Source organism: Devosia sp. MDV22-iso42 (genome assembly GCF_058629155.1).
In genome coordinates, this window is record NZ_JBZVWR010000006.1 from 676958 (window position 1) to 790859 (window position 113902).

A 113902-nucleotide genomic window follows, 5' to 3' on the forward strand; every position below is an offset into this window, starting at 1 on the left:
GCGTTCCTGGCTGGTCAGCGAGGTGAAGCGAACGGCGTCTGCGTCATTGAAAATGGCGGCGGCAAGGGCACGGCAATAGTCGACTTCCAGACCCGTCCAGACGTTGTTTGCGTCGGGGGCGGAGAAACCGGCCACGCCACCAGTCACACCACACTGGATGTAACCCTTGGCCACTACGTCTTCGAGAATGGCTGCCTGTGCAGTAGTCGCGCCAACGAGGCCGATCGAGGCCGCGAGTGCGAGCGTTACGAGCGATTTTTGCATGTTGTTGCCTTTGTTTCCTGACCGTGTGTCCCGGGGTGGTGGGCGAACCCAATTCCCCGGTGGCACCTCCACTCTTTCAAGAGCAGTTGTGATGCTGCTAAGCATGCAAGCGTCTATTGACCGATACGTCAAGGGTAGAAGGCGGCTTGAGACAGCGACGCTGACACTTATTTGGACACCGCCATGTGTTTGACTGGATATTGAGCAACGAGCCCAGCATGAATGATAAAAAAAGCGGCAACGCAGAGCTTTCCGTCGAAACCATCCTGACCCATCACGGTCGTGAACCGGACGACCAGTTCGGCTTCGTCAATACGCCGGTCTATCGCGGCTCCACCGTGCTGTTCAAAACCCTCGACGATATGACGGGGCAGAAACAGCGCTATCTCTATGGCCGCGCCGGCAATCCCACCACGGAAAGCGTCGAGGCGGTGATCACCGAACTCGAAGGCGCCTATCGCACGCGCCTGGTGCCCTCGGGTCTGGCGGCGATCACCATTGCGGTGCTGAGCTGCGTCAAGGCGGGCGACGATGTGCTGATCTCGGACAGCGCCTATGAGCCAGGCCGTTCCTTTGCCGATGGCTTCCTCAAGCGCATGGGTGTCACCGCACGCTATTACGATCCGCGGATCGGCGCCGGCATCAGCGGGCTGATGCAGCCCAATACCACCGCAGTACTGGCGGAAAGCCCCGGCTCGCTGACCTTCGAGGTGCAGGATATTCCGGCGATTGCCGCTGCGGCACATGCCAATGGGGCGCGGCTGATCGTCGACAATAGCTGGGCCAGCCCGCTCTATCACCAGCCGCTGGCGCTGGGCGCCGACTTGGTCGTGCATGCCGGCACCAAGATGTTCGTCGGCCATTCGGACGCCTTTGCCGGCACCATCTCGACCACAGAGGCGGCCTGGCCTGAAGTGGAAGCGACGCGGGCGCTGCTGGGCTTTTTCACCTCGGGCGATGACGCCTTCCTGGTGGCGCGCGGCCTGCGCACGCTGGCGATCCGCATGAAGGAGCATCAGGCGCGGGCGCTCGATATTGCCGGCTGGCTCGAAAGCCAGGACGAGGTGGTGCAGGTGCTGCATCCAGCGCTGCCCAGCCATCCCGACCACGCCCTATTCAAGCGCGATTTCACGGGGTCGGGGAGCCTGTTCAGCGTCATGCTGGCCCCTGCCCCGCGCGCGGCGGTGGCGGCCTTTGTCGACGGCCTGGGTATCTTCACCATGGGCTATTCCTGGGGCGGCTATGAGAGCCTGTGCATCCCGGTCAAGCTGGGGGCCAACCGCACGGCAAAACCCTGGACGGCGGCGGGCAATCTGTTCCGGCTGCATATCGGGCTGGAAGGCGTCGATGACCTCAAGGCCGACCTCAGCGCGGCGATCGCGCGCTACGCTGCGGCCCGCTAGGGACGCGCAGCCGCGCCGGACGGCCAGATGGCCTCCGGTGCCAGCAGGAGCGGGCCCCGAGGCGGGTGCCGCCTCCGGTAAGTTAAAGTAGTGAGACGATAACCGCCTCGGGGCGCCGGTTTTTGGAACTGTCCGGTCCTAGGGGTCGCTCGCCCTGTCGCAACCGAAGCGTGGAACCTGTGGGAGAGGCGTCTCCCACCCGGCTCACCCCACCACTGTTCGCCTGCAGGCCGCCCATGCGGGGTGATGGGTAGAGTATGCGCGCAGTTTTACAGGCGGGGATAAGCGGGACAAAAGGGCGATCAGGCGATCAGGCGCGACCGCGGAACAGGCGGCGCAGGCTGGGCAGGCCGCGGAAGCGTATGCTGCCGTCGGCGCGGGCGGCAAACAACCAGCGCCGGCGGGCAAATTCGTTGCGGATGATGTAGGCCCCTAGCCCGCCGACAACAAAGCCGGCAATGACGTCCGTGGCGTAGTGCTGGCCGGTGACAATGCGCGACAGGCCGGTCATCACGGCGATGAAGAGGATGAGCGAAAAGAAGCGCGGAAACAGGAAGCCAACCACCAGGGCGGTGCCGATGGCCGTGGTGCTGTGACCGGAGGGAAAGCTCTGGAAGCTCCAGTCGTTGAGAATCGGCTGGAAGTGGAAAGCCCCCAGTTCCGGGTAATGGTCCGGGCGGGCGCGACCGAACAGGCGCTTGAGCAGGTTGCCCGCCAGACCCGGCAGGCCGACGGCGACAAAGATGAAGCCCGACAACAGACTGAGTTCGGCAATGGCCGCCCGATAGCGCCTGACAGGCAGACGCAGGGCGAGCAAGGCCAGCAGCAGAATCAGCAGCGAGGGGATCAGCACCCAGTCGGACAGGCCAAAATGGGTGACAAAGCCAAAGGGCGCCCGCCATACCTCGGGCCAGGCCCGCAGCGTCACCGAGATCCAAGCGTCAAAAAAGAGCAGCACAAACAGTACCAGAATGACCGCCGCAGCGGCGTCGGGCCAAGACTTCCGGGTCAGCCCAAAGGGCCAGCGACGTTCAAGGTTCTGCATGCCAGTTCAATGAACGTGCGGGAAGTTTTCGTCAATCCAGAGAAAGTTGGTGTGGTTGCGCTTGCCCTTGGTCGGAGAACAGGCTAGGTGACGGCGGTGATCTCGGAGTGTAGCTCAGCCTGGTAGAGCACTGGTTTTGGGAACCAGGGGTCCAAAGTTCGAATCTTTGTACTCCGACCATCACAATTCGCCTTTTGGCGCACCGCATCGTGTTGAGGACTTTGCATGACCGCCCGCATTTACCGCCCGGCCCCAAACGCCATGCAGTCGGGAAAAGGCAAGTCCAAGCAGTGGGTCTTGATACACGAAATGGCCGCGCCGCGCGGCATTGACCCGTTGATGGGCTACACCACTTCCAGCGATACCAGGCAGCAGGTTCGCCTGTCGTTCGACACGCAGGAAGAGGCCGAAGCCTATGCCCAGAAGAATGGCATCGCCTATTCGGTGCAGCCGGCGCACGAGACCACGCCGCAGCGTTCAAGCTATCCCGACAATTTCCGGGCCGACCGCAAGACTCCCTGGACGCACTGATCTTCCATCCCGCCGCCTGACGACCATGTGCTGCAAGCGATTGCGGCGCATTATTCTTGTTGCCGGTGTTCTGGCCAATCTGGCCACGAGCGCACCACAATAGTCCCCCTCGCCCGCCGTGCACGCGATCAATTCGCGGCCAGAGGCTTGCCCAGGCGACAGGCTTGCGTGTTTGCTGGGTGCAGCAGGGAGTGGCGATCATGGGCAAGGCTACAGGCATAGGCGGGGTTTTCTTTCGGGCGCAGGACACTGCCGGGCTCGCTGCCTGGTACGAAACCCATCTGGGGGTAACAGGTTTCTGGAATCAGGAGGCGGGCCTGACCGTGTTTGCGCCGTTCAAGGCGAATACGGATTATTTCGCGGCCGACCGGCAGTGGATGATCAATTTCCGGGTCGATGACATTGGCGAACTCATCGCCCAGCTGCAGCAGGCCGGAATCACCGTCGAGACGCGGGACGAATGGGACACGCCGGAAACCGGCCGCTTCGCCCGCATTCACGACCCCGAAGGCAATCCAATCGAGCTGTGGCAGCCACCGGCGGGTCCGGTCGACTCGTCGACCGAATAAGTCTTTGGCATTGGCAATTTGAGCTGCCAGACTGGCCCATCGAGGAGCCGTTCATGATGTCCCTTTCTGCCCGCCTGTTCGCCGCCCTCTGCATGTTGGGCCTGGCCGCGCCCGTCGCCGCTGCGCCGGCGCTTTGGGAGGTCCGCGATGGCAATAGCGCCATTCGGCTCTTCGGCTCGGTTCATGTCCTGCCCGAGGACCTGGCCTGGCGTACCCCTTTGTTCGACGCCATGCTGGCCAGGGCCGACCGGGTGATCTTTGAAACCGATCTCAGCTTCGCCGCCATGACCGAACTGGGGGCCCGTGCCTATGTCGAGGGCATCTATGTCGACGGCACGCTGCTGACCGACATCATCGATGACGAGATGGAGCGCAAGCTGCGCGAATTTGCAGCGTCAGCGGCCGTGCCCTTCGGCACGCTGCTGGCGATGAAGCCATGGATGGCGGCCAATACCGTCTCGGCCGCTGCCATGGCATCGCGGGGCTATACGGCAGCGGGCGTCGAGCTGGTGCTGCTGCCGGAACTGGAGGCGGGGCGGATGGGCTATCTCGAGACCGGCGACGAACAGCTGGCCGTGCTGACTGGCGGGTCGGTGGAGGAGCAGCTGGCGATGCTGGCCGCCACACTGGACGATATGGCGAGCCTGTCCAAGCTGATGAGCAAGGTGCTGCAGCGCTGGGTAAGCGGCAATCCCGACGCCCTGGCAGCGGTGCTTGCCGTGGAAGCGGGGGGCATGGACGCGGCCTTCATGGACCGGCTGATCCATGCGCGCAATCGCAACTGGATCGCACCGCTCGAGACGATGCTGGCCGATGATGTGGAAAGCCTGGTGATCGTGGGTGCCGGCCACCTCGTGGGCGATGGCAGCGTGCTCGAGCTTCTCGAGGAAGCCGGCTACACCGTCGAACGCCTGCAATAGACGTGGGGCCCGCCTCGCGGTAACGCGCCGCTGTAACGGCGCGCCGCCCTGCGCTAGACGTCGACCTTGAAGTCGAGGTCCATTTCGGACGCCGGGACGCCGTTGAGCCCCCAATTGGGCCGATCGACCTCCACCAGCAGCACCTTGATGTCGGCGGCGACCAGGCCAAAGGGCGCCAGCCGCGTGACCAGCGCCTGGTAGAGCCGGCGCTTGGCCTCGATGCTGCGGCCGGTGAACAGGGCGATCTCGATGGTGGTGCGACAGGGATTGGCGCCTGCGGGCAGCAGGAAATCCTCGGGATCGAGCTGGATCAGCCTGATATCGCGATCGCGGTCGGGGATCAGCAGACCCTCGACCAGCGATTGCTGCACGGCCTCAAGGAAATCGGCCCGGCGGCTGCCGAGCCAGCCCTTGCGGGTTTCAATGCGGGTGGATGGCATCGCCGCGGCCTCTAGACGTCACTCAACCTGGTCCACTTGCCGTCATTCTTGCTCGACTGCACCGAAGCCATGATGAACTGCATGCCCTCAACGCCATCGGCCAGGGTGGGCAGCAGCCCTTCATAGGCGGCGCCCTCGCCGCGGATGACGGCGGCGAACTGGCTGTAGAGCGTGGCGAACGCTTCTAGATAGCCTTCGGGATGGCCCGATGGGATGCGCACATTCATGGTCGAGGCGGCATTGCCCGAAATGGCGCCGCCGCGGGTCAGCAACTGCCTGGGTTTGCCGAATTCGGTGAACCACATGTAGTTGGGATTGTCCTGGCGCCACTCGATGCCGCCCTTGTCGCCATAGACGCGCAGTTGCAGGCCGTTTTCGCAGCCGACGGCGACCTGGCTGGCCCAGAGCATGCCCTTGGCGCCGCCCTCGAAGCGCAGCATGATATGCACATTGTCGTCGAGCTGGCGGCCTTCGACAAAGCTGGTGAGGTCGGCCGAGACGGAATCGGTCTTGAGGCCGGTGACGAAGCGCGCCAGGTTATAGGCATGGGTGCCGATATCGCCGATGGCGCCGCCCGCCCCCGAGCGCGCCGGATCGGTACGCCAGGAAGCCTGCTTGTTGTCGTCGCTGGTGGCTTCGGTCAGCCAATCCTGCGGATATTCCACCTGAATGACGCGGATCGTGCCCAGGGCGCCGGATTCGACCAGTTCGCGGGCCTGCCGGATCAGCGGATAGCCGGTATAGTTGTGGGTCAGCAGGAAGCGCGCGCCGTTTTTCGGCTGGATCGCGGCCAGCTTGCGCGCGTCCTCGATGGTGGCGGTAATCGGCTTGTCGCAGATGACGTGGATGCCAGCCTCGAGGAAGGCCTTGGCGGGGCCGTAATGCATGTGGTTGGGCGTGACGATGGAGACGGCTTCGATACCGTCCGGGCGGGCTGCCTCGGCGCGGGCCATTTCCTCATAGGAGGTATAGATGCGGTCTTCCGCCAGGCCGATATTGCGGCCGGACTCCAATGCGACCTCGGGGCGCGACGACAGGGCGCCGGCCACCAGGTCATAATCGCCATCGATGCGGGCCGCGACGCGGTGCACGTAGCCGATGAAGGCGCCGGTGCCGCCGCCAACCATGCCCAGACGAATGCGCTTTGCGCCGTTTTCAGCCATTGGTGTGCTCCTAGCTCAGACCGAGGATTTTGCGATTGGCGGCCAGATCGGTGCCGGCCGAGGCAAAATCGTCGAAGGCGTGTTCGGTGACGTGGATGATGTGGTTCTTGATGAACTCGGCGCCCTCGCGCGCGCCGTCCTCGGGATGCTTGATGGCGCATTCCCATTCCAGCACGGCCCAGCCGGCAAAATCGTACTGCGCCATCTTGGAGAACACGGATGCGAAATCGACCTGACCGTCGCCGAGCGAGCGGAAGCGCCCTGCCCGGTTGATCCAGCTCTGGTAGCCGCCATAGACACCCTGGCGACCGGTCGGGTTGAACTCGGCATCCTTGACGTGGAACATCTTGATGCGCTCGTGATAGATGTCGATGTAGTCGAGATAATCGAGCTGCTGCAGCACGAAGTGGCTGGGATCATAGAGCAGGTTGGCGCGCGGGTGGTTGTTCACGCGCTCAAGGAACATCTCATAGCTGACGCCGTCATGCAGGTCTTCACCGGGGTGAATTTCGTAGCAGAGGTCGACGCCGTTCTCGTCAAAGACATTGAGGATCGGGGTCCAGCGGCGGGCCAGTTCGTCAAAGGCCTCTTCGACCAGGCCGGCGGGACGCTGCGGGAAGGGATAGAGGAAGGGCCAGGCCAGCGCGCCCGAAAAGGTCGCGTGTTCGGTCAGGCCCAGATTCTGTGACGCCTTGGCGGCCCAGAGCAGCTGCTGCACCGCCCATTCCTGGCGCGCCTTGGGATTGCCATGCACGGAAGCCGGGGCAAAGCCATCCAGCATGGTGTCATAGACCGGATGCGCCGCGACCAGCTGGCCCTGCAGATGGGTCGAGAGCTCGGTGATCTCGATGCCATGGCTGGCGGCGGTACCCTTGAGTTCGTCGCAATAGGTTTTTGACGTCGCCGCCTTTTCCAGATCGATCAGGCTGCCGACCCAGGTGGGAATCTGCACGCCCTTGTAGCCATAATTGGCGGCCCAGCCGCAGATGGCATCGAAGGAATTGAACGGGGCAGCGTCGCCGGCGAACTGCGCCAGAAAGATGGCGGGACCCTTGATCGTACGCATGATTTTCTCCTCTGATGGCGCTTGGCGCCCTGGTCTTTTGCCGCTTTTGCAGAAACAGGCGGAGGGGTTGGCCGCCGCCTGCTCAATCATCGCGTGAGTGTCGACCGGCACCCTGTGCCTGTCAATGAGGTACGAACCTCACTATTTCAGCAGTGCCTGGGCGTCGGCCGGCGTCAAGGCCATCGGGCGTTCGCAGGTGGTGCTGAGTGTCAGCACCTGGCCGCTCTCGCCGGCCTTGAGCAGGCTGGTCATGACGTCGACGGCATGCAGGGCCACGTCAAGGCCGCACCGGGCGGTATAGCCGCCGTCGATGGAGGCCATCATGTCAGCGAGGCCCGCCGTGCGGTAATTGGCGCGGGGGGTGGGCTTGTCGAGGTCCTGGTTGGCAATGCCGAAGGGGTGATCCCAGGGCGTGACCGTGCTGCGGGTGCCAGCGATGTCGGCCGTAACCAGATCGCCGCCGAAGAAGTTGGGATCGGGCACGAAGATCGAGCCATCGGTACCATAGAGCTCGATATTGTGGTGGCCATGCGCCGCCACGTCCCAGCTGGCGCCGATGGTAATGATGGCGCCGGAGACGAATTCAAGCACGCCATGGATGGTGGTAGGCGTGCCGACCTTGACGAAGGTGCCCTTGAACGGCCCTTCGGCGGTTACTTCGCGCTCGGTGCGGGCCATGTTGGTGAAGGCCGAGAGGCGCTTGACCGGGCCGAGCAGATGGATCAGCTCGGTGACGTAATAGGGGCCGAGATCGAGGATGGGACCGGCGCCGACCTGGAAGAAGAAGTCGGGGTTGGGGTGCCAGTGCTCCATGCCGCGGCTCATCACATGGGTGGTGCCGCTCATGATCTTGCCGAGCTGGCCGCTGTCGATGATCTGGCGGGCCTGCTGATGGGCGCCACCGAGGAAGGTGTCCGGCGCGCTGCCGACCTTGAGCTTGCGCTCCTCGGCGGCCTTCTTGAGCGAGGTGCCCTCTTCGAGCGACAGCACGAAGGGCTTTTCCGAATAGGCATGCTTGCCGGCCGAGATGATGTCCATCGACACCGAATAATGGGTCGAGGGAATGGTCAGGTTGACGATGACGTCGAGCTCGCTGTTCTTGAGCAGCTCGTCGGGCGTCTGGGCGGTGACACCAAATTCCTCGGCCCGCTTCTGCGCGGCGGCGGGAATGATATCGGCCACGGCGCGGACCTCGAGCCCCTTGAACAGGGGCGCGAGGCGCAGATAGGCGGCAGAGATATTGCCGGCACCCATGATGCCGACGCCAAAGGTCTTGGCCATGCTTACTTCCACTTCTTGGCGGCAGCGATCGAGCGCGTGGCAAAGCGCACCGCATCGGACGGCTTGTCGTGTTCGGCGACGAAATATTCAGCGCGGGTCTTGGAGGTGACCTTGCCGATCAGCTCATCCCAATTGAGGACGCCCTGCCCGACATCGGCCCAGCCGTCTTCGTCGAGGCACTCGCCCGCCGGCGCGATATCCTTGACGTGCACGGCGGTGATGCGGTCGCCATATTTGTCGAACCAGGCGACCGGGTCGGCCTTGCCGCGGACGATCCAGGCGACGTCAGCCTCCCATTCGATCTGGGGTGCGGTCTCGAGGATGATTTCCATCGGCGTGCGGCCCGAGCTGGTCGGCACGAATTCGAAATCGTGGTTGTGCCAGCCGAAGCCATAGCCATGCTTGGTATAGGTCTCGGCGGCGCCGGCCAGCATTTCAGCCAGTTCGAGCCACTTGGACTCGTCGGTGCTGCGGCCCTCGGGGCCGATATGGGGACAGAAGATCTTCTTGATGCCCAGCGTCTCGGCGGTCTTGAGCGTGGTCGAGACATCGGCGACCTGGGCCGGGCCGAAATGGCCGGTCGGCATGGAGAGGCCGTTCTTCTTGAGATTGGCGGCCAGCGCCGCCGGATCGGCGTAGAGGCCGCCATAGCCTTCGACCTGAGTGTAGCCAAGGGTGCCGAGCGTGGCGAGGAAATCCTCGAGCGAAGGGACATTGCGGGCGCTGTAGAGCTGGAATGACAGTTCGGTCATTTTGGCCTCATTGTAACGTTGGAATTGGGCATTGCGACGCGTCTGGCGGTGCCAGGTAGCTAGCGCTGTTTGAAAATGGTGTCCTGCGCGACGGGCAGGTCAATTGCCGTAAAGTAACATGACCGGCGATTGCGTCGGGCGGGTGGCGGGGCGCAACGGAGCGCCCCGCAGTTCAGGGCAGGCCTAGAGGCGATTGGTGGTATCGCTGCTGAACAGCGAGCCACGCCCGGGATCGAAGCCGAGGCGGACCTTCTGGCCGGACTGGATGACCACGTCGCTGTCGCAACGGAAGGTCACCGACTGGCCGGCAATATTGGTCCAGGCCAGGGTGTCCGAACCCATAGGTTCGACGATCTCGATCTCGGCATCGGTCTGGAACGGCATGCCGGCGGCGGCATCGCCCAGAACGATATGCTCGGGACGAATGCCCAGCACGGCCTTGATGGCGCCGGTCACCGGGGTGGTGAAGCCATAGGTGCCGACCGGAACGGCGGTGCCGTCCTTGGCCGTGAAGGTGGTGCCGTCCAGCGTACCCTCGAACATGTTCATCTGCGGCGAGCCGATAAAGCCGGCCACATAGAGGTTGACGGGCCGGTTATAGATGGTGTGCGGGTCGCTTAGCTGCTGAATGACGCCATTCTTCATGACGGCAATGCGGTCTGCCAGGGTCAGGGCCTCGATCTGGTCGTGCGTCACATAGATCATGGTATTCTTGAGCCGGTGATGCAGCCGCTTGATCTCGACGCGCAAATCCGAGCGGAGCTTGGCATCGAGGTTAGACAGCGGCTCGTCGAACAGGAATACGTCCACGTCGCGCACCAGGGCACGACCGATGGCCACGCGCTGGCGCTGACCGCCCGACAGGTTGGCCGGCTTGCGATCGAGCAAGGCTTCGATCTGGAGAATCTCGGCGGCGCGGGCCACGCGTTTTTCGATCTCGTCCTTCTTCATGCCGGAGACACGCAGGCCGAAGCTGAGGTTCCGCTCGACCGTCATCTGCGGATAGAGCGCATAGGACTGGAACACCATGCCGATGCCGCGATCCTTGGGCTCGAGCCAGGTGACATTCTTGCCGCCGATGAAGATCTGCCCGTCGGAGACATCGAGCAGGCCGGCGATGCAGTTGAGCAAGGTCGACTTGCCACAGCCCGAGGGCCCCAGCAGCACGATGAACTCGCCCTGGGCAATCTCGAGGTCGAGATGCTCGAGGACTTTGACGCTGCCGAAATTGAGCGACAGGTCGCGGATGGAAACGCTATTTTGCATTCGAGTTATCCCTTCACCGCACCGGCAGCAACACCGCGGACGAACCACTTGCCGGAGACGAAATAAACCGCCAGCGGCACAAGGCCGGTCAGAACGGTAGCGGCCATGTTCACGTTGTATTCGGGCGTGCCCTGGGCCGAGTTGACGATGTTGTTGAGCTGGACGGTCATCGGGTAATTCTGCGTGCCGGCGAAGACGACACCGAACAGGAAGTCGTTCCAGATACCGGTGATCTGCAGGATCAGCGCCACCACGAAGATCGGCAGGCTCATGGGCAGCATGATCTCGAAGAAAATGCGCCAGAAGCCGGCACCATCCACACGTGCCGCCTTGAACAGTTCCTGGGGCAGCGACGCGAAGTAGTTGCGGAAGAGCAGCGTCAGGATCGGCATGCCGAAGACGGTATGGACGATGATGACGGCCTGCAGGGTACCGAAGATGCCCAGCTCGCGGGTAATCATCACCATGGGATAGAGGAACACCTGGTAGGGGATGAAGGAGCCGAAGATCAGGATGGCAAAGAAGATTTCCGAGCCCTTGAAGCGCCAGTTGATCAGCGCATAGCCGTTCACGGCGGCGATGAAGATCGAGATGATGGTGCTTGGAATGGTGATCTTGACCGAGTTCCAGAAACCCGGGGCCAGACCCTGGCAGGTCAGGCCGGTGCAGGCGCTGGTCCAGGCCTTTACCCAGGCGTCGAAGTTTGGCGCGGTGGGCAGCGAGAAGATGTTGCCGAAGCGGATTTCGGGCATCGACTTGAGCGAGGTGGTGAACATCACGTAGAGCGGAAACAGGTAGTAGAGCGAGAACATCACCAGGATCGAATAGATGATGATCTTGCGGGGCGTGAAGAACGGCTTTGGCCGGGGGCCGCGCGGCTCGACGGCGCCGTCGACAGTGGCCGGCATGGCGCCGGTCATGGTTGAGGTCTGGCTCATGTGCGACGTCCCTTTCCACCGAATTCAAGATAGGCCCAAGGGATCATGATGATCAGCACGGAGAGCAGCATCATGGTTGCAGCGGCAAGGCCCTGGCCGATATTGCCGCCCGAGAACATGTAGTTGTAGACGTATTTAGCGGGCACTTCCGAGGAGATGCCGGGGCCGCCATTGGTGAGCGCCACCACAAGGTCGTAGAGTCGGACGATGCCTGAACCAATGATCACCACGGCCGTGACGAGCACGCCGCGCATCATGGGAATGACGATCGAGACATAGGTGCGCCAGGTGGGAATGCCGTCGATGCGGGCAGCCTTCCAGATTTCCTCATCGACGCCGCGCAGGCCGGCCAGCATCAGAACCATGCAGAAACCCGTGCCATGCCAGAGACCGGCGATGAGCAGGGCGAACAGCACCATGCGGGGATTGGCGATCCAGTCGAAAGTGAAATCGGTCCAGCCCAGATTGCGCATCGTCCCCTGCAGGCCCAGGGTCGGGTTCATGATCCACTGCCAGACGAGGCCGGTAACGATGAAGGACAGGGCAAAGGGATAGAGCATGATGGTGCGGAAGGCGCTCTCGAAGCGGATCTTCTGGTCAATCAGCACCGCCAGGATGAAACCCACGACCAGGGTAAAGACCAGCGACATCACGCCATAGGCGACGAGGTTGGTGATCGATACGTTCCAGCGGGACGTGGCGAACAGGCGCTCGTATTGCTCGATGCCGACGAACTTGCCGGTGGGCAGAAGTTTGGAATTGGTAAACGAGTAGTAGATCGTCCAGAGCGTGCAGCCGACGAAAACGACCAGCACGGTGACCATCATGGGCAGCGCAGCGATCTTGGCGGGCAGGTTGTGGAAGAGGATTCTTTTCAGCAGGCTGGGTCGATTGACCGTCGCGCCGGCTTCCAAGGGAAGGGCAGAGTCCGCCATCAATGTATCTCCAAGAGTGGGTGGCCGACCTTGGAGAAAGGTCGGCCACCGCTTTCATTCCTGGGAGCAAGCTCCCAGCTGAAAAGCCGGAGGCTTACTCAGCCGACTCGATGATCGAAGCATAGCGCTCGATGTAGTCGTCGACAGTGATGCTGTCGTCGGCAATGAACTCGGTGCTCAGATCCTGCAGCTGCTGCTGGGTATCGCTGGTGAGGGCGAAGTCACCCGATGGCAGCAGACCGTTGCCGAGCATGCCGAGAGCCTTCTGCATGCAGGGATTGGCGGCAGCCAGGTCGATGTCTGTGCGGATCGGCATCGAGCCCTTGACCATGTTGAACTTGAGCTGGGCTTCAGGCGAGATCAGGATGCGGGCCAGCTGGGCCTGGGCATCGAGGACGGCCTGATCGGTGCCTTCTGGCAGCTTGGGGAAGTAGAACGAATCGCCACCGCCGGTGAGCTGGTCACCCAGACCCAGAGCAGGCAGACATTCGTAGTTTTCACCGGGGACGCCGCCGGCCACCTGCAGGTCACCCTGCAGCCAGTCGCCATGGATGTTGCCGGCTGCAGTGCCTTCGAGCAGCTGCGTACCAACGTCGCCGAAGGACGGCACCATCATGTCAGGAGAAATCACCGAACGCAGCGAATCAAGGGCTTCGGCAACCTTGCGGAATTCAGGGCCACGCACGGCTTCGACGTCCTTGTCGCGGTTGATGGCGAGCACCAGATCGCTGCCACCAAGGCCCGACATCAGCACGCCGGGAACGCCCGAAATCGGCCAGCCGGTCGCCAGACCGAATGGCAGGACACCGGCTTCCTGCAGCGCCGGCCAGGATGCTACATACTCGTCCCAATTGGTGGGAACGGGCTGGCCGATCTTTTCATAGGCAGCGGTGGACAGCCACAGCCAATCCCAGGAATGGATATTGATTGGCAGGCAGTAGAGGCCGCCTTCGAACTTGCAGGGCTCGAGCAGGCTCTTGTCGACATAGAAGCTCTCGATGTCCATGTCGGCGACGACATCGGTCAGATCGCGCATCAGGCCGGCCTGGATGAGTTCCTCGGCGTCGCGGCCGGTATTCATCTGGGTGGCACCCATTGGATCGCCGCCGATGATGCGGCTGATGATGACGGGGTTGGCACCGGTGCCCGAGCCGGCCAGGGCGCTATCGACCCAGGTATTGCCGGTCTGCTCTTCGAAGACCTTGGCGAATTCGGCGATGGCGGCAGCTTCACCAGCCGACGTCCACCAGTGCGTGACTTCGAGATCAACGGCCATGGCCGCAGTCGTGCTCATCAACGCAGCAGCCATAGCGGCTGCCACTGTAAACTTCTTCATAGATTGTCCTCCCAACGATCACTTGGAGCGAAACGCTCCCGCGAAGCCGTCAGCCGCAAGGTTGTCTTCTTGTGAGACATCCCGAGCTGACTGCGTGTAATCGATTGCATTTCCGGCATGCCGAAATCTCTGCAATCGATTGCATTAGTTTCATACACGACTTGCAGACCTGTCAAGATCGATTTAGACAAATGCGTTGCTGACAGCGAGAGGGGGCGCTGCCAGGCATGACAATCTCTAAAAAAACGCCTACGATTCAAGACGTTGCCCAATTTGCCAAGGTGTCCACAGCGACGGTGAGCCGAGCCTTGTCACGCCCGGAGCGGGTCAGCTCGCAGACCCGCGAGCGGATCTCGGAGGCGGTTCGCCTGACGGGCTATACGCTCAACCAGGCGGCCCGTTCGCTGCGTCAACGGACGGCGCGGACGATCCTGGTGGCCCTGCCCGACATCCGCAACACATTCTTCTCCAGCATTCTTGATGCCATCGAGCGCGAGGCCTGCCAGCGCGGCTATGGTGTGCTGGTGGTGAATCGCTTTGCCGGCGAGGGGGCGGTGCGCCGGCTGCACGACTATTTCCTCTCCAACCGCGCCGATGGCCTGCTGCTGCTCGACGGCTCGGTTGACCTGGCGCAGTTGCTGGTACTGACCGGGGAACCGGCCAATGTCCCGCTGGTGATGGCCTGCGAAACCATTGATGGCGCGCCATTCCACACCGTCACCACCGACAATATGTTCGCCGCCGAGATTGCGACGCGGCACCTGATCGGGCTGGGCCATACCCGCATCGGCCATATCAGGGGCCCGGCGCATAACGGGCTAACGCTGGCGCGCGAGACGGGCTTTGGCAAGGCCATGGCGGCCAGCGGGCTGGCGGTGCATCCGCAATGGATGTTCGCCGGCGGGTTCGACATGGAGCGCGGCCTAGCGGTCGCCGAGCAGTTCATGGCCCTGGCCGAACGCCCCAGCGCCGTGTTTGCCGCCAATGACGAATCAGCCATCGGCTTCCTGTCCGGCCTGCGCCGGCATGGCGTGGAATGTCCGCGCGACGTGTCGGTGGTGGGCTTCGACGACCTGGCGGTGGCGGCGCATGTCTGGCCGCCGCTGACCACGATGCGCCAGCCGCGTGCGGCGTTGGGCCGGCTGGCCGCGGAGGCGCTGATCGACCTGATCGAAGGCAAGCCGCGCAATCGCGTGCCGCTGCATACCGTGCTCAGTTCGGGGCTGGTGGTGCGCGGCAGTACCGCGCCGATGGTGGCGGCCACCGCGACCGTTGGCCCGCAACGACGGGAGAACACGGCTGCGGCCTTCCTTTTGTGACAGAATCCGCTACATGGAGCAGGTCTGGGTGTGGTCCCGTAGCTCAGCTGGATAGAGCAGCAGCCTTCTAAGCTGTTGGTCGCAGGTTCGAGTCCTGCCGGGATCGCCAGATATTCTCCCCCTGCCGGTGGCTAGAAATCAAAGCCCATCTGCGAGACGGCGGTGGGCCGGGCTGGTTTTGCCGGCGCCGGGACCGCGGCTTCTGCAGCAAGGATTGGCAACGGGAGGGCGGGTGTCGCAGCCGGTTTGGCCTGGCGCCTGGCCTTGGGCTGCGGTGGCGGTGCGTCTGCCGGGACGACAACAACCGGCACCTCAGCGATCTTGGAGGCCGGCAGCAGGCCGGCCAGCCAGCGCTGCACCGGCGCCAGCTTGCCGGGGTGCAAGGCATAGCGGTTTTCCCGGCCGAATTTCTTTTCGCTGATCAGGCCGGATTGCTTGAGCACCCGCAAATGCCGCGAAATGGCCGGCCGGCTGATCCGAAAGGCAGCCGCCAGCACGTGTACGGGCTGCGGGCCGCCCTGCAGCAGCTCGATCAGGCGGCAGCGAGTCGGATCAGCGAGGGCGACAAGAATGGCGATCGGGGGCATGGTGGTTCCCAGGCGTTTCCTGCTGCCTAGGTAACGATGGGGTTACTCGTCAAGGGGCGCACTGGATATGCAACCGATTGTTCACCAGATACGTTGGTCCGGCGTTCATGATGCCCCGCGATCGGTCGGCATTGGCAATATTCTGGTCACTTCCCTGCGCGAAGGTCGGAACAGGGAGACATGGCATGGAAAAATCTCAGGCGGCCTATTCGTGGTGGAGCCGGGCACATCGCCCCTATACCACCGCTGAGCTGATCGCCGACGGCATTGTGCATGTGCTTGGCCTGCTCGGCGCCGGCGCTGCCGGTGCGGTTCTCCTGGCCTTTGCCATCATGGAAGCGGCGCCAGAACTGCCGGCGCTATCGATCTATGTCACCAGCCTTATCGTCGTGCTCGGGGTGTCGCTGGCCTATAATCAATGGCCCGTTTCGCCGATCAAGATGTGGCTGGCGCGCCTCGACCAGGCGGCCATATTCCTATTCATCGCGGGCACCTATACCCCCTTCCTGGCGGTGCTGGGCGGCACGACGACCGGCGCGTTGATGACGACGTTCGTGTGGGGCGCGTCGCTGGTCGGGGTAGCGCTCAAGCTGATCGTGCCCGAGCATTTCGGCCGGCTGGCCATCGCGCTCTACCTGGCCATCGGCTGGAGCGGCATCCTGGTATTCCAGTCCCTGGCACAGACCCTGCCCCACTCCACCATGATGCTGGTGCTCGCCGGCGGCGTCACCTACTCGCTGGGCATCATTTTCCATCTGTGGGAAAAGCTGAAGTTCCAGAATGCGCTATGGCACGTCTTCGTCGTGGCCGGCGCCAGCCTTCACCTCTGGGCGGTAATCGACTTCATGGTGATCCACCCGGTCTAGACCATTTCACCGTTTCTCTGAAACGGCTCAATGGCTCTAGCTCTTTGGTTTGTCGCGTTTTCAGCAAAAGTGGAGCCACTTTTGCTGAAAACGCTCTAGTCGACCGGCGCGCCGACCCGCTCGTGTTCGATGGTGTCACCCGGCTGCAGGCCAAGCTCTTCGGAGCGACCACCGGGAATTTCCAGCACGAACTGCACCGGCACCTGCGAGGGAATGGAGGTCAGGTCCTGCGGCCGCGCGTTGGCATGGATGGTCTTGACCACCCCGTCGGCGCCGACAAAGATCATGTCGAGCGGGATCAGGGTATTGCTCATCCAGAAGGAGACCTCGCGCTCCTGCTTGAAATCAAACAGCATGCCAGCGTCGTCGGCCAGTTCCTCGCGGAACATCAGACCCTTGGCGCGGCTTTCCGGCGTGTCGACCAGTTCGACATTGAAGACGTGCTCGCCCGTGGCGGTATGCAGCACCAGCTTGCCCTCGTCGCTGCAGGCGGCAAGCGGAGCTGCCACCATGAGCACGGCCAGGAGCACGCCAGCACGCCGTAAAGCGGGCGCAAAGCCTTGGGCATTCATCATCAGAATATTCCTAGTGCGAGGAGGGAGCGTCGCCCCAACCATCGGGCCGAATTTCGGCGACCATAAGGCCCTTGGGGCCATTGCCGTAGCGGACCAGCACAAACTGCCCGGGCCGCAATTCGGTGATGCCGAAGCGGCGCAGGGTTTCCATATGCACGAAAATGTCGGGCGTGCCCTCGCCGGCCGAGAGAAAGCCGAAGCCGCGAATGCGGTTGAACCACTTGACCTCGAGACGCACCATGCCGGAGGTCGCCTCGACCACGACATGGGTGCGCGGCGCCGCCATCTGGGCCGGGTGCCGGGCGGTGGATTCATCCATTGAAACGATGCGGAAGGCCTGCAGCCCACCGGGCCGGTTGAGCGCCTCAACGACAATGCGGGCACCCTCATGGGCGCTCTGGTAACCGTCGCGGCGCAGGCAGGTCACGTGCAGCAGGACATCGGGCATGCCATTGTCGGGCACGATGAAGCCGAAACCCTTGCCGGCGTCGAACCATTTGATGGATCCGGCAATCTCGATGGTGTCGAGCCCGGATTCGCCGGAACTGACAGAGGGATCGGCGTGCGTCACCGCACTATCCTCCTGCGACAAGCCCAAGGGCTCGTCACCATTGCCACCAGAATCGGCCCCCATCGTCCCAGCCCCTTGTACTCGCCCCGCCACTGCGAGGTACTCCACACTAGACGCCACTCTGTCCGATTCAGGGTCGCTTGTTAAGCATCTCTTAGGAATTTGTTGTGTGGTGCGGCGATTGCGGCATGGCGCGACACTTGCTAGGCCAAGACCAGAGCGAAATTGCACTGAGGAACACGCCATGCGCTATTTGCACACAATGGTTCGCATCACCAATGTCGAGGACAGTTTGCGCTTCTACTGCAACGGCTTGGGCCTGGAAGAAGTGCGCCGCATCGAGAATGAGAAGGGGCGCTTCACGCTGATTTTCCTGGCGGCACCGGGCGACGAAGGCGGACAGGTCGAGCTGACCTATAACTGGGATCCCGAGGTCTATACCGGTGGTCGCAATTTTGGCCACCTGGCCTATCGGGTCAAGAACATCTATGCGCTATGCCAGCATCTGAGCGACATGGGCGTGGTGATCAACCGCCCGCCGCGCGACGGCCACATGGCCTTTGTGCGCTCGCCGGACGGGATTTCGATCGAGCTGATCCAAGAAGGTGATCTGGCGCCGCAGGAGCCGTGGCTGTCAATGCCCAATACCGGCAGCTGGTAACCGGCGCTGCGAAACCTAACGATTTGCTAACCTTGGCGCTTAGGGTGCGGTTAGCAAAACCGATGGTATTTTACTGACTTCAGCGACGGGCCATTGCCTGTTGCACGAGAGCAACACAAGCGTCCTCGGAAGTCACCATGTTCCCCGCCTTGCGTTCCCTTGCCGCCATCGCCGTCTGTACCCTGAGTCTGGCGGCCTGTGTGCCGATGGCGATGTTTGCCAGCTCGAGTGGCGCCAGCTATGCCAACAAGCGCAGCGACTGGGGCACCTACGTATCCAGCCGCGACGTCAATGCCCTGTGCCTGAGCCCCAAGCTGCGCTTCCTCGTATGGGAGTTCGAGGGCCATTTCGGGCGCAAGGTGATCATGAATTCAGGCTATCGCGACGGCAACCACAATGCCCAGGCCGGCGGCGCCGACAATTCCTATCATACGCGGTGCATGGCCGCAGACTTCTACATTCCGGGCGTCGACAAACGCGACCTGATCCTGTTTGCCATGCGCACCGAGGCGGTAGGCGGATTAGGCTGCTATCCGGGTCGGGACTTCATTCATGTCGACGTGCGCGACCGTCCGCGCGGCTACAACCGGCCAGTGACTTTCTCGGGCTGTTAAAAAAAACGGCAATGAATGCGCAAATGGGTTGCACAACCCAAATGTCCCAATTATACGACCGGCAGCGCTTAAGCGCCCTTCGTCTATCGGTTAGGACGGCACCCTTTCACGGTGCAGAGAGGGGTTCGATTCCCCTAGGGCGTACCATTCCTTCCCGTTGAAGGATGGTATAAAATAAGCGAGAGTTTCTAGGTCTGCGCCCATCGTCTATCGGTCAGGACGGCACCCTCTCACGGTGCAGAGCGGGGTTCGATTCCCCGTGGGCGTACCAGAAACCTTCTCTTCTCCCACTCTATGCCCGTTCTGCTGCCATTGCGGCGGGTCTGAGGGCAGGCAGATTGCCTGTACCGCAGTCAACATATGCCCATTTGCATGATCCGCCGTCGAATTGCCTGCGTAAGAGGGCTGACAGGTGCGGAGCTGCCGATGTATGCCTTTGCCATGACAGATCCAGAAATCGCACGCATAGCCGGAACAGTGGCGATGGATGATCCAACAAGCCTGCTGCTGCGCGTCGCCGAAAGCCGCGACAAGGCCGCCTTGGCCGCCCTGTTCACCTATTTCGCGCCGCGCGTGAAATCCATGATGCTCAAGCTGGGCGCAGGCGATGCGCTGGCCGAAGATCTGGTGCAGGAGACCTTTGTGTCTGTATGGCGCAAGGCCGCGCTCTATTCCAGCCAGCGCGGCGCGGCCAGCACCTGGATCTTCACCATTGCCCGCAACCTGCGTATCGACCAGCTGCGCCGGCAGTCGAACAAACCTTACGAGGATCTCGAATCGCTGGAGCTCGCCAGTGACGCACCGCTGGGCAGTGCCCTGGTGGAGCAGCGCCAGGTGATCGACCGCGTCACCCTGGCGCTCAAGAACCTGCCCGCCGAACAACAGGACGTCGTGCGCCTGAGTTTCATCCACGACATGCCGCATGCCCAGATTGCCGAAAGCCTCGGCGTTCCCCTGGGCACCGTGAAATCGCGACTTCGCCTCGCCTATGGACGGCTCCGGCCCCTGCTGGAGGATCTGCAATGAATGTGAACCACCACCCCGATATCACCAGCCTGATGGCGTTCAGCGCCGGAACACTCGAAGACCCCTATGCCACCGTGATTGCGACGCATCTGGCGATGTCGGAAGGCGGCAGGGAGACCTTGCGCCATATCAACACCATTGGTGGCGCCCTGCTGACGGACGAGCCCGAGGCGGACCTGGCCAATGGCGCGCTCGACCGGCTGCTGGACGCGCTGGGCGACGACCGCGATCGCATCTCCGTAACGCCGCACGATGCCCGCCCTGCCGCCAGTGACGTGCCCCTGCCCTTGCAGCGCTACCTGCCGCAGGGGCTGGGCGGCGTGCGCTGGAAGTGGACCGGGCCCGGCGTGGCCACGGCTGATCTGGCCTGGGGCCAGGACAGCCGTTCGCGACTGATGCTGCTGCGCGTCGCGGCGGGCCGGCCGGTACCCGAGCATGGCCATGGCGGCCAGGAACTCACCCTCATCCTCTCGGGGGCCTATCGCGACCGCTTTGGTGTCTTTGCCAAGGGCGACATTGCCGACCATGACGAGGAGGTCGAGCACCAGCCGATCGCCGAGCCTGGCGAGGACTGCATCTGTCTTGTTGCCGTTGATGCGCGGCTGACCTTCCGCGGCCGGCTGATGCGGGCGCTGCAGCCGCTGTTCGGGCTATGAGCCTGCAGCCGGGCGTCGCCTGGATCATTGGCGGCGGATCGGGGATCGGCGCCGCCGTCGCCCAATTGCTGGCGCAGCGCGGCTGGACCGTGGCCATTTCGGGGCGCCGGGAGGACAAGCTGGCTGCCGTTGCGCAGGGTCATCCAACCATCTCTGGCTACCCGCTCGACGTCACCGATGGCGCGGCCATTGCCAACACGGTGCAAAAGATTGCGGCCGAGCTTGGCCAGATCGACCTTTTCATCTTCGGCGCTGCCGCCTGGCAGCCGATGGATGTCGGCGATTACGACTATGAGAAATTCGCCAGGATTGTGGACACCAATTATCTCGGCGTGATCCGCGTGGCCAATCCGCTGCTGGCGCAGATGGAACGCCAGGGCGGCGGCCACTTTGCCGTCATCGCCTCGGTAGCGGGCTATTTCGGCCTGCCGCGCTCGGCGGCCTATTCCTCGACCAAGGCCGGACTGATCAACCTGCTCGAAACCATGCGGACTGAACTGGCGCCCCGCAAGATCACCGTAAGGATGGTCGTGCCGGGCTTTGTCAAATCCGAGCTCACCGACAAAAACGACTTTCCCATGCCCTTCCTGATGGAAACGGCGGACGCGGCGGTGCGGATCGTCGATGGGCTGACGCAGTCGGACCGGTTCGAGATCGCCTTTCCCAGGCGGATGGTCTGGCTGATGAAGACGGTGCGCTGGCTGCCCTACCCGGTCTTCTTCTGGCTGACCAGCAAGATGCTGCCCAAGGATTGAACCTTTGCGGCGCTGACGGCTTTTCCCTGCACCACAGGAGAACTGCCATGGATGCGTTGCAAGACCCCAGCCGCCGCCAGCCCAAGGGCGACCATAACCGCCGTCTGTCGCTGGAACTGGACGACGAGACCTTTGCCGCCGAGGCCGGCGTCACAGTCGAGCAGCTGCGCGATTATGAGCGCACCAGCCCGGATCATTCCTTCGATATCGAGGTCGCCCGGCGCGTTGGCCTGGCGCTGGAGCGGCTGGAGCAGGTTTTGCCCAATTCCCAGACCGGCCGGAACAGTGTGGCCGCTGAGCCGTTATCCCCGGTGAAACCCCATTCAGGAGATTTTACCATGGATCACAGCAGCCACATTCGCCTGTCGCCCGACGAGCTGACGCCAGATGCCCTGGAAGGGGCCAGCATCTACGGCGCGGATGACCACAAGGTCGGCCACGTGTCCCATATGCACGGCACCGGCATTTCCAGCCGCATCATCATCGATGTCGGTGGGTTTCTCGGCCTGGGCGCCAAGCCGGTCGCCGTTCCCGCCAATGAGCTCGAATTCATGCGCGACGCGGATGGCCATGTCCACGCCGTCACGACCTGGACCAAGGACCAGCTCGAGCAGATGCCCGAGCATCACCACTGATCCTGCCGCGCGCCAACAAAAAACCCCCGGACCTATGGTCCGGCGGTTTTACTTTGCCGCCAGGCCCTCAGGCCGGGCGGCGATACTGATAGATGCCGACGTCGATCGAGCCCTCGGCGAAGCCGGCTTCGCAATAGCTGAGGTAGTAGATCCACTTGCGGCGGAATTCGTCGTCATAGCCGAGCGGGGCGATGACTGGCCAGCGCTCAAGAAAACGCTCGCGCCACAGCTTGAGCGTCTTGGCATAGGACAGCCGGAACGTGTCGACATTTTCCAGCACCAGGCCGTACTTTTCGCCGAACTCCTTCATCACCGTCTTGGTCAGCAGCATGCCGCCCGGGAAGATGTAGCGCTGGATGAAATCGGGCCCGCTGCGATAGCCGTCGAAATCCTCTTCCTTGATGGTGATGGCCTGGATGGCGGCCGTACCGCCGGGCTTGAGGCGATCGTGCACGGTCTGGAAGTAGCTGTCCCAGTTGTCCTCGCCAACGGCCTCGATCATCTCGATCGAGCCGATATGGTCGAACTGGCCCTCGGTATGGCGATAGTCCTCAAACACCAGGGTGGCATATTCATCGAGCCCCTGCTTGGCGAGGCGCTCTTTGCCATATTTGAGCTGCTCGGCCGACAGGGTGATGCCGCGCAGATTGGCCTGGTAGTCGCGCGCCACCGTCTCGGCAAAGCCGCCCCAGCCGCAGCCGATTTCCAGCACGGATGAGCCAGGCTTGATGCCAGCCAGGTCGGCGACGCGGCGGTATTTGATATTCTGCGCTTCCTCCAAGCTCTGATCGCCCGAGGTGAACAGAGCCGAGGAATAGGTCATGGAGGGATCGAGCCACTGGCCGTAGAAATCGTTGCCCAAGTCATAGTGCTCGGCAATGTTCTTCTTGGAGCCCTCGAGCGTGTTGCGACGCGACAGGTGGTAATGCAGATCGCCGGCGGCACGGCGGAAGAAGCCCGGATTGGCCTGTTCGAACATGTCGCGGTTCTGCAGGAAGAAGCGCAACAAGGCGGTGAGGTCGTCGACCTCGATGTCGCCGTTCATATAGGCCGCGGCAAAGCCCACGGTGCCGCGCTGCATGGCTTCACTGAGCACGCGGAAATTGTTGAGTCGCAGCACGGCGTGTTCGCCGGTCGCCGGATTGCCGATAGTGCGGGTGCGACCATTGGGGAAAATCACCGTCACCGAGCCGTGCTGCGGCTTGCCCACCAGCCAGACGCCGATGCGATCGACGGCCCAGGAGACCAGACTCGTCCACGGCGTGACGCCGGTATTGCTGTTATCGATTGCTGTTTTAGTCATTGGCCCCAGAGATCCAACTCGTCCACTAAGCTTGGTGTCCACGCTTGAGGTGGCGCCGCAGTTTCAATGTCAGCGGCATGCCTTTCAGCAGAAGCAGCAGGGCCTCCCAATGTATGCCCAGCACCACTTTAGCGGTCATAAATGGATATGCAAGCAGCAGTTTCAAGAGGGTTTTGTCGGTCAGCGGTCGGCGCTTACCTTCAAAATAGGCTGTCAGTATTCCCCCCTCCCCGGTCGACAGGGTAATGCCGACAAAGACCTGTTCATCCGGCGGACGAATGGAAAAGCGGTAGCTGCCCTCCAGCGTGTTGAAGGGCGACACATAGAAGGCTTTGCGGGCCTCGTGATGCAGTTCCTCGCCATGGCCATCCACCACAGCCTCGTAGAAATGATGCTCGCCAAAGGTATTGCTGACCTCATAGGCCAGGAACCGCGTGACTCCCTTGGCGTCGTCGCAGAAATAGACGGTGATCGGATTGAAGGCAAAGCCGAGAAGGCGCGGATAGGCCAGCATGCGGATGCGGGCGATCTCGCCTGCCCCCGCCGCTGCCGCCTTGCCGCGAATGAAGGCGGCGATGCTGGAGCCGTCGCGCGGGCCGAAGTCACGGGTGACCAGCGAGACCAGGTTGAAGCGGTCGAGCGAGAAGAACCGCAGGCTCCTGTCGAGCGACTCGAGCTGGTCGAGATCGACCAGCATGGAAAAGACACGATAGCGCAGGGCGTGGCGTTTCGGCCGGGCCCGCTTGTGCACGACGTCACCGGCATAGATGGCGCCGGACATGTCCGTGCCAGCGGTCACTCTGCCGCCCGCAGGCTCTGGTCGCCGTCGGCCCAGTTATGGGCGATGCGGTCGCGCTGATGGCCGACCTGCCAGGGGCGCTGCACGGGGCCGATGCGCTCGGCCACTTCAAGCCCCGCCTGCAGCCCGTCCTCGTGGAAGCCATAGCCCATCCAGGCGCCGGCAAACCAGGTCCGCTGCACGCCCTGGACCTGCCAGAGGTCCTTCTGCGCCGTGATGGCGGCGGCGTCGAACAGAGGGTGGGCGTAGTCGACCTCGTATTGCACCGTGCCGGGGGCAAAATCGCGATGCGGGTTGAGCGTGACGAAGAGATTGGTCTTGGTGGCCAGCGGCTGCAGGCTGTTCATCCAGTAGGTCAGGCTAAGCGCGCTCTCGCCCTTGGCGGCGCGCAGATAGTTCCAGGATGACCACAGATGCTTGCGGCGCGGCATGAAGCTGGCATCGGTATGCAGCACGGCGTGATTGCTGTTGAAGCGGAAGGCGCCCAGCACGCGGCGTTCGGCCTCGGTCGGCTCGGCCAGCAGCGCCAGCGCCTCATCGGCATGGCAGGCGAAGACCACCTGGTCAAAATGGCGGCGGCTGCCATCGGCAAAGACCAGATCGGCGCCATCGGCGTCGCGGCGGACCGACGAAATCTCAGCGCCCAGCTCTGTGGCAAAACTGCTCTGCGCGGCCAGGCGCTGCACATATTGCTGGCTGCCGCCCTCGACAGTGCGCCAGAGCGGGCGGTTGTTGACCTGCAGCAGCGAGTGATTGGCGAAGAATTCGATGAAGGTGCGCGCCGGAAAGTCGAGCATGCCCTGGGAGGGCGTCGACCAGATGGCAGCGGAAATTGGCAGGATGTGATCCTGGATGAAAATGCGCGAATAGCCGAAGCGTTCGAGGAACTGGCCGATCGAGAGATCATCGCTGCAGGTGGCGATCTGCTGCTCGGCCTTGCGGAAGAAGCGCATGATGTCGCTGACCAGGCGCCAGTGCTGCGGGCGGATGATGTTGCGGCGCTGGCCGAACAGGCCGTTGAGATATTCGCCGGAATATTCGCGCTGGCCCTCGCCGATGGAGACGGCAAAGCTCATCCAAGAGGGCGCCGTCGGTGCGCCGAGATGGGCAAAGAAGGCGGTCAGATTGGGATAGTTCTGCTCGTTATAGACGATGAAGCCGGTATCCACGGCGACCTGGCCCTCGGGGGTGGTGGCCATGAAGGTATTGGCATGGCCGCCCAGCCGCGACTGGCGCTCGAAAACGGTGACATCCTGGGACTTGGAGAGCAGCCAAGCGGCTGAGAGGCCTGAGATTCCCGATCCGATAACGGCGATGCGGCTAGCGGTCATGATCGAGAAGTCTCCGTCCTGGCTGTGGGCCTTGTTACGCATGCAGTTACGGAGTGGATCAGCACAAAGTTTCTGATTTCACTTGGGTTTTGCCAGATCGATCAGGCGGAACTGCACCTGCTCACGGCCCTGATAGTGATCGATGCTGAGGCTGCCGGCGAAGTGAAAGGCTCCCTCGTTGCCACGCAGCAGGGCGTCGCCGATGGCGGTGCTGGCGGCACGGAAGGCGATCGCCTTGAGCCGGGCGCCGTCTTCGGAGACCAGGGCAAAGCTGACATGGCCGCCCTTGCCGACCACCTGGGCAAACTTGGCGCGATGGGCGGGAAAGGCGATGACCGGTCCGGGATTGCCCGAACCATAGGGCCCTGCCCGCTCGAGATCCTTGACCAGGTCGATGCTGGCGCCGCGCGCGGTCAGCGCTGCGTCGATCTTGAGGGCCGTGGCGGCGCGGGCGATGGCGACGTCGACCGACAGGGCGTCAGCAAGGTAGGCCCGGAAGGTCCCGAGCTGACCCGGCTTGATGGTGATGCCGGCCGCCATGGCATGGCCGCCGCCCTTGACGATCAGGCCGGTCTCGACGGCCTGGATGACGGCGCTGCCCAGATCGACGCCGGGCATGGAACGGCCCGAGCCGGTGCCGGTGCCGTCGGCATTGAGCGCGATGGCAAAGGCGGGGCGTTCGAAGCGGTCCTTGAGGCGCGAGGCGATGAGGCCGACAACGCCGGGGTGCCAGTTGGCCGAGGCCAGCACCAGCACCGGTGGTCCCTCGCCGCTGCCGATCTCCAGCTCGGCCACGGCGACGGCTTCCTCGACCGCCTCGACCTCGATGCGCTGGCGTTCGGTATTGAGGTCGTCGAGGCGTGCGGCGATGGCGAGCGCATGATGCTCATCCTCGACGGTCAGCAGTTCGGTGCCCAGCGCGGCATTGCCGATGCGGCCGCCGGCATTGATGCGCGGGCCGATGAGAAAGCCCAGGTGATAGGGGTTGAGCGGGCCCGAGACCCGGGCCGCCAGCGCCAGAGCGGCAATGCCGACATTGTCGCCGCGGCGGGCGACCTCGAGGCCGCGTACGACAAAGGCGCGGTTGAGCCCGACCAGTGGCACCACATCGCAGATCGTGCCCAGCGCGACGATGTCGAGCAGCTTGAGCAGGTCGGGCAGCCCGGTATCGCCGCGCAGGCGCAACACCCGGTTGACGGCGACCAGCACCATGAAGGTCACGCCGGCGGCGCAGAGGTAGCCCAGGCCGGAAATGTCGTCGGGCCGGTTGGGATTGACCAGGGCATTGGCGTCGGGCAGCGCGTGATCGGCCAGATGGTGGTCGATGACCAGCACATCGGCGCCGCGGCTGCGGGCATGGGCGATGGGTTTTTCGCTGGTGGTGCCGCAGTCGAGCGTGATGATCAGCGTGGCGCCGGCATCGATCAGCTTGTCCATGGCCGCGATATTGGGACCATAGCCCTCAAAGATCCGATCCGGGATATGCACCTGCGGTTCGAGGCCGAAGTGGCGAAGATAACGCGCTATCAGGGCGCAGGAGCAGGCGCCATCGACGTCATAGTCGCCAAACAGGGCTACCGATTCATTGTCGGCGACCGCCTTGGCCAGTCGGTCAGCCAGCGCGTCCATGGCAGTCAGCGTGGACGGGTCAGGCATCAGCCCGCGAATGGTGGGCTCAAGGTATTTTTCGGCGTCATCCAGGGCAATACCGCGCGCCGCCATGACCCGGGCCAGGATCTCGGACGTGCCATTGCGCTGGGCAATTGCCGTGGCGATGCGGGTGGCGGCTGGATCGAGACGATCCACCCAGGCGCGGCCCGTGACCGAGCGGGAGACATCAAGAAAAGGGCGCGGCGCATCGAGCATGGCTCAGAGGTAGGCGATTTGGACGCGGGGCGAAAGGTCTATCCCCTCACCGCGCATGCCGCGCCTTGATCCAGCGTACCGTCTGGCTCCAGGAGCGCATGACCACGGTGCTGGTCTCGACGCGGTGGCGGCGCAGCCGTACGCCCTCAAGCAGGGTGCCGTCGGTCACGCCGGTAGCAGCCACCAGCACGTCGCCGGCCGCCAGATCGGTAACGTCATAGATACGGTTTGGATCGGTAATGCCCATTTCGCGGGCGCGTTCGCGCTTGGCCGGCGTATCGAGGATCAGCTTGCCCTGCATGTGACCGCCGATGCAGCGCAGGGCCGCTGCGGCCAGCACGCCTTCGGGCGCACCGCCAGAACCGAGATAGATGTCGATGCCGGTGTCCTCGGTGCTGACGGCATGGATGACGCCGGCAATGTCGCCGTCGCTGATGAGTTTGACCGCTACGCCGGTGGCGCGCAGTTCCTCGATCAGCCCGGCATGGCGCGGCCGGTCGAGCACGATGGCGGTGATTTCATTGAGCGGCACGCCCTTGGCCTTGGCCAGGGCGTTGACGTTCTGGGTGGCGGTCCAGTCGATATGCACGGTGCCGGCAGGATATTCGGCGCCGATGGCGATCTTGTGCATATAGACGTTACGGGCGACGTTGAGCAGGCCGCCGCGCTCGGCCATGGCCAGGACAACGATGGAATCGGGCTGGTTCTTGGCACAGAGGGTGACGCCTTCGAGCGGGTCGACGGCGATATCGACCTGCGGACCGCTGCCCAGACCGACCGCCTGGCCGATATAGAGGTCATCGCATTCGTCTTCCTCGCCCTCGCCAATGACGATGCGCCCGGCAATGGCAACGCTGTCCAGTTGCGCCTTCATGGCCTGCACGGCCGCGTCATCGGCGGCCTTTTCATTGCCCTTGCCGCGCCATTCGGCGGCGGCGATGGCGGCGGCCTCGGTGACGCGCACCAGTTCGAGTGCCAGGCTGCGGTGCAGGTTGGCGGGGCTCTTGCCGCCCTCGACTTTGCTCAGTTTCATGTGTCCTCCCTCAAGGCACATCGCGAGAGCGTGATGACGGCCTGCGAATCCAGGTTCTCTCCGCTTCCGGTGCTCACGTGCAGAACGCACGCTGCGCGCCGGTTCTCGACAACCCGTCTTCCCGACCCGTCCCAACGCACTCTCAATGCACCTTGCCGGTGATCTAGAGCGTTTCGATCCGGATCAATTGCGGTTGCCCGACGATAAACCCGTCGGCGGCGATCTGCGCAAGCGATTCACGCACGGCCGATTCCAAAGTCTGTTGAGTGATCATCACCACCGTGCGGGTGGGCGAGCCATCGGGTGCGATGGCCTTGGCACTCAGATCGGACCGCTGGATGACAGAATCGATGGAAATGCCGCGCTCACCCATGCGGGTGGCGATGGCGGCGAGCGCCCCGGGCACGTCCTTGGCGCTAAGGCGGATATAGTAGCCGCCGTCATGCGGACGCATGGCCGCCTCGCGATAGGGCAGCAGTTCATCGGACGGGACGCCGAGCGGCGGCACCCGCGTACCGCGGGCAATGTCCAGAATGTCCGACAGCACCGACGAGGCCGTCGGCGGGCCGCCAGCGCCCGGGCCGGCCAGCAGCAGTTCGTGCACGTGGTCGGTTTCGAGCGCCACGGCATTCATCACCCCGTCAACGCCGGCAATGGCGCTGCCCTTGGGCACGAAGGTGGGGTGGACGCGCTGCTCGATGCCATCATCGGTGCGCTGGGCAATGCCGAGCAGCTTGATCTTGTAGCCGAGATCGGCCGCCACCTGGATATCGTGCTGGGTGATGCCGGTAATGCCCTCGACCCGGATCTTGTCGGGCGCCAGCTCATAGCCGAAGCAGAGCGTGGCCAGGATGGCCAGCTTGTGGGCGGTGTCGTAGCCGTCGACGTCAAAGCTCGGATCGGCCTCGGCATAGCCGAGCGCCTGCGCATCCTTGAGGCAATCGGCAAAGGAGATGTCCTCATTGCCCATGCGGGTGAGGATATAGTTGCAGGTGCCGTTCATGATGCCGAAGACCTTGGCGATGCGGGCCGAGCCCAGCCCCTCGCGCAGGGTCTTGATCACCGGAATGCCGCCGGCGACCGCGGCCTCGAAACCCAGCTGGGCGCCGGTATCCTCGGCCAGCTTGGCCAGTTCGGTACCATGCTTGGCCAGCAGCGCCTTGTTGGCGGTGACCACGGGGCGACCGATCTCCAGCGCTGCCTTTACGGCAGCCAAAGCCGGGCCGTCTTCGCCACCGATCAGCTCGACGAAGAGATCAATACCATCGGACTTGGCCAGGGCCACCGGATCGTCAAACCAGTCCAGTTCCGAGATGTCGATGCCGCGATCGCGCGAGCGCGACCGGGCGGCCACGGCGGTGACCACCAGCTGGCGGCCAAGTTTTTTGGTGAGCTCGGCGCCGTCCTTTTGCAGGATGCGCACCAGGGTGGCGCCGACATTGCCCAGACCCGCCACGCCGACGCGCAGCGGTGGCAGCGCGGTGCCGTCGCCGAATTCCTGCATCGCCTTGAGGATGCGGGTGCGGGTGTCCGAGCGCGGTTCGCGGCCCTCGCGCAGGTCGAACACGAAAAGCGGGTCGCCCGCCACCGTGCGCCCGAAGCGGGTCGGCGTCCACCCGCGGGCGGAGATGAAGGTTTCGACGGCTTGGCGGAAGGACTGGATATCGCTCATGGTGGCGACATCTGCATAGGATTATGCCTAGCCGTCAATAGGAGTTTGCTGAAAAGCCTTGCAAATCCGGGCCATGCCGCCCGATTGGTCGGCATGGCCAGATGCAGGTCGATCAGCCTGCCAGCGGCACCACATTGCCGGCGCCGGCCTTGCCGCCGAGCAGTTTCTTGACGTTGCGCGCGGCCTGGCGGATGCGCTGCTCGTTCTCGACGAAGGCGAGGCGGATATACTGGTCGCCATATTCGCCGAAGCCAACGCCCGGCGCGACGCCGACGCCGGTCTCGCGGATCAGCAGCTTGGCAAATTCGAGCGAGCCGAGATGGGCGTATTGCGCCGGAATCGGGGCCCAGGCGAACATGGTCGCCTTGGGCACAGGAATGTCCCAGCCGGAGCGGCCAAAGCTCTCCACCATGACGTCGCGGCGATATTTGTAGACCTTGCGGATCTCGTCGATGACATCGTCCGAGCCATTGAGCGCGGCGGTGGCGGCGACCTGGATCGGCGTGAAGGCGCCGTAGTCAAGATAGGACTTCACCCGGGCCAGCGCGGCGATCAGGCGTTCATTGCCGACGGCAAAGCCGACGCGCCAACCGGGCATGGAATAGGTCTTGGACATCGAGGTGAATTCCACAGCAATGTCGATGGCGCCGGGCACCTGCAGGACGGAAGGCGGCGGGTCGATGTCGAAATAGATCTCGGAATAGGCCAGGTCGGAGAGGATGAAAATCTCGTGCTCGCGGCAATACTTGACCACTTCAGCGTAGAAATCGAGCGTGGCGGTATAGGCCGTCGGATTGGCCGGATAGTTGAGCACCAGGGCGATGGGCTTGGGAATGGAGTGGCGCACGGCCCGGTCGAGCGAGCGCATGAAGTCTTCATTGGGGTCGGCCGGCATGGAGCGGACGACGCCGCCGCTCATGATGAAGCCGAAGGAATGAATGGGATAGGTCGGGTTGGGCACCAGCACCACATCGCCGGGCGCGGTGATGGCCTGCGCCATATTGGCGAAGCCCTCCTTTGAGCCCAGCGTGGCCACGATCTGGGTGTCGGGGTTGAGCTTCACACCGAACCGGCGGCCATAATAGCTGGCCTGGGCCTTGCGCAGGCCGGGAATGCCCTTGGAGCTGGAATAGCGGTGCGTGCGCGAATCGAGCACGGTTTCCTGCAGCTTCTTGACGATGTGGTCGGGCGTTGGCAGGTCGGGATTGCCCATGCCCAGGTCGATGATGTCGACGCCTTCGGCCCGCGCCTTGGCCTTGATCGGGTTGATATGCTCGAAGACATAGGGGGGCAGACGGCGGATGCGATGGAACTCTTCGCTCATGATTTCCTCTGCGGTCCGTTTGAGGACCTGACCTGGGCCGCGACGCGCATAGGGCGCCAAACCCCATTATGGGGCCGATTATCGCGGAATTATGATTGTAAACGGGTTAAAACCCGCAAGGGCGGCCTGGGATATTCGGCTCTTCCCGGCCCGAAAGGGCCATGCGGGAAGAGCTAGCGGGCGTTTGCCGCTGCCGCCAGACGCGCAGGCGCGGCCACTGCACTGCCGGCGAGCGAGGCTCCAACCCTAGCAACAGTGTACAGAGACTGCATGTCCCTTGCCCTTCGGAAGCGTTTTTTGTATTGAAATCAACTTTAGACAGCCGTTCATAATTCCTCGTCGAGGTATTGTAAATGGCGCAGCGAACGCCATTTCTGGGCTCAACGGCTGCCATATGAGGTGAGACACTTGAAGCGGATTGCCCTTGTCACGATCGGCACGCAGGGCGACGTTCAACCCTATCTCGCGCTCGCGATCGCGCTCAAGGACCGCGGTTATTCGGTCGTCCTGGGCGCCTCGGAAGAATTCGAGGGCATGGTCGAAGGCTATGGCATCGAGTTCCATACGCTGGGGCCTTCGATCCAATCCTTCCTGACGCAGCAGCGCTTCGAGAATGCGATGAGCCAGTCCATGCTCATCAACGGCCCTTCCCTGCTCCGCCAGGGCCAGCAGATCGTCGACACGGCGGCCCGCCATGCCTGGAACATGTGCCAGGGCGCCGACATGCTGATCCTCAACATGAATACCAGCTTCGGCATCGACATCGCCGAGGCCCTGCATGTACCGGCCATCATGGTAGCGCTGCAGCCGCTCAATTCGACCAGCGAATTTCCGCTCTGCATGTATTATGGCGCCGATTTCGGACCGGCTTTCAACAAGCTGAGCTACACCGCCATGACGGTGCAGCAGATCTATTACAACCTGCCGCGCAACAAGCTGCGCCGGGAGCTGATGGGGCTGGATGCGCGCAAGAAGGGCGGATTTTTCCGCAATACCGACGGCACGCCGCTGACCACGCTCTATCCCTATTCCTCCGTGGTGTCGCCGCGGCCACGCGACTGGCCCAAGAGCGCCATCGTCACCGGCTATTGGCAGCTCAAGGACCGTTCGGACTGGCAGCCCTCCCCGGAATTCCAGAAGTTCCTGTCCGAGGGTGACGCGCCAGTCTATATCGGCTTCGGCTCGATGCCGTTCGGCGCCGAGCGCAATACCAAGATCCTCAAGGAAGCCGTCGCCATGTGGGGCGGCCGGGCCGTCGTCGCGCGCGGTTGGGGCGGCATCAATCCTGAGGACCTGCCGGACAGCATTTTCGCCATCGAGAAGGCGCCACACGACAAGCTGTTCAAATATGTCTCATCGGTGGTGCATCACGGCGGCGCCGGGACGACCTCGGCGGGACTGCATCTGGGCCGCCCGACCTTTGTCGTGCCGCAGCTGGTCGACCAGCCCTATTGGGGCCGTCGCGTCTATGAGCTGGGCTGCGGCCCCAAGCCGGTGCGACTGCGCAAGCTGACCTCGGAAATCCTGGCCGGTGCGCTGGCCGACCTCACCACCAATCCCGATTACCGCCGCAACGCCACCGAGATTGCCGAAAAGCTGCATGCCGAGGACGGCACCGGCAATGCGATCAAGGTGATCGAGCGGGTGATGGACAGCTATGTGCCGGCCGTTGTCGGCGCCAAGAAACCCAAGAAGATCAAGTCGGTGCTGAAAAAGGTCAGTTGACCCGGGCAGCGGCCAGTAGGCCGACCGCAATCGGCAGCAGGAATGCCGCCGCAATGCCGACCAGCAGGACCACGGCGTCAGCGGTGACCCCGGCCAAGGCCAGCAAGGGGAGGCCGCAGAGCATGCTGGCAAGTCCGGCCGCGCGATGGGTCTTCTGCCAGACCAGCGGATCGGACAGCGTCCAGGGCAGCCGGATGCCGGCATAGTGGTTTGGCTGCGTCTTGGGCAGGGCATTGCCCATGACGAGCAGCAGGATGCCAAGGCCCGCGGCAATCAACCGGACCACGTCCACGGCGAAGCCGGCGCCGATCAGGACCATGCCGGTGGCGATGACCACAAAGAGCAGCAGCAGCACCGGCAGCATGGCCGCCAGCAGGTGACGGCCGGATTGCAGCCGGTCGGCGGGAGCGTAGCGGACCAGCACGGCAGCGAGCAGCAGCATAGCGGCGGCAAAGCCTGGCGGGAGGAGCAGCGCCGCATTGCGCGGCAGGAAGCCGTCGGCCTGCCCGGTCATGCCCCAGTGCACGGGGAGCATGGCGTCGCCCGGGACCACGACAAAGCCAATGACGGTGACGATGGCCAGAGCCGCCGCGACAATCAGGGTGGCCGGGCTGAAGATGTCCTTGAAGGTCATTGGTCCTGCTCCTTGAGCGAGATCACATCCGCCAGTGCCTGTTCGAGCACGGAGGTGTTGAGGTGATAGATCAGACTGGTGCCCTGCCGCTGCACGGCGACGAGCTCAGCCTGTTTGAGCTTGGCGAAATGGACCGACAGCGTGGGCCGGCTGATGTCGAAATGCGCGGCCAGGTCGCCGGCACTCAGCGGCCCGGACTTGAGCAGGCCAAGCACCTTGCGGCGTACCGGATGCGACAGCGCTTCGAAGACGGTGTTGATACCCACACGGCGATCCATCTATTTCGTTGCTTCACTAATTAGCTTTCATGCTAATTAGTGTCAAGACGAAATAGCGGCGCAAAAAAGGGGAAGGCGCGCGCCCTCCCCTCTAGCTTGATCGGCAGATTGGCGGCGCTATTGCGCCGGGACGGCCTCGTTGACGTCGAGCGCGTCGATGCTCTCGCCGCGGTCATAGACGGCCTGGTCAAGGATGCCCTGGCGCTTGGCCACGATGGTGGGCACCAGCGCCTGACCAGCCACATTGACGGCAGTGCGGCCCATGTCGAGGATCGGATCGACTGCCAACAGCAGGCCGACGCCTTCGAGCGGCAGGCCGAGGGTGGACAGCGTCAGCGTCAGCATGACCACGGCGCCGGTGAGGCCCGCCGTGGCGGCCGAGCCCAGCACCGAGACGAAGACGATCAGCAGGTATTCCTGCAGGCCAAGCTGGATGCCGAAGAACTGGGCGACGAAGATGGCTGATATGGCCGGATAGATGGCGGCGCAGCCGTCCATCTTGGTGGTGGCGCCCAGCGGCACGGCGAAGGCGGCATATTCGCGCGGCACGCCCAGGCTCTGCTCGGTGATGCGTTCCGTCAGCGGCAATGTGCCGATCGAAGAGCGCGAGACGAAGCCCAGCTGGATGGCCGGCCAGGCGCTCTGGAAGTAGCGGATGGGGTTGAGGCCATTGGCCTGCAGCAGGACCGGATAGACCACGAACAGGACCAGGGCCAGGCCGATATAGATGGCGGCCGAGAACCAGCCCAGTTGCGCCAGCGCGTCCCAGCCATAGACGGCCACGGCATTGCCGAGCAGGCCGATGGTGCCGATCGGCGTCAGGCGGATCACCCACCAGAGGATCTTGTGGATGATCTTGAGGAAGGAGCGGTTGAAGGCCAGGAAGCCGTCAGCCGCCGGACCGACGCGCAGGGCGGCGACGCCCACGGCGATGGCGATGACCAGGATCTGCAGCACGTTGAAGTTGAGGCTGGTGGTGGCCGCGCCGTCGGTGACCCGGGTGGAGGCCTGCAGGCCCAGCATGTTGGACGGGATCAATCCCTTGAGGAAGTCCAGCCAGGAGCCGGAAGACGACGGCAGCTTAGCCGCCTCGGCCGTGACAGCGGTATGCAGGCCGGGCTGGATGATCAGGCCCAGCGCGATGCCGATGGACACAGCGATCAGCGCGGTGATGGCGAACCACAGCAGCGTCTGCCAGACCAGTTGGGCGGCATTGTTGAGCTCGCGCAGATTGGCAATGGAGGCGACGATGGCGGTGAAGACCAGGACCGGCACCAGCGCGCGCAGCAGCGAGACGAAAGTGGAGCCGATGGTGGCCAGCGTCTGGGTCAGCCAGTTGGCATTGCCGGCAAGATCGGGACCCATCTGGCGGGCGACAAAGCCCAACAGCAGGCCGATGACCATGGCGGCGAGGACCTGGAAGCCGAAGCTGCGATAAAAGGGTTTGGCCGGGCGCGGTGCGGCGGCGGAAACGGTAGTGGGCGACATGGCGGACCTATCCAATGGCGAAGCGATGCTCAAAATCTGAGCGAACAGCCTCATTATTGCGCAGCACCCTACGCTCTTGGTGGCAGGTCCGCGGCGCATGGATTTCCAATTGTGGGTGGCTGGCCGGAATATCCTGCCGTAGCCGGGGCGGTTGCGACAATCGCTGTGCGAAAACAGCTAGAGACGGCCAAGCAGCGTGGTGAGTCCGGCCACGAGGCCGGGAATGACAATGGCTGACGCAAAAGCCAACGACAGCAAGCCGATACCCACGTCGAACCAGGCCAGAACCAGCAGCCCCATTCCGACCAGGGAGGTAGCAGTGCCGGTGGCGCGATGCACCAGGGTCCAGGCGGCGTCGGTGGCAATCGGCCAGGGCATGCGCAAGCCGGCATAGGTGTGCCGTTCGGCCTCGAACAGCACCACGCCTAGCACCAGCAGGACAATGCCCAGGCCAAAGCCGGTGAGGCGGATCACATCGAGGTCAGAGCCGATCCCTGCCAGCAGGAGGCCAAGCTGGGTGGCGGCGAGCACGCCCAGCAGGAGGCTCAGCAGGGGATCGAGAATGTGCTGGGATTTGGCAAACTGATTCCGGGTCAGCAGACGGCCCAGAACGAAAAAGCCCACCAGTAGCGCTAGCGCCAGGATGGGCGCACCCGCCAGAGCCAGGTCGCGCGGCCAGAGCCAGTCGGCCGCGCTGCCTGACCAATGAGCGGAAAAGGCGAAGGTGGCGGGAATCCGCAGCAGCGCCACGCCGGTAATGGCGAGCGTCACGGCCAGAAGCAGAAGGTGAAAGCGGGTAACCAGGCTGGGCATGGATCTTACATAGGCGTGGATCGGCGCGCTGCCAGGGGCGAGACCGCCGCCGGTGACAAAGAAAAAGGGCCGGTTGCCCGACCCTTTCCAAATATCGACAGTTCCAGCTTAACGCTTGGAGAACTGGAAGGACTTGCGGGCCTTGGCCTTGCCGTACTTCTTGCGTTCGACGACGCGGCTGTCGCGGGTCAGGAAGCCACCCTTCTTGAGCACTGGGCGCAGGCCCGGCTCGAAGAAGTTCAGCGCCTTGGAGATGCCGTGACGGACAGCACCGGCCTGGCCGGAGAGACCGCCGCCGGCAACGGTGACGACAACGTCGTACTGGTCGGTGCGTTCAGTCGCCACGATCGGCTGCTTGACGATCAGCTGCAGCACGGGACGAGCAAAGTAGGCGGCAAATTCACGACCATTGACCGTGACAGTGCCCTTGCCTGGCTTGATCCAGACGCGGGCAACCGCGTTCTTGCGCTTGCCGGTGGCATAGGCACGGCCCTGGGCGTCAAGCTTCTGAACGTGTACCGGTGCGGTGTTGACGACAGGCGCGACAGCCGAGGTGCCGAGATCTTCGAGGGAGTTGATGGTTTCGGCCATATTACTTCACCCGCGCATTCTTGGGGTTCATCGCAGCAACGTCCAGCTTGGCCGGGTTCTGCGCTTCATGGGGATGCTCAGCGCCGGTGTAGACGCGGAGATTCTTGAGCTGCGCACGGGTCAGCGGACCGCCCGGCATCATGCGGCGAACCGCATTCTCAAGCACGCGCTCAGGGAAACGGCCTTCGAGGATCTCGCGGGCCGTCCGGTCCTTGATGCCGCCGGGATGGCCGGTGTGCCAATAGAACTTGTGCTGGTCCAGCTTGCGGCCGGTCAGCTTCACCTTGTCGGCATTGATGACAACGATGTTGTCGCCCATGTCCATGTGTGGGGTGAAGGTTGGCTTGTGCTTGCCGCGCAGACGGCTGGCAATGATCGAAGCAACGCGACCCACGACGAGCCCTTGGGCGTCGATCAGGATCCACTTCTTGTCGATCTCGCTCGGTTTTGCCGAGTAAGTGCTCATGCTTGAATTCCCTAAATTCCTGGAGTGACCGACCTTCCAGACAGGAAAAGCGGCACGTTCGAGGGCCCGTGTATGAGGGATTCCGCATCCCGTCAATAGGCTAGATTTTAGTTAGCAAAATCAATGACTTACTATTGCGGTATTATATTACCGCAGAATTGCACCCTACAGCGTGGTGCGGGCGGCGCGGCGCATGTCGGCGATATAGGCCATGGTGACGCCGGCCAGCATGAAGGCCAAGGCCTGGTGGCCAACGGCCAGGCTGATCGGCACCGCCATCAGCAGCGTGCCAATGCCCAGGACCACCTGCAGCACGACCAGCAGGCCGAGCCGTGGCAGCCAGCCCTGCAGGCCGGCAAAGCCCCCACTGGCACGCTGCTGCTGCCACAGCATGACGCCGACATAGGCGACGATGATGTAGGCCAGCGTGCGGTGGATGAACTGCACGGTAAGGGCATTCTCGAACAGGTTGCGCCAGGCGGGCTGCATGGCACCCAGGCCGTCGGGCACGAGGGCGCCATCCATCAGCGGCCAGGTATTGTAGCCCATGCCCGCATCAAGGCCGGCAACGAAGCCCCCTACCCCGATCTGCAGAATGAGCAGTGCCAGCAGCATCACGGCCCAACCCATATTGCGGGTCGGCTCGGGGCCGGTGAGCCTGCCCGGTTCAAGTGAGCGCGGCAGATAAACCAGGGCGATGAAGAGCAAGGAGGCGGCCGTTAGATGGGCGGACAGGCGATATTGCGACACGGAGGTGAGTTCGCTGAGGCCCGAAGACACCATCCACCAACCCAGCACCCCCTGAAAGCCCCCCAGAATGAACAGGCCAAACAGCGGCCAGGCCAGTTGCGGGGTGAAGCGCTTCTGCGCCAGAAAGACCAGGAAAGGCACAAGGAAGGCGACGCCGAGCAGGCGCCCGAGCAGGCGGTGGACGAATTCCCAGAAGAAGATGACCTTGAAGTCATCCACGCTCATCCAGCTATTGTTCACTTCGAACTGCGGGATCTGCTTGTAGGCATCGAATTCGGCCTGCCACTGCGCATCATTGAGCGGCGGAATGATGCCCGAGATCGGCTTCCAGCTGGTGATCGACAACCCCGACTCGGTGAGCCGGGTAATGCCGCCCACGACCACCATCAGCAGTACCATGGCCGCCATGGCATAAAGCCAGATGCGGACGGGCCGCAGGCGGTCGCTGGCATAGTGTGTTTCACTCAGTGCGGCATTGTGAACGGTGGTCACAGCAATTTCCCGGTGTCGATCAACCGGGCCGAGTGGTATGCCCCACCGAGTTCTCCTGCAATAGGCGCGATGCCGCACATGACCCAGCGTAACCGCAAGTTGACCGGTGTCTTCCTCATCCTGGGGTCGATCATCGCCTGGCTGTCGATCTTCACCTCGGTCTATCTGGCTTTTCCGCCCGATTTGCCGATCTGGATCCTGATGCCCTATTTCATGCTCGCCGGCATGGGCTGGCTTTACCCCGCCATGGCCATCATCCGCTGGATGTCCCGGCCGGACGCCTGATCAGCCAGTAATCCTGCCCAGCAGCGAAAATACTGCTCCGGTCGTGAAAACATCGACATAGCGGCGAGACTGAAAGTAGCCGTTGAGGGAAATGCGCGGCAGCGCATGAGGATCGTCCGCGTGGTGCGGGTACAGTCCGCCGGGTCGCGTGGTGACGGCAGAGGCAAAGCCGAGCTCCCTGGCGAGAGCGAACTCCCGCGGGCCCGCCGATTGCGGGCCGCCCAAGGGATACGAAAAATGTCGCGGCCGCTGCCCAAACTGGGCCAGCAGAATATCGGCCGACTGGGCCATCTCGTCGCGGGCCTGGGCGAGCGGCAGCTTGGCCAGCTCATAGTGGTGAACTGTATGGGCGCCGATGGTGCAGAGCGGTTCGGCGGCAAAGTGGCGCAGTTCCGACCAGTCCATGATCAGCGCGCGGCACTGCGCGGCCAGATCAAAGCCATAGGCCGCGGCGAATTGGTGCAGCAAAGCAAGCCGCTGGTCTTCGGGCAGCTGGCGCATCTGGCCGTAGAGGGCTGCGAACACTGACTGCTTCTGGGCACGGGTGCGCGTCTCGACATAGTCGGTCTGGTTGCCGAGCTGCAGGGCCACCGCGTCCCGGCGCGCGATGATGTCCTCGATGGCCTGCCACCACAATTCCCCCACCCCGTCCACCAGGGCGGTCGGGACATAGAGCGTGAACGGCGCCTCGTGCCGCCGCAGGATGGGCAGCGCATGGCGCAGATTGTCCTTGTAGCCATCGTCAAAGGTCAGCACGACGAAGGACTTGGTCTTGCCCGGTGCCGCGAGGCGTTCCAGCGCTTCGTCGAGACTGACGATATCGATGCCCAGCGCCCGCACCCGCTCGATGACATAGTCGAGAAAGGTCGGTTCGATCTGCAATATGGCATTGGGGGAGAAGTCGGCCGGCGCCTCCGGCAGCACGCGATGCAAAGTGAAGATCACCCCGCGCGACCGTGACAGGGCGCGTAGCAGCCCCGGCAGGCGCGAGAGCCAGATCAGCTCGAAAAGCGCACGGATGGCTGCGTACTTGGCCGACATGGCAGGCTCCGATCAGGCCGCGACGCGAACCGGCCCCAGCGTGACATCGACGGCACTGAAACCGGCATCGAGCAATTGCGCGCGGCTGTCCTCGATGCCGGCGCCCTCATCCTCGGGGCCGGCAACTAGCACGACGCGGCCATCGAGATCGGCAAACATGGGCAGCGCCGAGTTCATGCCGACGCGGCCGGTCAGCAGCACCACGACCTCATAGATGTCGCCCAGGGCCTCGACCAGGGTCAGCGGCTTGGTGGATTTGCGGGTGATCGAGCGCGTCCGTCCCCAGGGGATCTCGGCAAAGCTGTTGTCGGTCGACTTGTGGACGACGTCGCCGAAGCTGGCCGTATCGCTGCTGAGATCGGAAAGCCCGGGCAGTTCGCTGAGGCGGCCGCTGCCGGCATCGACCAGCGCCACGCTGAGGCCCCGGGCCTGGGCATCGGCGACCAGCTCCTCGGCCAAAGCCTCACAATCGGCGTTGGCACGATGGGCGGCCAGCATGACCAGGTGGGTGCGCCCCAGCACAAGATCGGCCGTCAGATCGGCCAGGGTGATGGCGTCCGCGATGGCGGCTGGCGCCGCACGGTGGGCCGGCGATACGGGTGCCGGGTCATTGGCCGGCAGGCTGCCCAAGGCGGCCAGTTCCTCGATCAGCCGGGATTGGGCAACGGTGGCATCCGCATCGGCCGCGCCCATGTCGGTGACCGCGGTGGACCGCGGCAGCTCGATCACGGGTTCGGGCGCGGCGAAGAGATCGGGTTCGTCGGCACCTTCTTCGTCGGCCTGGCTGTCACTGGTAGCGGCCAGCTGTTCGGCTTCCAGCTCGGCTGGCGAGAACGGCACTTCATCGAGCTCGTCCTGGGGCCGAACGACCTCCCGGCCGGTGATGATGGCCCGGCCGGACATGAGTTCGGCGAACAGGATCACGCCGATCTGGGCCAGGACGGCGACTATGCCGACGGCAACCAGGACCAGCTGGATCTTGGGCGAGGCCGGCGTAACCGAAGGGGCCGCCAGGCTGACGACACGCACGTCGGGCAGAGCCGAGTTGGTCTCGGTGCGGGAAAAGGCCTCGTTATAGCGCTGCAGATAGCCCTCGAGCAGGTCGCGCTGCGCCTTGGCCTCGCGCTGCAGCTCGTCAAGCGTGACGGTATCCTGGGTGGCAGTGGAGGCGGAGACCTTGGCATTGTCCAGCTCCGCCTTGAGCGAGACTTCGAGGTCGGCCTCGATCTGCGCTTCAGCGTCGAGGGCGCCGGCGACCCGACGGCCCTCAATGGCGATCTGGTTGTCGAGCTCACGGATCTGCGCGGTGAGGGCGCGAATGGTCGGATGGCTCGACAGCAAGGTGGCGGAGCGCTGGGCCATTTCGCCCTGCAACCGGGCCTTGTCCTCGCTCAACTGCTGGATGACGGCAGAGTCCCGCACATCGGCGACGCCCTCGATGGACTGGCCGCGCTCCAGCATGCCGCGGATCAGGCTGGCACGGGCCAGGGCCGTGCTCTTGCGCTCCTGGGCGGCGCTGATCTGGCTGGCAATGGTGGACAGCTGCTGGTCCGCCAAGCCGGTATTGTTGCTGCCGACAAACAGGTCATTGGCGACCTTGAAATTGGCGACGGCGGTTTCGGTCTCGTTGACCACCACGCGCAGGCGGTCGATTTCGTCGCGCAGCCAGCCCGACGCCACGGCGGTGTCGGAGAGCGAGAGCTGGGCGCGCCGGGCGACATGGGCATTGGCGACGGCATTGGCGATATCGGCGGCGCGCTGCGGATCGGTTGACTGCACCGTCACCGAGATCAGGCGGGAGTCCCGCTCCTGGCTGACGGCGAGACGGCTGTAGAGATTGTTGAGCACGGTTTCGTCAATGCTCAGCGGCGTGGCCTTCCGGCCCAGCAGACGGCCGATGAGAGCCATGGGCGAGAAGCCGCCGCCGTCGCCGCCATTGAACTCGGCAACCGAGCGCAGGTCGAGCTGATCGATGACCGTCAGCAGGGTGTCGCGCGACTTGAGCAGTTCGATCTGGCTGGAAACGACACCCGTGTCGCTGCTCGAGGAGGACGGCGCCTGCTCGTTGGCGGCGCGGGTATAGACGCTGCTGCGATCTTCCACGAGAATCGAGGCCGAGGACTCATAGAGCCGCGGCATGAACATCAGCACGGCAAAGGCCGCAGCGAGCAGGACCAGAGTGAGCACAATGATGCGCGGCAGCCGCTGCGCTACAGCGCCAAACAGCGCGGCAACGTCGATCCGGTCGTCGCGCATGGCGGGTGACTCATAGGTCATTGCTATTCCTCGTTGATGCCCTGTTTTATGGACACGACGTGGTAAGCATTTGGTTAAACCAGACAAATCTCGGCAACATCGTCGGCTGCGAAAGGTTTGTTAACCATGGGGAAGCGACACTGCGGCAACTCCAAATGCCGGGAACATGATGCGCTGGCTACCCCTGCTATGTCTTGCCCTGATGCTGCCCTTGGCGGCATGCGCCACCACGCGTCCCGCCACCTATCTGGTGGAGACAAAGGGCCCCTATCAACTAGACACCGGCGATGCCGTACGGGTGACCGTCTATGGCGATGCGGAACTGACGGGCACCTACAAGGTCGATGACAGCGGCGCCGTGGCGTTCCCGCTGGTCGGCCCGGTACAGGTGCGCGGCGCCACCACCAAAATGGCTGCCGGCAATATTGCCGCCGCGCTGGCCAATGGCTACATGCGTAACCCCGACGTTGCGGTTGAAGTGGCCGAGTACCGGCCATTTTTCATCCAGGGCGAAATCGACAATGCCGGCCAGTTTCCCTATGTCTTCGGCATGACGGTCCGCGCCGCCATCAGCACAGCCGGCGGCTTTACCGACACGGCCGACCGGCAAAGCGCGGTGGTCTATCGCCGCCAGGGCGGGCAGATGGTCAAGGGCAGCGTCAATCTGGATTTCCCCATCTTCCCCGGCGACACGATCGTGATCCCGGAACGGTGGTTCTGACGGAGCTGACCATGAGCGCGCGCAAGCTGCGTATTCTGCAGATCATGCGCGCGCCGGTGGGCGGTTTGTTCCGCCATGTTGCCGATCTTACCCGGGCGCTTGCGGCGCACGGCCACAGCGTGGGCCTGGTGGTCGATAGCCTTGCCAATGACGCGCAGACGGAAGACCGCCTGACCGCCCTGCTGCCCCATGCCAGCTTGGGCATCCATCGCTTCACCATGCCGCGCCTGCTGGGCGGCGGCGATCTGGTGACCCCGCTGGCAGTGCGTCGGCTGCACCGATCGCTGCATATCGACGTGCTGCATGGCCACGGCGCCAAGGGCGGGTTCTATGCCCGACTGGCGGCATTTGGCGGCAGCGCGCCCGCGACAGTCTATACACCGCATGGCGGCGTGCTGCATTTTGAAGCCGCATCCGTCTCTGGCCGGATCTTCCACCTGCTGGAGCGTCGCCTGCTGGCCAGCACCGGCGCCATCGTGTTCGAGAGCGCCTATGCCCAAGCGACGTATGCGGCGCTGATCGGTCCGCCCACCTGCCCCACCCAGGTCATCCACAACGGACTGGCGCCCGACGAGTTCGTGCCGGTTGCGCCTGATGCCGATGCGGCCGATTTTGTCTTTGTCGGCGAGTTGCGCGACCTCAAGGGCGTGCATGTGCTGATCGACGCCCTGGCGGGCGTGACCCGGCCGGACGGCCAGCCGGCGACGTTGGTGATGGTCGGCGACGGTGCCCGTCGTGCCGCCCTTGAGGCGCAGATCCAGACGCTGGGGCTGGTCAACCACGTCACCCTGGTCGGCGCCCAGCCCGCCCGGCCCAGCTTTGCCCGCGGCCGCATCGCCATTGTGCCATCGCTGGCGGAGTCGCTGCCCTATGTCGTGCTGGAAGCCGCAGCCGCGCGGCTGCCGGTGATCGCCACGCGGGTGGGCGGCATACCCGAAATATTCGGCCCGACAGCGGCCAGCCTGGTGCCGTCCGCCGATATCAAGGCATTGCGCGCCGCCATGCAGGCTGCGCTCGACGATCCGCAGGCAGCGGCAGCACAGATGACGGTTCGGGCAGACTATATCGCCGAGCAGTTTTCACTCGGACGCATGGCCGGCGAGATCGAAGCGCTTTACACGCGACTGGCACAGCCAGTTTAGGCGCCGGACTTCACCGAACCTAAACTCCTTCTGGGGAACAATGGCGGCGAGAGTTCTGGATCGGTAACCCCCATGTATCGCGTCGACCCCAAGCAGGCCCTAGATCACGCTGCCCGGCAAACCGGGGCCAGCGCTGGCGGCCCCCTGTCCGCCGCCGCCGAGGCGGTGATCGCGGCGCCGGCCGAAAAAGTCATGTCGGGCGCGGTGGTCGTTGGCGTCGCGCAGATCGTTGAAGCGCTGCTGCTGGCGGCGCTGGGCTACGGCATCTACGAAGTCTATGTCTCCCTGGGACAGCCGGCATTCTACATTCCGGTGATCCTGGCGGCGTGCCTGCTGGCCAACGTGGTCATGAATGCGGCCCGGACGCACCGCATAACGGCCTATCGCACGGTGCTCAACCAGACGGGCCGCGTGCTGGCGAGCTGGACGCTGGTCATGGTCGTGCTGGCCGTAGGCATCTTCTTTTTCAAGGGCGGCGACCTGTTCTCGCGGGTATGGCTGGCCAGCTGGTTTGCCGGCGGCGCGGTGCTGCTGGTGGTCTATCGCATGGCGCTGCGCAGCCTGGTGCTGCGCTGGACCAGGCAGGGCCGGCTGCGTCGACGGACGGTCATCGTCGGTGGCGGCGGCGATGCCGAGACGCTGATCAACCAGGTCCGGGCCAGCGCCAGCAATGACATTGCGCTGCTGGGCCTGTTCGACGACCGCATCGACGTGCGCTCGCCCGACAGCGTGGCCGGCGTGGCCAAGCTGGGCAAGGTTGCCGACCTCATCGATTTCTCCCGGCGGACTGCGGTGGACCTGGTGATCGTGTCGATGCCGCTATCGGCCGAAAAGCGCGTGCTCGACATGCTGACGCAGCTTTGGGTGCTACCGGTGGACATCCGGCTGTCGGCGCATATGAGCAAGCTCAAGTTCACCAACAAGGCCTATTCCTATGTGGGTGACATTGCCGTGTTCGATATGGCCGACCGGCCGATCTCGGACTGGAACCTGGTATTCAAGTGGGTCTTCGACAAGACCGTCGCGCTGACAGCCCTGGTGCTGCTGAGCCCGGTCATGCTGGCGACCGCGCTGGCCATCAAGCTCACCAGTCCCGGGCCGGTCTTTTTTCGCCAGAAGCGGCACGGCTTCAACAATGAGCTGATCAATATCTTCAAGTTCCGCTCGATGCGCACCGACATGGCCGATGCCGGCGCCGCCACGCTGGTCACCAAGGACGATGCCCGTGTCACCGGCGTCGGCCGGTTCATTCGCAAGACGTCGATCGACGAGCTGCCGCAACTGTTCAACGTGCTCAAGGGCGAATTGTCCATCGTCGGCCCGCGGCCGCATGCGCTGCAGGCCAAGGCCGACAACCAGCTCTATTACGAGGCCGTGGAGGGCTATTTCGCCCGCCACCGGGTCAAGCCGGGCATGACGGGCTGGGCGCAGATCAATGGCTGGCGCGGCGAGACCGACACGATCGACAAGATCATGCAGCGGGTGAACCACGACCTCTACTATATCGAGCACTGGTCCTTGCTGTTCGACCTCTACATCGTGGTGATGACGCCGTTCAGCCTGTTCAATTCCGAAAACGCGTATTGAGGCCGTGATGCGCATTGCCCTGCTCCGAGCCGCCGGAATTGCAGCACTGGCCATGCTTGGCATTACCGCTTCCGTGGCGGTGACGCGGGCCGAGAGCGCGCTGTGCATGGATTGCCTGAGCGTCCGGGTCGGGCCACCCACGGTCGTCCGCGGCCCATTTCCGGACGAGCTTGACGCGACCTTTACCGCCCTCAGGCTCGCCGACGGGTCGTTTCGCGGCTTTAGCGCCAATGGAGCAACCTATGCCATTGACGGCACCAGCCTTTGGGACCTGGGCGGCGCGCGCCGTGTGGTCATGCAGCCGGGCGAGCCCGGCAAGGAGAACGAGTGCGGGCGCTGGCTGACCAGCACGACGCGCACCGGCGGCGTGGTGCTCGGCTTCGTGCATCAGGAAAGCATCTGTGACTATGGCCCGCAGGGGCAGACGGACAAGACCATGGCCATTGCCAGCTCATCCGACGAGGGACTGACCTGGACCGACCTCGGCACCGTCATCAGCGGACCGGATGTCCAGCGCAAGGGGTCCATATCCGGCGAAGGCGACTGCGCGCTGGTCGATGGCATGGACGCCTTTCTCTATGCCTATTGCCTGCGCAATTCGGATTGGCAGACCATTGTCGCGCGGGCCCCGGCAAGCGACCCGACGGACTGGCACAAATTCAACGACGGCGCCTGGAATGAACCGGGGCTGGATGGCGCAGCTACCGCCATCGGCTTTTTCGGGCCCGCCGCCGCCTATCTGCAGGACCTCGCCCAGGTTGCCACCGTCACCACCGATCCGTGGTTTGGCGGCGTGCGGCTGTCGCTGTCGGCAGACAAGGTGAGTTTTGTCGATCTCGACGAACCCTTGCTGACCATTGACGGGTCGGACTGGAACCGGCCCGCGGCATCCGACCTGGTGGCCTATGCGACCATGCTCAATCCCGACAATGGCAGCAACATCGTCAACCAGGATTTCCTGCTCAGCTATATCTATGTCCCGCCCGGCAAGGGCTTCGAGAGCCGCTACCTCGTGCATCACGAGGTGTCGCTGTCAGTGGCGGACAAGCCGCTGCGGGCGCAGGTCGGGACGGCCCTGTCGCGCTGGTCGGATCCCGAGCGGCATATCTACGTCACTTCGACCGGACCGCTGACGGGCGACCGGCAGGCCTATCAGAACAATAAAGTGGTGGCCTATATGCTGACACGCCCGCCCGAGGGCATTGCCAGCATCAAACTGGCCGAATGCTCGAGCAATGGCCGCGGACATCTCGACCAGCTGCTGGCCGAGGATGGCTATTGTGGCGAGGGCTATGTCCGGGACCGCAGCGCGGGCTGGCTCTATGCCGCCGAGCAGCCAGGCACGGTGCCCATCTATCGCTGCTATGCCGTGACCGCGCAGACGCACTTCGCCTCCAGCGCTGCCGACTGCGAGCGTCTGGGCGACATGGATTTCCTGCTCGGTTATGGGCTGGCGCCGTGAGTACGGGCGTGGACACCCGTACGGGACCCGGCGCGATCGGCGTCAGCCTCGACGGGCTGCGCTTTGCCGTGTTCAGCACCCGCAACATGGTCTTCCTGATCGCCGTGCTGGCCATGAACTACACGCTGATGCGGCCCTCGCCGGTCGACATGCTGTTCATCGGCTCGTTCCTGATCACCCTCGTGCACCTGACCCTGTTCCGGCGCCAGGAGGTGACGCGGCGGGCAGTGCACCTGGCGCTGCTGCTGGGCGCCTGGGCCATGTCCTATTTCATCGCCTCGCTGCCGCATCTGGGGCAGGAATTCGTCGCCTTCGAGCTCCTCGCCAAGACCTTTGCCATTTCGATCGGCGTGATTGGCGCCTTTGTCTCGATGAGCTGGAACCAGCGCCATTTCGAGACCTTCATGATGGTCTACATCGCCTCCTGCGTCATTGCCTCGCTGCTGGGCACGGTGGGTTTTCTGACCCAGATGGAGCTGCTGACCTGGGATGGCCGGGCCAAGGGCCTGATCGACGATCCCAACATGTATGGCTCCTTCCTGATTCCGGCCGTGGTGTTCTGCGCCTATTTCCTGTCTCGGGGGCGAGGCAGCAAGGTGCTGCTCAGCGGCGCGCTGGCGATTGCCCTGCTCGGCATCCTGCTCTCGTTTTCGCGCATCGCCGTGGTAGCCGCCATCTTCTGCCTGACGGCCTATGTGTTCTTCCACAACCGGCGCAATCCGCGCCGGCTGCTGCTGATCATCGGCGGCCTGGTGACGACCAGCGTGGTGCTGTTCGTCATTGCCGGCCTCACCTCGGCCGAATTCACCGCCAAGCTCATGGACCGGCTCACCTTTGCCAAGGATTATGACCTCGGCGAGGAAGGTCGCTATCACCGCTATCTGCTTGTGCTGCCGATGATCCTGCAGAATCCGATCGGCATCGGGGTGCTGCAGCTCGAAAAGATCTTCCCCGAACCGATCCACAACATCTGGCTCAGCTCCTTCGTCAACTATGGCTGGGGCGGCGGCATCAGCTATGTGACGCTGGCCATCGGCAGCGTGGTGGTGTCAGTGCGCAACTACCGCCGGACCCGAAACGAATTGCCGATCGCGCTGCTCATCTCGCTGGTCGGCATCATCTTCTGCTCGACGCTGCACGAGGGTGAGCACTGGCGCCACAGCTGGCTGTTCTATGGGCTGGTATGGGGATTGAGCGTTGCCAATATCAGCCCGACCGGGCCGGCCGGCAGGGCGCGTCCCCGTCGGATGGCCAGGCCATCCGCGACACCGCCCCAACCGACTGCCAGCGTCGGGCGCTGATACCGCACTAATCCAGCCAGAGCGTGCCGCGCAGGTAGCGCTCGCCCAGGTCGGCGGTGCCATCGGCGAAGCCGGGCGCATGCAACTGCGCCAGACCGGTTTCGGCATGTGAGCCGATCCAGGCCAGGAGCGACATGCGCCGCAGCATGACCATGGCATTGATGGAGTCGATGTCCATGCCGTAGAGGGGGCGAACGGCCTGATACTGGGCCAGCCAGGCCGCCTTGAGCGCGGGCACCAGCGGATGGGTTTCGTGGAAGGAGATGGCGGCGGCAAAGTCATAGGTGAACCAGCAGAAGCCGCTATCGTCGAAATCGATCAGGGACACCACGTCGCCATCCACCAGCAGGTTGCCCAGCCGCATGTCGGCATGGATCAGACCATAGCGCGACGGGTCCAGGCCATATTCGGCCAGGCGCATCCACAGCGTCGCGTCGAGGCGATCGAGGATCGGACGGTTGTATGCGTTGATACCCGGCGCCAGGCGCCAGTCGCCCCACGGGCCATCGGCATCGAGGATCGTCGAGGCCTGCCAGCTCTGGCGGGTGAAGCCGGCGGGGCGCGGCCAGGTAGTGGCATGGCGGTGCAGGGTCGCCGCGTAGCGCCCCAGCGTCCCGAACAGGCCGACCAGATTGCTCTCCAGGCAGGGTTCGTCGCCGGCAATATAATCAAACAGCACGGCGAGATGGTCCGTGCCATCGGGCCCGCGGAACGCCTGCAGCAGGCGGCCGTCGGCACCGGCAACCGGCTGGGGCACGGGTATCTCGGTGTCGCGCCGCAGCGCCAGCAGCCAGGCCAGTTCGCTGTCGATGGATTGCCCCGACTGATAGCCGGCGCGGTGCACGCGCAGCATGAAGCTGCGGCCACCCGGGCAATCGATACGGAAGGTGTGGTTCTCTGAGTAATTGACCAGGGCGGCACTGCCCCCCTGCGTTTGGGGCCACAGCAAAAGGGCCGGCGCAATGTCCTGTACGGTCATGGGCATTGGCAACTCCGACAGTCAGCCGCCTGCAGCAGAGCTGCAGCGGCGAAACCAGGCCGTTGTGAGTGTGATGGTCGGAGCGACAGGATTTGAACCTGCGACCCTTTGTCCCCCAGACAAATGCGCTACCAAGCTGCGCTACGCCCCGACTGCGCGGAGACATAGAGAAGCCGGAGTTTAGGTGCAACCCTGAATTTGCGGAGTGTGTGAACAAAGCGAGATATTTTCGCTGATATGGTTCGTCGTGGGAGCGAAAGTCCCACGCATGTTCTCCTCATGTTCACGAGGATAGCTGGCCAGCTTTCCACGGTACGGGGGGGACATTCCGAGACTCGACGCTCGATGTATGCGTCGCGGGACAACGTCCAAACGCAGACCGGCGCACCAGCGCCTACCTGGAGGTTCCTGTCCAGACACGAAGCGCAGATGTCCTCTGTCGGTTGCTGCTATCTCGCCACAAACAGCAGGAGTCTGTGCGTCTGGCTCACCCGGGAGCCAGACGCAGATCGGGTCGGTTACTCCGCTCGACTGAGGTCGCGGGGGTAACCGTCCCGATGCGGCCGGCAAGCCCGCCTTCTCAACGACGGAAGGGATAGTTGATCCCTTCAGAGATGCCGTTCCGGCAGCCGCTAATCAGAAGAAAGAGCATCCGAGCCAGAGGTTGACGCCGGAGAGGTCCGCCCACCCTTCCCACCCCAGCTTCCATCGAAGCTGGGGCGCCGCCGCAGGCGCCAGCGGACAAATCCGGAGTCAAGTCGGCCTCCGGGCCCCATCCTCAAAATGTGCGCGACAGTGCAAGCAATGCCGCATTGCCTTCTGGTCCGCATTAGCGGACCAGAGCAAACCAAGCGGCATGCCCACAGCACAATATAAGGGCCATCGAACGAGTGGCCCACAGTGGCGCTGGATCGCGGGAGGCGCCGAATAGCCGTCATGGTCCTGAGCCAGAGTGGGGTTGCGGATTAGCAGGAGAGCTTATTCCGCATCGCGGAAAACTTGCACCCGACAGCAGCGACCGAGACAGCACAGGCCTAGGATGCGCGCAGTTGCGGATCGAGGAGTGGTGCATGCACGAGACCAGAGGCGAGCTTGCGGTCGATGAAGAACTGGTGCGCTTCATCGACACCGAGGTAATGCCGGGCACGGGGGTAGAACCATCCGCTTTCTGGCAGGGCTATGCGCGGTTGATCGAAATGCTGGCACCCGAAACGGCGCGCCTGCTGGGCGAGCGCGACCGGCTGCAGGCGCTGCTTGATCGCTGGCACCAGGACCGCCGGGGCCAGGCACACGATGCGCCCGCCTACAAGCAGTTCCTGCTCGATATCGGCTATCTCGTCCCCGATGACCTGCCGCTGTCCATCACTACCGCGCCCGTCGATGCCGAGATCGGGGTGCTTGCCGGCCCGCAACTGGTGGCGCCGGTGATGAATGCCCGTTTTGCCCTCAACGCGGCCAATGCCCGCTGGGGCAGCCTTTATGACGCGCTCTACGGGTCCGATGTGGTGCCGCAGGACGGCGCGCTGGAACCGGGGAGCGGCTATAACCCCGAACGCGGTGCGGCCGTGATGGCGCGGGCCGCTGCGGTGCTGGACTTGGCGCTGCCGCTCGACGGCGCCAGCCATGCCGCGGTGACGGCCTATTGCTTTGACGCCGGAAAGCTCACGGTCCAGGTCGGCGACGAAATCGTTGGACTGCGCCAGCCCGAGGCCTTTCTGGGGCATGCCCGGCGCGGGCAAGCGCTGGTGCTGCTGTTTGTCCACCACGGCCTGCACGTTGAGCTGATCATTGATCGGTCGACGCCGGCCGGCGCCCAGCATGCCGCCGGTCTGGCCGATGTGGTGATGGAAGCAGCGCTGACCACGATCCAGGATTGCGAGGACTCCGTCGCCGCGGTCGACGCTGCCGACAAGGTGGCGGTCTATCGCAACTGGCTGGGACTGATGCGCGGGGACCTGGTGGAAAGCTTTGACAAAGGCGGGCGCCAGGTCAGCCGTCGGCTCGCGCCGGACCGCAGCTATGTCGACACGTTCGGCGCCCCATTCACGCTACCCGGCCGCAGCCTGATGCTGGTGCGCCATGTCGGGCATTTGATGACCACCGATGCAGTGCTCGACCGCCACGGCGCCGAAACGCCCGAGGGTTTTCTGGATGCCATGGTGACGGTGCTGGGAGCCCTGCACGACCTGCGCAAGATCGAGGGGCCGCGCAATTCAAACTGCGCCAGTATCTATGTGGTCAAGCCCAAGATGCATGGCCCGGCCGAAGTCGCCCTGGCAGACGCCATGTTTGCGATGGTGGAGGACATTTTCAGTTTGCCTCGCAATACCATCAAGATGGGGGTGATGGACGAAGAGCGCCGCACCTCGGTCAACCTGCGGGCCTGCATGCGCGAAGTGAAGGACCGGCTGGCCTTCATCAATACCGGCTTTCTCGACCGGACCGGCGATGAAATCCACACCCTGATGCAAGCCGGTCCGGTTGTCTGCAAAGGCGCGATGCGGTCCGCGACCTGGCTCGACGCCTATGAAAACAACAATGTCGATACCGGTCTTGCCGCGGGCCTGCCCGGGCATGGGCAGATCGGCAAGGGCATGTGGGCCAAGCCCGATGCCCTGGCCGAAATGGTCGCCACCAAGGCGGGCCATCCCCGGGCCGGCGCCAGCACGGCCTGGGTCCCCTCCCCCACGGCTGCCACCCTGCATGCCGTGCACTACCACGAGGTCAGCGTCGCCGATGTGCAGGCGAGCCTGCGCTTGCGGCAGCCGGCCTACATCGACGCCATTCTCGAGCCGCCCCTGCTGGGTGGCACCAATCTGTCTGCCGAGGCGGTGCAGCGCGAGCTGGACAACAATGCGCAGGGGATCCTGGGCTATGTCGTGCGCTGGATCGACCAGGGCATTGGCTGCTCCAAGGTCCCCGATATCGACAATGTCGGCCTGATGGAGGATCGGGCGACGCTGCGTATTTCCGCGCAACACATCGCCAACTGGTTGCGGCATGGTTTGGTCAGCGATGATCAGGTGCGCCAGGCCATGGCGCGCATGGCCGCCATTGTCGACCGGCAGAATGCGGGCGATGCCAGCTACTCCGCCATGGCGACCAACCTGGACGGCAATATTGCGTTTCAGACCGCCTGCGCCCTGGTGTTTTCCGGCGCAAGCCAGCCGAATGGCTATACCGAGCCCCTGCTGCATCACGGCAGGCGGCGTAAAAAGGCCCTGCTGGCCAATGCCTGAGCCAGATGACGACGTGCTCGCCGCTATCAAAATCCCAGGCGTCGCCGGAAAGTGCTTTCCAGGCGACGCGCAAACCGGGTCTAACGGCACCCAGCCAAGGTGCATTCAATCTGCCTTCCGCCCTCGGCATGCCGAGGCGGCCCCAATCCAAACTGGAGCGTGACCATGCTGAACATCCCCCGCATCGATTTGACTGACGCAGGCATGCTGCTGGCCGGCGCGCGACAGAAGGCGGACGAGATCGGCGTTCCCATGTGCATTGCCGTTGTCGACGAGAGCGGCAATCTGGTTGCCTTCGAACGCATGGATGGCGGCAAGATCACCAGCATTACCATTGCCATCGACAAGGCCTATACCGCGGCCGCCGCCAAGCGCGCCACGCACGAATATGGCCAGGCCAGCCAGCCTGGCGCGGCGGCCTATGGCATCAACAGCGCCATTGGCGGCCGGCTGATGGTGGTCGCTGGCGGCCTGCCACTGCTGGTCAATGGCGACGTCGTCGGCGGCATCGGCATCAGCTCGGGCACGCCGACCCAGGACCAGGCCGTTGCCCAGGCCGGCATCGATCATTTCCTCGCCCGGCAGCCGGCGGCCGGCGACAAAGGCTGAGCCATGGCCAGCCCCGCCCCCCTTGATGCTGCACCCCGCTGCCTTGCCGATGGCGAGGACAAGTTGACCAAGAACCGCGACCTGGTGCAATCGGTGGAGCGGGCGATGCTGCTGCTGGAGGCGCTTGCAGAGGATGGCGCCGGTCTGCGCCTGACCGATCTGGTGCAGAAAACCGGGCTATCGCCCTCAACGGCCCACAGGCTGCTGACCACGCTGCAGACCCGCCAGTTCGTGCATTGCGATCCGGCCAATGCGCTGTGGTTCGTAGGCCGGCAGACCTTTTCAGTGGGCCTGGCCTTCGGGCAGCGCCAGTCGGTGCTGGCCCCGGCCCTACCGCTGCTGCGCCTGCTGCGCGATCTCACCCGCGAAACCGCCAATATCGGTATTGTCGATGACGGAGCCATCGTGCTGATGGGCCAGATCGAGAGCCGAGAAATCGTACGCGCCATTGGCCGGACCGGTGGCAGGGCGCCGCTGTTTGGATCCGCCATGGGCAAGGCAATCCTGTCGACCTATCGCGAGGAGGATGTCCGCGCCCTGGTGAAGCAGGCGGGCCTGACGCGAACCACCAGCGCAGGGCCCGGCGGCACCGAGGCTCTGCTCGGTGAACTGGCTCTGGTGCGTGAGCGCGGCTATGCGGTGGATGACCACGAGTTCTCGCAGGGCCTACGCTGTGTCGCCAGCCCGGTGCGTGACCGGCGCAACGAGGCGATCGCGGCGGTATCGGTGTCGGGACTGGCAGCGCGGTTGACGATGGAGCGGCTGCCGGTGGTGGGCGCCCAGGTCGTCGATGTGGCCCTGCGCCTCAGCCAGTCACTTGCTGGGCGTGAGCGGTAGACCCGGTAACTCGATGGTTTCCATCGCATGCTGCCCTGCCGTTGAATGGCGGACGATCAACTCGCCGCTCAACGAGTTCTGCGTCGGAGGCAGGCCCGAGCGCGCCAGTTGTTCGGTAATCAGTTGCACCGTCAGTTCAACCATGGCGTCGACCGGTTGGCGGAATGTGGTCAGCGAATAGCGTGGCCAGCGGGTGAGCGCCACATCGTCAAAGCCGGCGATCGCAATATCGTCCGGGATGCTGAGCCCCACCGTTTCCTTGAGCGCGTCAAATCCCCCTGCCGCCAGGATGTCATTGGCAAAAAACACAGCGTCAGTGGGTTCGCCCCTGCCGATCTCCAGCCCGGCACGATAGCCGGCGTCGTAGCTATATTCGCCACCTGGAATGCAGCGCGTCAGCTTCATGCCCAGTTCGGCGACCCGCGTGACAAAGGCGTTTTGCCGTTCCAGATTGGTGGAGGTATGCGGCAGGCCGGCGACGAAGGCCACGCGGCGCCGCCCAAGCGCATGGAAATGGTCAGCAATGGCGCGGGCGCCCTCGACATTGTTGCAGCAAACCGAGGTCAGGGTCTCGTCGGGTATGGTGCGATTGACCAGTACAGAGGCGCGTCCTTCGGTCGCCCAGTGCAGCGAGGCGCCAGACAGAACGGTCGCCGAGATGACCACAACGGCATCAACATTGTATTTGCGCAGGGCCACCAGCTGCTCTTCGATATTGGAGCCGCGCGTGATGTTGAACATCAGGCTTTGCAGACCCACCCGCTGCAGCTCCCGCGACAGCTTTTCAATCAGGGTCGGATAGAACGGATTCTGCATCTCGGACACGACGATCCCGGCAATATTGCTGCGGCGTGTCGACAGCATCGAGGCGATGGCATTGGGATGGTAGTCGAATTTTTCTGCCGCACGCAGGATGCGTTGCCGCATCTCCTGTGAGATCGAGGTGCCCGGGGAAAAGGCACGCGAGACTGCAGACTGACTGACGCCCAGCAGTCGCGCCAGATCGCGCGCGGTGATCGGTTTGTGCCGGGTGGCATCGTCCTTGCCATTCGCCTTGGTCATGCCGTCACATCCCCCAACGTTCTGTTCCTTATACCCAAGCCAAGGCGCGAGGGAAGCCTGTACATTGTGATGACATAAAGCCTTGCATCCGGATGCAAGGCCATTCTAGGGTGTCGGCATCAGCGTGCAGTTGAATGCCTCACAGAAGGCGAGTTGCCGCGTTTTCATTTCTGGGAGGAGCGGGCCAATGGGCGACGCCTTGGGCCATCTGCGGGTGGTGGATTTTTCCGACAGCCTCGCGGGGCAATACTGTGCGCGCCTGTTTGCCGACTATGGCGCGTCCGTGATGCTGGTGGAACCCGCAGGCGGTTCGCCCGTGCGTGCCTTGGCGCCATTTTCGCAGGCCGGGGACTCGCTGCAATTCTTCCATCTCAATACCGGCAAGCATTCGCTGGTGCTCGACCGGAGCATGAGTGACGACGCTGCGACCTTTGCCATGCTGCTGGCCGGCGCCGACATTGCCGTGCTGCCCAACGACGCCGATCCCGATGCGATCAGCGTGGCCTATCCGTCCCTGGTGGTCGTCCGTCCCTCCCTGTTCGGCACCGAGGGGCCACGTGCCCACTGGCAGGGTCCCGAGATCGTGCTGCAGGCCCTTTCGGGGATGATGCACAACAATGGTGCGGCGGGCCGCGAGCCGCTGTTCGGCACGGGCAATCGCGCTGCCATCGCCAGCGGCGTCGGCGCCTTTGTTGGCGCCCTGGCAGCACTTTATGTCCGGGAAGATAGCGGACAAGGCCAGGTGGTGCGGATCGATGCGGCCGAGACGGCCGCGGCCATGTGCTTTCCCTATATCATGCAGCACATCTACAACGGCACCGTGCGACAGCGCACCGAGCAGGCCGTGCAGGCCGGTCAGGTATTGTGCCGGGACGGCTGGGTCTGCATCTGGATCTATAATTTCCGCTGGCACGCCTTGCTCGAAGCGCTCGAACTGGGTGAGCTTGAGCACGATCCGCGCTTTGCCGATCCGGCTGAACGGCGCGCCAACTGGGATGTGCTGTTTGCCATTTTTCAGGCCAAGGTCGCCGACATGCCAGCCGAGGATCTCGTGGAGATCCTGCAGCGCGCCCAGGTCATCGCCGCCAAGGCCTACCGTCCCTCCGAGCTGGTCAACAACCGCCATCTCGAGGCCCGCCAGTATTGGGCCCAGGCCGACGGCCGGCGGGTATTGGGGCCGGCCTTCCGGCTGAGCCGCTCGCCCCGCCGCGTCGACGGTGGCGCGCCGGCCCCAGGCGAGGCTCTGCCGCCCAACTGGGCGCCGCGGAGAACAACGCCGAGCAAGGACCACTCCCAGAGCCAGCGCCCCCTCGAGGGTTTGCGCGTGATCGAACTGACCACGGCATGGGCAGGCCCCATGTCGGGCCGCGTGCTGGCCTATATGGGTGCGGAGTCGATCCATGTTGAAGCCCCCAACCGGGTCAATTCCTGGCGGCTCAACAAGGATCGGCCAAACCCGGTCAACTTCCCCGATCTGCAGCCGGGGGACCGCTGGTACGATCGCTCGTTCCTGTTCAATTCGCAGAACGTCAACAAGCTCAGCTGCATCCTCAATCTCAAGACTGAAGGCGGCCGGGCGACGCTGCGACGCCTGGTGGCGGTGGCCGATGTCCTGATCTGCAATTTCCGGCCTGGGACGCTCAAGAAACTGGGCGTGGACTATGAAAGCCTGACGGCCATCAAGCCCGACATCATCGTGGCAGAACTGCCCGCCTTTGGCGTCGAGGGGCATATGTCGAGCTATGCCGCCCTGGGCCCGACCATGGAAATGGCCGCCGGCATGTCCGCCATGATCGGCTATCCGGGTGGTCAGCCGGAGGTTACGGGCCCCTCCTATCTCGATCCGATCGGCGGCTTCAATGCCGCGGCGGCGATCCTGACGGCGCTGATCCACCGCCAGAAAACCGGCGAGGGACAATATGTCGAGGTGCCCCAGGTGGAGGCGGCCATGCAGCTGATCGGGGCCGAGATCCTCAAGGCGGGTGAGACCGGCGACGATCCGGCACCCAATGGCAACCGCGTCAGCTTTGCCTGCCCGCATGACGCATTTCCGACCAGGGGCGAGGATCAGTGGATTGCCATCGCGGCGCTGGATGACAGTCAGTGGCGGGTGCTCTGCCGGGCCATGGTTCAGCCCGAACTGGCTGACGATCCGCGCTTTGCCGACCTGGCACGCCGCCGCGACAATGAGGACGAACTGACTCGCATCATCGCGGCCTGGACCATCGGCCACGACAAGCACGCGCTGGCTGAAAGCCTGCAATCGGCGGGCGTTGCGGCTGCGCCAGTGCAGAATCCCAAGGATGTTTCCGAAGATCCCTATCTGGACCATCGCGGTTTTTTCACCGAGCTCGATCATCCCGATGCCGGGCGGCATCGCCACCCCAGCCTCCCCATTCATCTCAGCATCACGCCTGGCGCCCAGCTCCGATCCGCCCCGCCATTCGGCTTTCACAACCGGCACGTGCTCGAGACTATCCTCAAACTCTCGCCCGAGGAGGTGGCCGCCATCGAGGCCAGTGATGCCATGGGCACCGAACCATTGGCGGGCGCGTAAGATGGCGTCCGGTTTTCCGAGCAGCTTCGAGGTGCACGTCCTGCTCGATGACGCACCGCATTATCCCGGTTCCATCCATGACGACGTGGTGGCGCGGGCGCGTGGCTACAAGGCCGCGCTGATCCCGGGGGCCTTCGTCTATGGCCATATGAGCCGGGCGGCTATCAACGCCTGGGGCGTCGACTGGGTCGAGCGCGGCGCCATGTCGGCTAGGTTTCGCAAGCCGGTCTACAACCATGATGACATCACCGTGAGTGCTGCCGTACTGGAGGATGATGGCGTTTTTCTGCGCAGTGCCATCAGTGTGCGCAATGGCGATGACGAGGAAGTAGCCACGGGCTGGGTTGCGCTGCCGCACCAGCCGGTGGAGGCCTCCGATGTCTCGGCCCTGCAGCTGCTCCCCATGCCCGAACTCCCTCCCCCAGTTGCGGCAGGGGCATTGCCCGTCGGGGCGCCGCTGCACGGGCGCGACCGGGTGCTGACCGCGGAAGACTATCGGGCGTCGCTATCGGCTTTCGCCGAGCAGCATCCCCTCTATTCCCAGCACGGTTTCGTGCATTCCGGCATGCTGATGCGCACCGGGATGGGCGACGTGAACGGGGGATGGAAGTTTCCGGCAGCCGTGGTGCTGGTGGAAACCGAAGCCCAGCATTTCCGGCCGGTTTATCCGGGCCAGACCATCCGCACCGCCGGCACCATTGCCCAGACCTATGAGCGCAAGGGCAAGCATTACTTCGTATCCGACGAGGTGCTGCTGGCCGATGGCCTTCCCGCCGCGCGCTTCAAGAGGACCCAGATCTATGGATAGCGACTGGGCCAGCTCGGTCACTGACCTGACCGCGTCCTACACGACGACGGTAAGGGCGGAGGATATTGCGCTGTTCGCCGAGTTGAGCGGCGATGATTACGCGGCCCATACCGATCCGCAGCTGATGGCGTCGTCGCCCTTCGGGGGCATCATCGCTCATGGTGCGCTACTGGTGGGCTATATGTCGGCGGCCGGCACCAAAGCGATCCGGGTAGCGCAATTGCAGGGCAACCAAACCACACCCGTCGCCCTTGGATATGAGCGCATGCGCTTTGTTGCGCCCGTGTTCCCCGGTGACGTCGTCAGCGTAGCCTATACCGTCAAAAGCATCGATGCGGCGCGCCATCGCTCGCTCGCCGACATCGTCATCACCAACCAATCGGGCGCCACTGTCGCTGTCGCCGAACACATTATGAAATGGCTGCCAAATACCACCGTCTAGTCGGGAATTCGCCCTTGCATCCGGATGCATTCGATGCAAGGTTTAGTCGCCGGTGACAGGTTGACGCCAGAAACAACCGACCGGCCTGCAGGGAGACAATCAATGCGAGAACGCTTGCCGCGCATGGCTGCGCCATGGGTCGGTCTGTCATGAATGAGCGAGCCCCCATCGAGCGCCGTGAGGCGTTTCGCTGGTTCACCAACGTCACCTTGCGCTGGAACGACATCGACATCTTCGGGCACGTCAATAATGCCCGCTACTACGAGTTTTTCGACACGACAGTCCTGGGTTTCCTGCACACCAGCGATCTGGGGATCGGCACGGAGAAGGCGGCCATGGTGGTCGCCGAGAATGGCTGTCGCTTCCACCGCGAGATCGTCTTTGCCGACGGGCTCGAGATGGGGTTGCGGGTGGAGCGGATTGGCACATCGTCCGTGCGTTACGGGCTGGCGGCCTTCGTCAATGGCGGCCTGGAAGCGTCGGCCTCCGGTCATTTCGTGCATGTCTTTGTCGACCCGCAGACCAGACGGCCAGTGCCGTTTTCGACCCCGGTGCGCGAGCACCTGCAAACCATTCTTGCTGCGGCCTGAGGAGGGCTGACCAATGGCCAAAGCATCTGTCATCAAATCTGTCGATGCCTTCCAGGTTACCTGGAATCCCAATGACCCACCGGGGCGGCGCAGCGCTATCGTCCGTGTGACCACCGAGGAGGGTATTGTCGGCTATGGCGAGGCCTCGCCCATGTTCGGCGGCGAGCATTCGCTGTGGGTGCTGCGCGACGCCGCCGAAACCCTGATTGGTGCGGACGTGCTCGACCATGCGGTGATCTACGACCGGTTGCTGCACCGCTATATCAAGCTGGGGCCGGAGGGCGCCGTAACGGGCGCTCTGGCCGCGCTCGACATCGCCTTGTGGGATATCAAGGGCAAGCTCTTCGACCTGCCGATCTACAAGCTGCTCGGCGGTGCCTGGCGCACCGAAGTGCCCTTCTATGCCTCGATTGGCGGCAATGCCAATCGCAGCGTCGACGACACGGTTCGTGTAGTGGAAAAGCGCTGGCTGGCCGAAAAGCCGGCCGCGATCAAAATCCGCTGGGACGGCGATCGGACGCGACAGGATTTCGATGTCCCGGGCGATATCGCCAAGGCCAGGGCCGTGCGCAAGCTGGTGGGTGAGGATTTCCCGCTCGCCTTTGACGCCAACAATCAATATTCGGTCGGCGGCGCCATTCGCGTCGGCCGTGCGCTTGAGGAACTGGGCTATATCTGGTTCGAGGAACCGGTGCAGCACTATGACGTCCGCGCCATGGGTGAGGTCGCCCAGCGGCTCGACATCACCGTGTCCGCCGCCGAGCAGACCTATACTACCCAGGCGCTGGTGGACATCATCAATGCCGGTGTGCGCATGGTGCAGCCCGATATCGTCAAGATGGGCGGCATCACCGGGCTGATGCAGTGCGCCGCCATCGCCTATGCCCATGGTGTGGAACTGGTGCCGCACCAGACCCAGCCGACCATCGGCCATATGGCGAACCTGCATGTCCTGGCCACCATCATGCATCTGACCAAGCCCGCCGAGTTTGCCGATCCGGACAGCCGAATGCACCCCGCATTCCGCAACCCGCCCAAGCCGGTGGATGGCAAATTCCAGATACCCGCCGGCCCGGGCCTCGGGCTCGAAATAATCGACAGTGAACTTGAACAAAGACGCGTCCGTTAAGGCGCCGACTACCCCTGAGGAAACCAGCATGACTTTGAATCGTCGCCACTTCATCGAGTTGGCCGCAGCATCCACTGCCGTGACCGCCTTCAGCGCGTCGGCGGCGCGCGCCCAGAGCGATGGCACGATCCGCATCGGCATTGCTGCCAACAATCCGCGCCACTCCGACCCCAACCAAACGACCCAGGGGCCAGACAACTGGGCCGTCGAGCAGATGTATGAGCAATTGGTGCGTCCCGAGGATGGGCGGTTTGCGCTGACCCCGGAAGACTATCTGCCGGTACTCGCGACCGAGTGGAGCGTTTCGGAAGACGCCAAGACCTGGACCTTCAAGCTGCGCGAAGGCGTGCAATTCCACCGCGGCTATGGGGAGATGACTGCCGAGGATGCCGCCTTCACCTTTCTCAAAGCCAAGGAATTCGGCACGTCGCGCGTGATCTTTGCCAATATCGCCGACGCGGTAGCGACGGGCCCCTATGAACTCGTCATTACCCTGCTTGCGCCAGACGTGAACTTCCTCGGCACGACGGTCTTTTCGCTCAACGCCAATATCATCTCCAAGAAGGCCTATGAGGAAATCGGCGTCGAGGCGTTCACCACCGACGCGGTTGCCACCGGCCCCTATGAACTGGTGCGCTTCGATGCCGAAAGCGGGCTCTACCTGCAGCGCTTTGCTGATTACTGGGGCGAGCCAGCCAAGGTCGCCAATATCGAATGCCTCTACATTGCCGATACGACCGCCCGCACCCTGGCGCTGGTCTCTGGTCAGGTCGACATGATCGAAGCCGTGCGGGCGCCTGGCTGGATCGACTCCATCCTGCAACGTGATCCGACCCTGATCGTCGACATGACGGTGCCCGGCTCGTTCAACACGCTGCATGTCAACCTCAACCGCGCGCCTTTCGACAATCTGCTGGTGCGCCAGGCGCTGATGCATGCCATTGACCGTCCCACCGTTGCTCAGGCTCTGGCGCCCATGGGCGGCCTGCTGGTCGGGCTGCAGCCGGACTTTTTCCCGCCCAACCTCACGACCGGGGAACTGCCCGAAGAGCTGCGCTACCCCTATGATCCCGAACGGTCGCGAGCTTTGCTGGCCGAAGCCGGTTTCCCCGATGGCGTGAGCTTTGATGCGCTGTGCAGCCAGCGCGAGGACTATTCCTCGACCATGCTGATCGTGCAGGAGCTGATCCGTCCGGCCGGGTTCAACATGAACCTGATCATCGGCGATCACACCGCCTACCATGCCGACAACCGCTCGGACAAAAACACGCTGGCCATGCATGCCTCAAGCTATCCGCCCATCCCCTCGCAGCTGTACATCCAGCAGCTCTATTCCAAGGCCGAGGTGAAGGCCGACGGCTCGGGCGGCGGCAATTACAGCCACTATGGTGTGGCCATCCCTGGCGTCGATGACCTCATCGAGCAGGCGCTCAGCGCCACTAACTATGACACCTATCTTCAATTGTGCCGCGACATCGAACTGCAGGTCCTGCGTGATCTGCCGCTGATCGGTCTGTCGACACTGTCCTACACCATGGTGCGCAATCCGCGTCTCGACCTCGGCTACGAGGTCCAGAGCGGCTACGCACGATGGAGACTGAACCGCGCCACCAAGGCGTAAGGGTGGCGGCGCCTGGTGGAGGCCAGGCGTCGTCTCAACTGGGAGGAGGATCCCCAAATGGCACTGAACAGACGCAACTTCATGGAGCTGGCAGCCGCAACGACGGCCCTGTCGGCAATAAGCCTCAACACGGCAAGCGCGCAGGAGGGCGATACCCTGCGCATGGGTATCGCGGCGAACAATCCGCGCCACTCCGATCCGAACCTGACCACGCAGGGCTCGGACAACTGGGCCACCGAGCAGATGTATGAGCAATTGGTCCGTCCCGATGACGGCCGCTTTGCCCTGACCCCCGAAGAGTACCTGCCCACGCTGGCGACGGAATGGACGCAGTCCGACGATGCCAAAGTGTGGACTTTCAAGCTGCGCGAAGGGGTGCAGTTCCACCGCGACTATGGCGAAATGACCTCAGAGGATGTGGTGTTCTCCTACGAGCGCGCCATCGCCGAGGGCACCAACAAGACCATTCTGTCCAATATCGACAGCGTGGTGGCCAATGGTCCCTATGAGGTGACGATTACCCTCAAGCAGCCGGACGTGAACCTGCTGGGCACCTCGATCTTCAACAACAATACCTCGATCGTCTCCAAGAAGGCCTATGAGGAAATCGGCGCCGAAGCCTTCGCCACCGATGCCGTCGGCACCGGACCCTATCAGCTGGTCGAGTTCGACCCCGAATTCGGCACGCGCCTGACACGGCATGACGGCTATTGGGGCGAAAAGGCCAAAATCGCCAATGTCGAATGCGTCTATATTGCCGACACTACTGCACGGACGCTGGCTTTGCTTGCTGGCAATGTCGATATCATCGAAGCGGTGCGGGCGCCCGGCTGGATCGACTCGATCCTGCAGCGCGATCCGACCCTGATCATCGACATGACGGTGCCGGGCTCGTTCAACACGCTGCACATCAACCTGACGCGTGAGCCTTTCGACAACCTGCTTGTGCGCCAGGCGCTGATGCATGCCATTGATCGTCCGGCCGTGGCAGCGGCGCTCGCCCCCATGGGCGGCACGATGAATGGCCTGCAGCCGGACTTCTTCCCCGCCGGCTTTGCCACCGAAGACCTGCCGGAGGAGCTGCGTTACCCCTATGACCCGGAAAAGGCCCGCGCCCTGCTGGCCGAAGCGGGTTTCCCCGACGGCATCAGCTTTGACAGCAATTGCAGCCAGCGCGAGGACTATTCCTCCACCATGCTGATCGTGCAGGAGCAGTTGCGCGCCGCCGGGTTCAACATGAACCTGATCATCGGCGATCACACGGCCTATCACGCGGATAACCGCTCGGACAAAAACACCCTGGCGATGCATTCGTCGAGCTACCCGCCGATCCCCACGCAGATCTACTTCCAGCAGCTGGCGTCGGCGTCCGAGGTCAAGGCCGATGGTTCGGGCGGCGGCAATTACAGCCATTATGGCGTTGCCATGCCCGGTATCGATGATCTGTTGACCCAGGCGCTCACGGCCAGCGATTACGAGACTTATCTTGATCTATGCAAGCAGATCGAGCTGCAGGTGCTGCGTGATCTGCCGCTGATCGGGCTGTCAACGCTCGGCTTTACGGCCGTGCGGCGGGCCCAGATCGACCTCGGCTACGAGGTCCAGAGTGGCTATGCCCGCTGGCGTTTCCATCGCGCGACCAAAACGGTCTGATTTTTCCTGCATTCCGGGCCCCTTTTGTTGGGGGCCCGGTCGCTACAAGGCGGTACACGACAAATGGCCCGATATCTGCTGCTTCGCCTGGGCGATGCGATACCCACATTGTTGCTGGTGCTGACGCTGGTGTTTGTCGCCATGCGTATTCTGCCAGGCGATCCCGCCCTGGCGGCCCTTGGCGACGCCGCCCTGCCCGAGCAGTTGGCTGACTTCCGCGAGCGCATGGGCCTCAATGTGCCGCTCTGGCAGCAATATCTCAACTTCATGGGCGGGGTGCTGACGCTCGATCTTGGGCGTTCACTGCTGACCAATACGCCCGTGCTGACGCTTATTGCGCAGAACCTGCCCTATACGATCGAGCTGACCGCAGCGGCCATGCTGATGGGCATCGCTGCCGGCATTCCCATGGGCGTGGTGGCCGCGACCAACCGCAACAAGCTGCCCGATACCGGGGTGCGGCTGTTCTCGCTGATCGGCTATGCGATCCCCGATTTCTTCCTCGGCGCCATCCTGCTCATCGTGTTTTCGCTGAATATGGGCTGGTTCCCGATCAATGGCGCCGGCACTGACTTTGCCAGCCGTCTGCACCACATCTTCCTGCCGGCCCTGACCCTGGCTTTCGTCAAGGCGGCTTTTCTCGGTCGTCTCACCCGCACCAGCCTGCTCGAAGTGCTGGGCAAGGACTATGTCCGCACGGCGCGCGCCAAGGGCGCCAAGGAAAACCGGGTCATCTACCGCCACGGGTTGCGCAACGCCATGCTGCCCATTTCCACCGGCCTCGGACTGAGCCTGCTGTCGACGCTGTCGGGCTCGGTGGCGGTCGAACTGGTGTTCAACCGGCCGGGCATCGGGCGCCTCCTCATCGACGCCATCGCCCAGCGCGACTACGCCGTGATCCAGGGCGGCGTACTGGTCTTTGCGGTGTTCGTGGTGCTCATCAACCTGATGATGGACCTTGTCTATGTGATCGTCGATCCACGTGTGCGGGTGAGCTAAGATGTCAGTCATTACCGAAGAAACCCGCATCCTGCCGCCCGCCGAACCCGGCTTTTTCGACACGGTGCGCAAGATCCTGCTCGGGCGCCCCGAGACGGCCTTCGCCACCGCCATGATCGTCATCTTCGTGGCCGTGGCGGCGCTGGCGCCCTGGATAGCGCCCTATGACCCGCTGTCGCAATCGGTGCTCAAGATCAATCGCCTGCCCAGTCCCGAGAATTGGCTCGGCACCGACCAGTTCGGCCGCGACGTGTTGAGCCGACTGATCTATGGCTCGCGCAATTCACTGCTGTTCGGCTTCATTTCGCCGGTCCTGGCCGCCATTTTCGGCACCATGCTGGGAGTGATTGCCGGCTATTTCGGTGGCACGATCGACCGCTTGATTTCACGCCTGATCGATCTGCTGCTGGCCTTTCCCGAACTGCTGCTCGCCATTCTGATCGCCGCCGTCTTGGGTGGCGGATTCTGGAACATCATCGCGGTCATCACCGTCGCCTTCATTCCCGGCTTTGCCCGGGTGGCCCGGGCGCAGACGCTCTCGATCAAGCAGGAGCCGTTTGTCGAGGCGGCGATTGCTGTGGGCGTGCGCACCCCGGTCATCATCTTCCGGCATATCATCCCCAATATCATGGCGCCCATTGTCGCCCTGATGACGCTGTGGGTTGCCTCCGCCATCCGCATCGAGGCCTCACTCAGCTTTTTGGGCATCGGTACGCGGGCGCCCAATCCGAGCTGGGGCAATATCATCCGCGACGGGCTCAACAGCCTGTTCGGTTCGCCCTGGCCGATCATCGGCGCCGGTATCGCCATTACCCTTGTGGTGCTGTCTTTCAACCTGGTTGGCGACGCGGTGCGTGATGCACTCGATCCCTCAACCGCGCGCTAGGAGGACAGCATGGCTGCCATGAGCACTGTCACCGCCGAACACAAGCATGCCGAAGCCGCACCCGCCTCCGTCCTGTCGGTGCGCGACCTCAAGACCGCGTTCAACACCACCCGGGGCTGGGTGGAGATCGTCAAGGGCATCAGCTTTGACATCGGTGCCCGTGAAACCGTCGCCGTGGTGGGGGAGTCGGGGTCCGGCAAATCGGTCACCGCGCTCTCGATCATGCGCCTGCTCGATCCGGCCATGAGCCGCGTGGAGGGCTCGGTGAAGCTGGCCGGACGTGAACTGCTCCAGCTGACGCCCGGCGAGATGCGGACCATTCGTGGCCGCCAGATGGGCATGATCTTCCAGGAGGCCATGACCAGCCTCAATCCGCTGCAAACCATCGGCCAGCAGATCGCCGAGGTCCTGACCATTCATGGCCTGTATTCGGGACAGGCAGCCTATAAGGAGGCCGAACGGCTGCTCGAGCGGGTGCGTATTCCGGGCGCAGCCTCCCGGCTCAAGGACTTTCCGCATGCGCTGTCGGGTGGCATGCGGCAGCGTGTGATGATCGCCATGGCGCTGGCCTGCAAGCCGCAGTTGCTGATTGCCGACGAACCGACGACGGCGCTCGACGTGACCATCCAGGCCCAGATTCTGCAGCTCATCAAACAGCTGCAGCAGGAGGAAGGCATGGGCGTGCTGTTCATCACCCATGATATGGGCGTGGTCGCCGAGGTGGCGGACCGGACTGTGGTGATGCTGCAGGGCAAGGCGGTGGAATCCGACAGTACCGAGGTCATTTTCGCCAATGCGCAGAATCCCTATACGCGGGCACTGATCGCCGCGGTGCCCAAGCTGGGCGAAGGCAGCCAGAACGGACCGCAGCATTTCCCCATCCTCGATCGCGCCACTGGCCTGCTGTCGGCAGGGCGTGAGCGCCCCGACACGGTGCGCCAGGGTGGCGATCCGGTGCTGCGGGTGCGTGACCTGGTCAAGCGCTTCGATATTCCGGGCGGCCTGTTCAGCGGTCCGGCGGGCCGGGTGCACGCCGTCGAGAACGTCAGCTTTGATCTGCGCGCTGGGGAGACGCTGTCGCTGGTCGGGGAATCGGGCTGCGGCAAGTCGACGACCGGCCGCGCTATCATGCGCCTGATCGAACCGCAGAGCGGCGAGATCAGCATCGAAGGCACAGATATCAGGGCGCTGGACAAGGATCGCATGCGCGCCATGCGCAAGCATATCCAGATGATTTTCCAGGATCCCTATGCGAGCCTCAACCCGCGCATGAATATCGGCGACGCCATCGCCGAGCCGTTTCTCACGCACAAGATGGGCACCAAGGCCCAGGCGCGCGACAAGGCAATGGACCTGCTGGAACGGGTTGGCCTCAGCGCCGACATGGCAAGCCGCTACCCCTCCCAGTTCTCGGGCGGCCAGCGCCAGCGCATCTGCATTGCCCGGGCGCTGTCGCTTGAACCCAAGGTGATCGTTGCCGACGAAAGCGTCTCGGCGCTCGACGTGTCGATCAAGGCCCAGGTGGTCAACCTGATGATGGACCTGCAGGAGCAATTTGGCCTGGCCTACCTGTTCATCTCGCACGACATGGCCGTGGTCGAGCGCATCAGCCACCAGGTGGCCGTGATGTATCTCGGCGAGATTGTCGAGAAGGGGCCGGTAGCCGCCGTGTTCGGCAATCCGCAGCACCCCTATACCAAACGGCTGATGGCCGCTGTGCCGGTGCCCGATCCTGCCCGGCGCAAACAGGTGCGCCCGGTCAGCAATGACGAGATCAAGAGCACCATCCGTCCCGTCGACTTCATCTCGCCCGAGCGCCAGTATCGCGAGATTTCGCCGGGCCACACTGTGCAGGTCTGGGGTGACGACTGGAAGGTCTGACCCGCCCTGCCCTCGCCATTTGTTTCAAGAAGGACTGATCTCATGAGTTTCCAAGCCCTCGTCACCAACAAGAGCGATGACGGCCGTGTCGTCTCCAGTGTGGAGACACTGACGGATGACCGGCTGCCGGAGGGCAACGTGACCGTCGACGTGGAATGGGCGGGCCTCAACTACAAGGACGGGCTGTGCCTGACCGGCGCCGGTGGCCTGGTGCGCACCTATCCCCATGTCGCCGGCATCGACTTTGCCGGCACTGTCGCCGAGAGCCAGGACGATCGCTACAGCAAGGGCGACCAGGTGGTGCTCACCGGTTGGCGCGTCGGTGAAAGCCATTGGGGTGGCTATAGCCAGCGCGCCCGCGTCAATGCCGACTGGCTGGTGCCGCTACCCAAGGGGCTCAGCACCCGCGAAGCCATGATGGTTGGCACGGCTGGGCTGACCGCCATGCTGGCGATCAACCGCCTCGAGGCCGCCGGCCTGACGCCGCAAAGCGGCGAGGTGCTGGTGACCGGCGCGGCGGGCGGCGTGGGCACCATTGCGCTCTCGCTGCTAGGTGCGCTGGGCTACCAGTCGGTGGCGCTGTCGGGCCGGCCCGAGCATGCCGATCGCCTCAAGGCGCTGGGCGCCGGCACCGTGCTGGCCCGCGACGAATTTCTCGCCCAGCCCGACAAGCCGCTGGAATCGGCCCGCTGGGCCGCCGCCATCGACAGCGTTGGCGGCAATATACTGGGCAAGCTGCTCAAGCAGATCAAATATGGCGGCGGCGTCGCCGCCATCGGCAATGCGGCGGGCATCGAGCTCAACACCAATGTGCTGCCCTTCCTGCTGCGCGCGGTGACGCTGACCGGCATCGACAGCGTCATGCAGCCCTATGACGTACGCGTCGCCGCCTGGTTGCGCATCGCCAAGACCCTCGATCTGGGCGCCTATGCCGATCTGATCGAGGAAATCGGCCTTGAAGAGCTCCCGGAGGCGGCTGGCCGTATTCTGGCCGGCAAGGTCAATGGTCGCATTCTGGTGCGGACTCGCTAGACCGCATGGCGACGACCATCGTCCATCAGTACGGCGTGAGCCTAGCCGCGTCCGTCGCGGCCGGGATGCCGGCCGAAGTGGTCTTCCAGGCACTCGGCGCGACACCCGAGACGGCCTGGAATATCCCTGCAGAGGCGGAGGTGCTGCTGGTCAATCAAGCCAGCGGCGAGGTCGGGCTGCACAAGGACATGGCAGCGCCGCATGGCTGGCCGTTCAATCTTAAATGGGTGCATCTGCGTTCCACCGGCATCGACAAATATCCAAGGTGGATTTTCGACGTGCCTAAGGTCACCGTGACCCGGGGCGGCTATGCCGTGCCCATCGCCGAATATGTGCTGGCCGCCATGCTGAGCTTTGCCAAGATGATGCCCGACATCTGGGCAACATCGCCGGCCGACTGGCGCCAGCACAAACTGGACAGCCTGCAGCAGCGGACCCTGGGCATTATCGGCTTCGGCGAAATCGGCAAGGCCATTGCCCAGCGCTCTTTGCCCTTCGGCATGACGGTGCTCGGCACACGGCGTTCGGCCGGTCCGAGCGGCATCGAGGGCGTGGCCATCGTGCCGTTGACACAATTGCTGCCGCGCTCGGATCATATCGTGGTCTGCACGCCGCTGACGCCGGAAACCCGCGGCCTGCTGGACCGCGATGCGCTGGCCGCCATCAAGCCGGGCGCCCATCTGATCAATGTGGGGCGCGGCCCGGTGATCGACACCGAGGCGCTCCGCGACGCCCTCGACACGACGCTGGGGGGCGCCACGTTGGACGTCACCGATCCCGAGCCGCCGCCGGAGGGGCACTGGCTCTATGGGCATCCCAAGGTGCGGCTGTCGCCGCATATTTCGGGTAATTCGCCGGAGACGCGCGCGCGTATCAACGCCTTCTTTTTCGACAATCTGGAGCGCTATTGCCGAGGGCAGGAACTTCTGGGCCTGGTCGACAAGGCGATGCCTTACTGAGCTAGCTGGTTCGGGCGCTTGGCGCGACCCAATCCTGGGACGATTTCGGCGAGATCATCGTCTGCGACAGCTAGGACGAGATGCTGGTTCTGGCCGACCATATCGCCTGCGAGCATATGCAGATGCTGCGCATCATAGCGCGTCCGAAAGCAAGGCACGCCGACCCGATCCGACAAATGCTTGTGGCTGCTCGGCTCATGACGCAATGCCGACCACGAAAAGAGCTTGACCCTCCTGGGGACGAAACGCAGGGGAAGCGTAATTGGAGCTAGACCTCAATGCCCGGTTAAAGAAGCTGCCGCACCGCCGATGAGCTCGTGATGACGGGTCGTGGAGGTCAACAGGACGATAGTCTCCGTGCCATCGCAACGATGGCACGGAGGCACCAGAGATCACTCGGCTGCCGCGACGCGCTCCATGCCGGCGCCCGAGGGCAGGTCATACATGCCCTGGCTAAGGGTGTTCAGATGCCCGATCACCTCGTCGGACGGCATGACGTTGGCGTATTTGGCATGCATGTCACAGAGGTTGATGGCGTGGTTGGCCTGGGCGCGGTCAAAGCAGCCGTCCTCAACCACGGTGACGCGGTAGTTCAGCGAGAAGGCGTCGAGCACGGTGGCGCGGACGCAGCCCGACGTGGTGGTGCCGGTGACGATGACGTGTCGCAGCCCAGCAGTTGCAGATAGGAGACCAGCGGCGTCCCGGCAAAGCCCGAGGGCTTTTGCTTGCGGATGACGATGTCGCGCGGTCCGGGCTCGATTTCGGCGACGATGTCGTTGCCGTCCCGGCCATCGCTGGTCAGAATTGGCGCCGGGGCGAGAGCTTCGTCCTTGCGGCGCGCGCTCTTCCAGGCCCAGGAGCCGGCGTCCCACTTGTCGGCGCGCTGGGTGCCGGTGGTGTAGATCACCGGGATGCCCTTGCCGTGACAGGTATCGATGAGCTTTTCCAGCACCGGCATGGCTTCCCAGGCATATTCGCCGCAGGAGGTGCGCCACTTCTTGATACTTTCCAGGATCGGCGTCGGCTTCTCGTCGCAGAAGGCGTGGTTGACGTCGATCACCAGCAGAGCAGGACGCTTGCCCCATTCGGCCAGCGAGCCGAAGCCCGAAGAGGCGAACACCGCCTTGTCTTCTTCGCTCAGATACTTGTCCCAGATACGGTCCGTCATGATCAAAGGTCTCCTAGGTTCGCGGGGATGGGTGTGCTCGTGTGGGGTTGTGATCAGCAGGCGCCGGCCGCCGAGCACGAAGACGGCGCCGAAGGCAACGAGAAGCAGGGCGTTGATGAAGAGGCCGCCGTCGTAGCCGAGCTCGCTGACATCGACGATGGTGCCGATGGCCAGCGGACCAACGAGGTAACCGAAGTCGCCGGCAAAGCGCAGCACGCCCATGGCCGAGCCCTGCTGGCGGGCCGGGACGACATCGACCGCATAGGCGCCGATGGCGGGGCCGCCGATGCCGGTGGCCAGGCCAATGGCGATCATACCGGCGAACAGCATCGCTGCGCTGTCGGCCATGGCGATGCCGGTAAGGGCGGCAGCCGTGGCCAGCAGCGAGAAGGCGATGATGGTGGCGCGCGGCATCCGGTCGACGATATAGGCCGCGACCGGCAGGGCGACGAGATTGGCCACCGCCGACAGCGACATGGCGAGGCCGAGCTGTTCGGGACCGATGGCATAGCGCTGGTCGGCCAGTAGGGGGATCATCTGCCACTGCCCGGCAGTGCGGGTAAGGAAGAAGCCGAAATTGGCGAGCAGGACGCAGAGGAAGGGGAAGATCAGCAGCAGGCCGAGTGCGCCGCGCGATCCAGCCTGCTGCGGCTCGTCGCGTTGGATGGCGGTTTCCTTGAACAGGATCAGCGGCAGCAGGCCGGTGACGAGGCCGATCACGGCGGCAACCCAGAACGGCCCTGACAGGCCAAAGAGACTGGCGGCGAGCCCGCCGACGCTGGGGCCGAAGGCACCCCCGACCAGGGTTGCGCCCTGGAACATCGACATGACCTTGCCGCGGCTGCGGCGGTCGCTGTTCTGCGCCAGGTAGATCATGGCGGCGGTCATGAACAGGCCCGAACCGATGCCCTGCATGACACGTCCGGTCAGCAGCATGGCGTAGCTGGGCGCCAGGGCGCCGAGGACGGCACCGAGGGAGCAGAGCAGGAGGCCGAATCCGAGCAGCGGCCGGATGCCGACGCGTGAGGCAAAGTGGCCAGCCGGCAGGTCTGCGGCGAGGCGTCCGGCCGCGAAGACGGTGATCATCAAGCCGATCTGCCAGTCGGGGACGGCAAAGCTCTGGGCATAGATGGCCATGACCGGCGTCAGCATGCCGAACAGCATCATATGGCCGGCCACGGCCACCAGTGTTATTGGCAGGTATGGCATGGCCTTGAGGGTTTCACGCCAGGTGGCCGGATTGATCGGCAGGTCGCCAAAGAGCGCGTTCATACCTATTCCGCCGGCTCGACGGACTTGTCCGGCGTTTTGAGTGGACCCTGATGCATGGTGTAGGCGGAAAAGCCGACCACGGTAGCGACCAGCACGGCGCCGCCGCTGTAAAAGGCCGCTGTCAGCCCGAAGAGCTGCCCGAGAATGCCAAACATGGCGGGACTGAGCACCTGGGAGAAGCGGTTGGCGAGCAGGCGCAGGCCCATGAGCTTGCCGCGCTCATTCTCGCCCACCGCATCGACCATGATCATGATACTGACGGGCAGATTGACGCCGACCGCGCCGCCGATGACGGCTGCCAAGGCTAACATAGTCACCTGATTGCCTACAGCCAACGGCGTCAGGACAACGCCGATAGCGGCGACAGTGCCGGCGCAGAGCAGGATGATTTCGAGGGAGTAGCGCTTCATCAGCCCGTTGAGCGCGAAACGGGACAGCATGCCCGCCAGACCCTTAAGCGAAATGGTCAGCGCGATAAGGAAGGTGGCAAAGCCGTTCTGGGACAGATAGAGCGGCAGGAAGCTCATATAGAGCGCCTGGATATACATGACGAGGAAGGTGCCGGTCAGCCCGAACTGCACCGGTCGAGAACCGGCGAGGCCAATGCCGCGCTTGTAGCTCGTGAGAATCCCAGATGGACTGAAGACCTCGCGGACCCGGACATGGCTGGCATCGGGATGGGGGTAGCGTGCGCTCAGCCAGAACAGCGCCATCATGAACAAGATGCAGGCCACGAGGGAGGCGACGAAGGCGGCGCGATAGCCGTCATTGGGCGCGGCGAAGGTCGAGGCGATGAGGCCACCGATAATGGGCCCGAGCATGCCGCCGCCTGACATCCACATGGAATATTGCTTGATCGCGTCGTTGCGTTTTTCGCGATCGCCCTGCGCCACCAGCACCTGGAAGGAGGAGGCCATGATCACGACCGAGGCGCCGATGAGCACCTGCGACAGCGCCAGCAGTGGTATGCCGGTGGCAAAGACCGTGCAGACCAGCGAGGCGAGCAGGAACCAGGAGCCGTATTTCAGCATCTTCATCGGCCCGATCGAATCGATGAGCTGGCCGGCCGGCATGGCGATGACGATGGGCAGCAGGGCCTTGAGCGTCACCATCAGCCCAACGGCGAAGGTGGAGGCGCCTAGTTCGGTGGCGTAGAGGGCAAAGAACGGGTTGGCGAGACCCTGGATGGTGAAGAACACACCGCCGCCAATGACACCGAAGCGGGCGAAGCGCGCTGCGGGGTCAACAGACGCAATTTCAGTTGGCATAATGGCAGGCTACCTGTCTTGCGAGGTCATGAGTGGGCAGCGCCGGCTTTTCGGCGCGGCAGTGATCGGTGGCCATGGGGCAGCGCGAGGCAAAGGCGCAGCCAGTCGGCAGGTTGAGCGGGCTGGGCAGTTCGCCCTGCAAGGGCGTGCTGGTGCGGCGGCTTTCGATGGCCGGATTGGGCACGGGCACGGCGTCGATCAGCGCTTTGGTATAGGGATGGCGCGGATCGGCGAAGACTTCCTCGGCGGCGCCATATTCCACCACCTCGCCCAGATACATGACGGCGATGCGGTCGGCGATATAGCGCACAGTCAACAGGTCATGGGAGATGAAGACGAAGCTGATGCCCAGTTCCTGCTTGAGGTCGACGAGCAGGTTGATGATCTGGGCGCGGACCGAGACGTCGAGCGCCGAAGTCGGCTCATCGGCGACCACGACGGATGGATTCAGCGCCAGGGCGCGGGCCACGGCGACGCGCTGGCGCTGGCCACCGCTCAACTGATGCGGATAGCGCTCGGCAAAAGTTGGGTCGAGGCCGACCTGGCTGATCAGCCGCCGGACGGTTTCGAGCCGTTCGGACTTGCTGCCGCGCGCCTTGACCACCAGGGGTTCGGCGACAATGTCGCCGATGGTCATCTTTGGGTTGAAGGACGAGGCCGGGTCCTGGAACACCATCTGGGCGAGGCCGGCGATGTAGATATCGCCCGAGGTTGGTTTTTCGAGGCCGAGCAGCAGGCGGGCGACGGTGCTCTTGCCGCAGCCGCTTTCGCCGACAATGCCGAGGGTCTCCCCCTTGTGGACGCGCAGATTGACGCCGTTGACGGCACGCACGACCATGTTGCGCGAGGTGACGAACTGCTTCCACAGGGCGTTGAGCTCGACCACCACGCTGCCATCGGGCTCGAAGGGCTTGTTGGGACGATTGGGCTGCTCGACCTTGAGCGTCGCCCCCTCGCCCAGCCCGTGCGGGGCCCAGCAGGCAGCGGTGTGATCGATACCGCGATCGGTGAGGCGGGGCGCCTCGACGCAGCAACGGTCATGGGCAGCGGCACAACGTTCCTTGAAGGCGCAGCCGGTGATAGGGAAGCGCATGTCGGGCGGCAGGCCGGGGATCTGTGGCAGGCGCTCTGTCTTGAGCATGGACGTGCTTGGAATAGTGCCGAGCAGGCTCTGGGTATAGGGGTGCGCGGGGTGGGCGAAGATGTCCTCGACCCGGCCGAACTCGACGATGCGGCCGGCATACATCACCGCCACCTTGTGCGCGAAGCGCGCCACCAGCCCCAGATCATGCGTAATGAACAACATGGCGGCACCGGACTCGGCGGTCAGGGTCTTGAGCACCTCGACGATCTGGGCCTGGATGGTGACGTCGAGCGCCGTGGTGGGCTCGTCGGCGATGACCAGTTGCGGCCGGCTCGACAGGGCCATGGCGATCATGACGCGCTGGCGCATGCCGCCGCTCATCTCGAAGGGATAGGCCTCGATGCGGCGCTCGGGCTCGGGAATGCCGACTTTGCCGAGCCACTTGATCGCCTCCTCGCGCGCCTGCTCGCGGTTGAGCCGCAGATTGCGCATGATCGGCTCGATCATCTGCTTGGAGATGCGCATGACCGGGTCGAGCGAGGACATCGGATCCTGGAAAATGGTGCCGACAAGGCGGCCGCGGATGGCGTTGAGCTGGCCTTCACTGAGTCTTGAAATATCGCGGCCATCAAGCAGCACCTCGCCGCCGGCCACCTTGCCGGGATGGGTCAGCAGCCGCAGAATCGACATGGCCATGGCGCTCTTGCCCGAGCCGCTCTCGCCCACCACCGCCACGCGCTCGCCGCGCTCGATGGCGAAGGAGACGCCGTCTACCGCCTTGACCGTGCCCGTGGCGGTATGGAATTCGGTGCGCAGGTTGCGCAGTTCGAGCAAGGTGGTCTTGACCGGAGCCTGGTAGTTCATGGTGTGTCCTCCGGTCAGCGTGAGCGTGGATCGAGCAACTCGCGGACGCCGTCCGAGAGAAAGTGCAGGCCGACGGCGATCAGCAGGATGACCACCCCGGGCAGCGTCGATATCCACCAGGCCTGCTCCAGGTAGGTCTGGCCATCGCGCACGATGTTACCCAGGGAGGGCTGCGGCGGCATGATGCCCAGGCCCAGAAAGCTCAGGCTGGCTTCGACGAGGATGGCATTGGCCGCCGCGATGCTCGCGGCCACCAGCATGGCGGCCAGGGTATTGGGCACGATATGGCGGGTCATCAGCCAGTATTGCGAGGCATCCACGGTACGCGCCGCATCGATGAAGGCGCGGGAGCGCAGGCTGAGCACCTGGGAACGCTGCAGGCGGATGAAGCGCGGCACATCAGCCAGCGAAATGGCGAGGATTACCGGCACCATGCCGGTCCCCATCACTGAGACCAACCCGATGGCCAGCAGCAGCGAGGGAAAGGCGAGGAAGATGTCGACTACGGTCATGATGGCGCGGTTAATGAGGCCGCCGTAAAAGCCGGCCAGCGTGCCCAGCACCATGCCGAACACCAAGGCGATGGCGGCGACGCTGAAGCCGACCAACAGCGAGACCTGCACACCGGCCAGGGTGCGGCTGAAGATGTCGCGGCCCATCTTGTCGGTGCCGAAGACATGCTCGATGGAGGGGAACTGCATCATGGCGCGCAGGTTGGTTTCAAGCGGCTTCTGGATCGGCAGGATCGGCGCGAAAACGGTGAGGAGGATGATGGGGACCAGCAGCACCAGTGCCAGGCGCACCTTGGGGTGGGACAGGAACCGGTGTCGGGTGATGAATGAGCCGGCGGCCAGCAGGCCGGACTTGCGGGTCGGCGCGGCGGGAAGCGAGAGATCTGCCATGATGGTGTCCTTGCCTAGAACTGCACGCGAGGATCGAGCGTCTTGTAGATGAGGTCCGTCGCGAAATTGATGACGACGAACAGCAGCGCGTACAGCACGATCAGTGTCTGAACGAGCTGGTAGTCTCGGCTGTTGATGCCGGCGATGAGCAGGTTCCCCACGCCGGGGATGGTGAAGATGAACTCCACGATCACCGTGCCGCCGAGCAGGTTGCCGAAGCTCAGACCCACCACGGTGGCGATGGGCAGAGCGGCGTTCTTGAGGGCATGGCGGAACAGCACGCGCAGTTCGGACCAGCCCATGGAACGTGCGGTGCGGACATAGTCCTCGTTGAGCACTTCGAGCACCGCCGTGCGGGTGATGCGGGCCAAAGTTGCCACCTGCGATAGCGAGAGGACGATGACCGGCAAAGCAAGGCGCAGCGCCACGCCGCCCGGATTGTTCCAGTCGAGCTGACCGGAGGCGGGAAACCAGCCCAAGCCGAGCGAGAAGATCAGCAGCAGGACCAAGGCCGTCCAGAAGGGCGGCATGAGGTCGATGAGCATGGCCGCGCCGGTCAAGCCGTTGTCGAGCCAGTTACGGCCCTTATGCGCCATGAAGGCGGCGAGGGTGCCCAGCGGAATGGAGATGACGATGGAGAGGACAATGGTCGCCATGGCGATGCAGAGCGTGATCGGGAGTGCGCGCCACAGCAGGTCGGCAATAGGGATGCGGGTGGTGATGGTCTCACCGAGGTCGACCATCGCCAGATCACGCAGGAAGCCAATATACTGGCTCAGCAGGGGCTCATCGAGACCCATCTGGTCGCGCAGGGCCTCCAGCGCCTCGCCGGACAGGGTATCCCCTGCCATGGCCGAAGCCGCATCGCCTGGAATGAGGCGCAGGGTGAAGAAGACCAGCGTGATGACACCCAGGACGGTGATGAGCATCTGAGCCAGTTTCTTTGCGGTATATTCGGCCATGGCGGGCGCTCCTATTGGGCGATATCGACGTCGTAGAAATTGACCTGAGCGGGGTAGTTGATGTGCACCCCGGTCACTTGCGGCTTGCCGGGCCAGAAGACGTTGTTCGAGTAAAGCGGGAGATAGGCGGCGTCATCGGCCACGATCTGCTGGACCTTCTTGTACATCTCGAAGGCGGCGTCCTTGTCGGGCTCAGCGCGGGCGGCTTCGAGCAGGGCCGTGACTTCGGGATTGTCGTAGCGGCCACCGTTGAGGCCATTGGGCACCATGTTGTCGGGGTGCAGGAAACTGAACAGGATCATGTCGGGGTTGACGGCCGGCAGCAGACGCGAAGCCATGTCGAAATCGCCGGCATTGCGACGCTGGTTGAACGTCGGCGTGTCCACCAGCTCCATTTCCATATTGATCCCGACCTGGCTGAGGAAATCGATCTGGAACTGCTGGATTTCGGTGACCCCCTGGGCCGAAGTGCCCAGGTTCTTGAAGGTGAAGCCGTCGGCATAGCCGGCTTCGGCCAGCAGGCCCTTTGCCTTTTCGGGGTCGTATTCGTAGATGGGGATCTCGTCAGTATAGACGTCCATCCAGGGGAGCAGCATGGAGTGGTGCGGCTGGGTCAGGCTGGGAGATATGGCCTGGGTGATGGAGGCATAATCAACCGCATGGGCCATGGCCTTGCGCACCAATGGATTGGCGAAGGGCTCGAATTCGGGATTGAGCACGCCGATGACGACGGCATAGTCCATCACTGAATTCATGGTGAAGCCTTCAGCCTCCAGCGTCGCCAGGTTTTCTTCCTGGCTGGATCGCATCACCAGGTCCACTTCCCCATTGCGCAGGGCGATAGTGGCAGTGGCCTCATCCTTGATGATGTTGAAGACCAGCGTTTCAATGGGCGCCGGGCCCTTGTGGTATGCTTCGTGCCGCTTGAGCACGATCTGGGAGCTCACATCGATGGTATCGAGATAATAGGGTCCGGTTCCGACAGGCTTCCAGCGGACCTGATCGGCGGCCGCCTCGATGGCCTTCTGGCTGACGATCTGGCCCTGGTGGTAATTGGCGACGGTGTGCAGGAAGTTGCCGTTTGGCGCATCCAGCTCAATGATCACCGTGTAGGGATCGGGGGCCTCCATGCTGACGATGCCGGCCAGTTCTGCGGCATATGGCGAGGCGGTGGCGGGGTCCCTGATGCGGTTGAAGCTGTAGATCACGTCCGCTGCGGTGAAGTCGCCGTAGCCTTGGTGGAAGGTCACGCCCTCGCGCAGCTTGAACGTCCAGGTCTTGTTGTCGGCAGTTTCCCAAGACGTGGCGAGATCGGGAACGATTGCCCCGGTTTCCCCATCATAAGTGGTCAATCCGCTGAAGATGTTGAATGCTATATTCTCGTTCTCGATGCGGAAGATGTTGGCCGGATCAAAGCCGGCCGGATCGTCGTAAAACCTGACGGTAAGCGTCTTGCCCTGAGCAATGGCAGCGGACGAGGCGCTCATGACCAGAACGACGGATGCCAGCAGGGTCAGGCTTGCAGCAAACAAATTGCGGGTGACGCCAATCATTGTTGTTCCTCGGAAGGGGGAGCAGGAAGGCCGCCCCCACGGGGGAGCGGCGCGCGCGTGAATTCGATCAGCTGGCCATACGGGCAAGCGCCGGCTCGGCGGCCGCCGCGAGCTTGCGGAAGTAGGACTTGGCCATTTCGGCATCGACGACATCGGCATATTTCTGATGCATGTCGTAAAGGTTCATCCAGTGTGATGCCTCGGTGCGGTCGTAGGCGCAGTCGGCCGGCACACCGACCTTGAAGCGGTGGGTGGCCGCATCGACGGCGCTGGCGCGCAGGCAGCCGCTGGTCGACTCGCCGCACAGGATCACCGTGTCGATGCCCATGGAAATCAGGTGGAAGGACAGCGGTGTCCCCTGGAAGGCGCTCGGGGCGGTCTTTTCGATCACAACCTCGCCGGCAATGGGCGCAACCTCGTCGCAGATCTGCTCGCCCTTGAGCCTCATCTCGGCACTCATGGTGGATGGGCCGCGCTTGCGGTGCACCCATGGCTTCATGCCGTTGTTCAGGCCCTTGATGTGCACCACCGGGACACCGGTTTCCCGCGCTACTGCGAGCAGTTCGGCCGTCTTGTCGACCGCGGCCCAGCCTTCCAGGCCCGTGCTGCCCGGCCAGGTCTTCATCGATTCAAAGATCGGTTCGCGCGTCAGGCCAACGACGCTGTAGTACATGTCGATGAGCACCAGGGCCGGCTTACTGCCGAAGCCCGACAGTTCCTTTTTGCCCCACTGCAGATCGTGCTGTTTGTCGCGCTCGCTCAGGAAGTTTTCCCAGCCATACATGATCACACTCCGTATTCGTGGCTTATGCCTAGTTATTAGGCATTTTCTAGCTATGATCAGAGTATTTGCATTTGGCGCGGGTTCAAGCGAAACTAACTGCGGGTTCTCATAAGCCGGACTAATAGATGCCCCAGCCCCTCCCTTCCCTCGCCAGCCTGCGTTCGTTTGAGGCGAGCGCCCGGCTGGAGAGTTTTTCCAAGGCAGCCCAAGAGCTTAACCTGACGCAAGGGGCGATCAGCCAACAGGTGCGGCTGCTTGAGGATCGTGTTGGGGGGGAACTGTTCCGGCGCGAGGCGCGGCATGTGAAGCTGACCGAACTAGGCCGCCTTTATCTTGGACTCAATGTCGGGGCGCTACGCGACATTGAAAGCGCCTTCGAGACAATACGTGCCTTGGCCCGACCCAATGCCCTCGTCGTCAAGACCACGCCCACATTCGCATCCTACTGGTTGCTTCCCAGGCTATCCAGCTTCCAGCGCGCCTGGCCCGCGGCCAGCCTGACCGTGACGGCGGTGGAATCCTCGAATGTCCAGTTTGACGGGGTCGGCGATGTAGCGATCACGACCGGACAGGATCAATGGGGCGGCTTCCTGACCACCAAGCTCTTTGACATAGACCTCGTTGCCGTTGCGTCCCCGGAAGTTGCCCGGCGGACTGACCTGGGAAAGTTCCTAGCGGGCGAGACAGTTGCGGTCATCCACACGATGAAACGCCTCGATGACTGGTCCCTGTGGTGTCTGGGCGCAGGCGTGCCGAACATTCATCTCGATCGAGGGACGATTCTGTTCAACTCCGCCTTATCCTACGGGGCCGCTGAGAAAGGTATGGGCATCGTCATCGCCGAGGAGGCCATGATCGCCGATCAGCTTGCAGACGGATCGCTTGTCGAAGTTCATTCTGCGAGGGTTCCCTCGGGTCGCGCATACTACCTGCTGCAACCCGACCACAGAGCCAGAAAGCCTATCGTTGACGCCTTCATGCTCTGGCTGCAACAGGAGATGAGCGCGACGACATCCCTCCTTTCGGACCGGCGCGGTCTTGGCCGACCAATTCGCCAGGGCTGAATTTGTCGAAGCGGGAACAAAGCGCCCGCCGGCAGCAGTGCCTGTATAGACCTTCCTCGCGAGGCTGGTACGTGCGCTGAGTCGGCATCGGCAGTTTGAAAGAGCGGGCCGGGTCGCCGACAGCTTTCCGAAATATGCCGCCAACAGCCCCGCTGGTCATCGAGTCCGCCGCGGGCGCCGGCAAAACCCGCTTCGTGCATCGGCTGGCAGCGCTTAGTGACCCGAAACTGGTCTATTTCGACTGCGCGACTATGACCAATATGACCCCGATCATCAGCCAGGATGCGACCCGGTCGGGCGCGCGTCACAGCGAGATCATTGAGGGCCTGGCATCAAGGTCAGCACATCCGATCGTAACCTGGACCCATGGTCAAACTGTCATCTTAGCGCCGACGAGGTGTCACACACCCTCTCTAAAAGGAGTCCCATCCAAGCCAATCACCTAAAGTTCAAGCGGAGCGAGGTTAGACAGATGAGGGTAATACGTAATACGTAACACCCTACACTCGACGCTGTTGCCTGCATGAACCGCGCAGCGCTGTCCAAAACTCGGGCCGTCACGTCGCGGGATGTGGCGCGCGCTGCAAATGTCTCACAGGCGCTGGTTAGCCGCGCCTTTACCGGCAATGGCCGTATCGCCCCTGAAACCCGAGAGCGCATCCTCAGGGTGGCCGCCGAAATCGGCTGGCAGCCCAATGCTCTGGCCGCCAGCATGGTGACCGGCGACGCGCCTCTGGTTGCAGTCATCACGACGCGGTTGAGCTTTGACTGGCGCGCCCAGGTGCTCTCGCATCTGCTCAGCGCGTTTCAGGAGTGGCACATGAAGCCGCTGCTGTTTTATGCCGAAAGCGACGATGAGGTCGATCGCCTGCTGGTGGAAACCATCGCCTGGAGGACCCGCGGCGTCATCGTCACGGCAGGCAATATCGCCCATGAGCGGGCCGAAGCCATCCTCGAACGCGGACAGTTCTTTGCCGCCCTCAACCGGCCGGCCAATCACCAGAGCGCCTTTGCCATTGCCACGGACAATCCGCTAGGCGGGGCCATGGCGGCAAAGCTGCTGATGGCCGAGGGGCGACGGAAATATCTGGTGCTCGCCGGTCTCAAGGACGGCTGGGCCGCCACCGAACGCACCAGAGGCTATGTCGACGCCCTGCGGGAAGCGGGACACGAACCGCTGGTGTGGCACAGCCAGAGCATGACCATCGAGGTGGGCAAAGCCTGCGCGGCCGCGTACCTGCAACTGCCGGCCGGGCAGCGGCCCGAAGCGGTGTTTTCCACCAACGACGCCATGGCGCTGGGCTTTTATGATGGGCTGCGCGGCCAGGGCGTGACCATTCCCGACGACCTGTCGCTGATCGGCTTTGACAATCTGTCGGCCTCGTCCTGGACGCCCTACCAGTTGACCACGTTCGAGCAACCGCTCGACACCATGGTCAGCCAGGTCCTGCACTATATCGACAGCCATCGCCGCGAGGATGGCGGCGCGGCTGCCCCTGTCTCGCTGGAGCAGCGCCATAGCGATGACGGCGTCATCTATTGCGCACCCACTCTGATCCCCCGCCTCACCTGCAAGGGCCAAGCATGACCGACCCAACAAGCCGCCGGCTCGAACTGGCGCACAAACTGATGCAACAGGCCGGCACACTGGCCCTCGCCGCCTTCAACGACCCCCAACTCGCCGTCCGGAGCAAGGGGCCGGGCGACGTCGTCACCGAAACCGACTTTGCCATCGAACGCCTGGCGCGAGAGGCTGTTTCTGCAGGCTTCCCGGCAGATGGATTCATCGGGGAGGAATTTGGCGGCGGACCGCTGGAGACAGGGTTTACCTGGGTCATCGACCCAGTCGACGGCACGGTCAATTTCAGCCGCACCCTGCCCTATTTTTGCGTCGCCTTGGCCTTGCTCAAGGACGGCGCGCCAATCGCCGCCTGGACGCTGGATCCGCTGCGTAACGAGCTGTTCTTCGCCGGCCCGGACCGGATTGCCCGGCTCAATGGGACGCCGATCCGCTGCGCGCACCAGGCCGACCTGGGCGAAGCCGTCATCGGCCTCGGCTTTTCGCCGCGTCACGCGATCGGGCTGGGTGGGGACATGGTCCATGCCCTGTTTACAGCCGGCGCTGAGTACCGGCGACTTGGCGCCGGTGCGCTGTGCCTGGCCCATGTCGCTGCCGGGCGGCTCGATGCCTATGTCGAGCCGCACATGAACCCCTGGGACGCCATCGGCGGACTTTATCTCGCTGCGTGCGCGGGCGCTGTCACCGGCAACTATCTGGCAGCAGGCGGGCTCGCCAATGGCGCCCCGGTCTATGCCGCCGCGCCGGCGATCTCCGACGCCTTACTGGCCATTTTGCCAGACCTGTTTTCCGGCACTCCGCTTCATCGGGAAAATGAGCAACGGAGTGCCGGAGATTTTGCGAGTGATCGCATGCCTTCCCTCAACGTGGAGACGACAACATGAAAGCCTTGATTACGGCGTCTATCACCCTGCTGATGAGCACCACCGCTTTCGCCGTGGAGCCCGTCGGCGCGGGCAGTTTCAACACCGATCCCGGATTCGACCTCGCCACCCTGACGGCAGACAACTTCTATGATGTCATCGTTCCCTTGGCAAAAGAAGAGGGCAGCCTGACCTTCTACGACTTCACCGACAGCTTCGGCCCGCTGTTTTCCGAGACGCTGATCCCGCAATTCGAAGCAGAATACGGCATCACCGTCGACTATATCCGCGGCGAGGGCGCCGCTGCCAACCAGCAGCTGATCGCCGCGCATAATTCCGGTGCGGCGGCGCCCGCCGACGCCTACTTTGTCAGCTCGGGCAGCCTGCCCCTGCTGAGCGGCGAAGGCGTCATCGCCAACCTGCCGCTGCACACCCTGCTGCCCAATGGCGCCGCGCTCAATCCCGATATTGCCACTGTGACCAGCGGCGTCGACCATGGCGGTATCTTCCTGCCGTTCCATCGCAACCAGACCGCGATCGTCTACGACACCCGCGTTGTCGACGAAGCCTCGGTGCCGACCACTTTTGACGACCTGCTCGACTGGGCCACGGCCAATCCGGGCAAGTTCATCGTCACCTCGCCGACCGGTGGCGGTTCGGGCAGCGGCTTCATGCAGTCGCTCGCGCTGGCCAAGGTGGCTGGCGATGCGTGCCGGGCCAACTTCGTCAACTGGGCCATCACCGAGCAGGAGGCCGACGCCTTTGCCGCCAGCGACTGCATGACGCCGGTCTGGGACTATTACGCGGCGCTGCTGCCCGTGGTCGAGCTGACCAATGGCAATGCCGACACGCTCAACCTGATCGCCAATGGCGCCGGGGCCATCGGCACTGCCTGGGAAGACATGGCCTATGACTTCATCGGCCGCGGACTCCTGCCACCGACCGTGCGCCAGCAGCTGCTGGAAGAAGGCCAGGTTGGTGGCGGCGACGGGCTGATGCTGCCCGTTGGTGGCGCTCATCCCGCCGCGGGCCTGCTGCTGCTCGACTTCCTTGTCAGCAGTGACGTGCAGCTGCAGAAGCTGCAGATCAACGGCTCGCGCTCGGCCCGCACCGATCTCGATCCCGCCGCCGCCTTCACTCCCGAGCAGGTCGCCCGGCTGATCCCGACCGATCAGTATGCCGGCCGCGCCCGGATCGGCATGCCCTCCAAACTCGGTGCGCAGCTGTCGGCCTATTTCACGGCCAATGTCCTGCGTCAGTAACAGCCAGCGACAGTGGCGGTGGCGCCGTGTGGCGCCACCGCCATGAAAGGGAGCATCATGCGGGCCTCACTGTCCATCCGCCAACTCACCAAGCAGTTTGGCAGCAATCTCGTGCTCAAGGGCATCGATCTCGAGATCCCGGCGGGCCATCTCGTGGTCCTGCTCGGCCCGTCGGGTTGCGGCAAAACCACGCTGCTGCGGACCATTGCCGGGATTTCCGACCCCAGCGCGGGCGGCATCTGGCTCAACGAGCGGCGCATCGACGATGTGGCGCCCGAAAAGCGCAATTTCGGCCTGGTGTTCCAGACCTATGCGCTGTTTCCTCATCTCAGCGTGGCGCGCAATGTCGCCTTCGGGCTGGAAATGCGGCGGGTCGCGCGCCAGGAGATCGAGCGCCGGGTTACCGCAGCGCTGCAGACGGTCGGCCTGGGCGACTATGCCGATCGGCTGCCCAAGCAGCTCTCGGGCGGCCAGCAGCAGCGCGTCGCGGTGGCGCGGGCGATCGTCATCGAGCCGGATGTGCTGCTGTTTGACGAGCCGTTGAGCAATCTGGACGCCAAGCTGCGCGACAGTCTGCGCGAGGACCTGCGGGCGCTGCAGCGCAAGCTCGGCATCACGTCCGTCTATGTCACCCATGACCAGTCCGAAGCCATGGCGCTGGGCGACGAGATCGTGGTGATGAAGGAGGGCGAAATCGTCGAGCGCGGCGCACCAATCGACCTCTATCGCCGGCCAACATATCGCTTCACCGCCGAGTTTCTCGGCATGACCAATGTGATCGAAGCGCAGATCGACCAGGGCAGTTGCCTACTGCCCTGGGGCGACGTGCGCCCTTTGGAAAACCCCGATGCCAGTGATGTCGAGGGCGTTGCCATTCGCCCCGAGGATCTGCAGGTCGAGCCGGTCGAGAGCGACGAACACGGTGTCATCGAGCAGTCGATGTTCATGGGCGCCGCCACCCATTACTGGATTGCGGCCGCCGGCCAGACCTTCCGCTCGATCGCCTCGGGCGGCGGCAGCCCCATCCTGCCCCGGGGACAGAAGGTCCGCCTCGTCGCGCCGCCACGCCTGCACCTGCTGCGCCGCTACGCCCCCAGCCGGGAGGCAGTGTGATGATGGACAGAGAGGTCCGCCTGTCGACGCTGCTGCTGTGCCTGCTGCCCGGGCTCGGCTATCTGATCGCCCTATTCGGCCTGCCGCTGCTGCGGGTCGTCTATGGCAGTTTTACCAGTCAGGCCGAGGGTGCGCCGACCCTGAGCCTGGTCACCTGGCAGGCCGTGTTCGCCAATCCGGTCTATATGGACGGGCTGGCCTTCTCGCTCTGGCTGGGCGTGGCACCGACCCTGCTCAGTCTCGCGGTTGCCCTGCCGCTCTCGGCCCTGATGCAGGCCAATGAGCGTTCGCGCACGCTGTTCGGCACGCTGTACAAGATCCCGCTGGTGGTGCCGGGCATCGTGGCCGGATTTCTCGTGATGATCGTGCTCGATCGCGGCGGCATGGCAGAGCGCCTGATCACGCCGCTCGGCCTGCCCATGCCGCGCCTGGTGCGCGATCCGCTGGGGCTCGGCGCCATTGTCGGTTCGGCCTGGAAAACCATCCCCTTCATGACGCTGATCATTACCGGCGCCATGGCGGCCATCAGCAAGGACGTGCTGGCGGCGGCCCGCACCCTCGGCGCCGGGCAGTTGACCATCCTCTGGCGTGTCCAACTCCCCCTCGCGCAGCCGGGCATCACTGCGGCTGTGTTGCTCAGCTTCATCGGCTCGCTCGGCTCCTATGTCATTCCCAGCCTGCTAGGGCCCGCCTATCCACTGCCGCTGAGCGTGCACATGTTCGCCGAAGGCTTCCAGAAGGGAAACTGGCCTATGGTCTACGCCATGGGGACGCTGCTCAGCATCATGGCCGTTGCCGTCCTGCTCGCCTACTATGCCATTATCGGCTCGTCCGGGCGCTCCACCAAAGGGGTCGCGTGATGGTCCGGCAAAAACCGGCGCGCGGACAGGGCCTGGTTGGACTCAGTCTCTATGGCTATCTGGCGCTGACCCTGTTCTTTCCCATCGCCATCGTGGCGCTCTGGGCTTTCTATGATCCTGCAGTGGGCTGGTTTCCGCCCGACATCATTCCGCGCTCGTTTTCGCTCTCGGCCTGGCAGGAAGTGCTGGCCGACCGCTATATCCTCCCGGCGGCGGGGATCAGCCTCTTGATTTCCATCATCGTCACCGCCGTGACGGGCGCGCTGGCCTTCCCCACCGCCTGGGCGCTGGCCCAGTTCCCCTTTCGGCTCAAGCGGCTGGTCGAGGTCTTCGTGCTGGCGCCGGTGATTGTTCCGGGCATCGTGGTCGCCGTCAGCCTGGGGGAGATTTTCTTCCGCTTCGGGCTCGCCGGTACGGTGCTGGGCGTCATCCTGGTGCAGATCGTGGGCACCCTGCCCTTCATGATCCGCATCCTCACCGCCACGCTCGAGGGTATTCCCAATGAGCTGATCTATGCCGCCCGCAGCCTGGGGGCGACGCCCTTCGTCGCGGTGACCCGGATTGCCCTGCCGCTGGCCTGGCCCGGGTTTGCCGCAGGAGGGCTGTTGACCTTCATTGCCTCCTTCGAGGAGTTCGAAAAAAGCTTCATGGTGGGCGCCCCCAAGGTGCGGACCCTGGCCACCCAGCTGTGGAGCTATCTGGGCGGCGAGGCGCTTGTGCTGCCGACCGCCGCTGTCGTTACCTTCATCCTGCTCCTGCCCATGCTGCTGATCTTCATTCTCGCCCAACGCCTCGCCAAGGACGATGTCATGGCGGCAGGCATGGGCAAACTCTGAACCCAAAGGACCCATCATGTCGCAAAGCTTTCTCTTCAAGGATACCGGCTTCATCCGGTTGTGCGGCCATCGCGGCCATAGCCTGGCAGCCCCGGAAAACACCCTGGCGGCCTTGCGCGCCGCGCATAGCCACGGCGCCAGCAGCATGGAAATCGATACTGTCCTGACTGCCGACCACCAGATCGTCGTGCTGCACGATCTTCTGGTCGATAGGACCACCAATGGATCGGGCGCCGTCAAGGACCTGAGCGCAGCCGAGATCGCCGCGCTCGATGCCGGCGCCTGGTTCGATCCGCGCTATGCCGGCGAGCCTGTGCCGACGCTGCGCGCCGTGCTCGACCTCGCCCATGAACTGGACCTGGTTCTGGAAATCGAGGTGAAGGAGAAGTTGCACCTTGATGCCTATGACATCGCGCTCGAGGCCGCCCTGAGCGACCCTGCCGATCTGGGCCGCGTGATGATGATCTCGTTCGATCACGCCCATCTCAAAGCCATCAAGGCGGCGATCCCGGGCATCCGCACCGGCGGCATCGTGCATGAGCGCTATGCCGATCCGGTGGCCGTCGCCCGCGCGGCTGACCTCGACGAACTCTGCATCGACCTGTCAGCCTTCCATGCCGACGATGCGGCTGCGCTGCACGATGCCGGTATCGCCATCCGCTGCCATGCCTATAGTCCACAGGCCCTCGAACGGATTGACCGGGCCGGCCTGGGCTGGACGCCGGCGCTGGTGAACTATCTGCGGGCCGGGCTCATCGACACCCTCTCGGGCGACGATGTCGAATGGCTGCAGGGCCTTGCCGCAAAGCACAAGCTGACCATCGGCTGACCCACTCGCTCACCTTCGCTCGACGAGGCAGCCACCCTTCGCTGTCAGCGGCCTTTCGGGGCTGGCGCGCGGTGCTGCACCGGACTTCAGTGGTCGCGGGGCCCACCGAGCAGTAACCGTCCGTACCGGACCCGGTTGTCACATACGGACGGCCGAACATGGTCTGCTCCCGCGCCGTGCCTTTGCCCAGAGTTATGGCCCGCTGCTGAACGAGGGCTGCAACCGCCGAACCCTGATCAAGGGCAAGCGCGCGACGCCTCGGCCCCGCGCCCCATATCGCCGCGGCTTGTCACCGCGTTGTCAAACAGTCCGGCTAAAGCCCCTGCACCGCTGGACTTCCCCGCGGCAGCACAGGAGTTGCTGATGCGCACCCTTCTCACCGCTGGCCTGATGCTGGCCGCCACCCTTTCCCCGGCCCTCGCGCAGGAGGGCAAATTGGTGCTTTATACCAGCCAGCCCAATACCGATGCACAACAGACGGCCGACGCCTTCATGGCGAAATATCCCGGCATTAGTGTGGAGTGGGTGCGCGACGGCACGCCAAAGATCATGGCAAAATTCCGCGCCGAAGTCGAAGCCGGTGCGCCGCAGGCCGACGTGCTGCTGATCGCCGACGTCGTGACCATGGAAGGACTCAAGGCCGAGGGCCTGCTGCTCAACTTCCCCGAAGCCGACACGACCGGCCTCGATGCCAGCCTCTATGACGAGGATGGCGCCTATTTCTCGACCAAGCTGATCACCACCGGCATCGTCTACAATACCGCTGCCACCATGGTGCCGGCGAGCTGGCTTGACCTCACCAAGCCGGAAGCCAAGGACCAGGTTGCCATGCCCAGCCCGCTGACCTCGGGCGCGGCGCTGATCCACACCGTGACCCTGACCGACAATCTGGCCGAAGGCTGGGACTTCTATACAGCGCTCGCCGCCAATGGGGCCCAGGCGGCTGGCGGCAATGGCGACATTCTGACGGCGGTGGCCGGCGGCGAAAAGCTCTATGGCATGATCGTCGACTTCTTGCCGATCCGCGAAGCGGCCAAGGGCGCGCCCGTCGCCTTCGTCTTCCCCACCGAAGGGGTATCTGCAGTGACCGAGCCGGCCGCGATCCTGGCGTCGGCGCCCAATCCGGACAATGCCAAGCTGTTCATCGATTTCCTGATCTCGGAAGAAGGCCAGCAGCTGGCATCGAGCCAGGGCTATATCCCGGCGCGCGACGGTATTGCCCTGCCCGCAGGCTATCCGGCGCGCACCGATATCAAGGTGCTGCCCTATGACGCTGCCGCGGCCCTGGCCAACGAGACTGCCAACAAGGAGCAGTTCGGCGAGATCTTCGGCCAGTAAGCCGGCGTGACGCCAGACACACCATTGATGCGGCCGACCGGGACGGTTCCTCCCTTGCTGGATCCGGACGGCCGCATCAGGAGAGCGGCATGGCTGCTGCCTGCCGTTCTCACCCTCTGTGCCGTCGGACTGATCGCCGTGCTGCCCATCGGCCGGCTGGTCCTGACAGCGTTGTTCGTCGATGGCCAGTTCGACGCGAGCCTGTTGCTCAGCCGGGTGGCGCGGGGCGCCACGCAACGCGCTATCTTCAATACGCTCGACACCGCCCTGTTCGGTGCCCTGCTGGCGCTACTGATCGGCGCGCCCTTCGCCTTTCTGGTCGCTGCCACCGACATGCCGCTGCGCCAGTTGCAGGGCTTCCTGCTCATCCTGCCGCTGATGATCGCGCCCCAGGTCATGGCGCTGGCCTGGATGCATCTTCTGGGACCATCCAGCGCCCTGCTGGGCGCCATTGGCCTCGCGCCGCCGCCCGGCACGGCCAATCCGCTGCTGGGTCGCAACGGCATCATCCTGCTGTTCGGTGTGCAGCATGCGCCCATCGTGTTCATCACCTTGCGCGCCGGCCTGGTGCTGCTGCCGCGCGACTATGTGGAAGCGGCGCGTGCTGCGGGGATGGGGCCGGTGCGCGTGGTGACAGGTGTCGTGCTGCCGCTGCTGTGGCCGTACCTGATCGCCGCAACCGCCCTGGCATTCGTGTCCGGCGTCGGCAATTTCGGCATTCCGGCGCTGCTGGGCATGCCCGAGAACTTTCTGACGCTGGCAACGCTGATCTACCAGCAGCTGTCCAGCAATGGCCCCAGCGTCCTGCCACAGGTGGCCGGCCTGTCCCTGCTGATCTGTCTGATCGCCCTTGCCGGCATTGTCGCCCAGGGCCTGGCGTTGCGCCGCGTGCGCTTCGCGCTGACGCGCGGCGCGCCGATGCGGTTTTCGCTTGGACCATTGCGCTGGCCGGTTGCCGTGGCGGGCCTGCTGCTGCTGACGGCGGTGCTGATCCTGCCGGCGGCGGCCCTGCTCGCCACCTCGCTCGTGCCGGCCTATGGCGTGCCGCTGTCGCTGGCCACGCTGACGCTCGACAACTATGTCGAAGTCCTGGTCCGGCAGGCCTCCACCGTCCGCGCCTTCGTCAACTCCACTTACCTGTCGCTGCTGGCCGCCGCCATCCTGGCCCTGCTGGCCGTGCCGCTGGCGCTGGGCCTGAGCCGCCTGCCGCATCGCTTCGGCAGGGTGGCGCATGGCCTGCTCGAGCTGCCCTATGCGCTGCCCGGCATCGTGCTGGCCATCGCCTGCATCCTGCTGTTCCTGCGACCGCTGCCCCTGCTGGGCAGCCTCTACGCCACGCCGTGGATCATCCTCGTCGCCTATCTCATGCGCTTTGCCGCTCTGGCGCTGAAGCCCGTCGAGGCGGCGCTCGACCAGTTGGCACCCGAGCTTGGTGAAGCCGCCGCCGCCGCCGGAGCCGGCCCGCTGCGGCGCCTGCTGACCATCACCGCGCCACTGGCCGCACCCGCTGCCTTTGCCGGGGCCCTGCTGGTGTTCATGAGCGCCTTCAACGAGCTGACCGTCTCCGCCCTCCTGTGGTCGAGCCGCAACGAGACCATCGGCGTGATCCTGTTCAGTCTCGAAGAATCGGGCCTGTCGCCGCAGGCATCGGCCGTGGCCATCGTCACCCTGGTGGTGGTTGTCGCGCTCCTGGCCGCGCTCGATCGTCTCGGCCGCATGCTGCCCGCCGGCGTGCTGCCCTGGCGCTGATCAGCCCGGCACGATCCAGGCGTCGCTGACGGCCAGATGGACCCGGGCGCCGGGAGCCATGCGCTGCGGCGTCGACAGCAGCAGGGTCTCGCCGCTCGCCAGCCTGGCCGTGGCGTCATAGGCGGCACCGGTATAGCGCGTGGTGGCAATGGTGGCGGCAATGCCGGTCTTGGCCAGCGTCAGATGCTCTGGCCGCAACAGGAGCATGGGCGTCGCGCTGCCGGCCTGGCCACGGGTCGGCACGGCCTGGCCAGCGAAGGTCACCTGCCCATCGGAATATAGGCCTCGCACAATGACCCCCCGCCCCACAAAGCCGGCAACCATGGCATTGGCCGGTTCGGCATAAATCTGCTCGGGCGCCCCGGATTGCTGCACTGTGCCCCTGTCCAGAACGACAATGCGATCGGCCAGCGCCAGCGCTTCGGCCTGGTCATGCGTGACGAAGACGATGGTCGCGCCGGTATCGCGGTGCAGGCGGGCGAAGACATCCAGCATTTCCGCGCGGAGATGCACGTCGAGATTGGCCAGGGGTTCGTCGAGGAGGATTATGTCGGTGCCTGTTACCAGACACCGGGCCAGAGCCACCCGCTGCCGCTGCCCACCCGACAGGGCGTCGACACTGCGCGACCCCAGCCCGGTAAGCGATACCATGGCCAGTGCCCTGGCCACCCGCATGGCGATTTCCGCCTTGGCCACGCCCCGCGCCAGCAGCGGATAGGCGACATTGGCGGCCACATCCATATGCGGCCACAAGGCATAGGACTGGAACACGATGCCCAGGCTACGCCGTTCGGGTGGCACGCTTACATGGGGACCGGCCACCAGACGATGGCCGAGCTGGATCGTGCCGGTGCTCGGCCGTTCGAAACCGGCAATCAGCCGCAGCAAGGTGGTCTTGCCGCAGCCGGATGGGCCGAGCAGGGCAGTGAAGGAACCGGATTCCAGGGCCAGGTTGGTGGGCTGGATGGCCGGCACGCCATCAAAAGTCTTGCCCAGGTCGTCGAGGATGATCGTGGTCATGGCGTCGTCCTAGGCAGACAAGATGACAGTATGGCGACGATGTCGGGCCGGTTCAGTTGACCAGCCGACCGGGCGCGCAACAAGCGGCGATGCGGTTCAGGCTTGCTCGCTTCGCCAAGGCTGAAGACATCTACGACACAGTCATGCTCGGGCGCCTGTGCCAGGCAGCATTGATTTCGTTGGCTGGAGGGGCATTTCATGGGGTCAGCTCGTCCATGCGATGGATTGAGCCATCACGCCGCCAATCGAGTCGCCGAGAGGCATATATTCTTCTGTCTCAGCCGCTCCATCACAAGGTCAACCGAGGTGGTCAGCGCGGTAGGCGGACTCGCCATGTCGGGCCTACAGGCACAGCAGAGCTTCCCGGAAAAGGCCCGTGGCACTTTCAGTCGGAACTCGATGCAGGAGTGACTTGCGTAGTCCGGTAAGAAGCGCCTATGGTGGCTCATCCACAGGGGTGCTCCGTAGGTCGGGGCTGAGATGAGGGCGGGAAGCCTTCGGACCCTATAGCTGATCTGGGTAATACCAGCGGAGCGAGGCGGTTGATGTTTTCTGGCGCACAGATTTCTCTTTATCCCATGACCGACGATTTTGTCGGCGTCATTACCAGCGCCTTGGGCGGGCTCGATCCCTATCGCGACAGGCTGCGCATCGAGACCGACGATGTCTCGACGCTGTTGGTGGGTCCGCCCGAGGTGCTGTTCCCGGCCATGCGTGACCTGTTCAGCGCTGCGGCCGGAACCGGCGTGCACTGCGTGCTGTCCGCCACCATCTCGCGCGGCTGTCCCGGCGAGCCGGACGAGGCCATCTGCCAGTCCGGCCATTTTGACGGCCCGGTTGCGCCGCTGGCCGAGCGGCAGGCCACGGCGCTGGCGGCGGTGCGCAGCGCTCCCGATATGGGCGTTTTCTCGGTTGCCCAGCTGTCGCTCTATGTGATGGGCCAGGGCGACCACATGGCGGAAATCTACGGCTGCACCGATTTCCTCAAGCAGTCGGGGACTTTCGAGACGTCCAAGCATTTCGCCACCAAGCTCAATGGCGATACCGGTGCCCTGTTCGCCGCGCTGGAGCAGGCCTTCTGCCGCTTCGGGCCACCGCAGGGGCATGTCACGATCGATCTGACGGTTTCGGCCAACAGCCCCAGCGCGCACTGAGCGCAGAGGTCAAGCCATGTCGGGTCCATCCGCCTTGCTGCGCGTGCTCGCGCGCCTTTGCCATCACGCCGGCCCTGCCGTGGCCTCGGTTTCCGCGCTGATCCTGGCCTGGGAGGCCTATGTACAGCTGTCGGGGATTTCGCCGACCGCCCTGCCCGCCCCGTCGCGCATCCTCAGCCATGCCTTCGCGCAGCGGGACGCCCTGGCGCGTCACAGCCTGGCGACGCTGCAGGCCACGCTGTTCGGCTTTGCCGCGTCGCTGACCGCAGCCTTTGTGTTTTCGGTGCTGATCGACTTCTACCGGCCGCTGCGACGGGCGCTGTTTCCGGTGTTGATCATTACCCAGACCCTGCCGCTGGTGGCGATCGCGCCGCTCATCGTGCTGTGGTTCGGCTTCGGGCTGACGCCCAAGATCGTGCTGGTGGCGCTGGTGACCTTCTTTCCCATGCTGGTGGCCCTGGTCCAGGGCTACGACGCCACCGAGCGCGAAATCACCACGCTGCTGGCCTCGATGGGCGCCTCGCGCCGGCGCATCTTCATGATGGCGAGACTGCCATCGGCCCTGCCCTATTTCTTTGCCGGCCTGCGCATCTCGATCACCTATGCCGTGGTCGCGGCGATCTTTGCCGAATATGCCGGGGCGGCGCAGGGCCTGGGCATCTACATCCTCAACGCCAAGAACAATTTTCGGCCCGACCTGGTGCTGGCGGCGGTGCTGGTCAGCTCGACGCTGACCCTGGCGCTGTTTGGCGCCACCGTGCTGGTGCAACGCGCCGCCATGCCCTGGACCCGGCTGCCGGGCTCGCGCCCATGAGCCCGCCGCGTCTGCAACTGGTCAATTTGCGCAAGGGCTTTGGCGCTGTCGATGTGCTGGCCGATATCAGCCTATCCGTGCAGCCGGGCGAGTTCGTCTCGATCCTGGGCCCGTCAGGGGCGGGCAAGTCGACGATCCTGCAGCTGCTCACCGGTGCCCTCATCGCCGATGCCGGACAGATCCTGGTCGACGGCGCGCCGCTGTCGCCATCGCGCCATCCCTTTGCCTTCATGCCCCAGGGCGATGCGCTGATGCCGTGGCGCCGGATCATCGACAATGCCACGCTGGGCCTGCAGGTGCAGGGCATGAACCGTCGGGCGGCGCGGGCCAGGGTCACGCCGCTCCTGGCCGAGTTCGGTCTGGCGGGCTTTGAGAACCATTATCCGGCGCAGCTGTCCGGTGGCATGCGGCAGCGGGCCGCCCTGCTGCGCACGACGGTGCAGCAGCGGCCGATGCTGCTGCTCGATGAGCCCTTCGGCGCCCTTGATGCCCTGACCCGGGCGCAGATGCAGCGCTGGCTGGCCGGCATGTGGGAACGGCATCGCTGGACCGTGCTGCTCATCACCCACGATGTGCGCGAGGCAGTGCTGCTGTCGGACCGCATCTATGTGCTGTCGCAGCGCCCCGCCCGTATCGCCCGCCAGTTCATTGTGCCGCTGCCCCACCCGCGGCCCGCGATTGGTTCGCCTGCGCTTGCGGCGATTGAGGCCGATATTTTGCAAACCCTGTTTTATCCGGAGGAAGAACCATGCCGATGATCCGCACGCTTTTGGCCCTGGGCCTGGCGGCCAGCCTTGCCACCGCACCGGCTGTGGCCCAGCCCACGCCTCTAACCATGGCGCTCGACTGGACACCCAATACCAACCATATCGGGCTCTTCGTCGCCCAGGCCAAGGGCTTTTACGACGAGGCCGGGCTTGATGTGCAGATCCTGCCCTATTCGGATACGTCTGCCGGCACGCTGGTGGCCAACCATGTCGCCGATTTCGGTATTCTGGGCTCGATAAGCCTGTTGACCCAGCGCACTGCCGGGGCCGACCTTGTCGCCACCTATGCCCTGGTCCAGACCGAAACCGGCCGGCTGGTGTTCAAGGCCGACCGGCAGGACATCCAGCGTCCGCGCGACCTCGACGGCAAGATCTATGCAGGCTTCGGCAGCGACTGGGAAAATGCGCTGATCGGCACGATGATCCGCCATGATGGCGGGGTCGGCGCGTTCGAGACCGTTACCCTGGGCACTTCGGCCTATGAGGCGCTGGCCAATGGTGCGGTCGACTTCACCCTTGAAGTTTACACCTGGGAGGGCGTCAAGGCCGAGCGCGACGGGCCGGCGCAACGCGCCTTCCGCTATGCCGATTACGGGATACCGGACCAGCATACCAATTTCATCGGCACCAGCGGCGCCTATCTGGCGGAACATCCCGAGACGGCCAGGGCCTTTATCGCGGCCAGCCGGCGCGGCTATGAATACGCCATTGCCCATCCCGACGAGGCGGCCGATATCCTCGTTTCCGCCAATGACGACGCGCTGCTCGACCGCGACTTCGTGCGGGCATCGCTGCAGGCGCTCATCGACGGCCACTATCTGCAGGGCATTGATGGCGCGGTGGGCAGGATCGATCCAGCCAAGATGGCGGCGGTCGGCAAGTTTGTCTTCGAGGCCGGCATGCTCAAGGGCGGCAATGGCGCACCCCTGACGGCCATGCCGGATGTCACCGCCTATTATTCCAATGACTATCTCGGCAACGCGCCCTGAACCACAGGTGGGCCTGACCGCTAAGCGGCGTCTGCGCGCAGCTGGCGGGCAGGCCGCACCGACATGGCCGACCACGTCGTCACCACACCGGTGGCGATGGTGGCCACAACGGCGCCGACAACGACGGCCGCCACGGTCAGCAGATTGGGCACAAAGGGAATGTCCATGACAAAGGTCAGAATGGCCCAGGCCGCTGACATGCCCAGGGCGGCGCCCATGATGGCGGCGAGCAGGCCGAGCGCGCCATACTCGACAAGGAAGGCAACGACGACGTCGCGACGCGTCGCACCCAGCACCTTCATGACCACGGCATCGGCCTCGCGCTGCCGGCGACCGACGGTCATGGCGCCGGCCAGGACCAGCACGCCCGATACCACAGCGAGGCTGCCGACCAGGGCAACGGCATTGGCGAGGCTGGACAGGATGTCGTCGATGCGGTCGAGCGCGTCGCCCACGGGCAGAAAGCTCAGCGTCGGGAAGGCCCGGCTCAGCCGGCTCTCCACCGCTGGCGCCGCGCCGTCGACGACGTCAATGCTGCCCATGATGGTCTGCGGCGCGCTTTCGACCACGCCAGGGGAGAACAGCAGGCGGAAGTTCAGCCCGCCCGCGCGCCAGTCTATGGCGCGGAAACTGGCAATGGTGACCTCGAGCGGCCGACCGGCAATGCTGATCGACAGCTCGTCCCCCACCGACAGGCCGAGCGGTTCGCGCAATTCGGTACTGAGCGAGACCAGCGGCGGACCGGCATAGTCCTCGGCCCACCAGGCGCCGTCGGTAACGGTGGATCCCTCCGGCAGGGTGCGGGCCCAGCTCAGGGCCGTATCGCCCTCGAAGAGGTCGGCGATGTCGTCGGGCACCGGGCCGAGCTCGGCCGTCGGCGTTCCCTTGATCGACTCGATGGTGCCGCGCAGCATGGGGATGGTCGCGAGGGTTTCGATACCGGGATCGGCCGCGGCGAAAGCCTCGACCAGCGGAAGTTGCTCGCGGGGCATGTCGAGCAGCACGAAGGCCGGGGCATCGTCGGCGACGGCGCCATCGATCTGGGCGCGCAGGTTCTGGTCGAGCAGCGTGATCATCAGCAGGAGCGCCAAGCCCAGGCCGAGCGACAGCACCACGACCGGCGCCGCCGCACCGGGACGGTGAATTGCCTTGATGGCCTGGCGCAGCGTGGCATGGGGCAGCGGCGGGAGTCGGCGCAAGCCGGCCTGCAGCAGCCAGGCGGCCAGACGCAGCAGGCCGAAGGCCAGCGCGGCGCCCGCCGCATACCACAGCACGAGCAGAGGCGAGCCTGTAGTAAAGACGGCCAGAATGGCAATGGCCGCCAGTGCTGCAGCCAGCGGCACGGCGGTGCGCCACTGGGCCAGGTCACGCCAGCCCATGGGTGTGTCGGTGCCGGCGGGGGCGCGAAACAGCTCGGCCGGCTTGAGCTTTTGCGCACTACGCAGCGGCAGCAAGGCGAAGGCAAAGCCGATCAGCAGGCCAAAGCCCGCGGCGATCAGCAGGGATCGGCCATCGAGGGTCGGCGGCAGATCGATGGCCAGCATGCCCGACAGGACGGGCAGCGCCAACAGGCTGGTGGTGGCGCCCAGCAGCACGCCCAGCAGCACGCCGGCCAGCGACAAGACCAAGATCTGGGTGAGGAAATGCACCATGATGCGGGCGCTGGTGGCGCCCAGGCTGCGCATGGTGGCGATGGAGGTCCGCCGCTCGGCAATATAGGCGGCCACGGCATTGGAGACGCCGACGCCCCCAACCAGCAGGGAGGAGAGCCCAACCAGCGTCAGGAAGCGGGCGAAGAGGTCAAAGAAGCGCTTGAGATTGGCAGCGGCATCGGCGGGCCGGCGCAGGTCCCAACCGGCGTCGGGGAATTGGGAATCGAGCGCCGTGATGGCAGCATCGGCGTGGTCGTCCTGCAGCATGACCTTGTAGCCATAGCGGCTGAGCACCCCAGCCTGGTTAAGGCCTGCCCCGGCCAAAGCAGAATCGGCGATGATGGCGGGGACTCCGAGCTGGAAGCCCTGCGCCGCCTGGTCAGGCACGCCGAGCAGCGTGGCGCGGATGACAAAATCGGCGTTGCCGATGCGCATGGCGTCGCCCACTGCCAGGTCCAGGCGGTCGAGCGCCCGCGGGTCGACCACCGCGCCCGGCAGGCCGTCCCGCACCGCGGTCAAATCCGCCAGGGCGCTGCCTGCCGCCTCGGGGCCCAGCGTCACCGCGCCCAGCAAGGGGTAGCTGTCGCTGACGGCGCGCAGGCTGAGCAGCAGGCTGGCGTCATTGGCGCTGGCGCGGGCATTGAGGTCGAGCACCCGGGCCGTCCGGCCAAGCGCGGTCACTGCAGCGCGCTGTTCGGGGGTGATGTCCGTGCCGCGACTGCGCACCTCGATATCGCCGCCCAGGATCACCCGGGCGTCACGATCGACGGCCGACTGCAGGGCCGCGCCGACCGACAGGACGGCGGCGATGGTGCCGACGCCCAAAGCAAGGCAGGCCAGCAGAATGATGAACCGCCTCGCATCGCCGCGCAGGTCGAGCAGGGCGATGCGCATCCAGCCCATCAGGCGGCTCATGCGAGGACGCCTTGGGTGACCGGGGACAACCGGCCGTGATTCATGGCCAGCACGCGGTCGGCGCGCCGGGCCAGAGCCGGATCATGGGTGATGAGGAAAACCGCGGTACCATTGTCGCGCGCCAAAGCGAACATCATGTCGATGACCCGGGCGCCGGTATCCTGGTCGAGATTGCCGGTCGGCTCGTCGGCCAGCAGAAGCTTGGGGCGGTTGACGATGGCGCGGGCCAGCCCGACACGCTGCTGTTCGCCGCCCGACAGCGCGCTCGGCCGGTGATCGAGGCGGTCGGCGAGCCCGACGGCGGTCAGCGCTGCAGTGGCAGCAGCCGTGATCTCGGCATAGGCGCGCCCGCTCTCGGCAATCTCCAGCGCCAGCGCCACATTCTCCAGGGCGGTCATGGAGGGAATCAGGTGAAAGTTCTGGAACAGGATGCCCAGGTTCTGCCGGCGGAAAATGGCCAGTTCGTCCTCGCCCCGGCCGGTCACGGCGGTGCCGGCGACAGTCACGCGACCGTCAGTTGCCTGTTCGAGCCCGCCCAGTACCATGAGCAGAGATGTCTTGCCGCTGCCCGACGGGCCGACCACGGCGACGACCTCGCCCGGATCGATGCTGAACTCGATATCCTTGAGGATATGGAGCGGCGTCGCCCCCGACTGCAGGTGCAGGTTCATCCGGGCAGTCTCGACGACGGGGCTGCGCATGGGCAACACTTTCTGGCTGGTCAGGTCTACACAGGTATGCGCTCTTGATGGAAAGCACAGTGACGATGAACAAAATTCTACGTGACAAGCTCAAGAGCCTCGCTTTGGCGGCGGCCTTTGCCATGGCCGCCGTTTCCGCCGCTCCTGCCGCCGAGCGGACGCTCATGCTTTATGGCGATTCTCTGATGGCCGGCCTTGGTCTTTCCGAACAGGATGGCTTTGCCGGCCGCCTGCAGGCGGCCCTGGGCGACGAGGTGACCATCGTCAATGCCAGCGTGTCCGGCGACACCTCGGCCGATGGCCTGGCGCGGCTCGACTGGTCGCTGGGCGAGCGGCCCGATGCCGTGGTGCTCGAGCTGGGGGCCAATGACATGCTGCAGGGCCTGGACGTGGCGGCGATGCGCCGCAATCTGGCGGCCATGCTGGAGCGCTTCGTCGCGGAGGACATCCCGGTGCTGCTGGTGGGCATGCGCGCCAGCCCCAGCCTGGGCAGCGACTATGTGCAGGAATATGAGGCGGTGTTTCCCGAACTGGCTGCGCAGTTCGATACCGCATTTTACCCGTTCTTCCTGGATGGCGTGGTCAGCGACGGGACCCTCAACCAGGCCGACGGCATGCATCCCAACGCGGCCGGCGTCAGCAGAATCGTCCAGAGCATACTACCCTCTGTCCGTGCGCTGCTCGGCAGCGCCGCAGAGGGTTAGGCGCGCGTTGTCTAGAGACCGGCCGGCGGCATTGCGGCCTGTTCGGCCAGGGGCAGCGGCGCCAGCCGGATGAGGCGGAAGGCGACCAGCAAGGCCAGCAGCATGGCGCCGCCGCTGACCAGCATGACGCCGTTCCAGCTCCAGGCCGTCCAGGCATAGCCGCCAATGGTGCCCAGGACAGACGAGCCGAGGTAATAGGCAAACAGATAGATGGCGGTTGCCTGGGCGCGACCGACTACGACCCGGCGCGCCACCCAGGCGCTGGCAATGCCATGCGCCGCAAAATAGCCGATGGTGGCAATGGCGAGGCCCAGGATGATGATCGGGGTGGCCGGGACGGCCGTGAGCGCCACGCCCAGGGCCATGATGACCACGGTGGCCCAATAGACCTTGCGCCGCCCCAGGCGCTGCGCCAGCCCACCGGCAAAGGCCGAGCTCAGGCTACCCAGCAGATAGACGATGAAGATGGCCGAGATGGCGGCGTGGCTGAGCGCGAACGGCGGCAAGGCCAGGCGAAAGCCGGCATAATTGTAGAGGGTGACGAAACTGCCCATCAGCAGGAAGGCCGAGGCAAACAGCCAGGGCAGGCCCGGATCGGTAAACTGCAGCCGGAGCTTTTGCACCAGATCGCGGGCGCCGAGCCGCGAGCGGACCGAATGGCGCGGGCGCGGCAGCAGTAGTACGACCACCAGGGCGGCCAGAGCAACGGCGACGCCGAGCACGGCCAAAGCGGGGCGCCAGCCGATCCAGTCCGCCAGCACGCCGCTGACCAGCCGCCCGGCCATGCCGCCAATGGCGGTGCCGCCAATATAAAGCCCCATCGAGAAGCCCAATGCCTCAGGGTCGATCTCCTCGGCCAGATAGACCATGGACACCGCGGGCAAGCCGGACAGGGTCAGGCCCATCAGAGTGCGGATGGCGATCAACCACGCCCAGTTGGGCGCCAGGGGCAGCAGCAATCCCAGCACGGCGGTGAGCAGGACAGCCCAGATCATCAGCGTCCTGCGGCCGAGGCGGTCCGATACCCAGCTGGCCAGCAGCAGGGCGACAGCCAGGGTGGCCGTGGTGGCTGACAGGGCAAGCGAGCTCGCCCCGGCATCAAGCCCGAATTCGGCGGCAAAGATCGGCAGCAGCGGTTGCACCGAATAGAGCGAGGCAAAGACCGCAAAGGCCGACAGGAAGAACGCGATATTGGCGCGCCAGAATTCTGCGGTGCCCCGGCGGATCACGAGATCAGACGACATGGGTAACTCTCGTGCGCGATCGCATTATATCGGGACAAATACCCATTCGATGACATGTGCGCGGCACTGATCATGCGCCGCGCACCGTAGTCTCAATCCTCTTCGACGAACACTTCCTGGCGCTTCTTGCGAATGCTGGGCAGCACGGCGATGACCACGGCCAGCACGGCCAGGCCCAGCAGCGTGGCCGAGATCGGCCGCGTCACGAAGATCGTCGGATCACCACGCGAGATGATCATTGCCCGCCGCAGATGTTCTTCCAGCAAGGGCCCCAGCACGAAGCCCAGCAGGAGCGGGGCCGGTTCGCAGCCGAAGCGGATCAGCACGTAGCCGAGGATGCCGAAGAAAGCGATGGCATAGATATCGAAGATATTCTGGTTGATCGAGAAGCAGCCGATGCAGGCGAACAGCACGATGGCCGGAAACAGCGCCCGATAGGGGATGGAGAGCATCTTCACCCACAGCCCGACCAGCGGCAGGTTGAGCAGCACCAGCATGACATTGCCGATCCACATCGAGGCGATGATGCCCCAGAACAGAGCCGGCTGGTCGTTGATGACATTGGGACCGGGGGTGATGCCCTGCAAAATGAACGCCCCCACCATCAGCGCCATCACCGGATGGGCGGGGATGCCCAGCGTCATCAGCGGGATGAACGAGGTCTGTGCCGCGGCATTGTTGGCCGATTCCGGCCCGGCCACACCCTCGATGGCGCCCTTGCCGAACTGCTCGGGCGTCTTGCTCAGCCGCTTTTCGGCGGAATAGGAGGCGAACGAGGCCAGGATATGCCCGCCACCGGGCAGGATGCCCAGCACGGCGCCGAGGCCGGTGCCACGCAGCACCGGCCCGATGATGCGCCGGAAGTCATCCCTGGTCAGCCAGAGGTTCCTGACGGCCTTGACCATGACGTCGCGGTTCTTCTCGTTCTCGAGATTGCGCAGGATTTCGGCAACGCCGAAAATGCCCACGGCCACCGAAACGAAGTTGAGCCCCGAATAGAGTTCGCGCACCCCGAAGGTGAAGCGCGGCTGGCCGGTATAGATATCCTGTCCCACCATGCCGAGCAGCAGACCCAGCACGATCATGGCCAGCGCCTTGAGGATCGAGCCATGCGCCAGCGCGATCGACATCAGCAGGCCCAGCACGATCAGGGCGAAATATTCCGGCGCCCCGAAATTGAGCGCCGCTCGCGCCAGCGGCGGGGCAAAGAAGGCCAGCAGCAGCGTGCCCACCGTGCCGGCAAAGAACGAGCCGAGGGCGGCGGTCGCCAGGGCCGGACCGGCCCTGCCCTGCTTGGCCATCTGGTAGCCGTCGATGGCCGTCACCGCCGAGGAGCTTTCCCCCGGCAGGTTGATCAGGATGGCGGTGGTCGAGCCGCCATACTGGGCGCCGTAATAGATGCCGGCCAGCATGATCAGCGCCGTCGATGGTCCCAGCGTGAAGGTGATGGGCAGCAGCATGGCGATGGTGGCGGTCGGCCCGATGCCCGGCAGCACGCCGACCAGGGTGCCCAGCAGCACGCCGATGAAACAATAGAGCAGGTTGGTCGGGTCCAGCGCGACCGAAAAGCCAAGGCTCAGCGAAGCAAGCATATCCATGGCGTCTCTCCTACAGGCCGAGCCAGGGGCCGAACCAGGGCACCTGGAAGCCGAGCCCGATCTTGAAGATCAGCCCGCACATGACGGTCAGCCCGGTTGCCAGCAAGGCGGCGAACAGGGGCGAATTCATCCGGCTGGCCATGGCCGTGACGAAGGCGGAAATCACCACGACCGGCACGAAACCCAGGCCGCGAATGGCGACGGCGAAGAAGACGATAACTCCCGAGATCAGGATGAGGCCGCGCCAAGCCACCGGGTCGCGCAGCTCGATATCGGGTTTCTTCAGCCCGCTGGCCGCCACGCCGATGCCCAACATCACCAGCACCGCGCCGAGCAGCAAAGGCATGAAGCCGGGCCCCATGCGAAAGGCGGTACCGACTTCGTAATTGAGCGATTCCGCGACGAAGTAAGCGCCGAAGGCGGCAAACAGCCCGCCCGACACGAGCTCCTTGGTCGAAGCATTGATGGCCATCGGCCCCCCCACAGATTTTAGCTTGGTGCTCCGCGGCCAGGCCGCGGAGCAGGTTTGCGGATCAGTCTGCGTAGACGCCGGCGGCCTCGATGACGCCCTTCCAGAGCGCGATCTGGCTGGTGAGCGTCTCGGTCAGTGCGGCAGGCGTGGCTTCCGCGGCGGTGACCGGCACGGTGCCGAGTTCGGCGAAGCGGCTGATCACCGTCTCATTTGCCAAGGCCGCCTGCAGGGCGGTCTCGAGCCGGGCAATGATCGCCGCATCGGTGCCGGCTGGCGCGTAGAGTCCGTGCCAGACGCCGATCTCGAGCTCGAGGCCGCCTTCGGCCGTGGTGGCGAGGTCGGGCAGATTGCCCAGGCGCTCGGGCGAGGTCACGCCATAGGCTTTGACTTCGCCCGCCTGGATCTGGCTGGTGGTATTGGTGGTCTGGTCGCAGATCAGGTCCACCTGGCCGCCGATGATGTCGGTCATGGCCGGGCCGGAGCCCTGATAGGGCACGGTGGTCATCTGCGCATCCACCGCATCCATGAACAGCATGCCGCAAAGCTGGCTGGCCGAGCCGATGCCGGCATGGGCATAGGTGATGTTCTCGCCTTCGGCCTGCACATAGGCGATCAGCTCGGCCATCGTGGTGGGCGCGAAATCCTTGCGGGCAACCAGCGTCATCGGCACCGAGGTGACGAGACCGATGGTGGCAAAATCCACTGTCGGATCGTAGGGCAGGCTGCGATAGAGCGTTGGCGCCGTGGACATACCGATATGGTGCAGCAGCAGCGTATAGCCGTCATTGCTCGCCGTCGCGACCTGGCCGGCACCCAGCGTGCCGCCGGCGCCGCCGACATTCTGGATCACGACCTGCTGGCCGAGATCCTGGCTCATGACTTCGGCGACGAGGCGGGCCACCGTGTCGGTGGGGCCGCCGGCGGCGAAGGGAACGACGACGGTAATGGGCTTGGTGGGGTAGTCCTGCGCCATGGCGGTGCCGGCAAAGGTCATGCCGGCCAGCAAGGCGCCTGTGGCCAGGGTGAGTAGGGTCTTTTTCATTATTGGTCCTCCCAAATTTGCGAGGGCGCGGGCTCCCCGCCGCACCTCTGCCCTCTCCGTAGCAAGACGCGTGCCACGGCAAAAATGCAAGGCAGGTATGCAATTCGCCCGCCTCGTGCTAGCAACTTGGGCAAGAACTTGCCCATCGATGGGCGAAGATTCGGCAATTTCTTGCTCAAGGAGCGAGCTTGACCAGTCGTTTCGGCTTTCGTGACCTGCTCAATCGCCGTCAACTGGTCCTGGCGGGCGTGGCGCTGGCTGCCATTGTGCTGACCGGCTGGGCTGCCTTCGAAATTGCCCTGGCCGGCGCCATTGCCAATGCCGGCCAGCAATCGGACCGGCGGCTGGCCTTGTTCGACCGTACGCTCGAGGCGATCATCGAGCGATTTCACTACCTGCCCTCGAGCATCGCCCTGGCCGAAGAGGCGCGCTCCGTCCTCGAAAACCCGGCCGACCCCGCCCGGCGCGAGGCCGCCAATGGCTTTCTGTCCAAGCTCAACGAAACGGCCGGCGCTGGCGAGCTCTTCATCATGGCGCCCGACGGCGCCGTGGTGGCCGCCTCCAACTGGTGGGCCTATGACAGCTTTGTCGGAGAGAACCTGAGCTATCGCCCCTATTTCGAGGAGGCAATGGCCGATGGTGACGCCAAATTCTATGCCGTGGGCACGGTGACCGGGGTCGCCGGCTATTTCCTCGCCCGCCGCATTGACGGGCCCGACGGCCCGCTTGGCGTCGCGGTGACCAAGGTCAATCTCGGCGAAATCGAAGCCAATTGGTGGCGCTCAGGCGAGCTGATCGTCATCGTCGACGTCAACAATGTCACCATCCTGTCGACCCGGCCGGACTGGCGCTATCGCCCGCTCGCCACGCTCGACCCCGGAGCGGTCAGCCGCATTGCCGACCAGCGCCGCTATGGCGCGGCCGGGCTGATCGCCGCTCCCGTGGCGACAGCTGTCTGGCCGTCGCGCGGCACCCAGTTCGCCCTGTTGACCGGCGAGGACAGCGAGACCTCGGGCTATTTCATTCTCGACGAACTGCGCCTGCCCACGCATCAATGGCGCATCGTCGCCTTCACGCCGACCGGGCCGCTGTTCCGCGCCGCCTGGACGGCCGCGGCGGCCGCCGCCCTTGCCGCAGCCGCCAGCCTGCTCATCGTGCTGCTGCTGGTGCAGCGCCGGCGCATTGTCGCGCAGCGCCTGGCCGAGCATGACCGGCTGGAGCAGCGGGTGGCCGAGCGCACCGAAGACCTGCACATTGCCAATGAGGCGCTGCGCGAGGAAATCGCCGACCGCATCCGCGCCGAGAAAGCCGAGCGGGCGGCCCAGCATGGCCTGGTGCAGGCGGCCAAGCTGGCCAGCCTCGGCCAGGCCTTGGCCGGCGTGGCCCACGAGGTCAGCCAGCCGATCGCCGCCCTGCGCATGCAGACCGCCAGCGCCAAGCTGCTGGCCCGCGGCAAGGGACCCGAACTGCTGGACCTGTTGGGCGCCATGGAAGGGGTGCTCGGCCGGCTGACCGCGCTGACCGGGCACCTGAAAACCTTTGCCCGGCGGGAAACCGAAATATCGATCTGCAGCGATGTCGTCCATATCGTGCACAATGCCGTGGAGCTGGCAGGGCATCTGACCGAGGCAGGGCAGATCGTCATCGTGCTCGACGCACCGGACACCCCGCTGCTGGTCATCGGCAATCCGGTGCATATCGAACAGGTGCTGATCAATCTCATCAGCAATGCGGCCGATGCCATGGAGGGGGTCAATCATCCGCTCCTCACCATTGCCGTCGCGCAGCGCGAGCAGAGCGTGGTGCTCACCCTCAGCGATGTCGGCGGCGGCATCGATCCGGCGGTCGTTGAGACACTGTTCGACCCCTTCGTCACCACCAAGCAGCCGGGCAAGGGCCTGGGCCTGGGGCTGTCGATTTCCTGGGGCCTGATCCGGGACATGGGCGGCCGCATCCTTGTCGAGAGCTCCCCCGGCGCCGGCTCCACCTTCACCGTGGTGCTGCCGCTGGCGCCGAGCGAAACACGCCTGGAGTTCGAACCCGCATGACGCCAACGGCTGTACTGATCGTCGATGACGAGGGCATTGTCCGCAATGCCCTCAACCAGTGGCTCAGCCTGTCGGGCTTTGCCGTGAGCGCCGCGGCCAATGCGCGAGAAGCCATGGCCAAGGTCGTGGAGACCCGCCCCCTGGTGGTGATCTCGGATGTGCGCATGCCGTTCCAGAGCGGCCTCGAGCTGCTCACCGCGATCAAGGAACAGGATCCCACCATTGCCGTCATCCTGATCACCGGGCATGGCGATGTGCCCATGGCGGTCAAGGCCATGCGCGATGGCGCCTTCGACTTCCTGCAAAAGCCCTATGAACCCGAGCAACTGGTCAGCGTCATCGAGCGCGCCGCCAACCAGGCCCGGCTGCAGCGCGAACTGCTCGACCTGCGCCGGCGCCTCGACGGCGGCAGCGAACAGCTTGCCGGCCGGCTGATCGGCCCGTCCCGCGCGATGGAGGAGGTGCGCAATCTGCTGCGCGACGTCGCCGCCATCGACACCGATGTCATCGTCCAGGGCGAGACCGGCACCGGCAAGGAGGTGGTGGCCCGCTGCCTGCACGACTTTTCCAGCCGCGCCAAGGGCCCCTTCGTCGCCGTCAACTGCGCCGCCATTCCCGCCGAACTGATAGAATCCGAGCTGTTCGGCCATGAATCGGGCGCGTTCACCGGCAGCGCCGGGGTGCGGATCGGCAAGTTCGAATTCGCCAATCACGGCACGCTGCTGCTCGACGAAATCGAGGGCATGCCGCTGCTGGCCCAGGCCAAGGTGCTGCGGGTGATCCAGGAGCGGACCGTGGAACGGGTCGGCTCCAACCGGCAGATTCCGCTCGACCTGCGGATCATCGCCGCAACCAAGGTCAATCTGGAGCGCGAGGCCCAGGCCGGGCGCTTTCGCGCAGATCTCTATTTCCGGCTCCATACCGCCACCATTGACCTGCCGCCATTGCGCGAGCGGGGTGACGATGCCCTCTTTCTGTTCCAGCACTTTCTCGCGCTGGCGCAGCGGCGCTTCAACAAGCCTGAACTGCCCCTGCATCCGGCCGATATCGGTTCCATCCTCGCCCATAACTGGCCGGGCAATGTCCGCGAACTGAAGGCGGCGGCGGACCGGTTCGCCATGGGCCTGTCGCGGCGCGAGCAGTCGATGAGCGCGCTGCTGGGAGCCAATGATCCCATCGAACCGGGCCTGGCCGAACGCGTCGCCAGCTATGAGCGGCGCATCATCGAGGAGGAGTTGCGGCGCCAGAACAATTCGATTGCCGCGGTCTGCCTCGCCCTTGGCGTGCCGCGCCGCACCCTGACGGAAAAGATGACCCGGCTCGGCGTCACCCGGAGCGGACCGGACTAGTCTCCCCTGCCCGCGGTGCTGTCGCGGACAATCAGTTCCGGATCGATCATGGTCACCCGCGGCTCGGGCAGTCCATCGGGGGCGGCGATCAGCTGCAGCAGGCGTTCCACCGCCAGCTCGGTGACCATATCGACTTCGTACTTGACCGAAGAGATCGGCGTCGCCGCGTGTTCGGCAAACTCGATATTGTCGAAGCCGATGATGGCGACGTCCTTGGGCACGCGCAGATTGTTCTTCTGCGTCCAGCGCAGCGCCCCGATGGCCAGGGAGTCATTGGCGGCAAACACGGCCGTCGGGCGCACGGGCATGCTCATCAGGCGATCCATCGCCCAATAGCCTCGAATAACCGAATTGCCCAGGGGATCGGCCAGCAAGTCCATGTCGACCGCGAGGCCTGCCTCCTGATGCGCCTGAATATAGCCGTCGCGCTTTTCGAGGTTTCCCCTGGCATTGGCGGTGTCGATGATGCCGATCCGGCTATGCCCGATATCGATAAGATGGCGCACGGCCCGATAGGCGCCGCGGCGCTCGTCGATGCAGACCGCGTCAATGCCCGCGTCGGGATCGCCGACCAGCAGCACCACCGGATAATTGGCATCGCGCAGCTTGCGGATATGGGCGAGCTCTCTGTGACTTCGCGGGTAAATCAGCATGCCGTCCACCTGCCGGGAGCGGAACATCTCGATGACGCGCTTTTCCTCGTCCAGATCGTTGTTCGAAGTGGCAAACAGCGTGGAATAGCCCCGTTCGGACAGGGCCATTTCGACAGCCTGGGCCACCTGCGTCAGCGCCGGGTTGGTAATGTCGGTCAGGACCAGGCCGATGGTCTTGGTTTCCCGGTTGACCAGCGATTTGGCGACGTGGTTGGGCAGATAGTTGAGGGCTTCCGCCGCCGCGCGGATCAGGATCGAGGTCTCTTCGGGGATGCGCGGGCTCTGCCGCAGCGCCAGCGACACGGTATTGACCGAAAACCCGGTCCGGTCGGCAATGTCCTTCAAGCGAACGGTGGATTTGCCCATGATCTCAACTTACCCGCATTACCCGAACGCCCCATGGGCGGCATAGCTTGCCCAAGACGCGCATTCATCAGGTCAACAAGACAAGAGCGAAACCATAGGCAATTGTACACGCCAGAGGCTGCAGTAAACTAGACACCTTCTGCATGCAGACGGCGGATGGCCTGATATTGCAGACAGTCGGGGTGCATTTCCATCAATTCGATACGATTGCCGTCCGGATCTTCCAGCCAGGCCTGGCGGTTGCCGTCGAGCCCCGCCTTGGGTTCCGACAGCAGGGTGATGCCGGCGGCCTTGATGCGCTCGCAGGTGGCGTCGAGATCATCGATGGTCCAGCACATATGGGTCATGCCATTGGTGTGCCAGCTGGCGGGCGCCCGGTCATTTTCGGCGCCGGGGAAGATTTCCAGATACTGCTCGTCGGTGATGCGCAGATAGACCAGCCAGGTCTCGCCATCGTCGCGCTTGAGCCGCAGCATTTCGGGAAAGCCCAGCTTGTTGACGTAATAGTCCAGCGACTTTTCGAGGTCGATCACATTGATCGCGACGTGTCCGAGACTGGTAATGCCCTTCATGATTCCTCCCGCCGACATTGCGGCACCGCTACTCGTCCCCGCCAGCCAGAAGCCAGCGGACCGCCCCGATATGTCAGCAGGGGCGACCCAGTAGGAACGTTAATACGACAGGTATTATCGCAAGCCACGACGTTGTCAACAGGCTGCGTTCTGCTCAGTCCCAGTCGGGTCCCCAGGCCGGATCGATGACGCGCTGGCCGCGATCGACGGCCTCGATCGCGGCGATATCGGCGGCGTCGAGCGTCAATCGGGTGGCCAGGTAGTTGGAGCGGATGCGCTCCGCCCTGCCCGATGTGGGGATTGCGATGTAGCCCTTGGCAAATTCGAAAGCGAGCGCAACCTGCTCCGGCGTCGCGCCGTGGCGCGCAGCGATTTCGGCGATTACCGGCACGTCGCCGAGGATGCCGCGGGCGATCGGCAGGTAGCAGGTTACAGAAATTCCCCTTTCTGTGCAGTAGTTTGCCAGTTTCTTGTTCTGCATGAGAGGATTGAGTTCCACCTGATTGTTGGCAATGGGCAGGTCGCCCAGAACGATCTGGGCCGCTTCCAGCATGGCGATGGGGAAGTTGGAAACGCCGATCAGCCGGGTCAGGCCCAGGGCATGGGCCTCGGCCAGCTGCTCGATATAGACCGGCAGGGGCACGGCATTGTGGGGCGAGGGCCAGTGGATCAACGCCAGATCGAGCCGCTCCACCTGCAGGTTGTCGAGGCTCTGGCGCAGCGAGGCAACCAGCGCGCCGGGCCCCAGATTGCCGGTGGCAACCTTGGTGGTGACGAAGACCGCCGAACGTGGCAGGTCCGACCGGCTCAGCGCCTGGCCCACCTCTTTTTCGGTGCCGTAGTCCTGCGCGGTGTCCAGATGCCGATAGCCGGTTTCCAGCGCCACCAACATTGCCGCGATGCCGGCCTCCCCCGTGCGGCCATAAGTGCCGAAGCCCATTTGCGGTATATCATATTGATTTTTCATTGTTTTCCTCCCTCCTCCAGGAATTTCCGGTCGCCGCACTGGACCATTGGGCAATCGAAACAACGCGCGGACAAGCGAAAAGACTATTGACGTATCGTGTGGGACAAATCTAGTTTAACGCTAATACTGCCCGCAAGAGCTGTTGCGTCGAAGAGCGGAAAATCCGCCGCGACGTGCAAGGGAGGACGAGCATGACCCTTCGGTGGAGCCGATGGTCACCACAACTGGCCTTGCTGCCAGCTGGACTGGTGACTCTGGTTGCCTTCATTGGCGCCATTCTATGGACCGTCTATCTGTCGCTGACGCGCAGCCGCCGGCTGCCGGAATACGCGATCGACTGGTCCGAATGGGGTCGCCAGTACGAGCGGCTGTTCAACGACGATGCCTGGCAGATCTCGCTGCAGAACCTCATCGTGCTCGGCCTGGGGAGCGCGCTCGCCATCGTCTTCGGCTTCATTCTGGCCGCGATGATCGACCGGGAGAAGCGCGGCGAAAGCATCTTCCGCACCGTCTTTCTCTATCCGCTGGCCATTTCGCTCATCGTCACCGGCGCGGCCTGGCGCTGGATGTTCAATCCCGAACTGGGCGTGGAGCATTTCATTCACTCCATCGGCCTGACCTGGGTCAATGCCAGCTGGCTGGCCCGGCCGGAAACCGCCATGTATGGCGTCATTCTCGCCTCGGTGTGGCAGAGCGCCGGCTTCTATATGGCGCTGATGCTGGCGGGCCTGAAGTCGATCAATTCGGAGATCTGGAGCGCGGCACGCCTCGATGGCGTCGGCCTGTTCCGCCTCTATACCGAGATCATCATCCCGATGATGAAGTTCACCTTCGTCACCTGCGCCATCCTGCTCTCGCTGGGCGTGATCAAGGCCTATGACGTCATCGTCGCGATGACCAATGGCGGGCCGGGGCAATCGACCTATGTGCCGGCCTATTTCACCATCCAGGCGCTGTCGGCCAAGGGCAATCTCGGCTTCGCCTCGGCCGCCGCCGTGATGATGCTGCTGATCACCGCGATGATCTTCCTGCCGCTGGTGCTGCTCACTGCCTGGCAGCAGCGCCGTTCGGGGGCCGCGCGATGACCGATCTTACCACGGCGCAGCAGGGCCTCGGCGCCGATATCGCGGTGCGCAGCGCGCCCTATTTCCCGCGCAAGAAAAAGGCGATCACCGGCCGCTCCATGGCGATTGTCGCGTTCCTGGCCATCTGCGCGCTGTTCTTCTGCGTGCCGCTCTACGTGGTGATCGTCACCTCGTTCAAGACCATGGACCAGATCCGCGAGGGTGCCATGTTCGCGCTGCCCAATGTGTGGACGCTGGAGGCCTGGGATCACGCCTGGAACAGCGCCTGCTCGGGCACGCGATGCGAGGGGCTCAAGGTGGGGTTCTGGAACTCGGTATCGATCCTGATCCCCTCGCTGATCCTGTCGATCGGGCTGTCCATCGTTACCGGCTATGCGCTGGCGCTGTGGAATGTCCGCTGGGCCGGGCCGTTTCTCTTCGTGCTGTTCATCTGCGCCTTCGTGCCGTTCCAGATCATCATGTTCCCGCTGATCTCGATGACGGCAACGCTCAAGGTCTATGGCAGCATCTGGGGCGTGGCGCTCATCCACGCCATCCTGGCCATGCCGGTGCTGACGCTGATCTTCCGCAATTACTACAAGGACATTCCCCAGGAGATCATGAGCGCGGCCGTGATGGACAGCGGCTCGTTCTGGAAGATCTTCTTCGAGATCATCCTGCCGATGAGCGGCAATATCCTGATCGTGGTGCTGATCCTGCAGATCACCTCGATCTGGAACGACTACCTGATCGGGGTGACCTTCGGCGGCATGGGCGCGCAACCGATGACGGTGAACCTGGCCAACCTGATCACCATCTCGACCGGCACCGTTCGCTACAACGACAATATGGCGGCCGCCCTGCTCACCGCCATTCCGCCCCTCGTCATCTATTTCTTCGTCGGCAAGCTCTTCGTCCAGGGCATTACCGCCGGCGCCATCAAGGGTTGATCGACATGCCGCGTGTCAGCTTCGAGCACATCACCAAGAATTACGGCGCGATGAAGGTCCTCGACGACCTCAACCTGGCCATCGACGACGGCGATTTCCTGGTGCTGCTGGGGCCATCCGGCTGCGGCAAGACCACGCTGCTCAACCTGCTGGCCGGCCTGCTCGACGTCACCGATGGCCGCATCATGATCGGCGAACGCGACGTGACCGATCTCGATCCAAAGGATCGTGGCCTGGCCATGGTGTTCCAGTCCTATGCGCTCTACCCGACCAAGACGGTGCACGGAAACCTCAAATTCGGGCTCTCGGCCAGCAAGCTGCCACGCGAGGAGATCGAGCAGCGCATCGCCTGGGCGGCCAGGCTGCTGCAGATCGAGCCGCTGCTGCATCGCAAGCCGGGCCAGCTGTCGGGCGGCCAGCGCCAGCGCGTCGCCATCGGCAGGGCGCTGGTGAAGAATGTGGGCGTCTTCCTGTTCGACGAGCCACTGTCCAACCTGGACGCCAAGCTGCGCACCGAGATGCGGCTCGAGATCAAGAAACTGCACGACCAGCTCAAGTCCACCATCGTCTATGTCACGCATGACCAGATCGAGGCCATGACCATGGCCACCAAGATCGCGGTGATGAATGGCGGCGTGATCCAGCAGTTCGGCACGCCGGACGAAATCTACGAGCGGCCGGCCAACCTGTTCGTGGCCGGCTTCATCGGCTCGCCGGCGATGAACCTGCGCCAGGCCCGGCTCAGCGTCGTCGTCGGGAAGGTCGAGGCGGTGTTCGGCTCTGGCGTACGCCTTGATGTGTCGGACTATCCGTTTGCCAGCCCGCCCCAGGACGGCGCCGAGGTCATTGCCGGCCTGCGGCCTGAACACTTCGTGCTCACGGCTAGTGGGCCGGTCGCCGCCACCTTCACGGTGCCAGTGCAATATGCCGAGCGCACCGGCCCTGATGCCAGCGCCTATTTCAGTTTCGAAGGCGAACTGCTTGCCCTGCGCGTCGAGCCTGACGCAGCGGCAAAGCTGACGCCTGGCCAGTCTATGACGGTCAGCTATCTCAGGGGCAAGGCCAACCTGTTCGATGCCCGCACAGGGCAGAGAATGTAAGCAATAACAAGGGAGAGAGAACGATGTCTACCAAGAGACTTGCCGGCTTCGTCACCGGCCTGTTGCTGAGCACCGCTTCGTTCGGTGCCATGGCGACCGACCTGGTCATCTACCACAGCTGGTCGGCGCCGCCGGAAATCGCCGCCCTCAACGTCATCAAGTCCGGCATCGAGGCCAAGGGCCATACCTGGACCGACATCGCCATCCCGCACGATACCGGCTCCAATGTGAACCTGATGAGCCTGATCACCGGCGGTCAGCCGCCCAATGTGTTCATGGAATCCAATCCTGGCGTCTATCGCGACATTGCGGGCATGGGGCTGGGCTTCCCGCTGACGCAGTGGTTCAACGACAATGGCATTGTCGACAAGCTGCCCGCCGCGGTCGCCGCCTCGATCTCGGTGGATGGCGAGATCGTCAAGGTGCCGCAGGCGCTGCATATCGACGGCATGGTCTATTACAATATGGAGGTCGCCAAGGCCGCCGGCGTCGACCCGACCAGTTGGACCTCGGTGGACGCCATGTTCGCCGATTTCCCCAAGATCCGCGACGCCGGCTACGCCCCGCTCGCCGTGGGCAGCCAGCCCTTCCAGG

Annotated in this window: 103 protein-coding genes, 5 tRNA genes, 1 pseudogene and 1 riboswitch (2 of these 110 cut by a window edge); of the genes and pseudogenes, 59 read left to right on the plus strand and 50 right to left on the minus strand. The window is 64.1% G+C overall.

What is annotated here, in order from left to right; all coding sequences use genetic code 11:
• Positions 1-264: the 5' end (the start) of an amino acid ABC transporter substrate-binding protein gene (locus AC4NN3_RS04950; protein WP_491925985.1), read on the minus strand. The gene continues 756 nt to the left of window position 1, outside the view; 264 of the gene's 1020 nt are visible here — the first part of the coding sequence; the start codon lies at positions 262-264; its stop codon lies beyond the left edge, outside the window.
• A gap of 218 nt (positions 265-482) precedes the next feature.
• On the opposite strand from AC4NN3_RS04950, the gene metC reads away from it, so the two are divergent.
• Positions 483-1667 carry a cystathionine beta-lyase gene (gene metC, locus AC4NN3_RS04955; protein ID WP_491925986.1) on the plus strand — a complete coding sequence of 395 codons (1185 nt, stop codon included), beginning with the start codon at positions 483-485 and terminating at the stop codon, positions 1665-1667.
• A gap of 310 nt (positions 1668-1977) precedes the next feature.
• Here the strand turns inward: metC and AC4NN3_RS04960 are convergent, their stop codons facing one another.
• Positions 1978-2712, minus strand: coding sequence for a phosphatase PAP2 family protein (locus AC4NN3_RS04960; RefSeq protein ID WP_491925987.1), 735 nt, complete (start codon positions 2710-2712; stop codon positions 1978-1980).
• 103 nt (positions 2713-2815) lie between these two features.
• Here AC4NN3_RS04960 and AC4NN3_RS04965 point away from each other — a divergent pair.
• The 4 genes from AC4NN3_RS04965 (at position 2816) to AC4NN3_RS04980 (ending at position 4732) form a co-directional block, all read left to right on the plus strand.
• Positions 2816-2892 (plus strand) — tRNA-Pro (locus AC4NN3_RS04965).
• Between the two features lie 45 nt (positions 2893-2937).
• Entirely contained in the window at positions 2938-3243 is a 306-nt protein-coding gene (locus AC4NN3_RS04970; RefSeq protein ID WP_193336138.1) for an ETC complex I subunit, read from the plus strand.
• A gap of 200 nt (positions 3244-3443) precedes the next feature.
• On the plus strand, positions 3444-3812 hold the full coding sequence (locus AC4NN3_RS04975; RefSeq protein WP_491925988.1) for a VOC family protein: 369 nt from the start codon (positions 3444-3446) through the stop codon (positions 3810-3812).
• Positions 3813-3865: 53 nt separating this feature from the next.
• Positions 3866-4732 (plus strand): TraB/GumN family protein, encoded by an 867-nt coding sequence (locus AC4NN3_RS04980; RefSeq protein WP_491925989.1) that lies wholly within the window; start codon positions 3866-3868, stop codon positions 4730-4732.
• A gap of 53 nt (positions 4733-4785) precedes the next feature.
• On the opposite strand, the gene AC4NN3_RS04985 is transcribed toward AC4NN3_RS04980, so the two are convergent.
• From AC4NN3_RS04985 to AC4NN3_RS05025, 9 genes are all read right to left on the minus strand, one after another.
• Positions 4786-5172, minus strand: coding sequence for a tautomerase family protein (locus tag AC4NN3_RS04985; protein ID WP_193336141.1), 387 nt, complete (start codon positions 5170-5172; stop codon positions 4786-4788).
• Positions 5173-5183: 11 nt separating this feature from the next.
• Complete coding sequence (locus tag AC4NN3_RS04990) at positions 5184-6335, minus strand: Gfo/Idh/MocA family protein (protein ID WP_491925990.1); 1152 nt, start codon at positions 6333-6335, stop codon at positions 5184-5186.
• Positions 6336-6345: 10 nt separating this feature from the next.
• A complete protein-coding gene (locus AC4NN3_RS04995) occupies positions 6346-7401 on the minus strand; it encodes a sugar phosphate isomerase/epimerase family protein (protein ID WP_491925991.1) in 1056 nt (351 codons plus the stop codon).
• A gap of 141 nt (positions 7402-7542) precedes the next feature.
• Positions 7543-8682 carry a Gfo/Idh/MocA family protein gene (locus tag AC4NN3_RS05000; RefSeq protein WP_491925992.1) on the minus strand — a complete coding sequence of 380 codons (1140 nt, stop codon included), beginning with the start codon at positions 8680-8682 and terminating at the stop codon, positions 7543-7545.
• Positions 8683-8684: 2 nt separating this feature from the next.
• Complete coding sequence (locus AC4NN3_RS05005) at positions 8685-9434, minus strand: sugar phosphate isomerase/epimerase family protein (RefSeq protein ID WP_491925993.1); 750 nt, start codon at positions 9432-9434, stop codon at positions 8685-8687.
• 183 nt (positions 9435-9617) lie between these two features.
• Entirely contained in the window at positions 9618-10700 is a 1083-nt protein-coding gene (locus tag AC4NN3_RS05010) for an ABC transporter ATP-binding protein (RefSeq protein ID WP_491925994.1), read from the minus strand.
• A gap of 5 nt (positions 10701-10705) precedes the next feature.
• Positions 10706-11620 carry a carbohydrate ABC transporter permease gene (locus tag AC4NN3_RS05015; RefSeq protein ID WP_491926464.1) on the minus strand — a complete coding sequence of 305 codons (915 nt, stop codon included), beginning with the start codon at positions 11618-11620 and terminating at the stop codon, positions 10706-10708.
• Between the two features lie 14 nt (positions 11621-11634).
• Positions 11635-12573 carry a carbohydrate ABC transporter permease gene (locus AC4NN3_RS05020; RefSeq protein WP_491925995.1) on the minus strand — a complete coding sequence of 313 codons (939 nt, stop codon included), beginning with the start codon at positions 12571-12573 and terminating at the stop codon, positions 11635-11637.
• Positions 12574-12667: 94 nt separating this feature from the next.
• The gene (locus AC4NN3_RS05025; RefSeq protein WP_491925996.1) at positions 12668-13909 is read right to left on the minus strand and encodes an ABC transporter substrate-binding protein; all 1242 of its coding nucleotides are present in this window, start codon (positions 13907-13909) and stop codon (positions 12668-12670) included.
• Positions 13910-14136: 227 nt separating this feature from the next.
• Between AC4NN3_RS05025 and AC4NN3_RS05030 the strand changes: the two genes are divergently transcribed.
• Positions 14137-15228, plus strand: coding sequence for a LacI family DNA-binding transcriptional regulator (locus AC4NN3_RS05030; RefSeq protein WP_491925997.1), 1092 nt, complete (start codon positions 14137-14139; stop codon positions 15226-15228).
• Positions 15229-15260: 32 nt separating this feature from the next.
• Positions 15261-15337, plus strand: a tRNA-Arg gene (locus AC4NN3_RS05035).
• A gap of 22 nt (positions 15338-15359) precedes the next feature.
• On the opposite strand, the gene AC4NN3_RS05040 is transcribed toward AC4NN3_RS05035, so the two are convergent.
• The gene (locus AC4NN3_RS05040) at positions 15360-15815 is read right to left on the minus strand and encodes an ArsR/SmtB family transcription factor (protein WP_491925998.1); all 456 of its coding nucleotides are present in this window, start codon (positions 15813-15815) and stop codon (positions 15360-15362) included.
• Between the two features lie 185 nt (positions 15816-16000).
• Here AC4NN3_RS05040 and trhA point away from each other — a divergent pair, with 185 nt between their 5' ends.
• Complete coding sequence (gene trhA, locus AC4NN3_RS05045) at positions 16001-16681, plus strand: PAQR family membrane homeostasis protein TrhA (RefSeq protein WP_491925999.1); 681 nt, start codon at positions 16001-16003, stop codon at positions 16679-16681.
• Positions 16682-16776: 95 nt separating this feature from the next.
• On the opposite strand, the gene AC4NN3_RS05050 is transcribed toward trhA, so the two are convergent.
• Together AC4NN3_RS05050 and AC4NN3_RS05055 are read right to left on the minus strand one after the other, a co-directional pair.
• Entirely contained in the window at positions 16777-17256 is a 480-nt protein-coding gene (locus tag AC4NN3_RS05050) for a DUF192 domain-containing protein (RefSeq protein ID WP_491926000.1), read from the minus strand.
• Between the two features lie 10 nt (positions 17257-17266).
• Positions 17267-17890 (minus strand): cold-shock protein, encoded by a 624-nt coding sequence (locus AC4NN3_RS05055; protein ID WP_491926001.1) that lies wholly within the window; start codon positions 17888-17890, stop codon positions 17267-17269.
• A 181-nt stretch (positions 17891-18071) separates the two neighbouring features.
• On the opposite strand from AC4NN3_RS05055, the gene AC4NN3_RS05060 reads away from it, so the two are divergent.
• The 8 genes from AC4NN3_RS05060 to AC4NN3_RS05095 all read left to right on the plus strand — a co-directional run bounded on the left by AC4NN3_RS05060 (position 18072) and on the right by AC4NN3_RS05095 (position 22174).
• Positions 18072-18488 (plus strand): VOC family protein, encoded by a 417-nt coding sequence (locus tag AC4NN3_RS05060; RefSeq protein ID WP_491926002.1) that lies wholly within the window; start codon positions 18072-18074, stop codon positions 18486-18488.
• Positions 18489-18625: 137 nt separating this feature from the next.
• The gene (locus AC4NN3_RS05065; RefSeq protein ID WP_491926003.1) at positions 18626-19102 is read left to right on the plus strand and encodes a YcbK family protein; all 477 of its coding nucleotides are present in this window, start codon (positions 18626-18628) and stop codon (positions 19100-19102) included.
• A gap of 72 nt (positions 19103-19174) precedes the next feature.
• A tRNA-Glu gene (locus tag AC4NN3_RS05070) sits at positions 19175-19249 on the plus strand.
• A gap of 49 nt (positions 19250-19298) precedes the next feature.
• Positions 19299-19373 (plus strand) — tRNA-Glu (locus tag AC4NN3_RS05075).
• Between the two features lie 212 nt (positions 19374-19585).
• Positions 19586-20128, plus strand: coding sequence for a sigma-70 family RNA polymerase sigma factor (locus AC4NN3_RS05080; protein WP_193336210.1), 543 nt, complete (start codon positions 19586-19588; stop codon positions 20126-20128).
• The gene (locus AC4NN3_RS05085) at positions 20125-20784 is read left to right on the plus strand and encodes a ChrR family anti-sigma-E factor (protein WP_491926004.1); all 660 of its coding nucleotides are present in this window, start codon (positions 20125-20127) and stop codon (positions 20782-20784) included. Before AC4NN3_RS05080 ends, AC4NN3_RS05085 begins: the two co-directional genes overlap by 4 nt.
• A complete protein-coding gene (locus AC4NN3_RS05090; protein WP_491926005.1) occupies positions 20781-21539 on the plus strand; it encodes an SDR family NAD(P)-dependent oxidoreductase in 759 nt (252 codons plus the stop codon). The genes AC4NN3_RS05085 and AC4NN3_RS05090 overlap by 4 nt, the downstream gene beginning before the upstream one ends.
• A 338-nt stretch (positions 21540-21877) precedes the next feature.
• On the plus strand, positions 21878-22174 hold the full coding sequence (locus tag AC4NN3_RS05095) for a PRC-barrel domain-containing protein (protein WP_491926465.1): 297 nt from the start codon (positions 21878-21880) through the stop codon (positions 22172-22174).
• A 67-nt stretch (positions 22175-22241) separates the two neighbouring features.
• Here AC4NN3_RS05095 and AC4NN3_RS05100 read toward each other — a convergent pair whose 3' ends face one another.
• The 7 genes from AC4NN3_RS05100 to AC4NN3_RS05130 form a co-directional block, all read right to left on the minus strand.
• Positions 22242-23477 (minus strand): class I SAM-dependent methyltransferase, encoded by a 1236-nt coding sequence (locus AC4NN3_RS05100; RefSeq protein ID WP_491926006.1) that lies wholly within the window; start codon positions 23475-23477, stop codon positions 22242-22244.
• 25 nt (positions 23478-23502) lie between these two features.
• Complete coding sequence (locus AC4NN3_RS05105; protein WP_491926007.1) at positions 23503-24276, minus strand: DUF1365 domain-containing protein; 774 nt, start codon at positions 24274-24276, stop codon at positions 23503-23505.
• Positions 24273-25607, minus strand: a complete 1335-nt coding sequence (locus tag AC4NN3_RS05110; protein WP_491926008.1) for an NAD(P)/FAD-dependent oxidoreductase — start codon at positions 25605-25607, stop codon at positions 24273-24275. Before AC4NN3_RS05110 ends, AC4NN3_RS05105 begins: the two co-directional genes overlap by 4 nt.
• Positions 25608-25685: 78 nt before the next feature.
• A complete protein-coding gene (gene recJ, locus AC4NN3_RS05115; protein ID WP_491926009.1) occupies positions 25686-27473 on the minus strand; it encodes a single-stranded-DNA-specific exonuclease RecJ in 1788 nt (595 codons plus the stop codon).
• Between the two features lie 46 nt (positions 27474-27519).
• Positions 27520-28506, minus strand: coding sequence for a class II fructose-bisphosphatase (gene glpX / locus AC4NN3_RS05120; protein ID WP_491926010.1), 987 nt, complete (start codon positions 28504-28506; stop codon positions 27520-27522).
• A gap of 163 nt (positions 28507-28669) precedes the next feature.
• The gene (locus AC4NN3_RS05125; RefSeq protein WP_491926466.1) at positions 28670-30010 is read right to left on the minus strand and encodes a homoserine dehydrogenase; all 1341 of its coding nucleotides are present in this window, start codon (positions 30008-30010) and stop codon (positions 28670-28672) included.
• A 280-nt stretch (positions 30011-30290) separates the two neighbouring features.
• Positions 30291-31502, minus strand: a complete 1212-nt coding sequence (locus AC4NN3_RS05130; RefSeq protein WP_491926011.1) for an LL-diaminopimelate aminotransferase — start codon at positions 31500-31502, stop codon at positions 30291-30293.
• 408 nt (positions 31503-31910) lie between these two features.
• Here AC4NN3_RS05130 and AC4NN3_RS05135 point away from each other — a divergent pair, with 408 nt between their 5' ends.
• On the plus strand, positions 31911-33227 hold the full coding sequence (locus AC4NN3_RS05135; protein ID WP_491926012.1) for a glycosyltransferase: 1317 nt from the start codon (positions 31911-31913) through the stop codon (positions 33225-33227).
• On the opposite strand, the gene AC4NN3_RS05140 is transcribed toward AC4NN3_RS05135, so the two are convergent.
• The 7 genes from AC4NN3_RS05140 to AC4NN3_RS05170 form a co-directional block, all read right to left on the minus strand.
• Entirely contained in the window at positions 33220-33861 is a 642-nt protein-coding gene (locus AC4NN3_RS05140; RefSeq protein WP_491926013.1) for an SdpI family protein, read from the minus strand. The genes AC4NN3_RS05135 and AC4NN3_RS05140 overlap by 8 nt on opposite strands.
• A complete protein-coding gene (locus AC4NN3_RS05145) occupies positions 33858-34127 on the minus strand; it encodes a metalloregulator ArsR/SmtB family transcription factor (RefSeq protein ID WP_491926014.1) in 270 nt (89 codons plus the stop codon). Before AC4NN3_RS05145 ends, AC4NN3_RS05140 begins: the two co-directional genes overlap by 4 nt.
• Positions 34128-34256: 129 nt before the next feature.
• Complete coding sequence (locus AC4NN3_RS05150) at positions 34257-35627, minus strand: dicarboxylate/amino acid:cation symporter (protein ID WP_491926015.1); 1371 nt, start codon at positions 35625-35627, stop codon at positions 34257-34259.
• 177 nt (positions 35628-35804) lie between these two features.
• Positions 35805-36440, minus strand: a complete 636-nt coding sequence (locus AC4NN3_RS05155) for a hypothetical protein (protein ID WP_491926016.1) — start codon at positions 36438-36440, stop codon at positions 35805-35807.
• Positions 36441-36548: 108 nt separating this feature from the next.
• Positions 36549-37031 carry a 30S ribosomal protein S9 gene (gene rpsI, locus AC4NN3_RS05160; protein ID WP_491926017.1) on the minus strand — a complete coding sequence of 161 codons (483 nt, stop codon included), beginning with the start codon at positions 37029-37031 and terminating at the stop codon, positions 36549-36551.
• Between the two features lies 1 nt (position 37032).
• On the minus strand, positions 37033-37497 hold the full coding sequence (gene rplM / locus AC4NN3_RS05165) for a 50S ribosomal protein L13 (RefSeq protein WP_193336225.1): 465 nt from the start codon (positions 37495-37497) through the stop codon (positions 37033-37035).
• Positions 37498-37662: 165 nt separating this feature from the next.
• A complete protein-coding gene (locus AC4NN3_RS05170) occupies positions 37663-38739 on the minus strand; it encodes a COX15/CtaA family protein (protein WP_491926018.1) in 1077 nt (358 codons plus the stop codon).
• Between the two features lie 78 nt (positions 38740-38817).
• Here AC4NN3_RS05170 and AC4NN3_RS05175 point away from each other — a divergent pair, with 78 nt between their 5' ends.
• Complete coding sequence (locus AC4NN3_RS05175; protein WP_491926019.1) at positions 38818-39024, plus strand: DUF2842 domain-containing protein; 207 nt, start codon at positions 38818-38820, stop codon at positions 39022-39024.
• On the opposite strand, the gene AC4NN3_RS05180 is transcribed toward AC4NN3_RS05175, so the two are convergent.
• Together AC4NN3_RS05180 and AC4NN3_RS05185 are read right to left on the minus strand one after the other, a co-directional pair.
• A complete protein-coding gene (locus AC4NN3_RS05180) occupies positions 39025-40065 on the minus strand; it encodes a polysaccharide deacetylase family protein (protein ID WP_491926020.1) in 1041 nt (346 codons plus the stop codon). It abuts the gene before it with no gap.
• Positions 40066-40077: 12 nt separating this feature from the next.
• Positions 40078-42342 (minus strand): GumC family protein, encoded by a 2265-nt coding sequence (locus AC4NN3_RS05185; RefSeq protein ID WP_491926021.1) that lies wholly within the window; start codon positions 42340-42342, stop codon positions 40078-40080.
• Positions 42343-42490: 148 nt separating this feature from the next.
• Between AC4NN3_RS05185 and AC4NN3_RS05190 the strand changes: the two genes are divergently transcribed.
• The 5 genes from AC4NN3_RS05190 to AC4NN3_RS05210 all read left to right on the plus strand — a co-directional run bounded on the left by AC4NN3_RS05190 (position 42491) and on the right by AC4NN3_RS05210 (position 48534).
• Positions 42491-43042, plus strand: coding sequence for a polysaccharide biosynthesis/export family protein (locus AC4NN3_RS05190; RefSeq protein WP_491926022.1), 552 nt, complete (start codon positions 42491-42493; stop codon positions 43040-43042).
• Positions 43043-43053: 11 nt separating this feature from the next.
• Positions 43054-44184 carry a glycosyltransferase family 4 protein gene (locus AC4NN3_RS05195; RefSeq protein WP_491926023.1) on the plus strand — a complete coding sequence of 377 codons (1131 nt, stop codon included), beginning with the start codon at positions 43054-43056 and terminating at the stop codon, positions 44182-44184.
• Between the two features lie 72 nt (positions 44185-44256).
• On the plus strand, positions 44257-45771 hold the full coding sequence (locus AC4NN3_RS05200; RefSeq protein WP_491926024.1) for an undecaprenyl-phosphate glucose phosphotransferase: 1515 nt from the start codon (positions 44257-44259) through the stop codon (positions 45769-45771).
• A 7-nt stretch (positions 45772-45778) separates the two neighbouring features.
• Positions 45779-47233 carry a glycoside hydrolase family 183 protein gene (locus AC4NN3_RS05205; protein WP_491926025.1) on the plus strand — a complete coding sequence of 485 codons (1455 nt, stop codon included), beginning with the start codon at positions 45779-45781 and terminating at the stop codon, positions 47231-47233.
• Positions 47234-47241: 8 nt separating this feature from the next.
• Entirely contained in the window at positions 47242-48534 is a 1293-nt protein-coding gene (locus AC4NN3_RS05210) for an O-antigen ligase family protein (RefSeq protein WP_491926026.1), read from the plus strand.
• Between the two features lie 7 nt (positions 48535-48541).
• Here the strand turns inward: AC4NN3_RS05210 and AC4NN3_RS05215 are convergent, their stop codons facing one another.
• Together AC4NN3_RS05215 and AC4NN3_RS05220 are read right to left on the minus strand one after the other, a co-directional pair.
• On the minus strand, positions 48542-49519 hold the full coding sequence (locus tag AC4NN3_RS05215; RefSeq protein WP_491926027.1) for a phosphotransferase enzyme family protein: 978 nt from the start codon (positions 49517-49519) through the stop codon (positions 48542-48544).
• Positions 49520-49587: 68 nt separating this feature from the next.
• Positions 49588-49664 (minus strand) — tRNA-Pro (locus AC4NN3_RS05220).
• Between the two features lie 919 nt (positions 49665-50583).
• Here AC4NN3_RS05220 and AC4NN3_RS05225 point away from each other — a divergent pair.
• The 3 genes from AC4NN3_RS05225 (at position 50584) to AC4NN3_RS05235 (ending at position 54198) form a co-directional block, all read left to right on the plus strand.
• On the plus strand, positions 50584-52752 hold the full coding sequence (locus AC4NN3_RS05225; RefSeq protein ID WP_491926028.1) for a malate synthase G: 2169 nt from the start codon (positions 50584-50586) through the stop codon (positions 52750-52752).
• Positions 52753-52917: 165 nt separating this feature from the next.
• On the plus strand, positions 52918-53361 hold the full coding sequence (locus tag AC4NN3_RS05230) for a GlcG/HbpS family heme-binding protein (protein ID WP_491926029.1): 444 nt from the start codon (positions 52918-52920) through the stop codon (positions 53359-53361).
• 3 nt (positions 53362-53364) lie between these two features.
• Complete coding sequence (locus tag AC4NN3_RS05235) at positions 53365-54198, plus strand: IclR family transcriptional regulator (protein ID WP_491926030.1); 834 nt, start codon at positions 53365-53367, stop codon at positions 54196-54198.
• Here AC4NN3_RS05235 and AC4NN3_RS05240 read toward each other — a convergent pair.
• Complete coding sequence (locus AC4NN3_RS05240; RefSeq protein WP_491926031.1) at positions 54175-55260, minus strand: LacI family DNA-binding transcriptional regulator; 1086 nt, start codon at positions 55258-55260, stop codon at positions 54175-54177. The genes AC4NN3_RS05235 and AC4NN3_RS05240 overlap by 24 nt on opposite strands.
• Before the next feature lie 187 nt (positions 55261-55447).
• Here AC4NN3_RS05240 and AC4NN3_RS05245 point away from each other — a divergent pair, with 187 nt between their 5' ends.
• The 12 genes from AC4NN3_RS05245 to AC4NN3_RS05300 all read left to right on the plus strand — a co-directional run bounded on the left by AC4NN3_RS05245 (position 55448) and on the right by AC4NN3_RS05300 (position 69817).
• Complete coding sequence (locus tag AC4NN3_RS05245; protein ID WP_491926032.1) at positions 55448-57817, plus strand: CaiB/BaiF CoA transferase family protein; 2370 nt, start codon at positions 55448-55450, stop codon at positions 57815-57817.
• Between the two features lies 1 nt (position 57818).
• Positions 57819-58625, plus strand: a complete 807-nt coding sequence (locus AC4NN3_RS05250) for a hypothetical protein (RefSeq protein WP_491926033.1) — start codon at positions 57819-57821, stop codon at positions 58623-58625.
• A complete protein-coding gene (locus AC4NN3_RS05255) occupies positions 58618-59067 on the plus strand; it encodes a MaoC family dehydratase (RefSeq protein ID WP_491926034.1) in 450 nt (149 codons plus the stop codon). The genes AC4NN3_RS05250 and AC4NN3_RS05255 overlap by 8 nt, the downstream gene beginning before the upstream one ends.
• Positions 59068-59216: 149 nt before the next feature.
• A complete protein-coding gene (locus AC4NN3_RS05260) occupies positions 59217-59657 on the plus strand; it encodes an acyl-CoA thioesterase (protein ID WP_491926035.1) in 441 nt (146 codons plus the stop codon).
• 13 nt (positions 59658-59670) lie between these two features.
• Positions 59671-60786 (plus strand): mandelate racemase/muconate lactonizing enzyme family protein, encoded by a 1116-nt coding sequence (locus AC4NN3_RS05265; protein ID WP_491926036.1) that lies wholly within the window; start codon positions 59671-59673, stop codon positions 60784-60786.
• A 28-nt stretch (positions 60787-60814) separates the two neighbouring features.
• The gene (locus tag AC4NN3_RS05270) at positions 60815-62407 is read left to right on the plus strand and encodes an ABC transporter substrate-binding protein (protein ID WP_491926037.1); all 1593 of its coding nucleotides are present in this window, start codon (positions 60815-60817) and stop codon (positions 62405-62407) included.
• A 57-nt stretch (positions 62408-62464) separates the two neighbouring features.
• The gene (locus tag AC4NN3_RS05275; protein WP_491926038.1) at positions 62465-64060 is read left to right on the plus strand and encodes an ABC transporter substrate-binding protein; all 1596 of its coding nucleotides are present in this window, start codon (positions 62465-62467) and stop codon (positions 64058-64060) included.
• 63 nt (positions 64061-64123) lie between these two features.
• Positions 64124-65059: an ABC transporter permease gene (locus tag AC4NN3_RS05280; RefSeq protein ID WP_491926039.1), complete on the plus strand. Its 936-nt coding sequence runs from the start codon at positions 64124-64126 to the stop codon at positions 65057-65059.
• Position 65060: 1 nt separating this feature from the next.
• Positions 65061-65945, plus strand: a complete 885-nt coding sequence (locus tag AC4NN3_RS05285) for an ABC transporter permease (RefSeq protein WP_491926040.1) — start codon at positions 65061-65063, stop codon at positions 65943-65945.
• 9 nt (positions 65946-65954) lie between these two features.
• Positions 65955-67826, plus strand: a complete 1872-nt coding sequence (locus AC4NN3_RS05290; protein ID WP_491926041.1) for an ABC transporter ATP-binding protein — start codon at positions 65955-65957, stop codon at positions 67824-67826.
• A 42-nt stretch (positions 67827-67868) separates the two neighbouring features.
• Positions 67869-68858 carry an oxidoreductase gene (locus tag AC4NN3_RS05295; RefSeq protein ID WP_491926042.1) on the plus strand — a complete coding sequence of 330 codons (990 nt, stop codon included), beginning with the start codon at positions 67869-67871 and terminating at the stop codon, positions 68856-68858.
• A 5-nt stretch (positions 68859-68863) separates the two neighbouring features.
• Entirely contained in the window at positions 68864-69817 is a 954-nt protein-coding gene (locus AC4NN3_RS05300; protein ID WP_491926043.1) for an NAD(P)-dependent oxidoreductase, read from the plus strand.
• A 392-nt stretch (positions 69818-70209) separates the two neighbouring features.
• Here the strand turns inward: AC4NN3_RS05300 and AC4NN3_RS05305 are convergent.
• The 7 genes and pseudogenes from AC4NN3_RS05305 to AC4NN3_RS05335 all read right to left on the minus strand — a co-directional run bounded on the left by AC4NN3_RS05305 (position 70210) and on the right by AC4NN3_RS05335 (position 79674).
• A pseudogene (locus tag AC4NN3_RS05305) lies at positions 70210-72257 on the minus strand (MFS transporter).
• 2 nt (positions 72258-72259) lie between these two features.
• On the minus strand, positions 72260-73525 hold the full coding sequence (locus tag AC4NN3_RS05310; RefSeq protein WP_491926044.1) for an MFS transporter: 1266 nt from the start codon (positions 73523-73525) through the stop codon (positions 72260-72262).
• Positions 73515-75473, minus strand: coding sequence for an ABC transporter ATP-binding protein (locus AC4NN3_RS05315; protein WP_491926045.1), 1959 nt, complete (start codon positions 75471-75473; stop codon positions 73515-73517). Before AC4NN3_RS05315 ends, AC4NN3_RS05310 begins: the two co-directional genes overlap by 11 nt.
• 14 nt (positions 75474-75487) lie before the next feature.
• Positions 75488-76375 carry an ABC transporter permease gene (locus AC4NN3_RS05320; protein ID WP_491926046.1) on the minus strand — a complete coding sequence of 296 codons (888 nt, stop codon included), beginning with the start codon at positions 76373-76375 and terminating at the stop codon, positions 75488-75490.
• Positions 76376-76389: 14 nt separating this feature from the next.
• Positions 76390-77337 carry an ABC transporter permease gene (locus AC4NN3_RS05325; protein ID WP_491926047.1) on the minus strand — a complete coding sequence of 316 codons (948 nt, stop codon included), beginning with the start codon at positions 77335-77337 and terminating at the stop codon, positions 76390-76392.
• A gap of 11 nt (positions 77338-77348) precedes the next feature.
• Entirely contained in the window at positions 77349-78890 is a 1542-nt protein-coding gene (locus AC4NN3_RS05330; RefSeq protein ID WP_491926048.1) for an ABC transporter substrate-binding protein, read from the minus strand.
• Positions 78891-78957: 67 nt separating this feature from the next.
• Positions 78958-79674 carry an isochorismatase family protein gene (locus tag AC4NN3_RS05335; protein ID WP_491926049.1) on the minus strand — a complete coding sequence of 239 codons (717 nt, stop codon included), beginning with the start codon at positions 79672-79674 and terminating at the stop codon, positions 78958-78960.
• Positions 79675-79799: 125 nt separating this feature from the next.
• Here AC4NN3_RS05335 and AC4NN3_RS05340 point away from each other — a divergent pair, with 125 nt between their 5' ends.
• The 10 genes from AC4NN3_RS05340 to AC4NN3_RS05385 all read left to right on the plus strand — a co-directional run bounded on the left by AC4NN3_RS05340 (position 79800) and on the right by AC4NN3_RS05385 (position 91167).
• Positions 79800-80738: a LysR substrate-binding domain-containing protein gene (locus tag AC4NN3_RS05340; protein ID WP_491926050.1), complete on the plus strand. Its 939-nt coding sequence runs from the start codon at positions 79800-79802 to the stop codon at positions 80736-80738.
• Positions 80739-81261: 523 nt separating this feature from the next.
• Positions 81262-82326 carry a LacI family DNA-binding transcriptional regulator gene (locus AC4NN3_RS05345; RefSeq protein WP_491926051.1) on the plus strand — a complete coding sequence of 355 codons (1065 nt, stop codon included), beginning with the start codon at positions 81262-81264 and terminating at the stop codon, positions 82324-82326.
• On the plus strand, positions 82323-83201 hold the full coding sequence (locus AC4NN3_RS05350; protein ID WP_491926052.1) for an inositol monophosphatase family protein: 879 nt from the start codon (positions 82323-82325) through the stop codon (positions 83199-83201). Before AC4NN3_RS05345 ends, AC4NN3_RS05350 begins: the two co-directional genes overlap by 4 nt.
• Positions 83198-84442 (plus strand): ABC transporter substrate-binding protein, encoded by a 1245-nt coding sequence (locus AC4NN3_RS05355; protein WP_491926053.1) that lies wholly within the window; start codon positions 83198-83200, stop codon positions 84440-84442. The genes AC4NN3_RS05350 and AC4NN3_RS05355 overlap by 4 nt, the downstream gene beginning before the upstream one ends.
• 57 nt (positions 84443-84499) lie before the next feature.
• Positions 84500-85555 (plus strand): ABC transporter ATP-binding protein, encoded by a 1056-nt coding sequence (locus tag AC4NN3_RS05360; protein WP_491926054.1) that lies wholly within the window; start codon positions 84500-84502, stop codon positions 85553-85555.
• The gene (locus AC4NN3_RS05365; protein ID WP_491926055.1) at positions 85555-86415 is read left to right on the plus strand and encodes an ABC transporter permease; all 861 of its coding nucleotides are present in this window, start codon (positions 85555-85557) and stop codon (positions 86413-86415) included. Before AC4NN3_RS05360 ends, AC4NN3_RS05365 begins: the two co-directional genes overlap by 1 nt.
• Positions 86415-87251, plus strand: a complete 837-nt coding sequence (locus AC4NN3_RS05370) for an ABC transporter permease (protein ID WP_491926056.1) — start codon at positions 86415-86417, stop codon at positions 87249-87251. Before AC4NN3_RS05365 ends, AC4NN3_RS05370 begins: the two co-directional genes overlap by 1 nt.
• A 16-nt stretch (positions 87252-87267) precedes the next feature.
• Positions 87268-88080 (plus strand): glycerophosphodiester phosphodiesterase family protein, encoded by an 813-nt coding sequence (locus AC4NN3_RS05375; RefSeq protein WP_491926057.1) that lies wholly within the window; start codon positions 87268-87270, stop codon positions 88078-88080.
• 363 nt (positions 88081-88443) lie between these two features.
• Positions 88444-89418, plus strand: coding sequence for an ABC transporter substrate-binding protein (locus AC4NN3_RS05380; protein ID WP_491926058.1), 975 nt, complete (start codon positions 88444-88446; stop codon positions 89416-89418).
• A gap of 54 nt (positions 89419-89472) precedes the next feature.
• A complete protein-coding gene (locus tag AC4NN3_RS05385) occupies positions 89473-91167 on the plus strand; it encodes an ABC transporter permease (protein WP_491926059.1) in 1695 nt (564 codons plus the stop codon).
• Here AC4NN3_RS05385 and AC4NN3_RS05390 read toward each other — a convergent pair whose 3' ends face one another.
• Positions 91168-92187 (minus strand): ABC transporter ATP-binding protein, encoded by a 1020-nt coding sequence (locus tag AC4NN3_RS05390; protein ID WP_491926060.1) that lies wholly within the window; start codon positions 92185-92187, stop codon positions 91168-91170.
• A gap of 443 nt (positions 92188-92630) precedes the next feature.
• Positions 92631-92742: riboswitch (TPP riboswitch) on the plus strand.
• Between AC4NN3_RS05390 and AC4NN3_RS05395 the strand changes: the two genes are divergently transcribed.
• The 4 genes from AC4NN3_RS05395 to AC4NN3_RS05410 all read left to right on the plus strand — a co-directional run bounded on the left by AC4NN3_RS05395 (position 92733) and on the right by AC4NN3_RS05410 (position 95911).
• Positions 92733-93341: a YkoF family thiamine/hydroxymethylpyrimidine-binding protein gene (locus AC4NN3_RS05395; protein WP_491926061.1), complete on the plus strand. Its 609-nt coding sequence runs from the start codon at positions 92733-92735 to the stop codon at positions 93339-93341. Its footprint overlaps the riboswitch before it by 10 nt.
• Positions 93342-93357: 16 nt before the next feature.
• On the plus strand, positions 93358-94155 hold the full coding sequence (locus AC4NN3_RS05400; RefSeq protein WP_491926062.1) for an ABC transporter permease: 798 nt from the start codon (positions 93358-93360) through the stop codon (positions 94153-94155).
• A complete protein-coding gene (locus tag AC4NN3_RS05405; protein ID WP_491926063.1) occupies positions 94152-94913 on the plus strand; it encodes an ABC transporter ATP-binding protein in 762 nt (253 codons plus the stop codon). Before AC4NN3_RS05400 ends, AC4NN3_RS05405 begins: the two co-directional genes overlap by 4 nt.
• Positions 94904-95911: an ABC transporter substrate-binding protein gene (locus AC4NN3_RS05410; protein ID WP_491926064.1), complete on the plus strand. Its 1008-nt coding sequence runs from the start codon at positions 94904-94906 to the stop codon at positions 95909-95911. Before AC4NN3_RS05405 ends, AC4NN3_RS05410 begins: the two co-directional genes overlap by 10 nt.
• Before the next feature lie 20 nt (positions 95912-95931).
• Here AC4NN3_RS05410 and AC4NN3_RS05415 read toward each other — a convergent pair whose 3' ends face one another.
• The gene (locus AC4NN3_RS05415) at positions 95932-98478 is read right to left on the minus strand and encodes an ABC transporter permease (protein ID WP_491926065.1); all 2547 of its coding nucleotides are present in this window, start codon (positions 98476-98478) and stop codon (positions 95932-95934) included.
• Entirely contained in the window at positions 98475-99179 is a 705-nt protein-coding gene (locus AC4NN3_RS05420) for an ABC transporter ATP-binding protein (protein WP_491926066.1), read from the minus strand. Before AC4NN3_RS05420 ends, AC4NN3_RS05415 begins: the two co-directional genes overlap by 4 nt.
• A 65-nt stretch (positions 99180-99244) precedes the next feature.
• On the opposite strand from AC4NN3_RS05420, the gene AC4NN3_RS05425 reads away from it, so the two are divergent.
• Positions 99245-99883, plus strand: coding sequence for an arylesterase (locus AC4NN3_RS05425; protein ID WP_491926467.1), 639 nt, complete (start codon positions 99245-99247; stop codon positions 99881-99883).
• An 11-nt stretch (positions 99884-99894) separates the two neighbouring features.
• Here AC4NN3_RS05425 and AC4NN3_RS05430 read toward each other — a convergent pair whose 3' ends face one another.
• The 4 genes from AC4NN3_RS05430 to AC4NN3_RS05445 form a co-directional block, all read right to left on the minus strand.
• The gene (locus AC4NN3_RS05430; RefSeq protein ID WP_491926067.1) at positions 99895-101127 is read right to left on the minus strand and encodes an MFS transporter; all 1233 of its coding nucleotides are present in this window, start codon (positions 101125-101127) and stop codon (positions 99895-99897) included.
• 92 nt (positions 101128-101219) lie between these two features.
• On the minus strand, positions 101220-102725 hold the full coding sequence (locus AC4NN3_RS05435) for a tripartite tricarboxylate transporter permease (RefSeq protein WP_491926068.1): 1506 nt from the start codon (positions 102723-102725) through the stop codon (positions 101220-101222).
• A 10-nt stretch (positions 102726-102735) separates the two neighbouring features.
• Positions 102736-103197, minus strand: coding sequence for a tripartite tricarboxylate transporter TctB family protein (locus AC4NN3_RS05440; protein WP_491926069.1), 462 nt, complete (start codon positions 103195-103197; stop codon positions 102736-102738).
• A 61-nt stretch (positions 103198-103258) separates the two neighbouring features.
• Positions 103259-104239: a tripartite tricarboxylate transporter substrate-binding protein gene (locus AC4NN3_RS05445; protein WP_491926070.1), complete on the minus strand. Its 981-nt coding sequence runs from the start codon at positions 104237-104239 to the stop codon at positions 103259-103261.
• A 188-nt stretch (positions 104240-104427) separates the two neighbouring features.
• Here AC4NN3_RS05445 and AC4NN3_RS05450 point away from each other — a divergent pair, with 188 nt between their 5' ends.
• On the plus strand, positions 104428-106287 hold the full coding sequence (locus AC4NN3_RS05450) for an ATP-binding protein (protein ID WP_491926071.1): 1860 nt from the start codon (positions 104428-104430) through the stop codon (positions 106285-106287).
• The gene (locus AC4NN3_RS05455) at positions 106284-107636 is read left to right on the plus strand and encodes a sigma-54-dependent transcriptional regulator (RefSeq protein WP_491926072.1); all 1353 of its coding nucleotides are present in this window, start codon (positions 106284-106286) and stop codon (positions 107634-107636) included. Before AC4NN3_RS05450 ends, AC4NN3_RS05455 begins: the two co-directional genes overlap by 4 nt.
• On the opposite strand, the gene AC4NN3_RS05460 is transcribed toward AC4NN3_RS05455, so the two are convergent.
• The 3 genes from AC4NN3_RS05460 to AC4NN3_RS05470 form a co-directional block, all read right to left on the minus strand.
• A complete protein-coding gene (locus AC4NN3_RS05460) occupies positions 107633-108655 on the minus strand; it encodes a LacI family DNA-binding transcriptional regulator (protein ID WP_491926073.1) in 1023 nt (340 codons plus the stop codon). The two genes, AC4NN3_RS05455 and AC4NN3_RS05460, sit on opposite strands and share 4 nt — an antisense overlap.
• A gap of 128 nt (positions 108656-108783) precedes the next feature.
• Positions 108784-109227, minus strand: a complete 444-nt coding sequence (locus tag AC4NN3_RS05465) for a VOC family protein (protein ID WP_491926074.1) — start codon at positions 109225-109227, stop codon at positions 108784-108786.
• A gap of 154 nt (positions 109228-109381) precedes the next feature.
• Positions 109382-110194: an aldo/keto reductase gene (locus AC4NN3_RS05470; RefSeq protein ID WP_491926075.1), complete on the minus strand. Its 813-nt coding sequence runs from the start codon at positions 110192-110194 to the stop codon at positions 109382-109384.
• Positions 110195-110385: 191 nt separating this feature from the next.
• Between AC4NN3_RS05470 and AC4NN3_RS05475 the strand changes: the two genes are divergently transcribed.
• The 4 genes in view from AC4NN3_RS05475 to AC4NN3_RS05490 are tightly spaced (at most 23 nt apart) and all read left to right on the plus strand, a layout consistent with a single transcriptional unit that may run on beyond the window.
• Positions 110386-111279, plus strand: a complete 894-nt coding sequence (locus AC4NN3_RS05475) for a carbohydrate ABC transporter permease (protein ID WP_491926076.1) — start codon at positions 110386-110388, stop codon at positions 111277-111279.
• On the plus strand, positions 111276-112208 hold the full coding sequence (locus tag AC4NN3_RS05480; protein ID WP_491926077.1) for a carbohydrate ABC transporter permease: 933 nt from the start codon (positions 111276-111278) through the stop codon (positions 112206-112208). Before AC4NN3_RS05475 ends, AC4NN3_RS05480 begins: the two co-directional genes overlap by 4 nt.
• A gap of 5 nt (positions 112209-112213) precedes the next feature.
• Complete coding sequence (locus tag AC4NN3_RS05485) at positions 112214-113308, plus strand: ABC transporter ATP-binding protein (RefSeq protein ID WP_491926078.1); 1095 nt, start codon at positions 112214-112216, stop codon at positions 113306-113308.
• Positions 113309-113331: 23 nt separating this feature from the next.
• Positions 113332-113902 carry the start of an ABC transporter substrate-binding protein gene (locus AC4NN3_RS05490; RefSeq protein WP_491926079.1) on the plus strand. 677 nt of this gene lie beyond the right edge of the window, so only the first 571 of its 1248 coding nucleotides appear in the window; it begins with the start codon at positions 113332-113334; its stop codon lies off the right edge, out of view.

Coding starts and splice junctions, on each gene's coding strand:
- AC4NN3_RS04960 (WP_491925987.1), bottom strand. CDS start 2,712: ATGCAGAACCTTGAACGTCGCTGGCCCTTTGGGCTGACCCGGAAGTCT.
- AC4NN3_RS04975 (WP_491925988.1), top strand. CDS start 3,444: ATGGGCAAGGCTACAGGCATAGGCGGGGTTTTCTTTCGGGCGCAGGAC.
- AC4NN3_RS05100 (WP_491926006.1), bottom strand. CDS start 23,477: ATGACTAAAACAGCAATCGATAACAGCAATACCGGCGTCACGCCGTGG.
- glpX (WP_491926010.1), bottom strand. CDS start 28,506: ATGAAACTGAGCAAAGTCGAGGGCGGCAAGAGCCCCGCCAACCTGCAC.
- AC4NN3_RS05065 (WP_491926003.1), top strand. CDS start 18,626: ATGTTCCCCGCCTTGCGTTCCCTTGCCGCCATCGCCGTCTGTACCCTG.
- AC4NN3_RS05090 (WP_491926005.1), top strand. CDS start 20,781: ATGAGCCTGCAGCCGGGCGTCGCCTGGATCATTGGCGGCGGATCGGGG.
- AC4NN3_RS05285 (WP_491926040.1), top strand. CDS start 65,061: ATGTCAGTCATTACCGAAGAAACCCGCATCCTGCCGCCCGCCGAACCC.
- AC4NN3_RS05295 (WP_491926042.1), top strand. CDS start 67,869: ATGAGTTTCCAAGCCCTCGTCACCAACAAGAGCGATGACGGCCGTGTC.
- rpsI (WP_491926017.1), bottom strand. CDS start 37,031: ATGGCCGAAACCATCAACTCCCTCGAAGATCTCGGCACCTCGGCTGTC.
- AC4NN3_RS04980 (WP_491925989.1), top strand. CDS start 3,866: ATGATGTCCCTTTCTGCCCGCCTGTTCGCCGCCCTCTGCATGTTGGGC.
- AC4NN3_RS05435 (WP_491926068.1), bottom strand. CDS start 102,725: ATGGATATGCTTGCTTCGCTGAGCCTTGGCTTTTCGGTCGCGCTGGAC.
- AC4NN3_RS04995 (WP_491925991.1), bottom strand. CDS start 7,401: ATGCGTACGATCAAGGGTCCCGCCATCTTTCTGGCGCAGTTCGCCGGC.
- AC4NN3_RS05230 (WP_491926029.1), top strand. CDS start 52,918: ATGCTGAACATCCCCCGCATCGATTTGACTGACGCAGGCATGCTGCTG.
- recJ (WP_491926009.1), bottom strand. CDS start 27,473: ATGCTCGATGCGCCGCGCCCTTTTCTTGATGTCTCCCGCTCGGTCACG.
- AC4NN3_RS05205 (WP_491926025.1), top strand. CDS start 45,779: ATGCGCATTGCCCTGCTCCGAGCCGCCGGAATTGCAGCACTGGCCATG.
- AC4NN3_RS05425 (WP_491926467.1), top strand. CDS start 99,245: ATGAACAAAATTCTACGTGACAAGCTCAAGAGCCTCGCTTTGGCGGCG.
- AC4NN3_RS05125 (WP_491926466.1), bottom strand. CDS start 30,010: ATGCAGGAATTCGGCGACGGCACCGCGCTGCCACCGCTGCGCGTCGGC.
- AC4NN3_RS05055 (WP_491926001.1), bottom strand. CDS start 17,890: ATGGGGGCCGATTCTGGTGGCAATGGTGACGAGCCCTTGGGCTTGTCG.
- AC4NN3_RS05480 (WP_491926077.1), top strand. CDS start 111,276: ATGACCGATCTTACCACGGCGCAGCAGGGCCTCGGCGCCGATATCGCG.
- AC4NN3_RS05130 (WP_491926011.1), bottom strand. CDS start 31,502: ATGAGCGAAGAGTTCCATCGCATCCGCCGTCTGCCCCCCTATGTCTTC.
- AC4NN3_RS05185 (WP_491926021.1), bottom strand. CDS start 42,342: ATGACCTATGAGTCACCCGCCATGCGCGACGACCGGATCGACGTTGCC.
- AC4NN3_RS05195 (WP_491926023.1), top strand. CDS start 43,054: ATGAGCGCGCGCAAGCTGCGTATTCTGCAGATCATGCGCGCGCCGGTG.
- AC4NN3_RS05320 (WP_491926046.1), bottom strand. CDS start 76,375: ATGGCAGATCTCTCGCTTCCCGCCGCGCCGACCCGCAAGTCCGGCCTG.
- AC4NN3_RS05365 (WP_491926055.1), top strand. CDS start 85,555: ATGATGGACAGAGAGGTCCGCCTGTCGACGCTGCTGCTGTGCCTGCTG.
- AC4NN3_RS05415 (WP_491926065.1), bottom strand. CDS start 98,478: ATGAGCCGCCTGATGGGCTGGATGCGCATCGCCCTGCTCGACCTGCGC.
- AC4NN3_RS05455 (WP_491926072.1), top strand. CDS start 106,284: ATGACGCCAACGGCTGTACTGATCGTCGATGACGAGGGCATTGTCCGC.
- AC4NN3_RS05440 (WP_491926069.1), bottom strand. CDS start 103,197: ATGGCCATCAATGCTTCGACCAAGGAGCTCGTGTCGGGCGGGCTGTTT.
- AC4NN3_RS05430 (WP_491926067.1), bottom strand. CDS start 101,127: ATGTCGTCTGATCTCGTGATCCGCCGGGGCACCGCAGAATTCTGGCGC.
- AC4NN3_RS05025 (WP_491925996.1), bottom strand. CDS start 13,909: ATGAAGAAGTTTACAGTGGCAGCCGCTATGGCTGCTGCGTTGATGAGC.
- AC4NN3_RS05380 (WP_491926058.1), top strand. CDS start 88,444: ATGCGCACCCTTCTCACCGCTGGCCTGATGCTGGCCGCCACCCTTTCC.
- trhA (WP_491925999.1), top strand. CDS start 16,001: ATGGAAAAATCTCAGGCGGCCTATTCGTGGTGGAGCCGGGCACATCGC.
- AC4NN3_RS04985 (WP_193336141.1), bottom strand. CDS start 5,172: ATGCCATCCACCCGCATTGAAACCCGCAAGGGCTGGCTCGGCAGCCGC.
- AC4NN3_RS04970 (WP_193336138.1), top strand. CDS start 2,938: ATGACCGCCCGCATTTACCGCCCGGCCCCAAACGCCATGCAGTCGGGA.
- AC4NN3_RS05350 (WP_491926052.1), top strand. CDS start 82,323: ATGACCGACCCAACAAGCCGCCGGCTCGAACTGGCGCACAAACTGATG.
- AC4NN3_RS05010 (WP_491925994.1), bottom strand. CDS start 10,700: ATGCAAAATAGCGTTTCCATCCGCGACCTGTCGCTCAATTTCGGCAGC.
- AC4NN3_RS05475 (WP_491926076.1), top strand. CDS start 110,386: ATGACCCTTCGGTGGAGCCGATGGTCACCACAACTGGCCTTGCTGCCA.
- AC4NN3_RS05280 (WP_491926039.1), top strand. CDS start 64,124: ATGGCCCGATATCTGCTGCTTCGCCTGGGCGATGCGATACCCACATTG.
- AC4NN3_RS05335 (WP_491926049.1), bottom strand. CDS start 79,674: ATGTATGGCTGGGAAAACTTCCTGAGCGAGCGCGACAAACAGCACGAT.
- AC4NN3_RS05000 (WP_491925992.1), bottom strand. CDS start 8,682: ATGGCCAAGACCTTTGGCGTCGGCATCATGGGTGCCGGCAATATCTCT.
- AC4NN3_RS05030 (WP_491925997.1), top strand. CDS start 14,137: ATGACAATCTCTAAAAAAACGCCTACGATTCAAGACGTTGCCCAATTT.
- AC4NN3_RS04990 (WP_491925990.1), bottom strand. CDS start 6,335: ATGGCTGAAAACGGCGCAAAGCGCATTCGTCTGGGCATGGTTGGCGGC.
- AC4NN3_RS05250 (WP_491926033.1), top strand. CDS start 57,819: ATGGCGTCCGGTTTTCCGAGCAGCTTCGAGGTGCACGTCCTGCTCGAT.
- AC4NN3_RS05080 (WP_193336210.1), top strand. CDS start 19,586: ATGGATGATCCAACAAGCCTGCTGCTGCGCGTCGCCGAAAGCCGCGAC.
- AC4NN3_RS05470 (WP_491926075.1), bottom strand. CDS start 110,194: ATGAAAAATCAATATGATATACCGCAAATGGGCTTCGGCACTTATGGC.
- AC4NN3_RS05085 (WP_491926004.1), top strand. CDS start 20,125: ATGAATGTGAACCACCACCCCGATATCACCAGCCTGATGGCGTTCAGC.
- AC4NN3_RS05245 (WP_491926032.1), top strand. CDS start 55,448: ATGGGCGACGCCTTGGGCCATCTGCGGGTGGTGGATTTTTCCGACAGC.
- AC4NN3_RS05330 (WP_491926048.1), bottom strand. CDS start 78,890: ATGATTGGCGTCACCCGCAATTTGTTTGCTGCAAGCCTGACCCTGCTG.
- AC4NN3_RS05395 (WP_491926061.1), top strand. CDS start 92,733: ATGTTTTCTGGCGCACAGATTTCTCTTTATCCCATGACCGACGATTTT.
- AC4NN3_RS05340 (WP_491926050.1), top strand. CDS start 79,800: ATGCCCCAGCCCCTCCCTTCCCTCGCCAGCCTGCGTTCGTTTGAGGCG.
- AC4NN3_RS05370 (WP_491926056.1), top strand. CDS start 86,415: ATGGTCCGGCAAAAACCGGCGCGCGGACAGGGCCTGGTTGGACTCAGT.
- AC4NN3_RS05040 (WP_491925998.1), bottom strand. CDS start 15,815: ATGCCCCCGATCGCCATTCTTGTCGCCCTCGCTGATCCGACTCGCTGC.
- AC4NN3_RS05265 (WP_491926036.1), top strand. CDS start 59,671: ATGGCCAAAGCATCTGTCATCAAATCTGTCGATGCCTTCCAGGTTACC.
- AC4NN3_RS05390 (WP_491926060.1), bottom strand. CDS start 92,187: ATGACCACGATCATCCTCGACGACCTGGGCAAGACTTTTGATGGCGTG.
- AC4NN3_RS05215 (WP_491926027.1), bottom strand. CDS start 49,519: ATGCCCATGACCGTACAGGACATTGCGCCGGCCCTTTTGCTGTGGCCC.
- AC4NN3_RS05310 (WP_491926044.1), bottom strand. CDS start 73,525: ATGCCAACTGAAATTGCGTCTGTTGACCCCGCAGCGCGCTTCGCCCGC.
- AC4NN3_RS05270 (WP_491926037.1), top strand. CDS start 60,815: ATGACTTTGAATCGTCGCCACTTCATCGAGTTGGCCGCAGCATCCACT.
- AC4NN3_RS05095 (WP_491926465.1), top strand. CDS start 21,878: ATGGATCACAGCAGCCACATTCGCCTGTCGCCCGACGAGCTGACGCCA.
- AC4NN3_RS05005 (WP_491925993.1), bottom strand. CDS start 9,434: ATGACCGAACTGTCATTCCAGCTCTACAGCGCCCGCAATGTCCCTTCG.
- AC4NN3_RS05375 (WP_491926057.1), top strand. CDS start 87,268: ATGTCGCAAAGCTTTCTCTTCAAGGATACCGGCTTCATCCGGTTGTGC.
- AC4NN3_RS05345 (WP_491926051.1), top strand. CDS start 81,262: ATGAACCGCGCAGCGCTGTCCAAAACTCGGGCCGTCACGTCGCGGGAT.
- AC4NN3_RS05175 (WP_491926019.1), top strand. CDS start 38,818: ATGACCCAGCGTAACCGCAAGTTGACCGGTGTCTTCCTCATCCTGGGG.
- AC4NN3_RS05050 (WP_491926000.1), bottom strand. CDS start 17,256: ATGATGAATGCCCAAGGCTTTGCGCCCGCTTTACGGCGTGCTGGCGTG.
- AC4NN3_RS05360 (WP_491926054.1), top strand. CDS start 84,500: ATGCGGGCCTCACTGTCCATCCGCCAACTCACCAAGCAGTTTGGCAGC.
- AC4NN3_RS05240 (WP_491926031.1), bottom strand. CDS start 55,260: ATGACCAAGGCGAATGGCAAGGACGATGCCACCCGGCACAAACCGATC.
- AC4NN3_RS05020 (WP_491925995.1), bottom strand. CDS start 12,573: ATGGCGGACTCTGCCCTTCCCTTGGAAGCCGGCGCGACGGTCAATCGA.
- AC4NN3_RS05325 (WP_491926047.1), bottom strand. CDS start 77,337: ATGGCCGAATATACCGCAAAGAAACTGGCTCAGATGCTCATCACCGTC.
- AC4NN3_RS05355 (WP_491926053.1), top strand. CDS start 83,198: ATGAAAGCCTTGATTACGGCGTCTATCACCCTGCTGATGAGCACCACC.
- AC4NN3_RS05060 (WP_491926002.1), top strand. CDS start 18,072: ATGCGCTATTTGCACACAATGGTTCGCATCACCAATGTCGAGGACAGT.
- AC4NN3_RS05275 (WP_491926038.1), top strand. CDS start 62,465: ATGGCACTGAACAGACGCAACTTCATGGAGCTGGCAGCCGCAACGACG.
- rplM (WP_193336225.1), bottom strand. CDS start 37,497: ATGAGCACTTACTCGGCAAAACCGAGCGAGATCGACAAGAAGTGGATC.
- AC4NN3_RS05150 (WP_491926015.1), bottom strand. CDS start 35,627: ATGTCGCCCACTACCGTTTCCGCCGCCGCACCGCGCCCGGCCAAACCC.
- AC4NN3_RS05400 (WP_491926062.1), top strand. CDS start 93,358: ATGTCGGGTCCATCCGCCTTGCTGCGCGTGCTCGCGCGCCTTTGCCAT.
- AC4NN3_RS05300 (WP_491926043.1), top strand. CDS start 68,864: ATGGCGACGACCATCGTCCATCAGTACGGCGTGAGCCTAGCCGCGTCC.
- AC4NN3_RS05465 (WP_491926074.1), bottom strand. CDS start 109,227: ATGAAGGGCATTACCAGTCTCGGACACGTCGCGATCAATGTGATCGAC.
- AC4NN3_RS05405 (WP_491926063.1), top strand. CDS start 94,152: ATGAGCCCGCCGCGTCTGCAACTGGTCAATTTGCGCAAGGGCTTTGGC.
- AC4NN3_RS05140 (WP_491926013.1), bottom strand. CDS start 33,861: ATGACCTTCAAGGACATCTTCAGCCCGGCCACCCTGATTGTCGCGGCG.
- AC4NN3_RS05315 (WP_491926045.1), bottom strand. CDS start 75,473: ATGAACTACCAGGCTCCGGTCAAGACCACCTTGCTCGAACTGCGCAAC.
- AC4NN3_RS05460 (WP_491926073.1), bottom strand. CDS start 108,655: ATGGGCAAATCCACCGTTCGCTTGAAGGACATTGCCGACCGGACCGGG.
- AC4NN3_RS05410 (WP_491926064.1), top strand. CDS start 94,904: ATGCCGATGATCCGCACGCTTTTGGCCCTGGGCCTGGCGGCCAGCCTT.
- AC4NN3_RS05235 (WP_491926030.1), top strand. CDS start 53,365: ATGGCCAGCCCCGCCCCCCTTGATGCTGCACCCCGCTGCCTTGCCGAT.
- AC4NN3_RS05225 (WP_491926028.1), top strand. CDS start 50,584: ATGCACGAGACCAGAGGCGAGCTTGCGGTCGATGAAGAACTGGTGCGC.
- AC4NN3_RS05485 (WP_491926078.1), top strand. CDS start 112,214: ATGCCGCGTGTCAGCTTCGAGCACATCACCAAGAATTACGGCGCGATG.
- AC4NN3_RS05110 (WP_491926008.1), bottom strand. CDS start 25,607: ATGACCGCTAGCCGCATCGCCGTTATCGGATCGGGAATCTCAGGCCTC.
- AC4NN3_RS05290 (WP_491926041.1), top strand. CDS start 65,955: ATGGCTGCCATGAGCACTGTCACCGCCGAACACAAGCATGCCGAAGCC.
- AC4NN3_RS05015 (WP_491926464.1), bottom strand. CDS start 11,620: ATGACCGGCGCCATGCCGGCCACTGTCGACGGCGCCGTCGAGCCGCGC.
- AC4NN3_RS05190 (WP_491926022.1), top strand. CDS start 42,491: ATGCGCTGGCTACCCCTGCTATGTCTTGCCCTGATGCTGCCCTTGGCG.
- AC4NN3_RS05420 (WP_491926066.1), bottom strand. CDS start 99,179: ATGCGCAGCCCCGTCGTCGAGACTGCCCGGATGAACCTGCACCTGCAG.
- metC (WP_491925986.1), top strand. CDS start 483: ATGAATGATAAAAAAAGCGGCAACGCAGAGCTTTCCGTCGAAACCATC.
- AC4NN3_RS05155 (WP_491926016.1), bottom strand. CDS start 36,440: ATGCCCAGCCTGGTTACCCGCTTTCACCTTCTGCTTCTGGCCGTGACG.
- AC4NN3_RS05180 (WP_491926020.1), bottom strand. CDS start 40,065: ATGTCGGCCAAGTACGCAGCCATCCGTGCGCTTTTCGAGCTGATCTGG.
- AC4NN3_RS05445 (WP_491926070.1), bottom strand. CDS start 104,239: ATGAAAAAGACCCTACTCACCCTGGCCACAGGCGCCTTGCTGGCCGGC.
- AC4NN3_RS05255 (WP_491926034.1), top strand. CDS start 58,618: ATGGATAGCGACTGGGCCAGCTCGGTCACTGACCTGACCGCGTCCTAC.
- AC4NN3_RS05260 (WP_491926035.1), top strand. CDS start 59,217: ATGAATGAGCGAGCCCCCATCGAGCGCCGTGAGGCGTTTCGCTGGTTC.
- AC4NN3_RS05200 (WP_491926024.1), top strand. CDS start 44,257: ATGTATCGCGTCGACCCCAAGCAGGCCCTAGATCACGCTGCCCGGCAA.